At 39.3% G+C, this 115,343-nt stretch carries 103 protein-coding genes and 2 pseudogenes (2 of these 105 cut by a window edge); 90 read left to right on the top strand and 15 right to left on the bottom strand.

The window, feature by feature from the left end:
- The 4 genes in view from QM847_RS04325 to QM847_RS04310 are tightly spaced (at most 26 nt apart) and all read right to left on the bottom strand, a layout consistent with a single transcriptional unit that may run on beyond the window.
- Nucleotides 1-147, bottom strand: partial view of a DUF3278 domain-containing protein gene (locus QM847_RS04325; RefSeq protein WP_320693739.1) — the 5' end (the start) only. The gene continues 393 nt to the left of window position 1, outside the view; the window shows 147 of its 540 coding nt (coding positions 1-147); its start codon is at nucleotides 145-147; its stop codon lies beyond the left edge, outside the window.
- Nucleotides 148-173: 26 nt separating this feature from the next.
- Nucleotides 174-500 (bottom strand): hypothetical protein, encoded by a 327-nt coding sequence (locus QM847_RS04320; RefSeq protein WP_320693738.1) that lies wholly within the window; start codon nucleotides 498-500, stop codon nucleotides 174-176.
- A gap of 10 nt (nucleotides 501-510) precedes the next feature.
- Nucleotides 511-1,053, bottom strand: a complete 543-nt coding sequence (locus tag QM847_RS04315; RefSeq protein WP_414354089.1) for a DUF3278 domain-containing protein — start codon at nucleotides 1,051-1,053, stop codon at nucleotides 511-513.
- A gap of 14 nt (nucleotides 1,054-1,067) precedes the next feature.
- Nucleotides 1,068-1,262 carry a helix-turn-helix transcriptional regulator gene (locus QM847_RS04310; protein ID WP_414354087.1) on the bottom strand — a complete coding sequence of 65 codons (195 nt, stop codon included), beginning with the start codon at nucleotides 1,260-1,262 and terminating at the stop codon, nucleotides 1,068-1,070.
- A 208-nt stretch (nucleotides 1,263-1,470) separates the two neighbouring features.
- On the opposite strand from QM847_RS04310, the gene QM847_RS04305 reads away from it, so the two are divergent.
- Nucleotides 1,471-2,304 carry a metallophosphoesterase family protein gene (locus QM847_RS04305; RefSeq protein WP_414354086.1) on the top strand — a complete coding sequence of 278 codons (834 nt, stop codon included), beginning with the start codon at nucleotides 1,471-1,473 and terminating at the stop codon, nucleotides 2,302-2,304.
- Between the two features lie 64 nt (nucleotides 2,305-2,368).
- On the opposite strand, the gene QM847_RS04300 is transcribed toward QM847_RS04305, so the two are convergent.
- Nucleotides 2,369-3,178: an amino acid ABC transporter substrate-binding protein gene (locus QM847_RS04300; RefSeq protein WP_414354085.1), complete on the bottom strand. Its 810-nt coding sequence runs from the start codon at nucleotides 3,176-3,178 to the stop codon at nucleotides 2,369-2,371.
- Between the two features lie 207 nt (nucleotides 3,179-3,385).
- Between QM847_RS04300 and QM847_RS04295 the strand changes: the two genes are divergently transcribed.
- The 6 genes from QM847_RS04295 to brnQ all read left to right on the top strand — a co-directional run bounded on the left by QM847_RS04295 (nucleotide 3,386) and on the right by brnQ (nucleotide 8,516).
- Nucleotides 3,386-3,880 carry a hypothetical protein gene (locus QM847_RS04295; protein WP_414354083.1) on the top strand — a complete coding sequence of 165 codons (495 nt, stop codon included), beginning with the start codon at nucleotides 3,386-3,388 and terminating at the stop codon, nucleotides 3,878-3,880.
- A 191-nt stretch (nucleotides 3,881-4,071) separates the two neighbouring features.
- Entirely contained in the window at nucleotides 4,072-4,677 is a 606-nt protein-coding gene (locus tag QM847_RS04290; protein ID WP_075566562.1) for a nitroreductase family protein, read from the top strand.
- A gap of 9 nt (nucleotides 4,678-4,686) precedes the next feature.
- Nucleotides 4,687-6,087, top strand: a complete 1,401-nt coding sequence (gene pepV, locus QM847_RS04285; protein ID WP_414354081.1) for a dipeptidase PepV — start codon at nucleotides 4,687-4,689, stop codon at nucleotides 6,085-6,087.
- A gap of 66 nt (nucleotides 6,088-6,153) precedes the next feature.
- Nucleotides 6,154-6,738, top strand: a complete 585-nt coding sequence (locus tag QM847_RS04280) for a uracil-DNA glycosylase family protein (RefSeq protein ID WP_414354080.1) — start codon at nucleotides 6,154-6,156, stop codon at nucleotides 6,736-6,738.
- Between the two features lie 2 nt (nucleotides 6,739-6,740).
- The gene (locus QM847_RS04275) at nucleotides 6,741-7,022 is read left to right on the top strand and encodes a rhodanese-like domain-containing protein (RefSeq protein ID WP_414354078.1); all 282 of its coding nucleotides are present in this window, start codon (nucleotides 6,741-6,743) and stop codon (nucleotides 7,020-7,022) included.
- Nucleotides 7,023-7,190: 168 nt separating this feature from the next.
- A complete protein-coding gene (brnQ, locus tag QM847_RS04270) occupies nucleotides 7,191-8,516 on the top strand; it encodes a branched-chain amino acid transport system II carrier protein (protein ID WP_414354076.1) in 1,326 nt (441 codons plus the stop codon).
- 47 nt (nucleotides 8,517-8,563) lie between these two features.
- Here the strand turns inward: brnQ and QM847_RS04265 are convergent, their stop codons facing one another.
- The gene (locus QM847_RS04265; RefSeq protein WP_414354074.1) at nucleotides 8,564-9,103 is read right to left on the bottom strand and encodes a DUF1307 domain-containing protein; all 540 of its coding nucleotides are present in this window, start codon (nucleotides 9,101-9,103) and stop codon (nucleotides 8,564-8,566) included.
- 133 nt (nucleotides 9,104-9,236) lie between these two features.
- On the opposite strand from QM847_RS04265, the gene QM847_RS04260 reads away from it, so the two are divergent.
- The 5 genes from QM847_RS04260 to pheT all read left to right on the top strand — a co-directional run bounded on the left by QM847_RS04260 (nucleotide 9,237) and on the right by pheT (nucleotide 15,326).
- Entirely contained in the window at nucleotides 9,237-10,274 is a 1,038-nt protein-coding gene (locus tag QM847_RS04260) for a M42 family metallopeptidase (RefSeq protein WP_414354072.1), read from the top strand.
- A 1-nt stretch (nucleotide 10,275) separates the two neighbouring features.
- Nucleotides 10,276-10,737, top strand: a complete 462-nt coding sequence (locus tag QM847_RS04255; RefSeq protein ID WP_414354070.1) for an HIT family protein — start codon at nucleotides 10,276-10,278, stop codon at nucleotides 10,735-10,737.
- Between the two features lie 11 nt (nucleotides 10,738-10,748).
- The gene (gene ldcB / locus QM847_RS04250) at nucleotides 10,749-11,465 is read left to right on the top strand and encodes an LD-carboxypeptidase LdcB/DacB (RefSeq protein WP_414354068.1); all 717 of its coding nucleotides are present in this window, start codon (nucleotides 10,749-10,751) and stop codon (nucleotides 11,463-11,465) included.
- 278 nt (nucleotides 11,466-11,743) lie between these two features.
- On the top strand, nucleotides 11,744-12,790 hold the full coding sequence (gene pheS / locus QM847_RS04245) for a phenylalanine--tRNA ligase subunit alpha (protein ID WP_414354066.1): 1,047 nt from the start codon (nucleotides 11,744-11,746) through the stop codon (nucleotides 12,788-12,790).
- A 130-nt stretch (nucleotides 12,791-12,920) separates the two neighbouring features.
- Nucleotides 12,921-15,326: a phenylalanine--tRNA ligase subunit beta gene (pheT, locus tag QM847_RS04240; RefSeq protein ID WP_414354064.1), complete on the top strand. Its 2,406-nt coding sequence runs from the start codon at nucleotides 12,921-12,923 to the stop codon at nucleotides 15,324-15,326.
- 120 nt (nucleotides 15,327-15,446) lie between these two features.
- Here the strand turns inward: pheT and QM847_RS04235 are convergent, their stop codons facing one another.
- A complete protein-coding gene (locus tag QM847_RS04235) occupies nucleotides 15,447-16,352 on the bottom strand; it encodes an alpha/beta fold hydrolase (protein ID WP_414354062.1) in 906 nt (301 codons plus the stop codon).
- A 304-nt stretch (nucleotides 16,353-16,656) separates the two neighbouring features.
- On the opposite strand from QM847_RS04235, the gene QM847_RS04230 reads away from it, so the two are divergent.
- The 5 genes from QM847_RS04230 (at nucleotide 16,657) to QM847_RS04210 (ending at nucleotide 21,915) form a co-directional block, all read left to right on the top strand.
- A complete protein-coding gene (locus tag QM847_RS04230; protein ID WP_414354061.1) occupies nucleotides 16,657-17,550 on the top strand; it encodes an ABC transporter ATP-binding protein in 894 nt (297 codons plus the stop codon).
- The gene (locus QM847_RS04225) at nucleotides 17,547-18,746 is read left to right on the top strand and encodes an ABC transporter permease (RefSeq protein ID WP_414354059.1); all 1,200 of its coding nucleotides are present in this window, start codon (nucleotides 17,547-17,549) and stop codon (nucleotides 18,744-18,746) included. The genes QM847_RS04230 and QM847_RS04225 overlap by 4 nt, the downstream gene beginning before the upstream one ends.
- Before the next feature lie 294 nt (nucleotides 18,747-19,040).
- The gene (rpoE, locus tag QM847_RS04220) at nucleotides 19,041-19,625 is read left to right on the top strand and encodes a DNA-directed RNA polymerase subunit delta (protein WP_414354058.1); all 585 of its coding nucleotides are present in this window, start codon (nucleotides 19,041-19,043) and stop codon (nucleotides 19,623-19,625) included.
- 99 nt (nucleotides 19,626-19,724) lie between these two features.
- The gene (locus tag QM847_RS04215; protein ID WP_414354056.1) at nucleotides 19,725-20,672 is read left to right on the top strand and encodes a class I SAM-dependent methyltransferase; all 948 of its coding nucleotides are present in this window, start codon (nucleotides 19,725-19,727) and stop codon (nucleotides 20,670-20,672) included.
- A 55-nt stretch (nucleotides 20,673-20,727) separates the two neighbouring features.
- Nucleotides 20,728-21,915: an acetate kinase gene (locus tag QM847_RS04210; protein ID WP_414354054.1), complete on the top strand. Its 1,188-nt coding sequence runs from the start codon at nucleotides 20,728-20,730 to the stop codon at nucleotides 21,913-21,915.
- Between the two features lie 59 nt (nucleotides 21,916-21,974).
- On the opposite strand, the gene birA is transcribed toward QM847_RS04210, so the two are convergent.
- On the bottom strand, nucleotides 21,975-22,910 hold the full coding sequence (birA, locus tag QM847_RS04205; RefSeq protein WP_414354052.1) for a bifunctional biotin--[acetyl-CoA-carboxylase] ligase/biotin operon repressor BirA: 936 nt from the start codon (nucleotides 22,908-22,910) through the stop codon (nucleotides 21,975-21,977).
- 213 nt (nucleotides 22,911-23,123) lie between these two features.
- Here birA and QM847_RS04200 point away from each other — a divergent pair, with 213 nt between their 5' ends.
- Nucleotides 23,124-24,314, top strand: coding sequence for an O-antigen ligase family protein (locus QM847_RS04200; protein ID WP_414354050.1), 1,191 nt, complete (start codon nucleotides 23,124-23,126; stop codon nucleotides 24,312-24,314).
- Between the two features lie 42 nt (nucleotides 24,315-24,356).
- Here the strand turns inward: QM847_RS04200 and QM847_RS04195 are convergent, their stop codons facing one another.
- Nucleotides 24,357-24,905 (bottom strand): NADPH-dependent FMN reductase, encoded by a 549-nt coding sequence (locus QM847_RS04195; protein ID WP_414354049.1) that lies wholly within the window; start codon nucleotides 24,903-24,905, stop codon nucleotides 24,357-24,359.
- Between the two features lie 261 nt (nucleotides 24,906-25,166).
- On the opposite strand from QM847_RS04195, the gene QM847_RS04190 reads away from it, so the two are divergent.
- From QM847_RS04190 to QM847_RS04170, 5 genes are all read left to right on the top strand, one after another.
- Complete coding sequence (locus QM847_RS04190) at nucleotides 25,167-25,655, top strand: DUF5590 domain-containing protein (protein ID WP_414354047.1); 489 nt, start codon at nucleotides 25,167-25,169, stop codon at nucleotides 25,653-25,655.
- Complete coding sequence (locus QM847_RS04185; RefSeq protein ID WP_414354045.1) at nucleotides 25,652-26,830, top strand: pyridoxal phosphate-dependent aminotransferase; 1,179 nt, start codon at nucleotides 25,652-25,654, stop codon at nucleotides 26,828-26,830. The genes QM847_RS04190 and QM847_RS04185 overlap by 4 nt, the downstream gene beginning before the upstream one ends.
- A gap of 149 nt (nucleotides 26,831-26,979) precedes the next feature.
- On the top strand, nucleotides 26,980-28,323 hold the full coding sequence (gene asnS, locus QM847_RS04180) for an asparagine--tRNA ligase (protein ID WP_414354044.1): 1,344 nt from the start codon (nucleotides 26,980-26,982) through the stop codon (nucleotides 28,321-28,323).
- Nucleotides 28,324-28,443: 120 nt separating this feature from the next.
- Nucleotides 28,444-29,643: an MFS transporter gene (locus QM847_RS04175; protein ID WP_414354042.1), complete on the top strand. Its 1,200-nt coding sequence runs from the start codon at nucleotides 28,444-28,446 to the stop codon at nucleotides 29,641-29,643.
- A 67-nt stretch (nucleotides 29,644-29,710) separates the two neighbouring features.
- Nucleotides 29,711-30,478, top strand: coding sequence for an epoxyqueuosine reductase QueH (locus QM847_RS04170; protein WP_006150335.1), 768 nt, complete (start codon nucleotides 29,711-29,713; stop codon nucleotides 30,476-30,478).
- Between the two features lie 73 nt (nucleotides 30,479-30,551).
- Here the strand turns inward: QM847_RS04170 and QM847_RS04165 are convergent, their stop codons facing one another.
- Nucleotides 30,552-31,085 carry a DUF402 domain-containing protein gene (locus QM847_RS04165; RefSeq protein WP_049504712.1) on the bottom strand — a complete coding sequence of 178 codons (534 nt, stop codon included), beginning with the start codon at nucleotides 31,083-31,085 and terminating at the stop codon, nucleotides 30,552-30,554.
- Between the two features lie 87 nt (nucleotides 31,086-31,172).
- Nucleotides 31,173-31,949 (bottom strand): recombination regulator RecX, encoded by a 777-nt coding sequence (gene recX, locus QM847_RS04160; protein ID WP_414354040.1) that lies wholly within the window; start codon nucleotides 31,947-31,949, stop codon nucleotides 31,173-31,175.
- 37 nt (nucleotides 31,950-31,986) lie between these two features.
- Between recX and rlmD the strand changes: the two genes are divergently transcribed.
- From rlmD to whiA, 13 genes are all read left to right on the top strand, one after another.
- Complete coding sequence (rlmD, locus tag QM847_RS04155) at nucleotides 31,987-33,354, top strand: 23S rRNA (uracil(1939)-C(5))-methyltransferase RlmD (protein ID WP_414354039.1); 1,368 nt, start codon at nucleotides 31,987-31,989, stop codon at nucleotides 33,352-33,354.
- A gap of 118 nt (nucleotides 33,355-33,472) precedes the next feature.
- Nucleotides 33,473-34,231: a triose-phosphate isomerase gene (gene tpiA / locus QM847_RS04150; RefSeq protein WP_414354038.1), complete on the top strand. Its 759-nt coding sequence runs from the start codon at nucleotides 33,473-33,475 to the stop codon at nucleotides 34,229-34,231.
- Nucleotides 34,232-34,355: 124 nt separating this feature from the next.
- Nucleotides 34,356-36,092, top strand: coding sequence for an ABC transporter ATP-binding protein (locus tag QM847_RS04145; protein ID WP_414354036.1), 1,737 nt, complete (start codon nucleotides 34,356-34,358; stop codon nucleotides 36,090-36,092).
- Between the two features lie 10 nt (nucleotides 36,093-36,102).
- Nucleotides 36,103-37,884 carry an ABC transporter ATP-binding protein gene (locus QM847_RS04140; protein ID WP_414354035.1) on the top strand — a complete coding sequence of 594 codons (1,782 nt, stop codon included), beginning with the start codon at nucleotides 36,103-36,105 and terminating at the stop codon, nucleotides 37,882-37,884.
- Nucleotides 37,885-38,033: 149 nt separating this feature from the next.
- Nucleotides 38,034-38,552: a Dps family protein gene (locus tag QM847_RS04135; protein ID WP_414354033.1), complete on the top strand. Its 519-nt coding sequence runs from the start codon at nucleotides 38,034-38,036 to the stop codon at nucleotides 38,550-38,552.
- Between the two features lie 129 nt (nucleotides 38,553-38,681).
- Nucleotides 38,682-39,188, top strand: coding sequence for a dihydrofolate reductase (locus QM847_RS04130; RefSeq protein ID WP_414354032.1), 507 nt, complete (start codon nucleotides 38,682-38,684; stop codon nucleotides 39,186-39,188).
- Nucleotides 39,188-39,358 carry a hypothetical protein gene (locus QM847_RS04125; protein ID WP_142558032.1) on the top strand — a complete coding sequence of 57 codons (171 nt, stop codon included), beginning with the start codon at nucleotides 39,188-39,190 and terminating at the stop codon, nucleotides 39,356-39,358. The genes QM847_RS04130 and QM847_RS04125 overlap by 1 nt, the downstream gene beginning before the upstream one ends.
- Before the next feature lie 31 nt (nucleotides 39,359-39,389).
- Nucleotides 39,390-40,622, top strand: a complete 1,233-nt coding sequence (gene clpX / locus QM847_RS04120; protein WP_414354030.1) for an ATP-dependent Clp protease ATP-binding subunit ClpX — start codon at nucleotides 39,390-39,392, stop codon at nucleotides 40,620-40,622.
- Nucleotides 40,623-40,630: 8 nt separating this feature from the next.
- On the top strand, nucleotides 40,631-41,218 hold the full coding sequence (yihA, locus tag QM847_RS04115; RefSeq protein ID WP_414354029.1) for a ribosome biogenesis GTP-binding protein YihA/YsxC: 588 nt from the start codon (nucleotides 40,631-40,633) through the stop codon (nucleotides 41,216-41,218).
- Nucleotides 41,219-41,227: 9 nt separating this feature from the next.
- Complete coding sequence (locus tag QM847_RS04110) at nucleotides 41,228-41,608, top strand: RidA family protein (protein ID WP_001140424.1); 381 nt, start codon at nucleotides 41,228-41,230, stop codon at nucleotides 41,606-41,608.
- Nucleotides 41,609-41,659: 51 nt separating this feature from the next.
- Nucleotides 41,660-42,550 carry an RNase adapter RapZ gene (gene rapZ / locus QM847_RS04105; RefSeq protein ID WP_414354027.1) on the top strand — a complete coding sequence of 297 codons (891 nt, stop codon included), beginning with the start codon at nucleotides 41,660-41,662 and terminating at the stop codon, nucleotides 42,548-42,550.
- Nucleotides 42,547-43,524 (top strand): YvcK family protein, encoded by a 978-nt coding sequence (locus QM847_RS04100; protein WP_414354025.1) that lies wholly within the window; start codon nucleotides 42,547-42,549, stop codon nucleotides 43,522-43,524. The genes rapZ and QM847_RS04100 overlap by 4 nt, the downstream gene beginning before the upstream one ends.
- A complete protein-coding gene (gene whiA / locus QM847_RS04095) occupies nucleotides 43,521-44,432 on the top strand; it encodes a DNA-binding protein WhiA (protein WP_414354023.1) in 912 nt (303 codons plus the stop codon). Before QM847_RS04100 ends, whiA begins: the two co-directional genes overlap by 4 nt.
- 35 nt (nucleotides 44,433-44,467) lie before the next feature.
- Here whiA and QM847_RS04090 read toward each other — a convergent pair whose 3' ends face one another.
- A complete protein-coding gene (locus QM847_RS04090) occupies nucleotides 44,468-45,436 on the bottom strand; it encodes an NAD(P)/FAD-dependent oxidoreductase (protein ID WP_414354021.1) in 969 nt (322 codons plus the stop codon).
- Nucleotides 45,437-45,570: 134 nt separating this feature from the next.
- Here QM847_RS04090 and cdaA point away from each other — a divergent pair, with 134 nt between their 5' ends.
- From cdaA to QM847_RS04030, 12 genes are all read left to right on the top strand, one after another.
- Nucleotides 45,571-46,428 carry a diadenylate cyclase CdaA gene (gene cdaA, locus QM847_RS04085; protein ID WP_414354019.1) on the top strand — a complete coding sequence of 286 codons (858 nt, stop codon included), beginning with the start codon at nucleotides 45,571-45,573 and terminating at the stop codon, nucleotides 46,426-46,428.
- Nucleotides 46,415-47,194, top strand: a complete 780-nt coding sequence (locus QM847_RS04080; protein WP_414354018.1) for a YbbR-like domain-containing protein — start codon at nucleotides 46,415-46,417, stop codon at nucleotides 47,192-47,194. Before cdaA ends, QM847_RS04080 begins: the two co-directional genes overlap by 14 nt.
- Nucleotides 47,195-47,221: 27 nt before the next feature.
- Nucleotides 47,222-48,571 carry a phosphoglucosamine mutase gene (glmM, locus tag QM847_RS04075; RefSeq protein ID WP_414354016.1) on the top strand — a complete coding sequence of 450 codons (1,350 nt, stop codon included), beginning with the start codon at nucleotides 47,222-47,224 and terminating at the stop codon, nucleotides 48,569-48,571.
- Nucleotides 48,572-48,637: 66 nt separating this feature from the next.
- Nucleotides 48,638-49,012: a DUF1149 family protein gene (locus QM847_RS04070; protein ID WP_414354014.1), complete on the top strand. Its 375-nt coding sequence runs from the start codon at nucleotides 48,638-48,640 to the stop codon at nucleotides 49,010-49,012.
- Nucleotides 49,013-49,016: 4 nt separating this feature from the next.
- Nucleotides 49,017-49,865 (top strand): DegV family protein, encoded by an 849-nt coding sequence (locus QM847_RS04065; protein ID WP_414354012.1) that lies wholly within the window; start codon nucleotides 49,017-49,019, stop codon nucleotides 49,863-49,865.
- Between the two features lie 150 nt (nucleotides 49,866-50,015).
- A complete protein-coding gene (dapB, locus tag QM847_RS04060; RefSeq protein ID WP_414354010.1) occupies nucleotides 50,016-50,783 on the top strand; it encodes a 4-hydroxy-tetrahydrodipicolinate reductase in 768 nt (255 codons plus the stop codon).
- Nucleotides 50,780-51,979: a CCA tRNA nucleotidyltransferase gene (locus tag QM847_RS04055; protein ID WP_414354008.1), complete on the top strand. Its 1,200-nt coding sequence runs from the start codon at nucleotides 50,780-50,782 to the stop codon at nucleotides 51,977-51,979. Before dapB ends, QM847_RS04055 begins: the two co-directional genes overlap by 4 nt.
- Entirely contained in the window at nucleotides 51,976-53,844 is a 1,869-nt protein-coding gene (locus QM847_RS04050; protein ID WP_414354007.1) for an ABC-F family ATP-binding cassette domain-containing protein, read from the top strand. Before QM847_RS04055 ends, QM847_RS04050 begins: the two co-directional genes overlap by 4 nt.
- Entirely contained in the window at nucleotides 53,844-54,437 is a 594-nt protein-coding gene (locus QM847_RS04045; protein WP_414354005.1) for a hypothetical protein, read from the top strand. The genes QM847_RS04050 and QM847_RS04045 overlap by 1 nt, the downstream gene beginning before the upstream one ends.
- 141 nt (nucleotides 54,438-54,578) lie before the next feature.
- The gene (locus QM847_RS04040; protein WP_414354003.1) at nucleotides 54,579-55,091 is read left to right on the top strand and encodes an adenine phosphoribosyltransferase; all 513 of its coding nucleotides are present in this window, start codon (nucleotides 54,579-54,581) and stop codon (nucleotides 55,089-55,091) included.
- A gap of 193 nt (nucleotides 55,092-55,284) precedes the next feature.
- The gene (gene metA / locus QM847_RS04035; protein WP_414354001.1) at nucleotides 55,285-56,229 is read left to right on the top strand and encodes a homoserine O-acetyltransferase MetA; all 945 of its coding nucleotides are present in this window, start codon (nucleotides 55,285-55,287) and stop codon (nucleotides 56,227-56,229) included.
- An 8-nt stretch (nucleotides 56,230-56,237) separates the two neighbouring features.
- Complete coding sequence (locus tag QM847_RS04030) at nucleotides 56,238-56,912, top strand: DnaD domain-containing protein (RefSeq protein ID WP_414354000.1); 675 nt, start codon at nucleotides 56,238-56,240, stop codon at nucleotides 56,910-56,912.
- 45 nt (nucleotides 56,913-56,957) lie between these two features.
- On the opposite strand, the gene QM847_RS04025 is transcribed toward QM847_RS04030, so the two are convergent.
- A complete protein-coding gene (locus QM847_RS04025) occupies nucleotides 56,958-58,409 on the bottom strand; it encodes an alpha-amylase (protein ID WP_414353999.1) in 1,452 nt (483 codons plus the stop codon).
- A gap of 249 nt (nucleotides 58,410-58,658) precedes the next feature.
- On the opposite strand from QM847_RS04025, the gene QM847_RS04020 reads away from it, so the two are divergent.
- The 17 genes from QM847_RS04020 to QM847_RS03940 all read left to right on the top strand — a co-directional run bounded on the left by QM847_RS04020 (nucleotide 58,659) and on the right by QM847_RS03940 (nucleotide 78,115).
- Nucleotides 58,659-59,822, top strand: coding sequence for a class I SAM-dependent methyltransferase (locus QM847_RS04020; protein ID WP_414353997.1), 1,164 nt, complete (start codon nucleotides 58,659-58,661; stop codon nucleotides 59,820-59,822).
- Nucleotides 59,819-60,496: a type I 3-dehydroquinate dehydratase gene (gene aroD / locus QM847_RS04015; protein WP_269797456.1), complete on the top strand. Its 678-nt coding sequence runs from the start codon at nucleotides 59,819-59,821 to the stop codon at nucleotides 60,494-60,496. The genes QM847_RS04020 and aroD overlap by 4 nt, the downstream gene beginning before the upstream one ends.
- On the top strand, nucleotides 60,486-61,340 hold the full coding sequence (locus QM847_RS04010) for a shikimate dehydrogenase (RefSeq protein ID WP_414353995.1): 855 nt from the start codon (nucleotides 60,486-60,488) through the stop codon (nucleotides 61,338-61,340). The genes aroD and QM847_RS04010 overlap by 11 nt, the downstream gene beginning before the upstream one ends.
- Nucleotides 61,341-61,358: 18 nt before the next feature.
- Complete coding sequence (aroB, locus tag QM847_RS04005) at nucleotides 61,359-62,426, top strand: 3-dehydroquinate synthase (protein WP_414353993.1); 1,068 nt, start codon at nucleotides 61,359-61,361, stop codon at nucleotides 62,424-62,426.
- Nucleotides 62,427-62,435: 9 nt separating this feature from the next.
- A complete protein-coding gene (gene aroC / locus QM847_RS04000; RefSeq protein ID WP_414353992.1) occupies nucleotides 62,436-63,602 on the top strand; it encodes a chorismate synthase in 1,167 nt (388 codons plus the stop codon).
- A gap of 9 nt (nucleotides 63,603-63,611) precedes the next feature.
- Entirely contained in the window at nucleotides 63,612-64,715 is a 1,104-nt protein-coding gene (locus QM847_RS03995; protein WP_414353990.1) for a prephenate dehydrogenase, read from the top strand.
- 10 nt (nucleotides 64,716-64,725) lie between these two features.
- Complete coding sequence (locus QM847_RS03990) at nucleotides 64,726-65,064, top strand: YlbF/YmcA family competence regulator (protein ID WP_414353988.1); 339 nt, start codon at nucleotides 64,726-64,728, stop codon at nucleotides 65,062-65,064.
- Between the two features lie 254 nt (nucleotides 65,065-65,318).
- The gene (locus QM847_RS03985) at nucleotides 65,319-66,461 is read left to right on the top strand and encodes a TPM domain-containing protein (RefSeq protein WP_414353986.1); all 1,143 of its coding nucleotides are present in this window, start codon (nucleotides 65,319-65,321) and stop codon (nucleotides 66,459-66,461) included.
- 168 nt (nucleotides 66,462-66,629) lie between these two features.
- Nucleotides 66,630-67,913, top strand: coding sequence for a 3-phosphoshikimate 1-carboxyvinyltransferase (aroA, locus tag QM847_RS03980; protein ID WP_414353985.1), 1,284 nt, complete (start codon nucleotides 66,630-66,632; stop codon nucleotides 67,911-67,913).
- Nucleotides 67,906-68,382 (top strand): shikimate kinase, encoded by a 477-nt coding sequence (locus QM847_RS03975; RefSeq protein ID WP_414353983.1) that lies wholly within the window; start codon nucleotides 67,906-67,908, stop codon nucleotides 68,380-68,382. The genes aroA and QM847_RS03975 overlap by 8 nt, the downstream gene beginning before the upstream one ends.
- The gene (gene pheA / locus QM847_RS03970) at nucleotides 68,379-69,227 is read left to right on the top strand and encodes a prephenate dehydratase (protein ID WP_414353981.1); all 849 of its coding nucleotides are present in this window, start codon (nucleotides 68,379-68,381) and stop codon (nucleotides 69,225-69,227) included. The genes QM847_RS03975 and pheA overlap by 4 nt, the downstream gene beginning before the upstream one ends.
- Complete coding sequence (locus QM847_RS03965) at nucleotides 69,224-70,549, top strand: LCP family protein (protein ID WP_414353979.1); 1,326 nt, start codon at nucleotides 69,224-69,226, stop codon at nucleotides 70,547-70,549. Before pheA ends, QM847_RS03965 begins: the two co-directional genes overlap by 4 nt.
- A 140-nt stretch (nucleotides 70,550-70,689) precedes the next feature.
- Nucleotides 70,690-71,535: a LicD family protein gene (locus QM847_RS03960; protein ID WP_414353977.1), complete on the top strand. Its 846-nt coding sequence runs from the start codon at nucleotides 70,690-70,692 to the stop codon at nucleotides 71,533-71,535.
- Entirely contained in the window at nucleotides 71,516-72,487 is a 972-nt protein-coding gene (locus tag QM847_RS03955) for a glycosyltransferase family 2 protein (RefSeq protein WP_414354358.1), read from the top strand. Before QM847_RS03960 ends, QM847_RS03955 begins: the two co-directional genes overlap by 20 nt.
- 20 nt (nucleotides 72,488-72,507) lie before the next feature.
- Nucleotides 72,508-74,661 (top strand): LicD family protein, encoded by a 2,154-nt coding sequence (locus QM847_RS03950; protein ID WP_414353975.1) that lies wholly within the window; start codon nucleotides 72,508-72,510, stop codon nucleotides 74,659-74,661.
- A gap of 49 nt (nucleotides 74,662-74,710) precedes the next feature.
- Nucleotides 74,711-75,526: a LicD family protein gene (locus QM847_RS03945; RefSeq protein ID WP_414353974.1), complete on the top strand. Its 816-nt coding sequence runs from the start codon at nucleotides 74,711-74,713 to the stop codon at nucleotides 75,524-75,526.
- Nucleotides 75,527-75,562: 36 nt separating this feature from the next.
- Nucleotides 75,563-78,115, top strand: coding sequence for an MBL fold metallo-hydrolase (locus tag QM847_RS03940; RefSeq protein ID WP_414353973.1), 2,553 nt, complete (start codon nucleotides 75,563-75,565; stop codon nucleotides 78,113-78,115).
- Between the two features lie 50 nt (nucleotides 78,116-78,165).
- Here QM847_RS03940 and QM847_RS03935 read toward each other — a convergent pair whose 3' ends face one another.
- Complete coding sequence (locus QM847_RS03935) at nucleotides 78,166-79,644, bottom strand: oligosaccharide flippase family protein (RefSeq protein WP_414353972.1); 1,479 nt, start codon at nucleotides 79,642-79,644, stop codon at nucleotides 78,166-78,168.
- Between the two features lie 124 nt (nucleotides 79,645-79,768).
- On the opposite strand from QM847_RS03935, the gene mecA reads away from it, so the two are divergent.
- The 10 genes and pseudogenes from mecA to QM847_RS03885 all read left to right on the top strand — a co-directional run bounded on the left by mecA (nucleotide 79,769) and on the right by QM847_RS03885 (nucleotide 93,703).
- The gene (gene mecA / locus QM847_RS03930; protein ID WP_414353971.1) at nucleotides 79,769-80,530 is read left to right on the top strand and encodes an adaptor protein MecA; all 762 of its coding nucleotides are present in this window, start codon (nucleotides 79,769-79,771) and stop codon (nucleotides 80,528-80,530) included.
- A gap of 224 nt (nucleotides 80,531-80,754) precedes the next feature.
- The gene (locus QM847_RS03925; RefSeq protein ID WP_414353970.1) at nucleotides 80,755-81,318 is read left to right on the top strand and encodes a TIGR01440 family protein; all 564 of its coding nucleotides are present in this window, start codon (nucleotides 80,755-80,757) and stop codon (nucleotides 81,316-81,318) included.
- Nucleotide 81,319: 1 nt separating this feature from the next.
- Nucleotides 81,320-87,052: a ZmpA/ZmpB/ZmpC family metallo-endopeptidase gene (locus QM847_RS03920; protein WP_414353968.1), complete on the top strand. Its 5,733-nt coding sequence runs from the start codon at nucleotides 81,320-81,322 to the stop codon at nucleotides 87,050-87,052.
- 160 nt (nucleotides 87,053-87,212) lie between these two features.
- Entirely contained in the window at nucleotides 87,213-87,761 is a 549-nt protein-coding gene (locus QM847_RS03915; RefSeq protein ID WP_414354357.1) for a redoxin family protein, read from the top strand.
- 9 nt (nucleotides 87,762-87,770) lie between these two features.
- Complete coding sequence (msrB, locus tag QM847_RS03910; protein ID WP_414353965.1) at nucleotides 87,771-88,886, top strand: peptide-methionine (R)-S-oxide reductase MsrB; 1,116 nt, start codon at nucleotides 87,771-87,773, stop codon at nucleotides 88,884-88,886.
- 75 nt (nucleotides 88,887-88,961) lie between these two features.
- Complete coding sequence (pabB, locus tag QM847_RS03905) at nucleotides 88,962-90,683, top strand: aminodeoxychorismate synthase component I (protein WP_414353964.1); 1,722 nt, start codon at nucleotides 88,962-88,964, stop codon at nucleotides 90,681-90,683.
- A pseudogene (locus QM847_RS03900) lies at nucleotides 90,680-90,796 on the top strand (alpha/beta hydrolase); the annotation flags it as partial. The gene pabB and the pseudogene QM847_RS03900, both read left to right, overlap by 4 nt.
- Nucleotides 90,797-90,840: 44 nt before the next feature.
- A complete protein-coding gene (locus QM847_RS03895) occupies nucleotides 90,841-91,701 on the top strand; it encodes an excalibur calcium-binding domain-containing protein (RefSeq protein ID WP_414353963.1) in 861 nt (286 codons plus the stop codon).
- Between the two features lie 103 nt (nucleotides 91,702-91,804).
- The gene (locus tag QM847_RS03890) at nucleotides 91,805-92,764 is read left to right on the top strand and encodes an ROK family glucokinase (RefSeq protein WP_414353962.1); all 960 of its coding nucleotides are present in this window, start codon (nucleotides 91,805-91,807) and stop codon (nucleotides 92,762-92,764) included.
- Nucleotides 92,765-92,863: 99 nt separating this feature from the next.
- Complete coding sequence (locus tag QM847_RS03885; RefSeq protein ID WP_414353960.1) at nucleotides 92,864-93,703, top strand: thymidylate synthase; 840 nt, start codon at nucleotides 92,864-92,866, stop codon at nucleotides 93,701-93,703.
- Nucleotides 93,704-93,744: 41 nt separating this feature from the next.
- Here QM847_RS03885 and QM847_RS03880 read toward each other — a convergent pair whose 3' ends face one another.
- On the bottom strand, nucleotides 93,745-93,915 hold the full coding sequence (locus QM847_RS03880) for a DUF3042 family protein (RefSeq protein WP_269797431.1): 171 nt from the start codon (nucleotides 93,913-93,915) through the stop codon (nucleotides 93,745-93,747).
- Between the two features lie 122 nt (nucleotides 93,916-94,037).
- Here QM847_RS03880 and miaA point away from each other — a divergent pair, with 122 nt between their 5' ends.
- The 15 genes and pseudogenes from miaA to pyrF all read left to right on the top strand — a co-directional run.
- Nucleotides 94,038-94,922 (top strand): tRNA (adenosine(37)-N6)-dimethylallyltransferase MiaA, encoded by an 885-nt coding sequence (gene miaA, locus QM847_RS03875; RefSeq protein ID WP_414353958.1) that lies wholly within the window; start codon nucleotides 94,038-94,040, stop codon nucleotides 94,920-94,922.
- The gene (hflX, locus tag QM847_RS03870) at nucleotides 94,915-96,153 is read left to right on the top strand and encodes a GTPase HflX (protein WP_414353956.1); all 1,239 of its coding nucleotides are present in this window, start codon (nucleotides 94,915-94,917) and stop codon (nucleotides 96,151-96,153) included. The genes miaA and hflX overlap by 8 nt, the downstream gene beginning before the upstream one ends.
- Nucleotides 96,146-96,769 (top strand): cystathionine beta-lyase, encoded by a 624-nt coding sequence (locus QM847_RS03865; protein ID WP_414353954.1) that lies wholly within the window; start codon nucleotides 96,146-96,148, stop codon nucleotides 96,767-96,769. The genes hflX and QM847_RS03865 overlap by 8 nt, the downstream gene beginning before the upstream one ends.
- A 14-nt stretch (nucleotides 96,770-96,783) precedes the next feature.
- Nucleotides 96,784-97,713 carry a ribonuclease Z gene (gene rnz / locus QM847_RS03860; protein WP_414353951.1) on the top strand — a complete coding sequence of 310 codons (930 nt, stop codon included), beginning with the start codon at nucleotides 96,784-96,786 and terminating at the stop codon, nucleotides 97,711-97,713.
- A gap of 20 nt (nucleotides 97,714-97,733) precedes the next feature.
- Nucleotides 97,734-98,489 carry an SDR family NAD(P)-dependent oxidoreductase gene (locus QM847_RS03855; protein WP_414353949.1) on the top strand — a complete coding sequence of 252 codons (756 nt, stop codon included), beginning with the start codon at nucleotides 97,734-97,736 and terminating at the stop codon, nucleotides 98,487-98,489.
- Nucleotides 98,490-98,679: 190 nt separating this feature from the next.
- The gene (locus QM847_RS03850) at nucleotides 98,680-99,747 is read left to right on the top strand and encodes an ankyrin repeat domain-containing protein (protein WP_414353946.1); all 1,068 of its coding nucleotides are present in this window, start codon (nucleotides 98,680-98,682) and stop codon (nucleotides 99,745-99,747) included.
- A gap of 44 nt (nucleotides 99,748-99,791) precedes the next feature.
- Complete coding sequence (locus QM847_RS03845) at nucleotides 99,792-100,379, top strand: SMI1/KNR4 family protein (protein WP_414354355.1); 588 nt, start codon at nucleotides 99,792-99,794, stop codon at nucleotides 100,377-100,379.
- Nucleotides 100,380-100,678: 299 nt separating this feature from the next.
- Nucleotides 100,679-102,427: a glycoside hydrolase family 13 protein gene (locus QM847_RS03840; protein WP_414353944.1), complete on the top strand. Its 1,749-nt coding sequence runs from the start codon at nucleotides 100,679-100,681 to the stop codon at nucleotides 102,425-102,427.
- 293 nt (nucleotides 102,428-102,720) lie between these two features.
- A pseudogene (locus tag QM847_RS03835) lies at nucleotides 102,721-107,439 on the top strand (Ig-like domain-containing protein); the annotation flags it as partial.
- A gap of 140 nt (nucleotides 107,440-107,579) precedes the next feature.
- Nucleotides 107,580-108,281, top strand: coding sequence for an ABC transporter ATP-binding protein (locus QM847_RS03830; protein ID WP_269797424.1), 702 nt, complete (start codon nucleotides 107,580-107,582; stop codon nucleotides 108,279-108,281).
- Nucleotide 108,282: 1 nt separating this feature from the next.
- Nucleotides 108,283-110,988: an FtsX-like permease family protein gene (locus QM847_RS03825; protein ID WP_414353941.1), complete on the top strand. Its 2,706-nt coding sequence runs from the start codon at nucleotides 108,283-108,285 to the stop codon at nucleotides 110,986-110,988.
- A 96-nt stretch (nucleotides 110,989-111,084) separates the two neighbouring features.
- Nucleotides 111,085-112,437 (top strand): UDP-N-acetylmuramoyl-L-alanine--D-glutamate ligase, encoded by a 1,353-nt coding sequence (murD, locus tag QM847_RS03820; RefSeq protein ID WP_414353939.1) that lies wholly within the window; start codon nucleotides 111,085-111,087, stop codon nucleotides 112,435-112,437.
- A 1-nt stretch (nucleotide 112,438) separates the two neighbouring features.
- On the top strand, nucleotides 112,439-113,497 hold the full coding sequence (locus QM847_RS03815) for a UDP-N-acetylglucosamine--N-acetylmuramyl-(pentapeptide) pyrophosphoryl-undecaprenol N-acetylglucosamine transferase (RefSeq protein WP_414353937.1): 1,059 nt from the start codon (nucleotides 112,439-112,441) through the stop codon (nucleotides 113,495-113,497).
- Nucleotides 113,498-113,506: 9 nt separating this feature from the next.
- On the top strand, nucleotides 113,507-114,811 hold the full coding sequence (locus tag QM847_RS03810; RefSeq protein WP_269797420.1) for an FtsQ-type POTRA domain-containing protein: 1,305 nt from the start codon (nucleotides 113,507-113,509) through the stop codon (nucleotides 114,809-114,811).
- Between the two features lie 224 nt (nucleotides 114,812-115,035).
- A protein-coding gene (pyrF, locus tag QM847_RS03805) for an orotidine-5'-phosphate decarboxylase (protein ID WP_269797419.1) crosses the window boundary here: on the top strand, nucleotides 115,036-115,343 show its start. 394 nt of this gene lie beyond the right edge of the window; only the first 308 of its 702 coding nucleotides appear in the window; the start codon lies at nucleotides 115,036-115,038; its stop codon lies off the right edge, out of view.

Here is a 115,343-nt window from a genome sequence, read left to right as displayed (position 1 = left end):
CAGGAAGAGAAAGAAGGAAGAGTAAAAGATTTGGACCATGGAACGGGCGCAAGCCTTGTAGATAACCTCTTGACGGCATTCATCAAAGGGGCCTTGGATATGAAAGAAATTTCGAAGTAAGCGAGTTGTTAAATCTTCTTTTTGCATGGATAATTTCTCCTAAATGAACGATGTTACTTTGGTTCTTTTACGAATTGATAGAGATAATAAAGATAAGTGATAGAAGAAAGGGTAGCGATAGTGAATAGTAAATAATATTTCCAATCGCTTGAAATAACCGTCAGTTGTGGCAAGGATATAATCATAAAGCATAGTGCTAAGTTGAGTATGCGCGTTTTTTGGGAATCTATCTTTAGATAAGTCAGTCCTTTGTTGAGTGCTGGAACAAAGACAAGAACAAGGACTGTATCGTAGATGGGCAAGTTCCCTGAAATGATGATGAAGGCGAGTAGAGAACTGAACAAAAGATGATAGGTAAGTAACGTTACTAGTGATTTCATAAGTTTCCTCCTAATAGTCGTCTTGATCTTCCTTGGCTTTTCGAATGCGAAGCCAGACGACAAGTTGCATCACCAATCCGAAGAAGAAAGCTGCGAAAAGGATTGATGTGAAATGGCCTAGATTGAAAAGGTAACTAAGATAGTTCTTGTTATCATCCGTTAAGACATTGAGAAGAGGCATTCCAAAGAACATCAAAACTCCATAGACAAGTCCGGCTTTAAGGCCAGGGTAGCGTAACTGTTTCTTTTCTTTCTGGTTCAACATATCAGGGTCAATAGCAGTAATACCAGTTTTTTTAGTTTGAGTGGTGACATAGATTGCACAAATCATGGAAATCATAAAAATAATGATTGGATATCCGAAAGCGACAATTTGGGGATATTTATAAGAAAGGACAAAGGGAATGAGATTTCCAAAAATCATGAGGTAAAAGAGAACCATAAAGATTTTATTTCCAATGCGGTCAGCCTCGCGTTGTTTGTGTTCATCAAGTGGTCCAGAAATGCCATATGTGCGTTTGATGAGTTTTTCAGTGAGAGTTTCTTTTTTCATTTTTCTTCTCCTTATTAAAATTCGTCCTCCCAAAAGAGACTGTTGAGGTCTGTTTGGAGGCTATGAGCGAGATTGAGACAGAGTTCCAGGGTAGGATTGTACTTGTCATTCTCAATCATGTTGATGGTTTGTCTAGAGACACCGATATCTTTGGCAAGTTCAAGTTGGGATTTTCCCAGTTCCTTGCGGAATTCTTTCACACGGTTCATTCTTTCTCCTTTTTAGAACGTGTCGCATATATTTGACTATAGTATATTCTTTTCAAAACAAAATGTCAACTATTTTTGACATATTTCTAAAAGAATCTTGGTGATAATATTTCTATGTGAAAATCTTCTAGCGATTTTATGCTATAATGAAGAAAAATAATAGTGATTTGGATACCCTGAATGCTATCCAATAAAGAAAGAGCAGAAAATGAACCATAAGATTGCAATTTTATCAGACATTCATGGCAACACGACCGCCTTAGCTGGAGTGCTTGAGGACGCTAAAAAGTTGGGAGCAACTGAATATTGGCTCTTGGGAGATATTTTTCTTCCTGGGCCGGGAGCAAATGACTTGGTGGATCTTTTGAAGGACCTACCCCTTACAGCATGCGTTCGAGGAAACTGGGATGATTGTGTTTTAGAGGCTTTAGATGGGGAATATGGTTTAGAAAATCCCGAAGAAATTCAGTTTCTCAGGATGACTCAGTATCTGATGGAGCGTCTAAACCCAGAGCATATTGATTGGTTGAGAAATCTACCTATGGTAGCCAAGAAAGAAGTAGAAGGCTTGCGCTTTTCTCTTTCACATAATTTACCTGAGAAAAATTATGGTGGTGATTTGCTGGTTGAAAATGATACCGAAAAATTTGACCAGTTACTTGATGAAACTACTGATGTAGCCGTCTATGGTCATGTTCACAAGCAGTTGCTTCGCTATGGTAGCCAAGGTCAACAAATCATCAATCCAGGTTCGATTGGTATGCCTTATTTTGACTGGGTAGGGCTGAAAAATCACCGAGCCCAGTATGCCTTGCTTGAAGTTGAAAATGGTGAATTGGTCAATATCCAATTTCGTAAGGTTGCTTATGATTATGAAGCAGAGCTAGAATCAGCTAAGACCAAAGGACTTCCTTTTATCGAAATGTATGAAGAATTACGACGCGAGGATAACTATCGGGGGCATAATAGAGATTTGTTAGCTAGTTTAATTGAAAAGCATGGATATGTCGAGGATGTCAAGAATTATTTTGATTTTTTGTAAAAGGTGCTTTAACTAACAAATACTAAATAAAACGATTGGATTAGCCAATCGTTTTTAATATATCTTATTGTAATTGAGATTGATCTGGTAAGTAAGAACCACCGAGGTATGTCTTGCTGAGTTTTTCAAGGGTTCCATCTTGGTAGAGTTCTTTGAGGACCTTGTCGAATTGCTCTTTAAATTCTTTTTGGTCACTTGAGAAGATGATGTAGTTGTTTGGATTGTCGTTGCTTTCCAAGTCGACTACGTTCAAGTCTAAACCTCGGTCTTGAATAATTTTTTGAACAGAGATTTTATCAAAGACTAGGAAATCAAACTCACCATTAGCGAGGTCAGTCAGGCGCTTAGCCACATCCTCACCAGAGTATTGGATGGTTGCAGGATTGTCGGAGTGGCTTTGATTCCAGTCTGTAACGACTTTGGCAGTAGAAGTTCCTGTATCATCCTGAGTTGTTTTACCAGCGATGTCTTGGAGAGAAGTAAGAGCCTTGTCTTTTCTGCTCACGAGAACCAAAGGATTTTTAGCGATAGGTAGTGAGTAGAGATATTTGTCGGCTCTCTCTTTGGTATAGCTCAAGTTGTTGGCAGCAGCTTGGTAACGGCCGGCATCCACTCCAGGGAAGATACTTTCCCAGGCTGTTTTTTGGAATTCAATCTTGTATTGGTCTAGTTTTTCATCGACTGCTTTTAAAACTTCAACATCATATCCAGTTAAATTACCATCTTGTTCAAAGTCAAAAGGTGGGATGTCTCCGGCAGTGGCTACGACAATGGTTTTAGGGCTAGCAGTGGAAGTTGAAGTACTATCTTGTTTGGCTTGTCCACAGGCCACCAACAAGGGACTAATGGCTAATAATAAGAATAATTTTTTCATGTGTGTCTCCTTTACCTCATGATACCTAGCTTACCAGACAATCAATTAGATATCCAATATATATTTTTTATGGAAATGATAGAGAATGATTATGTTTTTCCTTATTAGTTTGTAGTATAAAAAAACAAAAATCTAGCATATATTTTTGACGTCAAGGGTATTAAATATTAAAATATAGGTTAGTAAATGGATTTTAAGGAGATGATTATGAAAAAAATTGTCACTATTGGACTAGCAGTTTTAATGGTTTCAACTTTGGTAGCTTGTTCTAATAATAAACAATCAAAGTCTACCAGTAATGAATCAACCACAGTAGTAACAACAATAGATTCATCAACAACTGAGATTACGCAAACTCAAACTTCTGAATTTTCGATTTTAACTGATGAAGAAATTAATAAGGCCAAGAAAATTGGTGAAATGAAGCAGCTCATGCCTAGACTGAATGCAATCGCCTATAAAATTTCGGATATAAGAATAGCTTCTCTACCAGAAGAGCAGCAAGAGTTTGAGAGGTCGAAAGCTAAATTAGAAGCTATACAATTAGAAGCTTCAACAAAAAAGTACAATGAACATTTATCAACTTATGGACCTGATGATACATTTATGCCAGAACCAAATCGTACGTACTTACTTAAAGAAGTAATTTATTATCGTGACATCATAAAGAATCTGGCTCATAAATTTGGTCTGGACCAATAACATATCGATAAAGTAGGCGCTGCATCGCCTGCTTTTTTTTGGAAAATGATTTTTTAGAATAGAGTAGATTAAGAATCAGTCGTAGTTTAATAGCTGATAGATATTTGATACTCTGAATAATGAAAAATCTCTGCAAGCTCTTTCAGAATGTGGTAAAATGGAAGCAGTAGAAATAGAAAAGGAAATCAATTATGAAATTTCTTGAGTTAAATAAAAAACGTCATGCGACAAAGCAATTTATTGATAAGCCTGTAGATCCTAAAGATGTTCGTACAGCTATTGAGATTGCTACTTTAGCACCAAGTGCTCACAATATCCAACCTTGGAAATTTGTTGTCGTTCGTGAGAAAAATAAAGAACTAGCCAAATTGGCTTATGGTACGAACTTTGACCAAGTTTCAGAAGCACCCGTAACGATCGTCTTATTTTCAGATACAGATTTACCAAAACGTGCGCGTAAGATTGCACGCATTGGAGGAGCAAAGAATTTTTCTGAAGAGCAACTTCAATACTTCTTGAAAAATCTCCCAGCTGAGTATACTCGATACAATGAACAGCAAATCAGTGACTACCTAGCCCTCAATGCAGGTCTCGTTGCTATGAACCTTGTCTTGGCGCTTACAGACCAAGGAATTGGTTCAAATATTATTCTTGGTTTTGACAAATCAAAAGTTAATGAAGTTTTAGACATTGATGCACGTTTTCGCCCAGAACTTTTGATTACAGTAGGTTACACAGACAAAAAATTAGAACCAAGCTATCGCTTGCCAGTTGATGAAATTATCGAAAAAAGATAGGAAGAAAAAATGACAACAATTGATTTTACAGCAGAAGTAGAAAAACGCAAAGAAGACCTTTTGGCTGACTTGTTCAGTCTTTTGGAAATCAACTCAGAACGTGACGATAGCAAGGCTGATGCGCAACATCCTTTTGGACCAGGGCCAGTGAAAGCTTTGGAAAAATTCCTTGAAATTGCAGACCGTGATGGCTATCCAACAAAAAATGTCGACAACTATGCAGGACATTTTGAGTTTGGTCAAGGAGAAGAAGTTCTTGGAATCTTTGCCCACATGGATGTGGTGCCAGCTGGTAGCGGTTGGGATACCGATCCTTACACTCCAACTATCAAGGATGGTCGCCTCTATGCGCGTGGTGCTTCAGATGACAAGGGTCCTACAACGGCTTGTTACTATGGTTTGAAAATCATTAAAGAGCTTGGCCTTCCAACTTCTAAAAAAGTTCGCTTTATTGTCGGAACTGATGAAGAATCAGGCTGGGCTGATATGGACTACTATTTTGACCACGTAGGACTAGCAAAACCAGACTTTGGTTTCTCTCCAGATGCTGAATTCCCTATCATCAATGGTGAAAAAGGGAATATCACAGAATATCTCCACTTTGCCGGTGAAAATACTGGTGCAGCTCGTCTTCACAGCTTTACTGGTGGCTTACGTGAAAATATGGTTCCTGAATCAGCAACGGCTGTTGTTTCAGGTGACTTGGCTGATTTGCAAGCTAAGCTAGACGACTTCGTTGCAGAACACAAGCTTAGAGGAGAAATCAAAGAAGAGAACGGCAAGTACAAGGTTACGATTATCGGTAAATCTGCCCATGGTGCTATGCCTGCATCAGGTATCAATGGTGCGACTTATCTTGCTCTCTTCCTCAGCCAGTTTGCCTTTGAAGGTCCTGCAAAAGACTACCTTGACATTGCTGGTAAGATTCTCTTGAATGACCATGAAGGTAAAAATTTGAAGGTTGCTCATGTGGATGAAAAAATGGGTGCCCTTTCTATGAATGCTGGTGTCTTCCGCTTTGACCAAGCAAGTGCTGACAATACCATTGCTCTTAACTTCCGTTATCCAAAAGGAACAAGCCCAGAGCAAATCAAGACAGTTCTTGAAACCTTGCCAGTTGTTTCAGTTAGCTTATCAGAACATGGTCACACACCTCACTATGTACCAATGGAAGATCCACTTGTTCAAACTTTGTTGAATGTTTACGAAAAACAAACAGGTCTTCAAGGTCACGAACAAGTCATCGGTGGTGGAACATTTGGCCGTCTCTTGGAGCGTGGTGTAGCCTATGGTGCTATGTTCCCAGATTCTATCGATACCATGCACCAAGCCAATGAATTTATCGCCTTGGACGATCTTTTCCGTGCGGCAGCCATCTACGCTGAAGCTATCTATGAATTGATCAAATAATCATTTAGAAGTCTGAGATTCACTCTTAGACTTCTTTTTGAAATTGCTAGAGAAAGAGAAGAATCCATGTCAGAAATTCAAAAAATCAAACAAGCTATCATGGAAGATCCGCAAAATAAAAGCTATACAGAGCAGGGGATAGAGCCTCTATTTGCAGCACCACAAACAGCTCGCATCAATATCATCGGTCAAGCACCTGGTCTCAAAACCCAAGAAGCAGGACTCTACTGGAAGGATAAAAGTGGCGACCGCTTGCGAGAGTGGTTGGGTGTAGATGAAGACACTTTTTATAATTCAGGTTACTTTGCAGTCATGCCCATGGACTTCTATTTTCCGGGGCATGGGAAATCTGGTGACCTACCACCTCGCTCAGGTTTTGCAGAGAAGTGGCATCCAAAACTTTTGAAGGAGTTGCCAGATATTCAATTAACGCTCTTGATAGGACAGTATGCTCAGGCCTATTATTTAAATGAGAAAGTTAGTGGTAAAGTAACAGAGCGGGTTTGTCACTATCAGGATTATTTACCAGAATTTTTTCCTCTGGTACACCCATCCCCACGAAATCAAATCTGGATGAAAAAAAATCCTTGGTTTGAAGCAGATGTTTTGCCTGATTTGAAAAAGAGAGTAAAGAAAATAATTGGAGAATAGAGATGAAAGAAATCGCTTTTGAGGATTTTTACAAACTGTGTCAGAATGGCTGTTCGACCATTATTGATGTGAGAGAAGAAGCAGAGTTTCATCAGGTGCATATTGAAAGTGCTCAAAACCTTCCCTTGAGTTCTTTGGCTGACACCTATGAAGTCTTGGATAAGAATCAGACCTACTATCTCATTTGTAAGTCAGGTATTCGTTCAGCTCATGCCTGTCAATTTCTAGTAGAAAAGGGTTATGATGTCGTCAATGTTCCAGCTGGTATGGATGCTTTTGAATAAAAAATAAATTCCTTGGAGAAAGGAAATAGAGTCTTTTCTCCAAGGAATTTTTTAAACAAAATAGTTCAGAAAATTGAAAACATTTTAGAATTATTTTATGATAGCCTTTTCTTGCTTTTAATCATGTTATACTAAGAAAGTATTTTATTTTTTATATAAGGAGAGTTTATGGCTAAAAAAGGTGCTTTAACAGGGTTACTCCTGTTTGGAATATTTTTTGGTGCGGGTAACTTGATTTTCCCCCCTACCCTAGGTGCTCAATCTGGGGAACAATTTCTCCCTGCCATCGCAGGTTTTGTATTTTCGGGTGTTGGGATTGCCGTTTTAACCTTAATCATTGGTACTTTGAATCCAAAGGGTTATATCTATGAAATCTCTAAAAAGATTTCGCCTTTGTTTGCGACGATTTATCTGGCAGCCTTGTACTTATCGATTGGTCCATTCTTTGCCATTCCACGTACAGCGACAACATCTTACGCAGTCGGGATTAGTCCCCTATTGGCTGAAGCAGATAAGGGATTAGGTTTGATTGTCTTCACACTTATCTACTTTGTTGCAGCATATTTAATCGCACTCAATCCTTCAAAGATTTTGGATCGTATTGGTCGTATCTTGACTCCAGTATTTGCTCTTTTAATTATCATCTTGGTAATTCTAGGTGCCTTCAAATATGGAGCCAATGCACCACAAACGGCTACTGAAGCTTATCAAATTTCAGCCTTTGGTGCAGGGTTCTTAGAAGGTTACAATACTCTCGATGCTCTTGCCTCAGTTGCCTTTAGTGTAATTGCGGTTCAAACCTTGAAACAACTTGGATTTTCAAGCAAAAAAGAGTATATTTCAACCATTTGGGTAGTCGGTATTGTCGTAGCACTCGGATTTAGCGCTTTGTACATCGGATTAGGTTTCCTTGGAAATCACTTCCCAGTAACAGAAGAAGCGATGAAGGGTGGAACCCCAGGGGTTTATATCCTGTCACAAGCGACTCAAGAAATCTTTGGTTCGACTGCTCAACTATTCCTTGCAGCCATGGTAACCGTTACTTGCTTTACAACGACTGTAGGGTTGATTGTATCTACTGCCGAGTTCTTTAATGGGCGATTCCCGCAGATTGACTACAAGATTTATGCGACTGTATTTACTTTGATTGGATTTGCTATTGCCAACCTTGGTCTTGATGCAATCATCAAATACTCAGTTCCTGTTCTTGTAATCCTCTATCCAATTACTATTACCATTGTCATGATTGTCATTGTTAACAAATTTGTACCACTTTCAAAACCAGGGATGCAATTGACAATGGCTCTTGTTACAGCTATTGCCGTAACTAGCGTATTAGCAAGTTCGTTTGAGATTGCAACTCTTACAAATCTGATCAATTCTTTACCATTTGCCAATGCTTCACTGCCTTGGTTAATTCCAGCGATTATCGGTATCTTACTTTCTCTTGTTCTTCCAAACAAACAAGAAAGTGAAGCCTTTGAAATGGAATAATAAAAAACCTTGGCATTAGCCGAGGTTTTTTATTATTGAAAATGATCTTAGTTAGTTTTTTCAGTATATCCAAGATCTTTTAACATTTTCTCAGAAGCGCTAAAGCTAACACTGTCACCAATACCAGAGTATTCATCTGGTAAGGCTTTTTTAAGTTCGTCAAGACTTGCAACTGTGAAGTCAATTTCAGTATGTTGAACGACTTTGCCGTCTTTAATCTCAATGCTATGAGTAACACCTTTGAGGCCTTCATAGCCTTTATAAGCTTCTTCAACGGATGCTTTAAGAGTTTCTGCAGTAGTGCCGATAGCCTCTGGGTCATAGACGTTATGACCTGAATGTTTCAATACGTTATCTCCATCTACAGTGTATGTTAAAGTAGAATTAAGATCACTATGAGTATCATTTACAAAGGTCACTGTTTTTACTTCAGATTTGTTTTCTGTAGTTTGTTGGCTAGTAGAGTCTACCTGTGTAGTTTCACCTTTTGCTGAGCTAGTTGATGAAGATGATGATTGTTTTGAACATCCCAACAAGATAGCTAATGGTAAAGCTACACAAAGAGTCATTTTAAAATATTTGTTCATGTCTTTTCCTTTCATAATTAAGAACTAACTTCATTATATCACAGCTTAATTTTGCAATCAAATTATCTAAGTTTTTCATTTTTGCTCAACCTAAAAAGGGAAAAGTGATATAATATTAGGAAGAGGTGAAGAAATGAATCAAACTGTAGAATATATTAAAGAACTAACTGCTATCGCGTCGCCAACAGGTTTTACCCGTGAAATTACGAATTATTTGGTCGAGACTCTTGAAAAACTAGGTTATCAACCAATCCGTACTGCCAAAGGTGGTGTCAACGTTACTGTTAAAGGTAAAAACGATGAGAAGCAGCGTTATGTAACTGCCCATGTGGATACCTTGGGAGCTATCGTTCGCGCTGTTAAGCCAGACGGTCGTCTCAAAATGGACCGTATCGGTGGCTATCCTTGGAACATGATTGAAGGCGAAAACTGTATGGTCCATGTGGCTAGTACAGGAAAAACAGTTTCAGGTACGATTTTGATCCACCAAACTTCTTGCCATGTCTATAAGGATGCGGGAACAGCTGAACGCACTCAGGACAATATGGAAGTGCGTTTGGATGAAAAAGTGACCAACGAAAAAGAAACACGCGCACTCGGTATTGAGGTTGGTGATTTTATCAGCTTTGACCCACGAACTGTCGTGACTGATTCAGGATTTATCAAATCGCGTCATTTGGATGATAAGGTCAGTGCTGCTATCCTCCTCGATCTCCTCAAAGTATATAAAGAAGAAGGAGTTGAACTTCCCGTCACTACGCATTTTGCTTTTTCAGTCTTTGAAGAAGTGGGGCATGGTGCTAACTCAAGTATCCCTAGTCAAGTTGTCGAATATCTGGCAGTAGATATGGGAGCGATGGGAGATGACCAGCAGACGGACGAGTACACAGTCTCTATCTGTGTCAAAGATGCTTCGGGTCCTTACCACTATGAATTCCGTCAACATTTAGTTGCTTTAGCTAAAGAGCAAGACATTCCATTTAAACTCGATATCTATCCATTTTACGGTTCGGATGCTTCTGCAGCCATGTCAGCTGGAGCAGAGGTTAAGCACGCTCTTCTAGGAGCAGGAATTGAGTCTAGTCATTCTTATGAGCGTACTCATATTGATTCTGTAGTGGCTACTGAGCGTATGGTAGATGCTTACCTCAAGAGTGACTTGGTGGACTAAGATGTGCTTGATTTGTCAACGAATTGAATGGATTAAGGCAGGGGAAAATCCCTACTTTGTAAAGGAACTAGAAACAGGATATGTCGTAATTGGTGACCACCAGTATTTTGAAGGCTATACTCTCTTCTTAGCCAAGGAACATGTTACAGAATTACATCATCTACATCCAACTGTCAAACTTCGCTTTTTAGAGGAAATGAGTTTGGTCCAAGAAGCTGTCTCTAATGCTTTTGCTGCTCAAAAGATGAATGTAGAGTTGTTAGGAAATGGGGATGCACATGCTCACTGGCATATTTTTCCGAGACGAGAGGGTGATATGAAGGGACACGGGCTTAACGGTCGTGGCCCAGTTTGGTGGGTCCCATGGGAAGAAATGGTTGCTGAGGAATATCACGTTAAAGACCGGAGACTGGAAAACTTGATTGCGACATTATCAGAAACTTTAAACCAGATAGTAAAATGAAAGGATTAAAGATGAAGAAAAGATATCTTGTATTATCAGGATTATTAGCATTGACATTAGCAGCTTGTTCGCAAGAAAAACCAGCAACTTCAGAAACTCAGACTTCAACGGAAGAAAAAACTTTCCAAGAAGGAACTGTGGGAAGTAAGTCTCAGGCAGCTAGTCAAAAGAAAGCAGAAGTAGTCAACAAAGGAGATCACTACAGCATTCAAGGCAAGTACGATGAGATTGTTGTCGCTAATAAGCATTATCCTATGTCAAAAGACTACAATCCTGGAGAAAATCCTACCGCAAAGGCAGAACTGTTAAAACTCATTGCAGCTATGCAGCAAGCAGGTTTCCCAATCAGCGACCACTATAGTGGTTTCAGAAGTTATGAAACTCAAACTCAACTTTATCAGGACTATGTCAACCAAGACGGAAAGGCAGAGGCTGACCGCTATTCTGCACGACCTGGATATAGTGAACACCAAACTGGCCTTGCTTTTGACCTAATTGGAACAAATGGAGATTTAGTGACTGAAGAAAAGGCTGCTCAATGGCTATTGGACCATGCTGCAGACTATGGCTTCATCGTTCGCTATCTCAAAGGTAAGGAAAAAGAAACAGGCTATATGGCTGAGGAATGGCATCTTCGCTATGTTGGCAAAGAAGCCAAGGACATCGCTGCAAGTGGTCTCAGCTTGGAAGAGTATTACGGCTTTGAAGGTGGGGACTATGTTGATTAGTCGCAAAATATCTTGCAAGAATGCTTGAAATTTGATAAAATGAATAATAATTAAATAGGAATCTGCAAGACTAGTATCTCAGGGGAAGTATATCAGGGAGGAGAGCCGTGACTGAAAGCTCTCTATATGAAAGCTGGGTGAATTCACTTGCCTATGGATTCAGAAATAAAGGTCTGACTTGTCAGATAAAAACGGATGGTACCGCGTGTCAACGCTCCGAGTGTGGAGTTTTTGGCATGTGGTTTTCTTTTTATCTACGAGAGACTGATGGAGGAATTATGTCAACTATTGAAGAACAATTAAAAGCGCTTCGTGAAGAAACGCTAGCTAGCTTGAAGCAGATTTCTGCTGAAAATGAAAAAGAGCTGCAAGAATTGCGCGTCTCTGTCCTTGGTAAAAAAGGTTCCCTTACTGAAATCCTGAAAGGGATGAAAGATGTTTCTGCAAAAATGCGTCCTGTTATCGGAAAACACGTCAATGAAGCTCGTGATGTTTTGACAGCTGCATTTGAAGAATCAGCTAAGCTCTTGGAAGAAAAGAAAGTGGAAGCTAAACTAGCAAGTGAGAGCATTGATGTTACGCTTCCAGGTCGTCCAGTTGCGACTGGTCACCGTCACATCCTCACACAAACTAGTGAAGAAATCGAAGATATCTTCATCGGGATGGGTTACCAAGTAGTGGATGGTTTTGAAGTTGAACAAGACTACTATAACTTTGAACGTATGAACCTTCCAAAGGATCACCCAGCTCGTGATATGCAGGACACTTTCTATATCACAGAAGAAATCTTGCTCCGTACTCACACGTCTCCAGTTCAGGCGCGTGCTATGGATGCCCATGATTTTTCAAAAGGTCCTTTGAAGATGATCTCACCAGGGCGTGTATTCCGTCGTGATACGGACGATGCGACTCATAGTCACCAGTTCCACCAAATCGAAGGATTGGTTGTAGGGAAAAACATCTCTATGGCGGATCTTCAAGGAACCCTCCAGTTGATTGTACAAAAAATGTTTGGTGAAGAGCGTCAAATTCGTTTACGTCCATCTTACTTCCCGTTCACTGAGCCATCTGTTGAGGTAGATGTTTCATGCTTCAAGTGTGGAGGAGACGGCTGTAACGTATGTAAGAAAACTGGTTGGATCGAGATTATGGGTGCCGGTATGGTTCACCCACGTGTCCTTGAGATGAGTGGTATCGATGCAACTGTCTACTCTGGTTTTGCCTTTGGTCTTGGACAAGAACGTGTAGCTATGCTCCGTTACGGAATCAACGATATTCGTGGATTCTACCAAGGAGATGTCCGCTTCTCAGAACAGTTTAAATAAGATTGAAACCTGAAACACAGTCCTATACAGTTCTAGTCATTTTCTCTCGCTGAGAAATGGTGAGGACTGACTCGAAGAAAAAGAAAGGAATTGAAAAGGTCTTGCTTGCTAAGATCTTACAATCAGAATTATGTTAGTATCATATAAATGGTTAAAAGAATTGGTGGACATTGATGTACCATCACAAGAGTTGGCTGAAAAAATGTCAACCACAGGGATCGAAGTAGAAGGTGTGGAATCACCTGCTGCTGGTCTCTCAAAAATTGTCGTCGGTGAGGTCTTGTCTTGCGAAGATGTGCCCGAAACTCACCTTCATGTTTGTCAGGTTAACGTTGGCGAAGAAGAAGCTCGTCAAATCGTCTGTGGAGCACCAAATGTGCGTGCTGGCATCAAGGTCATGGTAGCTCTTCCAGGTGCACGCATTGCTGATAACTACAAGATCAAAAAAGGGAAAATCCGTGGTTTGGAATCTCTCGGAATGATCTGCTCACTTGGTGAATTAGGGATTTCTGACTCCGTTGTACCGAAAGAATTTGCAGATGGGATCCAAATCTTGCCAGCAACTGCTGTTCCAGGTGAGGAAGTCTTCTCCTATCTAGACTTGGATGATGAAATCATCGAGCTTTCCATCACTCCAAACCGTGCAGATGCTCTTTCTATGCGTGGAGTGGCGTATGAAGTAGCCGCTATCTATGACAAGGCAGTCAACTTTAAAGACTTTACTTTGACTGAAACTGATCAAGCTGCAACTGATGCTCTTTCTGTCAGCATTGACACAGACAAGGCTCCTTACTATGCAGCCCGTATCTTGGACAATGTGACCATCGCACCAAGTCCACAATGGTTGCAAAACCTCCTCATGAACGAGGGCATTCGTCCTATTAACAATGTCGTTGACGTGACCAACTATATCCTGCTTTACTTTGGTCAGCCTATGCATGCCTTTGACTTGGATACCTTTGAAGGATCTAATATCCGTGTGCGTGAAGCGCGTGCAGGTGAGAAATTGGTGACCTTGGACGGGGAAGAACGTGAGTTGGAAACAAGTGACCTCGTGATTACGGTCGCTGACAAACCAGTAGCCCTTGCAGGTGTCATGGGTGGACAAGCTACAGAAATCTCTGAAAAGTCTACTCGTGTCGTCCTTGAAGCTGCTGTCTTCAATGGCAAATCTATCCGTAAGACAAGTGGTCGCCTCAACCTTCGTTCTGAATCATCTTCTCGCTTTGAAAAAGGCATCAATGTGGCAACCGTTAATGAAGCCCTTGATGCAGCAGCAAGCATGATTGCGGAATTGGCTGGTGCGACAGTACGGAAGGGAATCGTTTCAGCAGGCCACTTGGACACTTCTGATGTGGAAGTTTCTTCTACTCTTGCAGACGTCAACCGTGTCCTTGGTACCGAGCTTTCCTACACGGATGTAGAGGAAGTCTTCCGTCGTCTTGGATTTGGCCTTTCTGGAAATGCTGAAGCCTTCACAGTTAGCGTTCCACGTCGCCGTTGGGATATCACTATCGAAGCGGACCTCTTTGAAGAAATCGCTCGTATTTATGGTTACGATCGCTTGCCAACCAGTCTTCCAAAAGATGATGGGACAGCCGGTGAATTAACAGCGACACAAAAATTGCGTCGTCAAGTTCGTACCATTGCAGAAGGTGCTGGATTGACAGAAATCATCACCTACGCTCTGACAACTCCTGAAAAAGCAGTGGAGTTTACGACTACACCAAGCAACTTAACGGAGCTCATGTGGCCAATGACTGTGGACCGTTCAGTTCTCCGTCAAAATATGGTTTCAGGTATTTTGGATACAGTTGCCTACAACGTAGCACGTAAGAATAAAAACTTGGCTCTTTATGAGATTGGAAAAGTCTTCGAGCAAATCGGTAATCCAAAAGAAGAATTGCCAAATGAAATCAACAGCTTTGCCTTTGCCTTGACAGGTTTAGTCGCTGAAAAAGACTTCCAGACTCCAGCTGTTCCAGTTGACTTCTTCTATGCTAAGGGAATTTTGGAAGCTCTATTTGCTCGCTTGGGTCTTGAAGTGACCTATACAGCAACGCAAGAGATCAAGAGTCTTCACCCAGGACGTACAGCCTTGATCTCACTTGGTGATCAAGTTCTTGGATTCCTCGGTCAAGTGCACCCTGTGACAGCTAAGGCTTACGATATTCCAGAGACTTATGTAGCGGAGCTTAACCTTTCAGCGATTGAAGAAGCCCTTCAACCAGCAGCAGCCTTTGTGGAAATTACTAAATTCCCAGCAGTCAGCCGTGATATCGCTCTTCTCCTCAAGGCAGAAGTGACTCACCAAGATGTGGTAGACGCCATCAAAGCTGCTGGCGTGAAACGTTTGACAGATATCAAACTTTTCGATGTCTTCTCAGGTGAAAAACTAGGACTTGGTATGAAGTCCATGGCCTATAGCTTGACTTTCCAAAATCCAGAAGATAGCTTGACAGACGAAGAAGTCGCACGCTATATGGAAAAAATCCAAGCATCACTCGAAGAAAAAGTGAATGCAGAAGTGCGTTAAGAGTTTAAAATCCATCCCTAAGGATGGATTTTTTAGTACAAAAAATCATCAAGTTTTAACTTGATGATTTAATCAACTTGGTGGAGAAATTAAGTCCTATTTAATACTGCTAAAAGCGGGCTAGCCATCCATGTTTTTTGTCATCCAATCAGCTAAGAAGTGGTAAGTATCATGTCGATTGATTTCGTTCAGAATTTCATGACGAGCCTCTTCAACTAATCGAAGGCTGACTCTTGAATGTGAAGCCTTTAAGAGTTTTACAAATCTTTCTATACCTTTACCATTTTCTCCCAGAGGGTCTTCTTGTCCTGAAATAACGAGAATAGGAAGTTGGACTGGAATCTCGGCTATCATTTTTTTACTAGCTACTTGATTAGAGAAGTAAAAAATAGTTCTGTACATAGGAATAGTAGGAATGAATTGACAGAATGGATCCTTCAGATAAGCTTGGTTGGATTCTTCATTTTTCGAGAGCCAATCTACAGATGTTTTCGGATTCTTAATACTTCGATTAAAACTATCAGTTGATAGATAGGTCAGTAGTTTACTACGGTGTTTATCCCCTTTTATAAGTCGGATGCATTCTGTTAGGATGAGAGCGAAACTAGTCAGAAATTGAGGTTGTTGGCCAGTTCCCATGATGATCAGGGCATTGATAGGTGGTTTTCTTTTAGCTACATAATAGCGACACATAAGAGAACCCATAGAATGACCTAGAAGGATGATAGGGAGTCCAGGATAGCTTTCTTGAATAAAGGAGGTCACTCTTTCAATATCATCGATGAGTTCCTCGGGAGATTCGGGAAAAACTCCGAGCTGACTTGGATCTTGAGCAGTAAAACCATGACCGAGATGATCATGACCAATAACAGTAAAACCTTCTTTATTCATGGCTAGAGCAAATTCTTCATATCGTTCTATGTACTCTACCATCCCATGTACAAGCTGAAGAATGGCTTTTGGGTGTTCAGCTTCCCAAATGATTAAGTTATTGTTGTTTGGCTCGAGTTTAAGTCTTTTTTTCATATCAAATTCCTTGTCTATGATAATCCATTTTCTATCATAAATATATCACAAAAAAGTTCGATAAGCTACAAGATGATGAAGATTTCTAGTAACAATTCAGGACATTGTCAACGAATTTATCAAGAAATGAGTACAATATATTTATCACTTAAAAACTGGAGGAATAAGATATTTGGGGAAGAGCAAATAAATTCTCAATCCAGTAAATATCTTTATTTAAAACCAAGATTTAAAAATGTACATAAATCCTTGTAATGCCCAAAAAAAGGAGTATAATGAGTGTAGAAACAATAGGAGGTGGATCATGTTAGAAATCCGCAATCTTGAAAAAAGTTTTGGTCCCAAACAAGTCTTGTTTGGTGTTGACTTTCAAGCTCAACCTGGACGAATTTTAGGTCTAGTTGGAAAAAATGGAGCTGGGAAGACGACCATTTTTCATAGTATATTAAAATTTTTGGATTATCAGGGTGAGATTAGGCTTAATGGGCAAGAAATTGAGCAGGAAACCTATGCCCAGATTGGTTATTTACCTGAAGAACGTAGTCTCATGCCTAAGTTAACAGTTCTAGAGCAGGTTCGTTACCTAGCAATGTTAAAAGGAATGAACGCTAAAGAAGTCAAAGAAAAACTCCCTCAATGGATGGAGAAACTGGAAGTCAAGGGGAAACTGACAGACAAAATTAAGAGCCTTTCAAAAGGGAATCAGCAGAAGATTCAGTTAATTATCACCTTGATGCATGAACCAGATCTGATCATTCTAGATGAACCTTTTAGTGGCCTAGATCCAGTCAATACCGAACTACTCAAACGCGTTATCTTAAAAGAAAAAGAGCGTGGAGCGATTATCATTTTTTCAGATCACGTCATGACCAATGTTGAAGAGCTTTGTGATGATATCCTGATGATTCGCGATGGGCGTGTGGTTTTGCATGGACCAGTTCAAGATGTCCGCAATCAATACGGAAAAACGCGCCTCTTTGTTGCAAGTGAAAAGAGTCAGGAAGAATTGGAAAGTCTTCCTCATGTCACTCATGCTAGCTTGACCAAGCAGGGGACTTGGAAGCTAATTCTAGATGATGAAAATGCTGGACAGGAGCTCTTTGAGATTTTAACCCAAGGACACTATATTGCGACCTTCGACCAGCAAGCTCCAACAATCGATGAAATTTTTAAACTAGAATCAGGGGTGGAAGTATGAAAAATATGTGGGTAGTTATTAAAGAAACTTATTTGCGACACGTCAAATCTTGGAGTTTCTTTTTCATGGTTATTTCGCCTTTCTTGTTCCTTGGACTTTCAGGAGGTATCGGGTATCTGCAAGGGTCTTCTTTGGCTCAAAATAATAAGATTGCAGTGATTAGTTCGGTTTCAGCAGTGACGGAAGGATTAAAGGGGACCAATGGAATCAACTTTGATTATAAGGATGAAGCCAGTGCTCAGGCAGCTATCAAAGATGAAGAAATCAAGGGTTATTTGATTATTGATAAGGAGGATAGTGTGCTTAAGGCAACCTATCATGGTGAGACTTCATTAGAAAGTGGTATTAAGTTAGCCGTGACAACTAAGTTGAATGAGCTCCAATACCAACTTAATCGCTCGGAAGCAAATTTGTCTCAGGAACAGGAACAACGTTTGGCACAAACTGTTCAATTTACAGAGCAAATTGATGAAGCCAAAGAGAACAAAAAGATGGTCCAAACCATTGCAGCAGCTGGACTTGGATTCTTCCTTTATATGATTTTAATAACTTATGCCAGTGTCACTGCTCAAGAAGTGGCTAGTGAAAAAGGTACTAAAATCATGGAGGTAGTTTTCTCAAGCATTCGTGCCAGTCATTATTTCTATGCACGTATGATTGCCTTGCTTTTTGTAATATTGACTCATATCGGCATTTACGTTTTTGGTGGACTAGGAGCTATTTTCTTCTTTAAAGATATGCCATTCATGGCTAATTCAGGTGTTCTAAACCATTTGGGAGAAGCCTTTTCGGTCAATACCTTGTTGTTTGTCTTGGTCAGTCTCTTTATGTATGTAGTTTTAGCAGCCTTCCTAGGTTCTATGGTTTCTCGTCCTGAGGATGCAGGTAAGGCCTTGTCACCTTTGATGCTCTTGATTATAGGAGGGTTCGTTGGAGTAACCGCCCTAGGTGCTTCAGGAGACAATCTGATTTTGAAAATTGGATCCTATATTCCCTTTATTTCTACTTTCTTTATGCCTTTTAGAGCCATTAATGGTTACGCTAATGGTTTAGAATCTTGGATTTCCCTTGGCATAACTGTTGTTTTTGCAGTAGTTGGAACAGTCTTTATCGGAAGAATCTATGCTAGTCTAGTCCTTCAAACGGATGATTTAGGCATCTGGAAAACCTTAAAACGAGCTTTAAACTATAAATAAAGTATCAGACCTGTGAGTGTAGCTTGCAGGTCTTTTATACTCTTCGAAAATCAAATTCAAACCACGTCAGCTTCCATCTGCAACCTCAAAACAGTGTTTTGAGCAGCATGTGGCTAGCTTCCTAGTTTGCTCTTTGATTTTCATTGAGTATTAATTAGCTAAAATATTTCACATTAATTTTTTCTAAACCTTTGACTAATAAGGAAAATTATCGTACAATAAGGAGTACATGATAAAATGAGACCAGAGTTTGTTTGCTCTGGTGTTAGTAGTTAAAAAATGAGGAGAAACGCTTTGGAATTAGAAGTATTTGCTGGGCAAGAAAAAAGTGAACTATCTATGATTGAGGTGGCTCGTGCCATCCTAGAACTTCGTGGTCGTGACCACGAAATGCATTTTAGCGATTTAGTGAATGAAATCCAAAACTATCTGGGTACCTCTAATAGCGATATTCGTGAAGCACTACCTTTGTTCTATACAGAGTTAAACTTTGACGGAAGCTTCATCTCTCTCGGAGATAACAAATGGGGACTTCGTTCTTGGTATGGAGTTGACGAAATCGATGAGGAAATCATTGCCCTAGAAGAAAGCGATGACGAAGAAGTAGCACCTAAGGCTAAGAAGAAACGTGTTAATGCCTTTATGGATGGTGATGCAGATGCCATTGATTACAGTGCAGATGATCCAGAGGATGAGGACGCCTACGAAGAAGATCCAGCACTTTCTTATGATGATGATAATCCAGATGATGAGAAAAACGAAGTAGAAGCTTACGATGCTGAGATTAACGAAATCGCACCAGACGATCTTGGAGAAGATGTCGAACTCGTTGAAGAAGACGATGAAGATGCCGAAGATGCCGAAGATGAAGAAGAATAAAGAATAATGCAAAGCCACAAGAAGGATTCTTGTGGCTTTTTAAGTTTTTTCTAATAAGGAAGAATGGAAAAAAAGGAGCATTTTTGATAAGATAGGAATATGGATTTTGAAAAAATTGAACAAGCATATACCTACTTATTAGAGAACATTCAAATCATTCAAAATGATTTGGCAACAAATTTTTACGATGCCTTGATTGAGCAAAATAGCATCTATCTAGATGGGCAAACTAATCTTCAGGTTGTTAAGGATAATAACAAATCTTTAAAGAGATTGGCTCTGAGAAAAGAGGAGTGGCTTAGAACCTATCAGTTTCTCTTGATGAAAGCTGCTCAGACAGAACCCCTTCAAGCAAATCACCAGTTTACACCGGATACAGTAGCCTTGTTGCTTATTTTTATAATTGAGGAACTATGGCCAGGCCAAGAATTAAATCTGTTAGAATTAGGATCTGGTATGGGGATATTGGGTGCAAGTTTTTTGACCTCGCTTGATAAAAAAGTTGATTATTTAGGAGTCGAAATTGATGATCTTTTAATTGATTTGGCTGCTAGTATTACAGAGGTAATCGGTCTTCCAGCTGTTTATGTTCAGGGGGATGCAGTGCGACCACAAATTTTAAAGGAAAGTGATATCATTGTTAGTGATTTACCTATCGGTTACTACCCAGATGATCAAGTTGCCTCACGTTATGAAGTTGCGGCGTCAGACGAACATACTTACGCTCACCATTTATTGATGGAACAATCGCTTAAGTATCTTAAAAATGGAGGATTTGCAATTTTTCTAGCTCCTAGTAATCTTCTGTCCAGTCCTCAAAGCAATCTTTTAAAATTTTGGTTAACGAAGAATGCTCAACTTGTAGCCATGATTACTTTGCCAGAAAATCTCTTTAGTCAAGGTAGCAATGCTAAGGCTATTTTTGTTCTGCAAAAGAAAGGCTCAAAAACCGTAGAACCTTTCGTGTATCCACTAAGTAATCTACGTGATTCTCAGGAATTGGCAGACTTTAAAGAAAAGTTTCAAATTTGGAGTCAATATTCATGAAATTTGAACTGAGATTTGATATAATAGTTGAAAACGCTTAAAAAGGGGAAAAATTATGTCTAAAACAATTGCAATTAATGCCGGTAGCTCAAGTTTGAAATGGCAACTGTATCAAATGCCAGAAGAACAGGTTCTTGCTAAAGGCTTAATTGAACGCATTGGTTTGAAAGATTCTATCTCAACAGTAAAATTCGATGGTCGTGCTGAAAAAGAAATCACTGATATTGAAAATCATACTGTTGCTGTTAAAATTTTGCTTGATGACTTGATTCGTTTTGATATTATCAAATCTTACGATGAAATCACAGGAGTTGGGCACCGTGTTGTTGCTGGTGGTGAAGTCTTTACAGACTCTGTAGTAGTAGAAGGTGATGTATTGGCTCAAATCGAAGAGTTGGGTCTACTTGCACCACTACATACTCCAGCTAACGTAGCCGGAATTCGCGCCTTCAAGGAATTGTTACCAAACGTAACTAGTGTTGCTGTTTTTGATACATCATTCCACTCAACTATGCCTGAGAAAGCTTACCGCTACCCACTACCAACTAAATATTACACAGAAAATAAAGTTCGAAAATATGGTGCTCACGGAACTAGCCACCAATTCGTAGCTCAAGAAGCAGCAAAACTGTTGGGACGTCCTCTAGAAGAATTAAAAATAATCACATGTCATATCGGTAACGGTGGTTCTATTACTGCGGTTAAGGGTGGAAAATCTGTTGATACATCTATGGGATTCACTCCACTTGCAGGTGTGATGATGGGAACAAGAACTGGTGATATCGATCCAGCTATCATTCCTTACCTTATGGAACATACAAATGATTTTAATACACCTGAAGACATGATCAATGTTTTGAACCGTGAGTCAGGTTTACAAGGTATTTTTGGTAAGTCTAGTGATATGCGTGATGTAGAAGCTGGCGTTGAAGCTGGTGACAAAGATGCGATCTTAGCTCACGAAATGTATGTGGATCGCATTCAAAAACATATCGGTCAATACTTTGCAGTTCTTAATGGTGCAGACGCTATTATCTTTACTGCAGGAGTTGGTGAAAATTCTGCATTAGTACGTAAAGATGTTATTGAGGGACTCTCATGGTTTGGCTGTGATGTAGATCCAGAGAAAAATGTCTTTGGTGTAACTGGAGATATCTCAACAGCTGCAGCTAAAGTCCGTGTACTTGTTATTCCGACTGATGAAGAACTTGTGATTGCACGTGATGTTGAGCGTTTGAAATAAACAGATATATGAAAAATCGACCTTCCTTTAAGGTCGATTTTTTGTTTTTGAAAAACAATTTACCATTTGGTTAGGGAGATTTCTCCACTGTTGAGCCATATTTTTTTACCACTAGTTAGCTCTACATGGAGTTCACCTTTATCTGAGATACTAGTTGCTTTACCAGAGAGAGTTTCTTCTCCTTGTTTAAAATGAATTTCTTTTCCAAGGACTAGAGAGTTAGTCTTGTAAAGATGAAGCAGTTCATCGGAATTGGTTTCGTAGAAACATTTCCAGATTTCAGCAATCAGTTCATTTCGAGTAATCGGAGCTTCATTAGGAAATAGACTTCCTGCTTTTTCTCTTAGGTCTTTTGGGAAATCCTTGATAGAAAAGTTTAGCCCAACACCAATGATGATATCTGTAACTAGCCCAGTTTCTATAGAAGTGACAGCTTCTGTCAAAATACCGGCAATCTTTTTATTATTAAAATAAATATCATTTACCCACTTGATACTGATATCTATCATGGTTAAATTTTTAATTGCTTTGTAGATAGCTCCTGCAACTAGGAGTGTATATGGAGGCAACTGGTCATAAGGGAGATTGGGTTTGATATGGAGGGACATATAGATTCCTCCTTGGGGAGGGGAAAAGTAGGGGCGATGGAAGCGACCACGCCCGTCTGTTTGACTAGTTGAGAGGTAGAGAGTATCACCAGTGCTACCTGCTTCTACGGCTTCTTTAGCATCGGTTTGAGTTGATTTGGTGACGGGTTTGAACTGAACAGTAATCGGACTCTTGGCTTCTATTTCTTGTGGCAAGATAAGGTCCCCCTGAAGAAGTTTATAACCACGATTCTTGATGCTGTTAATGATTAGCCCCTCTTGTTGGAGACGTTGGATGGCTTTCCACACAGCAGTTCGGGAGATATTTAATCTCTCAGCAATTTTTTCTCCACTTAAGTAATCTGTTTCGGTAACTAGTATATTGTAAACTTGTTGATAGGATTTCATGTTCAGCCCTTTCTTGAATACTTGCTTTTATTTTATCATATTTTCATAGTCGTATTAGAACTTTGGATGGAATATCTAGAAACAAATTATTTTACCTATATTTTAGTTGTATGTCCCTAGAGTTAGTAGTTTTCAAATCATTTAAAAAGTGGTAAAATATTTAAATAGTTTGTGTAAATCTGAGTTTTAGGATTCAGAGAGAAAGGATCTGTTGTGAAATCAATAGGTATCATCGAAAAGTTAAAGGGGTTCTCGAAGAGAGAATTAATCTTATTGGGAGTCATTCTCAGTATCTTTTTACCGTTTTATCTTTTCTTAATCATATTCATCTCTTATCTAATAGGTCTAGTTATTACTGGAGAGATGAAGGGAATTTTAAAGCATCTTTCCAATCATTTTGTATTACTCTTATTTATTGCGTATAGTGGAGGCGTTTCTCTATTAGCTCAAAACCTAATGGGAATGGTAGCAACCCTGGCAATGTTCCTCTTTGCCATATTCTTTTACTATTATCAGGCGCATCTCACACCAAAGTTTTTTAGGTTCATGTTGCAGGGAATCTTGTCGCTCAGCATGCTAGCAGCTGTTTTTGCAGCCTTAGAGCATTTTCAAATTGTAAAGAAATTTGATTATACTTTCTTATCCCCTAAGATGCAGGTCTGGCATCAGAACCGAGCAGAAGTAGCCTTCTTTAATCCTAATTACTATGGAATTATCTGTTGCTTCTGTATTATGATTGGATTTTACTTAATCAGTACAACTAAATTGAGATGGTTGAGAATTTTCTCAGTGATTGCAATTTTTGCGAATTTGTTTGGATTAAATTTCACCCAAAATAGAACAGCATTCCCAGCCATTATTTTTGGTGCGATTATTTATCTTTTCACTACCATTAAAAACTGGCGTGCCTTCTGGCTCAGTATTGGAGTCTTTGCTGTTGGTCTTGCCTTTCTCTTCTCCAGTGATTTGGGAGTTCGAATGGGAACGCTCGATTCGTCTATGGAAGAACGAGTGTCGATCTGGAATGCAGGTATGACCTTATTCAAACAAAATCCCTTCTGGGGTGAGGGGCCTCTAACCTATATGCACTCTTATCCTCGTATTTTTGCTCCTTATCACGAACATGCTCATAGTATATACATTGATACGATATTGAGTTACGGTGTGGTAGGAACGGTATTATTAGGGATTGCTTCTTCAGACCCAATCCGAAAATTAATTGATATGAGTCAGGAGCCGAGCAAGCGTCCGATTGTTGGTCTTTATCTTTCATTCTTAACAGTAGTTGCTGTGCATGGAATTTTTGATTTGGCCCTCTTTTGGATTCAGTCCTCCTTCATCTTCCTTTTGGTAATGTGTAGTTTGCCATTAAAACATAGTATGATCGGAGAATTTGTTGAATAAACAAAAAGATAGTAGAAATGAGATTTTCTACTATCCTTTTTATTATTGAATAGCTTGAAGTAAATCTTCAGCTTGCTTTTCTAGAGAAGCAGCAACGCTATCTTCGAGGACTAATTGACCATCCGCCCAAGCAGAATCATTGACACAAGCTGCGGTAAAATCACCAACAACCTGTGTACGGATAAATGGTAGAAGGTCTTTGTAAATCGCAAAGAGTTGGTCATGACCTGCATTTGCTACAGATGATACTGTAACAATCTTATCTTGAAGAGCAGATGCTCCACGAGTGTCAGACAAGTCAATGGCGCGTGAAAGCCAGTCAAGTAAGTTTTTTACAGTTCCTGGAATTGAGAAGTTATATACTGGAGAAAAGATCCAGATAGCATCAGCTGCTTGAACCGCCTCACGCGCAGCTGCAACAGCTGGAAGAGTTGGAACTTCAAGATCTTGGCTAAATAGAGGAATTGCGGAGTAGTCAAGATAGCTAACTTCAGCTTTTCCTGCAAGAGCTTTTTCTGCTTCCAGTGCCATTTGGTGGTTGAAAGAACTTTCACGAAGTGAACCAACGATAAATAATACTTTTTTAGACATAGGGAGTCTCCTTTAAATTTAAATCAGAATTACTCTGTTGTTACAATATATGTTACAACAAAACAAAGTCATTTGCAAGAAATTTGCTCAGAATATAAAAAAGTATAAAATTTGAAGTATCAATCATGAGATTGTAGATAAAGAAAAGCCTATAGCTCAATAGTTGGAGCTTATATTTGAATGCCTGAAAGTAGGTTTGAGTTCAAGAATCTCCCCCTTAATTCACTTGTAATTCACTAGGATAGATGGTAAAATAGACGAGTGAAAAAGAGACAGAAAAAAGAAAAAAACACCTTATTCTTTCAGTACAGTATCGGACTGACCACACTGGCTCTAGCCGTGACATTCTCCTTTCTTTATCTGATTTGGATTAGTATGCAACCATATCAGTATGCAAAGACCGAAGGAGAGAAATTGGCTAAGCAGTATACCGATATGGAAACAGTTACTCAAGTTGATTTTTTTAATGGCTTGGAAAGCTATTATAGCGTTCTTGGTCAAGATAAACATCAAAAACAAATTGCTGTTTTAATTGAAAAGAATAGTCATAACATTTATATCTATCAACTAGAAAATGGTACTTCTCAAGAAAAAGCAGAAGCAGTTGTCAGAGAAAAAGGAGCAACTGAGATCGACAAGATTACTTTTGGACGGTACGCTGATAAGCCTGTCTGGGAAATCAAGTCTGGAGGAGACTATTATCTGGTAGGTTTTGAATCTGGTGCCTTAGTCGAAAAGGAGAAACAATGAAATTATCCAAACGTGTCTTAGAAATGGAAGAAAGTGTCACTCTGGCTAGTGATGCACGAGCAAAGAAGTTAAAAGCTGAAGGAAAAGATGTTCTTTTCTTAACTTTAGGTCAGCCCGATTTTCATACTCCTGAAAATATTCAAGATGCCGCTGTTGCAGCCATTCGAGATGGACGTGCTTCTTTTTATACAGTAGCTTCAGGTTTACCTGAATTAAAGGCAGCAGTTAATACTTATTTTGAACGTTATTATGGCTATTCTGTGGCAGCAAATGAAGTCACTTTTGCTACAGGTGCCAAGTTCTCCCTTTATACTTTCTTTATGGCTGTGGTCAATCCAGGCGATGAGGTCATTATTCCAACACCATATTGGGTCAGCTATGGGGACCAGGTTAAAATGGCTGGTGGTGTTCCAGTCTTTGTCCAAGCCAAGGAAGACAATCACTTTAAAGTAACTGTGGAGCAATTAGAAGCAGCTCGCACAGATAAGACTAAAGTCTTGGTACTAAACTCACCATCTAATCCGACTGGGATGATCTATTCTCGTGAGGAACTCTTGGCCATTGGAAATTGGGCTATTGAACATGATATTCTCATCCTGGCCGATGATATTTATGGTCGTTTGGTCTATAATGGGAATGAGTTCGTCCCAATCTCTAGTCTATCAGAAGCTATTCGCAAACAAACCATTGTCATCAATGGAGTGTCTAAGGCATACGCTATGACTGGTTGGCGTGTTGGTTATGCAGTAGGTGATCCAGAAATTATTGCTGCTATGAGCAAATTGACTGGTCAAACAACTTCTAACCTAACAGCTGTATCTCAATATGCAACGATTGAAGCGCTAACTGGACCGCAAGACTCTGTAGAAACCATGCGTCAGGCTTTCGAGGTACGTCTCAATACCATTTATCCTCTCTTGTGCCAAGTCCCTGGCTTTGAGGTTGTCAAACCGCAAGGAGCTTTCTACCTCTTCCCAAATGTTAAAAAAGCTATGGAGATGAAAGGCTATACAGACGTAACGGCATTTACAACGGCTATTCTTGAGGAAGTTGGTCTGGCATTGATTACAGGAGCAGGATTTGGAGCACCAGAGAATGTCCGTCTCAGCTATGCGACAGACCTAGATACACTCAAAGAAGCTATTCGTCGCTTGCACCAATTTATGGAAAAATAAAAATAAGATCTTCGTCGTCTTGACGGAGATTTTTTTGGATAAAACCGGAGATTTTTCTCTGATAGAATCTAGCTATCAGGCATTATTTGTGGTACAATAATGAGTAATAATGTCTTTGGACAAGTTAAACGAAAAAAGGGAGATAAAACATGACAAAACGTGTAACAATTATCGAAGTAAAAGACTACGTTGGTCAAGAAGTGACTATCGGTGCTTGGGTTGCTAACAAGTCAGGAAAAGGGAAAATTGCCTTCTTGCAATTGCGTGACGGAACAGCCTTTTTCCAAGGAGTTGCTTTTAAACCAAACTTTATCGAAAAATTTGGGGAAGAAGTAGGTCTTGAAAAATTTGACACCATCAAACGCCTAAGCCAAGAAACATCTGTTTTCGTGACAGGGATTGTTAAAGAAGACGAGCGTTCTAAATTTGGTTACGAATTAGATATTACAGACATCGAAGTGATCGGTGAATCTCAAGATTACCCAATCACTCCAAAAGAACACGGTACAGATTTCTTGATGGACAACCGTCATTTGTGGTTGCGTTCACGTAAACAAGTAGCAGTGATGCAAATCCGTAACGCTATCATCTATGCTACTTATGAGTTCTTTGATAAGAATGGCTTCATGAAGTTTGATAGCCCAATTCTTTCAGGAAATGCTGCAGAAGATTCTACAGAACTTTTCGAAACAGACTACTTTGGAACACCAGCTTACTTGAGTCAATCTGGTCAGCTTTATCTTGAAGCAGGTGCTATGGCTCTAGGTCGCGTCTTTGACTTTGGTCCAGTATTCCGTGCAGAGAAATCTAAGACTCGCCGTCACTTGACTGAGTTCTGGATGATGGATGCTGAATATTCATACTTGACACACGACGAGTCACTTGACTTGCAAGAAGCTTATGTTAAAGCGTTGCTTCAAGGTGTTCTAGATCGTGCTCCTCAAGCCTTGGAAACCTTGGAACGTGATACAGAGCTCTTGAAACGCTACATTGCTGAGCCATTCAAACGCATTACTTACGATGAAGCGATTGATCTCTTGCAAGAGCATGAGAACGACGAAGATGCTGACTACGAACATCTTGAGCATGGAGATGATTTCGGTTCACCACACGAAACTTGGATTTCAAACCACTTTGGTGTACCAACCTTTGTCATGAACTACCCAGCAGACATCAAGGCCTTCTACATGAAACCAGTTCCTGATAACCCAGATCGTGTTCTTTGTGCAGACTTGCTCGCACCAGAAGGTTACGGAGAAATCATCGGTGGTTCAATGCGTGAGGAAGACTATGATGCCCTTGTAGCTAAGATGGAATCACTCGGTATGGATCGTACAGAATATGAATTCTACCTTGACCTTCGTAAATACGGTACAGTTCCACACGGTGGATTTGGTATCGGTATCGAACGTATGGTGACCTTCGCAGCTGGAACTAAACACATCCGTGAAGCTATTCCATTCCCACGTATGTTGCACCGTATTAAACCTTAATAACTATAAAAAAACGCCAGATGGCGTTTTTACTTTAAATGAAAGAGGTGGAGAAAATGTAGGCAAATCTCAGTAAGTCTTTTAGAAACAGTCATAATACATATTGAAAGAGAGAAAACAATGTTTAAAAGAACTTACAAACGCAATATTTCACTCCTAGCAGGACTGGAATTTACATCTTATTTTGGAATTACCAGTTTTTGGATTTTATTTTTCATTCAGAATGGTCTTTCCTTACTTCAAATCGGTCTATTAGAAAGTATCTTTCACGGGACAAGCCTCTTATGTGAAATTCCGTCTGGTATGTTGGCCGATCGATTTAGCTACAAGACCAATCTCTATTTGGCTCGCTTGGCCAGTATTGTATCCTCTATCTTGATTTTATTTGGTCAGGGGAATTTTTGGATCTATGCTCTTGCCATGATGGTCAGTGCTTGGTCCTATAATTTTGATTCGGGAACCAGCACCGCTTTCTTATATGATTCGGCGGTTGAAGCGGGTCAAAAAGACCGTTATCTTCAGATTTCTAGCTTTTTGTCTGGTGTGGCAGAAGTCACCCGAACCCTAGGTACAGTTGTGGCAGGCTTCTTTATTCACGGAGCATTGGCTTGGACCTATCTAATTGCTATTGGATTATCTTTTCTTTCTATAATCTTGATTTATTTGATGAAAGAACCAATGGCTAAGAGAGAAAAAAATGAAGCATTAACCTTTAAAACGATTGTCCTGCAAGTTCGAAAAGAATGGCATGAAAAGCCAGTACTCTTTTATTGGATGATGACTTATCAGCTAGTTGGAACACTCATGTGCATGTTTTACTTTTACTATCAGCAAAAAATAAGTGACTTAGCAGGATGGCAGGTATCGCTGGTCATGCTGATTGGTAGTGGCTTAAATCTTATAGCAGTTTATGTAGCTAGTCAAATTGGCAAAAAATGGAATAGCAATCGAGTTTTTCCGACTCTTGTTGCACTAACGGGCTTGTCCCTACTATTGGTGTTTTCTGGAACGCCCTTTGCTTTTCTTCTTGTATATCTTTTAACCAATACACTTTATGCAGTTTATCAGCCTATCTATTTCAATGATTTACAAGGCTATTTACCGTCCAGTGTACGAGCAACTATGCTTAGTATCAATTCTATGCTCTTTAGTTTATCGATGATTGTCATTTTCCCATTGACAGGTTGGTTGATTGATCGTTGGGGTCTTGTTGCTGTCTTTTTAGTTCTAGGCCTTATCTTGCTTTTAAGTTATCCTATATTAATAATCAGTCTAAAAAGGATGGGCAAGCTATTAAATCAGGACTTAAAAGCTGAATAAAGCACGAAACCCTATTTGCCCAAAGTAGCATCCTGTGGTACAATAACAAGAAGAAAAGGAGAAGAGCATGATTGATGTAGAAGAAATTCTAAGCAAGATGAATCCCAATCAAAAGATCAACTATGACCGTGTTATGCAAAAAATGGTCCAAGTTTGGGAAAAAAATGAAGAGAGACCAACTATTCTCATGCACGTCTGTTGTGCTCCCTGCAGTACCTACACTTTAGAGTACTTGACTAAGTATGCCGATGTGACCATTTATTTTGCTAATTCAAATATCCATCCTAAAGCTGAGTATCATAAGCGTGCCTATGTGACTAAAAAGTTTGTCAGTGATTTTAATGAACGAACTGGTAACAATGTCCAATACCTAGAAGCTCCCTATGAACCAAATGAATACCGTAAACTGGTCCGAGGTTTGGAAGAAGAACCGGAAGGCGGGGATCGCTGCAAGGTTTGTTTTGACTATCGTTTGGACAAGACAGCTCAAGTAGCTATGGACTTGGGCTTTGACTACTTTGGTTCAGCCCTGACTATCAGTCCTCATAAAAATTCGCAAACTATCAATAGTATTGGGATTGATGTACAGAAAATCTACACCACTCATTATCTTCCAAGTGACTTTAAGAAAAATCAAGGTTACAAACGCTCTGTAGAAATGTGTGAAGAGTACGACATTTATCGCCAATGTTACTGTGGCTGTGTCTATGCCGCTCAAGCACAGAACATTGACTTGGTACAGGTCAAGAAGGACGCAACAGCCTTTATGGTAGATAAGGATATCGAAAAAGACTATTCGCATATCAAGTTCACTGTTACGAAGTTAGATATTTAGACGAAAACCTGCCACATTAGGCAGGTTTTTTTGATTATAAAAAAACTAGGGCAGATACCCTAGTTTGACAACTTTACCGATTCTTTAGTTCTACGTAGCGTTTGTACCAAATATTGACATAGGCTTCTGAGAAGGGGCCTCGTTCATTGTTAATCCAATCAACAAGAATCTTGACATGCTCTTTCAAAATATAGTCTAAGTCAGAAGAATACTTCATTTTTCGCTTATGTCGTTCATATTCCTCAACGTCCAAGAGGCGTTTCTCACCATCCGTAAAAACTTTAACATCCAAATCATAGTCGATGTATTTTAAAGCTTCTTCGTCTAGATAGTATGGACTTGCCATATTGCAGTAGTAGGAAATACCATTATCACGAATCATAGCGATAATATTAAACCAATATTTCTTGTGAAAGTAAACAATAGCCGGTTCTCTAGTCACCCAACGACGGCCATCACTCTCGGTAACGAGTGTATGGTCATTGACGCCGATAATAGCGTTCTCTGTTGTTTTTAGTACCATGGTGTCTCGCCAAGTGCGGTGAAGACTCCCATCATGCTTATAACTTTGAATTGTAATAAAGTCGCCTTCTTTTGGAAGTTTCATAACTAACCAACTTTCTACAATTTATAAGTTTATCGCTTACTATTGTATCACATTTTTGTTTAAAATCCCCATTTTTCGTGAAAAAAATTAAAGATATTCTCTGAGAGCGCTGGCTATGTCCGAAAAATCAAAGCCTTTTCGTGCTAAAACTTGAGTTAAGCGTTGTTTGAGTTCGTATCCTTCATACTTTCGTGAATATTTCCGATACTGCTTGTCTAACTCTTTAAAAATAAGTTCCTGAACGGTTTCTTCTTCAACCTGGCTGTCCAATTGGTCAAAGGCTGTTTTGGCCTCTGAGTATGAGAATCCTTTATTGGTTAGACTTTGGATAATCTTATCTTGTAGAGCACGCGCAGGTAACTTACCCTGGTATTTTTTAAGTAGTTTTTCGGCTGTTCGATCTGCGACTTCCGTCATTTCAAATTCTTGTAAGACGTCTTGGATAACGGCCTTAGCAACTCCTTTTTGAGAAATCTTTTGTATCAGCATGTAGCTTCCCTTGTCACCAGAAAGCTGATTGGAATTGATGATAGCATAAGCATACTGACGGTCATTGATCCAGTTGTCATCCTTGAGGGCTTGTATGACTTGGGGGATGATTTTCTCATCAATCTCATGTTTAACAAGATAATCTCGGACTTCCTTTTCGGTACGAGCCTTGAAGGATAAGTGGTAGAGGGCTAGATTCTTTCCGTAGGAGAATTGTGCAAAGGATTGAATTTCTGCAAGCTCTTGAGGACTAATGTCCTTATCTTTGGTCAACATAAAGCGAACAATGGTATCTTCTGTAATGTAGCAGGTTTTGTCGCTATCAAGCTCGAGCAGATAGAGACGTTTTTTCTTTTCTAGTTTTGTGATTTTCATGTTTCTATTATAGCGCAATTTATGATAAGATAGGGATATGAATTTAAAAGTCAGACAAAAAATTCCATTAAAAATTAAGCGCATGGGGATTAATGGGGAAGGTATTGGTTTTTATCAGAAAACCCTCGTTTTTGTCCCAGGTGCTCTCAAGGGTGAAGATATCTATTGTCAGGTGACTTCTGTTAAGCGTAACTACGTTGAAGCTAAACTCCTTGAGGTCAATAAAAAATCTAAGTTTCGAGTGGTTCCAGCCTGCACCATTTATAATGAATGTGGTGGATGTCAAATTATGCACCTACACTACGACAAGCAGCTGGAGTTCAAGACAGATCTCCTTCATCAAGCTCTGAAAAAATTTGCACCTGCAGGTTATGAAAACTTTGAGATTAGACCAACAATTGGTATGCAGGAACCTAAGTATTATCGAGCTAAACTACAATTCCAAACTCGAAAGTTTAAGGGTCAAGTCAAGGCAGGTTTATATGCTCAGAATTCCCATTATCTCGTTGAATTAAAAGACTGCCTGGTTCAAGACAAGGAGACGCAGTCTATCGCCAATCGCATTGCTGAGCTTTTGACCTATCATCAAATTCCGATTACAGATGAACGGAAAATTCTGGGAGTTCGGACTATCATGGTTCGTCGAGCACGGAAAACTGGGCAAGTTCAGATTATCATTGTGACCAATCGCCAATTAAATCTGACTTTCTTTGTGCAAGATCTCATTAAGGATTTTCCAGAAATCGTGACAGTGGCTGTCAATACCAATACTGCTAAAACCAGTGAAATCTATGGGGACAAGACAGAAATTATTTGGGGTCAAGATAGTATACGCGAAGGTGTTCTAGACTATGAATTTTCTCTTTCACCAAGAGCTTTTTATCAGCTCAATCCTGAACAGACAGAAATTCTTTATAGTGAAGCCGTTAAGGCCTTGGATGTAACTGAGGAAGACCACCTGATTGATGCCTATTGTGGTGTTGGAACCATTGGTTTTGCCTTTGCCAAGAAGGTCAAAAGCTTAAGAGGAATGGATATTATTCCAGAAGCTATTGAGGATGCCAAAGCAAATGCCCAGCGTATGGGGTATAGCAATACCCACTATGAGGCAGGGACAGCAGAAGAGATTATTCCTAGATGGTACAAGGAAGGCTATCGTGCCGACGCCTTGATTGTTGATCCACCGCGTACAGGTTTAGATGACAAGCTCTTGGATACCATCGTTAAATACGCTCCTAAAAAGATGGTCTACGTTTCCTGCAATGTATCTACCTTGGCGCGTGATTTAGTCCGTCTGGTAGAAGTCTATGACCTGAATTATATCCAGTCCGTTGATATGTTTCCACACACTGCACGAACGGAAGCAGTGGTCAAATTGACCAAGCGCAAATCATCAAATATATAGAAACAAGAGCTCGAAAATTTTTGAAAATCAGCTTTCTGGTTACAGAGTAAGATTTGCAAGCTCCCTATAATTATGATAAAATAAATAGAAAATAAAATGAAAAAACGAGGTAAGTGAAATGTCACGTAAACCATTTATTGCTGGTAACTGGAAAATGAACAAAAACCCAGAAGAAGCAAAAGCATTCGTTGAAGCAGTTGCATCAAAACTTCCTTCATCAGACCTTGTTGAAGCTGGTATTGCAGTTCCTGCACTTGACTTGACAACTGTATTAGCCGCAGCTAAAGGAACTGACCTTAAAGTTGTAGCTCAAAACTGCTACTTTGAAAATGCAGGTGCTTTCACTGGAGAAACTAGCCCACAAGTTTTGAAAGAAATCGGTACTGACTACGTTGTTATCGGTCACTCAGAGCGTCGTGACTACTTCCATGAAACTGACGAAGATATCAACAAAAAAGCAAAAGCAATCTTTGCAAACGGTATGCTTCCAATCATCTGTTGTGGTGAGTCACTTGAAACTTACGAGGCTGGTAAAGCTGCTGAATTCGTAGGTGCTCAAGTATCTGCTGCTCTTGCAGGATTGACAGCCGAGCAAGTAGCTTCATCAGTTATCGCTTATGAGCCAATCTGGGCTATCGGTACTGGTAAATCTGCTTCACAAGATGACGCACAAAAAATGTGTAAAGTTGTTCGTGACGTAGTAGCTGCTGACTTCGGTCAAGAAGTTGCTGATAAAGTACGTGTTCAATACGGTGGTTCAGTTAAACCTGAAAACGTTGCTGAATACATGGCTTGTCCAGACGTTGACGGAGCTCTTGTAGGTGGTGCATCACTTGATCCAGAAAGCTTCTTGGCATTGCTTGACTTTGTAAAATAAGCCTCAAATATCTGAGACAGACAGTTCCCTCTCTCGAGGTTAAGACTGCCTGTCTTCTTTTTAGTAAAAAGGCGTGCGAAAGCACGCTCTTTTCTGCATTTTAGAAGAAAAAGAAAGGAGAATTATGCTTTATATTTGGTCTTATCTCAAACGCTATCCCAAGTGGCTTATCCTGGACTTTCTTGGGGCTATTTTCTTTGTACTTGTTAATCTAGGCTTACCAACAGTTCTGGCTCGCATGATTGACCAAGGGATTAATCAGGGGAATCAAGAAAAACTTTACTTTTGGGCCATGATTATGCTAGTCATTATCGTTTTGGGAACATTTGGACGAATTGTACTATCTTATGCTGCTAGTAAACTGACCACCAATATGGTCAAGGATATGCGGAATGATGTCTATGCCAAGTTACAGGAGTATTCTCATCACGAATACGAACAAATAGGTGTATCATCACTAGTTACTCGGATTACCAGTGATGCCTTTGTTCTCATGCAGTTTGCAGAGCAGACGCTTAAGTTGGGTGTTATCACTCCCATGATGATGCTCTCTAGTGTACTCATGATTTTCTTGACTAGTCCATCACTAGCTTGGATTGTAGCTTTTTCAGTACCTTTCTTAGCAGTCGTTGTTGTCTATGTAGCTGTAAGAACTCGACCCCTATCAGAAAAACAACAGAAAACACTGGATAAGATTAATCAATATGTCCGAGAGAATTTGATGGGCTTACGAGTGATTCGAGCCTTTGCGCGAGAAGAATTCCAAGAAGAACGCTTCGCAGAGCAAAATGCAATCTATGCTGACAATTCGAGCCGCTTGTTTAAATTGACAGGCTTGACCGAACCTCTTTTTGTACAAATCATTATCGCTATGATTGTGGCAATTGTTTGGTTTGCTCTAGATCCTCTCCAACAAGGAAGTTTGCAGATTGGGGATTTGGTAGCCTTTATTGAGTATAGTTTCCATGCCCTCTTGTCCTTCTTATTCTTGTCTAGCCTCTTTACCATGTATCCACGTACTGCCGTATCCAGTGAGCGCTTGAAGGAAATTATGGATATGCCCATTTCCATTGATCCAAATGAAAATGGCATCAGAGAGACAGAAACACATGGTTACCTAGAATTTGAAAATGTGACATTTGCCTATCCTGGAGAGACAGAGAACCCGGTTCTACATAATATTTCCTTTAGTGCGAAACCAGGAGAAACCATTGCTTTTATTGGTTCGACTGGTTCTGGGAAGTCTTCATTGGTTCAATTGATTCCACGTTTTTATGATGTTACCTTGGGGAAAATCAAGGTTGATGGAGTTGATGTGCGGGAATACAGACTCAAGTCCCTTCGTCAAAAGATTGGTTTTATTCCTCAAAAAGCTTTGCTCTTTACTGGAACGATTGCTGAAAATCTGCGTTACGGGAAAGAGGATGCTAGTCGTGAAGAATTGGATCAAGCAGCCGATGTTGCCCAAGCCAAAGACTTTATCGAAAGTCGAGAAGAAGGTTTTGGAACCCATCTAGCTGAAGGTGGAAGTAACCTGTCTGGTGGACAAAAGCAACGTTTATCGATTGCCAGAGCAGTTATCAAAGAGCCGGATATCTATATCTTTGACGATTCTTTCTCAGCCTTGGACTATCGTACGGATGCTATTTTACGTCGTCGTCTCAAGGAAGTCACTCAAAATGCAACGGTCTTAATTGTTGCCCAGCGGGTTGGAACCATTATGGACGCTGACCAGATTATCGTCCTCGATAAGGGAGAAATTGTTGGACGTGGTCGCCATGAGGAATTGATGGCAACCAATGACATCTATAGAGAAATTGCAGAGTCGCAACTAAAAAATGCGTCCCTAACAGAAGAATAGGAGGTAAAGGATGAAAAAACAATCTAGTTTAGCTCGTCTATGGAGCTATTTAAAAGCCTACCGTTTCTCTATCTTTCTCGCAGTATTTCTTAAGATTCTGAGTGCGGTTATGAGTGTTATTGAGCCTTTTGTCTTAGGGCTTGCCATTACAGAATTAACCTCTAATCTCCTTGACATGGCTAAAGGAGTTGCAGGCGCTGGAGTTAATACTAGCTATATTGCAATCATTTTGGTCATCTACCTCTTACGAGGGGTCCTCTACGAATTAGGTTCATATTATTCTAATTATTTTATGACCAATGCTGTGCAGTCAATGATACAGGATTTGCGTAGAGAAATGAATAAAAAAATCAATCGTATTCCTGTATCTTACTTTGATAAGCATCAGTTTGGAGATTTGCTGGGACGTTTTACCAGTGATGTAGAGACTGTATCCAATGCTCTTCAGCAATCCTTCTTACAGATTGTCAATGCTGTATTTACGATCCTTCTAGTAATGGGAATGGTATTATACTTGAATCTTCAGTTAGCGATGATCGTTATTTTATCAATTCCAGTGACCTATTTTGGAGCTAAGACCATCATGAATCGTTCCCAGCCTTATTTTAAACAACAGGCGGCTATCTTGGGACGCATGAATAGTTTTGTGCAAGAAAACTTGACAGGTTTTAATATTTTGAAGCTCTATGGTCGTGAAGAAAACTCTCAGCAGGAATTTGCAGAGATTACCGATGAATTGCAACAGGTTGGCTTTAAGGCTAGCTTTATCTCAGGTTTGATGATGCCTGCTCTACATATCGTATCAGATTTGACTTATCTGATTGTTGCAGTTTTAGGAGGTATACAGGTTATTGCGGGGCGTTTGACGATTGGTAATATGCAGGCCTTTGTCCAATACGTCTGGCAAGTTAGCCAACCTATCCAAAACATCACCCAGTTAGCAGGGCAAATGCAGAGCGCCAAGTCTTCGCTTGACCGTGTCTTTGAAGTTTTAGATGAACAGGAAGAAGTTCAAAATACAGAAGTAAAAGACTTGGCACCATTGACAGGTCAAGTTAGTTTCAAAAATGTTGATTTCCAATATGTAGAAAACAAACCGTTGATTCGCAATTTCAATCTGGATGTTGAACCAGGAGAGATGGTAGCCATTGTTGGTCCTACTGGAGCAGGAAAAACAACCTTGATTAACCTTCTCATGCGTTTTTATGATGTAACTGCTGGAGCTATTTTAGTGGACGGTCAAGATATTCGAGACTTATCTCGTCAGGACTATCGTCGCCAGTTTGGTATGGTCTTACAGGATGCTTGGCTCTATGAAGGTAGCATCAAGGAAAATCTTCGCTTTGGGAACCTTGAAGCAACAGATGAGGAAATCGTTGAAGCAGCTAAGGCTGCTAATGTAGACCACTTTATCCGCACTCTTCCTGGAGGCTATAACATGGAGATGAACCAAGAGTCAAGTAATATTTCTCTTGGTCAGAAACAGCTTTTAACCATTGCGCGTGCCCTCTTGGCAGATCCAAAAATTCTAATCCTTGATGAAGCGACATCATCAGTTGACACCCGTTTAGAACTCTTGATTCAAAAAGCTATGAAGCGTTTGATGAAGGGAAGAACAAGCTTTGTCATTGCTCACCGTCTTTCGACAATTCAGGAAGCTGATAAGATTTTGGTACTTAAAGATGGACAGATAATTGAACAGGGAAATCATGAAAGTCTTTTGGCTGCGAAAGGTTTCTATTACGATCTTTATCAAAGTCAATTTTCTAGTAAAAACAGAGAAAATAGCTAGGATAAATAGCCACTCATTTTCTTAAATTATCAGTAAATTACAACTTTTTTAATATGAGTTAATTTCCTTGCTTTTGTCTACTTGGAGTAGTATACTAAGGTAGTAATCAATAAATATGGTTACAAAAATAATTTTACGAGGTGAGAAAAATGGTTGAATTGAAAAAAGATGCATTAAAAGATGTAACAACATTATCTAAGACAGCTCCTGAAACGCTAGTAAAAACGAAGGAAGTCTTGAATCAAGCCGTGGCAGACTTGTACGTAGCGCATATCGCTCTTCATCAAGTACACTGGTACATGCGTGGACGTGGTTTTATGGTATGGCATCCTAAGATGGATGAATACATGGATAGCCTTGATGGTTACCTTGATGAAATCAGCGAACGCTTGATCACTCTTGGTGGCAAACCTTACTCTACTTTGACAGAATTCCTTCAACACAGTGAAATCGAAGAAGAAGTTGGAGAATTCCGTAACGTAGAAGAAAGTTTAGAGCGTGTTCTATCTATTTATCGTTACCTCATCACACTCTTCCAAAAAGCATTGGATGTAACTGATGAGGAAGGTAATGATGTTACTAATGATATCTTCGTTGGTGCTAAGGCTGACCTTGAAAAAACAGTCTGGATGCTTGCGGCAGAATTAGGACAAGCACCTGGTTTGTAAAAAGCATTAGGTAAATAAAAAATCCGTAGATCATTTACTACGGATTTTTTCTCTCTCTGAAGGCATTCCAAAACAGTCTTTTTTAGAGATTTTTGATAAAATAGAACTATCAATGAAAAGGATGAAAGCATGACAAAGAAAATCGTAGCGATTTGGGCCCAAGACCAAAAGGGCGTAATCGGAAAAGAAGATCGTCTACCATGGCATTTGCCCGCCGAGTTAAAGCATTTCAAAGAGACAACATTGAATCACGCTATTTTAATGGGGCGTGTAACTTTTGATGGAATGGGACGACGTTTATTACCAGGCCGTGAAACTCTGATTTTAACACGTAATCCAGAGGAAACGATTGATGGTGCTTTGGTTTTCCAGGATGTTAAGTCTGTATTAAGCTGGTACCAAAATCAAGAGAAAAATCTGTACATTCTCGGAGGGAAGCAGATTTTTCAGCTCTTTGAAGCCTATTTAGATGAGATTATCGTGACACAAATTCATGCTCAAGTAGAGGGAGATACATATTTCCCAGAGGATTTTGACTTGACTGCATTTGAAACGGTTGCTAGCAAGGGCTTTGTTAAAGATGAGAAAAATAATTATGATTTCACCATAGAATATAGAGAAAGAAAGGGAGTCTAATGGAACGCAGTGTTTTTGGTTTTTTTACAGCTCTTTTGTGTGCTGTCTGCCTTATAGCTGGGGGACAAGCTTTTCGTAAAAAGAGATTTGGGCTTGCTGTTCTGCTATGGCTAAATGCTTTTACCAACTTGGTAAATAGTATTCATGCTTTTTATATGACCTTATTTTAGAGAGAATCAATGATTAGGACGGAAGGAAATCATGCCGACAAATAGAAAAAATGATATGATGGTATATTGCTCATTTTGTGGCAAGAGCCAAGATGAAGTGCAAAAGATTATAGCAGGTAACAATGCTTTTATCTGTAATGAATGTGTGGAGCTAGCTCAGGAGATTATCCGTGAAGAGTTGGCAGAAGAAGTTTTAACAGATCTTTCAGAAGTTCCAAAACCAATTGAACTTCTCAACATTTTAAATAATTATGTCATCGGTCAAGATCGTGCTAAACGTGCCTTGGCTGTTGCGGTTTATAACCACTATAAACGAATCAACTTCCACGACAATCGTGAAGAATCAGAAGATGTGGATCTACAAAAGTCTAATATTTTGATGATTGGCCCAACTGGATCTGGGAAGACCTTCCTTGCTCAGACACTTGCTAGAAGTTTGAATGTACCTTTTGCTATCGCTGATGCTACGGCTCTAACTGAGGCTGGCTATGTAGGTGAAGACGTGGAAAACATTCTTCTCAAACTCTTGCAAGCTGCAGATTTTAATATCGAGAGAGCTGAGCGTGGAATTATCTATGTTGATGAAATTGATAAGATTGCCAAGAAAGGTGAGAATGTTTCCATCACACGTGATGTTTCTGGCGAAGGTGTTCAACAAGCCCTTCTTAAGATTATCGAAGGTACAGTAGCAAGTGTGCCTCCACAAGGTGGACGTAAGCATCCGCAACAAGAGATGATCCAAGTAGATACCAAAAATATTCTCTTCATTGTAGGTGGTGCCTTTGATGGGATCGAGGAAATTGTCAAACAGCGTTTGGGTGAAAAAGTCATTGGTTTTGGCCAAAACAATAAAGCTATTGATGAGAACAGCTCTTACATGCAAGAAATCATCGCCGAGGATATTCAAAAGTTTGGAATTATTCCTGAGTTGATTGGACGTTTGCCTGTCTTTGCTGCACTTGAGCAGTTGACTGTAGATGATTTGGTTCGCATATTGAAGGAACCAAGAAATGCCTTGGTTAAACAATATCAGACCTTGCTTTCATATGACGATGTTGAGCTTGAATTTGACGATGAGGCCCTTCAGGAAATTGCTAACAAAGCTATTGAACGCAAAACTGGTGCCCGTGGTCTTCGCTCAATCATCGAAGAAACCATGCTAGATGTTATGTTTGAGGTTCCAAGTCAAGAAAATGTGAAAACTGTTCGTATCACAAAAGAAGCAGTTGACGGAACAGCTAAACCAATCCTAGAGACAGCCTAGAGGTGACTATGGAAATCAATACACACAATGCTGAGATTTTGCTGAGTGCTGCAAATAAGTCCCACTATCCAGAGGATGAACTTCCTGAGATTGCCCTTGCAGGTCGCTCAAATGTTGGGAAGTCAAGCTTTATCAACACCATGCTTAATCGTAAGAATCTAGCTCGTACCTCTGGAAAACCAGGAAAAACACAACTACTCAATTTCTTTAATATTGATGACAAGATGCGTTTTGTGGATGTGCCTGGCTATGGTTATGCTCGTGTTTCCAAAAAGGAACGTGAAAAATGGGGGCGTATGATTGAGGAGTACTTGACTACTCGAGAAAATCTTCGTGCGGTAGTTAGTCTCGTTGACCTTCGTCATGACCCGACAGCAGATGATGTGCAGATGTACGAATTTCTTAAGTATTATGAGATTCCTGTCATCGTTGTGGCGACCAAGGCAGACAAGATTCCGCGTGGAAAATGGAACAAGCACGAATCAGCTATTAAAAAGAAATTAAACTTTGATCCAAGTGATGATTTTATCCTCTTTTCATCCGTAACAAAAGCAGGAATGGACCAAGCTTGGGATGCTATTTTAGAAAAATTATGAGGAATACATATGGCAAAAACAATTCATACAGATAAAGCTCCAAAAGCAATCGGACCTTACGTTCAAGGGAAAATCGTTGGCAACCTTTTGTTCGCTAGCGGTCAAGTACCTCTATCTCCTGAAACTGGAGAAATCGTAGGAGAAACAATCCAAGAACAGACAGAACAAGTCTTGAAAAACATTGGAGCTATTTTAGCAGAAGCAGGTACAGATTTTGACCATGTTGTTAAAACAACTTGCTTCTTGAGTGATATGAACGACTTTGTTCCTTTTAATGAGGTTTACCAAACAGCCTTTAATAAGGAGTTTCCAGCTCGTTCAGCTGTGGAAGTAGCTCGTCTTCCTCGCGATGTAAAAGTCGAAATTGAAGTCATCGCAGAGATTGGATAAGCTAGTAGAAGTTTGGTTCTTCCAAACTTCTTTTGATATAAGGAGACTATGATGACAATGAAACAACTTCACCTGGTGATTGTAACAGGAATGAGTGGTGCAGGGAAAACTGTAGCCATTCAATCCTTTGAAGATTTAGGATATTTTACGATTGATAATATGCCGCCTGCTCTCTTGCCAAAGTTTTTGCAGTTGGTCGAGACCAAGGACGATGACCACAAGTTAGCCCTAGTGGTGGATATGCGTAGTCGTTCTTTCTTCTCAGAGATTCAGGCTGTCTTGGATGAGCTGGAAAACCAAGATGATTTAGACTTTAAAATCCTCTTTTTGGATGCTGCTGACAAAGAATTGGTGGCACGCTATAAGGAAACTAGAAGAAGTCACCCACTAGCAGCAGATGGTCGTATCTTGGACGGGATCAAGCTGGAACGCGAACTCTTGGCGCCTTTGAAAAATATGAGTCAAAATGTGGTAGATACGACAGAGTTAACTCCACGTGAACTCCGCAAGACCATTGCAGAACAATTTTCAGGCCAAGAACAAACGCAGTCTTTCCGAATCGAGGTGATGTCTTTTGGGTTTAAATACGGAATTCCAATTGATGCTGATTTGGTATTTGATGTTCGCTTCTTGCCAAACCCTTACTACCTTCCAGAGCTCCGTAATCAGACAGGTGAGGACCAGGCGGTTTATGAATATGTTATGAATCATGATGAATCTGAAGATTTCTACCGTCATTTGTTAGCCTTGGTTGAACCAATCCTACCAGGTTATAAAAAAGAAGGGAAGTCTGTTTTGACGATCGCTATTGGTTGTACTGGTGGTCAACACAGAAGTGTTGCTTTTGCGAAACGATTGGCTAATGATTTAGCTAAAAAGTGGCCCGTCAACGAGAGTCATCGTGATAAAGATCGAAGAAAGGAAACGGTAAACCGTTCATGAGAAAACCCAAAATTACGGTGATTGGTGGAGGAACAGGGATTCCTGTTATCCTAAAAAGTTTACGGGAAAAAGATGTCGAAATTGCAGCCATTGTAACAGTAGCAGATGATGGAGGTTCATCAGGCGAACTAAGAAAAAACATCCAACAATTAACACCTCCTGGAGATCTTCGAAATGTCCTCGTAGCTATGTCTGATATGCCAAAGTTTTATGAGAAAGTATTTCAGTATCGCTTTTCTGATGAGGCAGGTGCTTTTGCTGGTCATCCACTGGGGAACATTATTATTGCAGGCTTATCAGAGATGCAAGGTTCAACTTATAATGCTATGCAATTACTGAGTAAGTTTTTCCATACGACTGGGAAGATTTATCCCTCTAGTGACCATCCTTTGACCCTTCATGCTGTCTTTAAAGATGGGACAGAAGTGTCTGGTGAAAGTCATATTGCTGATCATCCGGGGATGATTGACTATGTCTATGTATCAAATACACTCGATGATGAAAAGCCGCAAGCTAGTAGACGTGTAGTCAATACGATTCTTGAAAGTGATATGATTGTTTTAGGACCAGGATCACTTTTTACATCAATCTTACCAAATATTGTTATTGAAGAAATTGGACAGGCTCTTTTAGAAACTAAGGCAGAAGTTGCCTATGTCTGCAATATTATGACTCAACGTGGAGAAACGGAACGTTTTACAGATAGTGACCACGTTGAGGTCTTGCAGAGACATCTTGGTAGACCTTTTATAGATACTGTCTTGGTTAATATTGAAAAAGTTCCAAGAGACTATATGGATACCAATCTTTTTGATGAATATTTAGTGCAGGTTGAACATGACTTTGCTGGTCTATGCAAGCAGGTGCCACGTGTGATTTCGTCTAATTTCCTTCGCTTGGAAAACGGTGGTGCTTTTCACGATGGTGACTTAATTGTAGATGAATTGATGCGAATTATACAGGTAAGAAAATGAGTTTTACAGTTGCAGTAAAAGAAGAAATTCTCCGCCGACATCATTTGAGTCGACAGGAACTTTCAGCCATTATAAAGATGTCTGGGAGCATAGGTTTGTCTTCTTCAGGATTAACTTTATCGGTTATAACAGAGAATCCTAAATTAGCTCGACATCTCTATGAATCTTTTTTATACTTTTATGAAATTAAGTCGGAGGTTCGTCACCATCAAAGAAGTAATCTCCGTAAGAATCGTGTTTATACTGTTTATACAGATGAGCGAGTGCAAGAAATCTTGAGTGACTTGCATCTAGCTGATTCTTTCTTTGGGCTAGAAACAGGGATTGCGCCTGAAATTCTAGCTGATGAAGAAGCAGGGCGTGCCTATCTCCGTGGAGCTTTTTTGGCAAACGGGAGTATTCGAGATCCGGAATCAGGGAAGTATCAGCTTGAAATCAGTTCAGTATACTTAGATCATGCTCAAGGGATTGCTTCACTCCTCCAGCATTTTTTACTAGATGCCAAGGTAATCGAACGAAAAAAAGGTGCAGTAACCTATCTTCAACGTGCGGAGGACATCATGGACTTTCTCATCGTCATTGGAGCTATGGAGGCGCGTGATACTTTTGAAGGTGTCAAAATCTTACGAGAAACTCGGAATGACCTCAACCGTGCCAATAATGCAGAGACTGCAAATATTGCTCGAACTATATCTGCCAGTATGAAGACTATTAATAATATAAGTAAAATTAATGATAGAATTGGTTTGGATAATATACCCGCTGATTTGCAGGAAGTAGCTCGTTTGCGTATTCTACATCCAGACTATTCTATCCAGCAGTTGGCAGATAGTCTTAGCAATCCAATGACCAAGAGTGGTGTTAATCATAAACTAAGGAAATTAAACAAACTAGCAGACGAATTATAAAACAACCACGAATTATATATCCGTGGTTGTTTTTTTTAAAAGCTTGTTGAGTGTTTTGGTTGTACCTTTTGTTCTGGGTCGATGTAGTTAATGGCATTGTTAACAGCAGTTGGTGCTTCCCCTAGACCAGTAGCGATTAAATCAATCTTACCTTCATAGTAGCAGCAGTCTCCAATTGCGTAAATTCCTGACTGGCTTGATTCTTGCTTGCTGTTAACGATAATCTTGTGGCGGTTAAGGTCTAATCCCCAATTTTTAAGATTACCGACAGAAGATTTAAAGCCATAGTTGACAAAGAGGTGGTCCACTTCAATGGTTTCGCTCTCATCGGATTTACCTTTTGTGATTTCAAGCTTATTGAGAGTTTGTCCATCACCCACAAGCTGACTTGGGATAAATGGTGTTTTGATGGTAACAGATGATTCTTGCAAAGCTTTCACACTGTGTTCAAGGGCACGGAAATTATCTCGACGGTGAACAAGAGTGGTTGGAGCAATTTTTTCAAAAGCTAGAGCCCAGTCGACGGCAGAATCACCACCTCCAAGAATGGTTACTTTCTGTCCAGCATATTGCTGAATATTAGAAACATGATAGTGGATGTTCTCATAAGTTTCAGCACCTTCTAATTCCAGTGTACGTGGCTTAAAGGCTCCTCCCCCCATGGCAATAATGACAGTTTTTGTGAGGTGACTTCCTTTGTTGGTCTTGATGCTAAAATGGTCATCTTCCTTTTTAATATCCATGACAGTTTCATTTAGATGAATAGCTGTTTCAAAGGTATTGAGTTGTTCAATCAAACGACTTGTCAATTCTTCTCCAGTTAGATTTGGAAAACCAGGAACATCAAGGATTTGTTTTTCAGGGTAGAGAATAGCGGGTTGACCACCTAGTTGTGGAAGAGAGTCGATAATTTGGACCTTGGCTTGACGTAGATGAGCATAGAATGCAGCAAACAGGCCTACAGGACCACCTCCAACGATGGTAATGTCATAGAGTTGAGACATGGTTTCTCCTTTGTGTTTTCTATTTTCTTATTCTATCATATTTTCCGACAATGTAAAATAATGTAGGATGAAGAAAATTTTTACAGAAAATGATATAATGAAGAGAAGCTTTTTTTACGCGGAGGAGACCTTGGATGAATTTCCAACAATTATCTAATCCCCAATACTGGTCCAGTTTATTTACCAGTCCCTGGAGTATAGTGATCAATCTGATAGATATTCTGATTGTTACTTACATCTTATATCAATTTACAAAATCAATCGCAGGAACTAAAATCATGATTCTAGTTCGTGGGGTATTAGTCTTTATTTCAGCTCAAATATTAGCTAATTTTTTAGGTTTGACGACTATTTCTTGGTTGATTAACCAATTGATTACCTATGGGGTTATTGCTGCAGTTGTCATCTTTTCTCCAGAAATTCGAACTGGTTTAGAGCGATTGGGTCGTGCAACAGAATTCTTTTCTAGTACTCCAATTAGTTCAGAAGAACAAATGATTCGTGCTTTCGTTAAATCAGTTGAATATATGAGCCCTCGTAAAATAGGAGCCTTGGTAGCTGTTCAACGTGTCAGAACCTTACAAGAATATATTTCGACTGGGATTCCTCTAGATGCAAAAATTTCAGCAGAACTTTTGATCAATATTTTTATTCCTAATACTCCTTTGCATGATGGTGCAGTGATTGTTAAAGGGGACCGGATAGCTGTAACCTCGGCCTATCTTCCTTTGACCGAAAATACGGGAATTTCAAAGGAATTTGGTACTCGTCACCGTGCGGCGATTGGTTTATCAGAAGCTTCTGATGCTCTCACCTTTGTTGTTTCAGAAGAAACTGGTGGCATTTCTATTACTCATAACGGTGTCTTTAAACACGATCTGACCATTGAAGAGTTTGAAGCAGAATTGCGAAAAATTCTTGTCCCAGTAACCACACAAGAAGCAAGCCTGATAGAACGTGTACTAGGAGGTTGGAAACATGAAAAGGAATAGTCTTTACATTATCACTTCTTTCCTATTTGCATGTATTTTATTTGTATATGCGACATCTATCAATTATCAAAATAATAGTAATGCCAGAACTACGAAGACAGAAACTTATACAAATACAGTTTTAAATGTACCTATTGATATTCAATATGATAGTGACCAGTATTTTATCAGTGGCTTTAGTTCAGAGGTTACCGTCTTCTTGACAGGATCAAATCGTGTTACGTTGGCCAGCGAAATGAAAGAAAGCACTCGTAAATTTAAAGTAACAGCCGACTTGACTCAAGCGACAGAAGGAATTATTGAAGTTCCCTTAACTATTGAGAATCTTCCGAGTGGATTAACAGCAGTTGCAACTCCTCAGAAAATAACAGTCAAGATTGGGAAAAAAGTCACACGGGATAATGTCCCAGTCATTCCACAAATTGATTATAGTCAAATTGACGACAGCATCGTCGTTGATGGTGTCATTATTTCAAATGAACGGGTTTCGGTAACAAGCGATGCGGATACCTTATCTAAAATCGATAAAATTGTTGCTATGTTACCGACTAGCGAGAGACTAACTGGGAACTATTCAAATTCCGTACCTTTACAAGCTATAGATAAAAATGGAACAGTTCTCCCTGTTGTAATTACTCCGTCTGAGACAACAATGAAAGTTGTAACAAGACCAGTTCGAAATACAAGCAGTTCGACCACTACAACAACTCATTCGTCTACAACGAATTCGGATGTAAATACAGATACTGCAAAAAAAGAACAATAAAACATTTCTTAGAAAAGGATAATAATCATGGGTAAATATTTTGGAACGGACGGTGTCCGTGGAGAAGCTAATGTAGAATTAACGCCAGAATTGGCTTTTAAACTTGGACGATTTGGGGGTTATGTCCTCAGTCAGCATGCGACAGAGGCACCAAAAGTTTTTGTAGGGCGTGACACACGTATTTCAGGTGAAATGCTTGAATCAGCTTTAATTGCGGGTCTCCTCTCAGTAGGAATCCACGTATACAAACTTGGTGTTCTCGCAACTCCAGCAGTTGCCTACCTAGTTAAAACGGAAGGAGCTAGTGCAGGTGTTATGATTTCAGCTAGCCACAACCCAGCTCTTGATAACGGTATTAAATTCTTTGGTGGTGATGGCTTTAAGTTAGATGATGATAAGGAAGCAGAAATCGAAGCTTTGTTGGATGCGAGTGAAGATACTCTTCCACGTCCAAGTGCAGAAGGTTTAGGTTCTGTTGTGGATTATCCAGAAGGACTACGCAAGTATGAAGGATATCTCGTTTCAACAGGAACTCCACTTGAAGGAATGAAAGTGGCCTTGGATACTGCTAATGGTGCAGCTTCAACTAGTGCTCGTCAGATTTTTGCAGATTTGGGAGCTCAATTGACTATTATTGGGGAAACTCCAGATGGTCTTAATATCAACTTGAATGTTGGTTCTACACATCCTGAGGCTTTGCAAGAGCTCGTGAAAGAAAGTCAGTCAGCTATTGGTTTAGCTTTTGATGGGGATAGTGACCGTCTCATTGCGGTTGATGAAAATGGAGAGATTGTCGATGGTGATAAAATTATGTATATCATCGGGAAGTATCTTTCTGAAAAAGGTCAGTTGGCCCAAAACACAATTGTGACAACAGTCATGTCTAATCTTGGTTTCCATAAGGCCTTGGATCGAGAGGGGATTAACAAAGCTGTTACTGCAGTTGGAGATCGTTACGTAGTTGAAGAAATGAGAAAGTCTGGCTATAACCTTGGAGGTGAGCAGTCTGGTCACGTCATCTTGATGGATTTTAACACAACGGGAGATGGTCAATTATCAGCTGTTCAATTAACTAAAATCATGAAGGAAACTGGTAAGAACTTATCTCAATTGGCATCAGAAGTGACTATCTATCCTCAAAAGCTAGTTAATATTCGTGTAGAGAATGCCATGAAGGAAAAAGCTATGGAAGTTCCTGCTATCAAGGCTATTATCGATAAGATGGAAGAAGAAATGGCAGGAAATGGCCGTATTCTTGTCCGTCCAAGTGGAACAGAGCCACTTTTACGTGTGATGGCAGAAGCACCTACAACTGAAGCTGTAGATTACTATGTGGACACTATAGCTGCGGTTGTTAAAGATGAGATTGGAATTTAGATAATTCAGCAGAAAATTTGGAAATATGGTACAATGTCAAAGTAAATTGTATCAATGGAGATAAATATGAATTTAAAACGTGAACAAGAATTTGTTAGTCAGTATCATTTTGATGCTCGTAATTTCGAATGGGAAAATGAAAATGGTGTCCCTGAAACCAAGGTTGATGTCAATTTCCAATTACTTCAACATGATCAAGAAAATCAAGTGACATCTCTTATTGTTATTTTAAGCTTTATGATTGTTTTTGATAAATTTGTTATTAGTGGTACTATTTCTCAAGTTAACCATGTGGAAGATCGTATTGTGGATCAACCAAGTGACTTTAGTCAAGAAGAAGTTGAGATGCTTGCTCGTCCTTCTTTGGATATGCTAAACCGTTTGACTTATGAAGTAACGGAAATTGCACTAGATTTACCAGGAATTAATTTGGAGTTTTAAAAAAATGAAATTAGCGGTCATAACAGACTCATCTGCTTTTCTACAAGCGGAAACCTTGCGGAAAGACGATTTATTTGTGCTTGACATTCCTGTGAATATCGACGGACAGGAGTACGTTGAAGGTGTAAATCTAACCGCTCAAGAATTTTATGAAAAAATGGCTCGTTCATCTGAACTACCTAAAACCAGTCAACCAAGTATTGCCAAATTGGATGAGATTCTAAGTTCCTTGAAAGAACAAGGTTACACTCATGCTTTAGGACTCTTCTTGTCGTCTGGTATTTCAGGCTTTCATCAAAATATCCAGTATATGAAGGATGAATTTGAAGGTTTAACAATTGCTTTTCCTGATACTCGCATTACAAGTGCTCCACTAGGTTTTATGGTGGAAAGTGTTTTCCAGTGGGTTGAGCAAGGAGATGACTTCGAGTCTATCTTAGAGAAGGTAACTGAACAGATTGAACATACTTCTGCCTTTATCATGGTGGATGATCTTGATCATCTGGTGAAGGGTGGTCGTTTATCAAATGGCGCAGCTATTTTAGGAAACCTTCTTAGTATTAAACCAATCTTATATTTCAATGACCAAGGTGTTATCGAAGTTTATGAGAAGGTCCGTACAGAGAAGAAAGCAACAAAACGTCTGGTTGAAATTGTCAAAGAAGCAACCAGTAACGGTAACTACCGGATTACAGTGATTCATGGGAATGCCCCTCAAAAAGCAGCAGATTTGCGCCAGCTTTTGATAGATGGTGGTGTAGCTACAGATATTTCAATAGCAACCTTCGGTAGTGTTATTGGGACTCACCTTGGTGAAGGAAGTATTGCTTTGAGCTATACACCAATCGTCTAGATTGTTCTTACAGGCTTTGTATCTTAAAATTGAACACGGACTATCTGCCTCTTGAAAAAAGATGCCTGACTTGCCTTTCATGGAAAATCAGCGCCAGTCCCTATTTTTCATGGTCAGCTAACGTCCTTTGTATCTTAGACAGGAGTAGAGATGAGTATTCGAGTGATTATTGCTGGTTTTAAGGGTAAGATGGGTCAGGCTGCTTGTCAGATGGTTTTGTCTGATCTTGAATTGGAACTAGTAGCCGTTTTGGATCCTTTTGAGTCTGCATCTGACTGGCAAGGAATTCCAGTATTCAATGATAAGAATGACTTGGCAGGTTTTGAGGCAGATGTTTGGGTGGACTTTACAACACCAGCTGTTGCCTATGAAAATACACGTTTTGCTCTTGAAAATGGCTTTGCTCCAGTAGTTGGAACAACAGGCTTTACTAGTCAGGAAATCGAAGAATTAAAAGATTTTTCTCGTTCCAAAAACTTGGGTGGCTTGATTGCTCCCAACTTTGCCTTGGGTGCTGTCTTACTTATGCAATTTGCAGCACAGGCAGCTAAATACTTTCCAAATGTGGAGATTATTGAACTTCACCATGATAAGAAAAAAGATGCTCCGAGCGGGACAGCAATCAAAACAGCTGAGTTGATGGCTGAAGTTCGTGAGTCTATTCAACAAGGTGCTAGTGATGAAGAGGAACTCATCGCTGGAGCCCGTGGAGCCGACTTTGATGGTATGAGAATTCACTCAGTTCGCTTGCCAGGTCTTGTGGCCCATCAGGAAGTTGTTTTTGGAAATCAGGGAGAAGGATTGACATTACGTCACGACTCCTATGATCGTAGCTCCTTCATGACAGGAGTGAATTTGGGAATCAAAGAAGTTGTCAAGCGTCATGAGCTTGTCTATGGATTAGAACACTTACTATGAAATTAACAAAAATGCCTTCTGAATTTCAGAAGGCTTTACCAGTATTAAAAAAAATTAAAGAAGCAGGATTTGAGGCTTATTTTGTGGGTGGCTCTGTTAGGGATGCCCTACTCAATCGTCCCATCCATGATGTGGATATTGCGACTTCATCTTATCCTGAAGAGACTAAGCAGATTTTTCCACGCACAGCTGATATCGGCATTGAGCATGGGACCGTTTTGGTTTTAGATGGAGATGAAGAGTACGAGGTCACCACTTTTCGGACGGAAGATGTCTATGTAGACTATCGGAGACCAAGTTCTGTTTCTTTTGTTCGTTCACTTGAAGAAGATCTCAAACGCCGAGATTTCACAGTCAATGCCTTTGCCTTGGATGAGACAGGGGAAATCGTCGATTTATTTGATGGTCTCAAAGATTTAGAAAATCAGGTCCTGCGTGCAGTTGGTGTAGCTAGTGAACGTTTCAATGAAGACGCGCTACGCATCATGCGTGGTTTCCGCTTTCAGGCCAGTCTAGGTTTTGAACTTGAGCAAGCAACCTTTGAAGCGATGAAGACCTTAACGCCACTTTTAGAAAAAATCTCTGTGGAGCGCACCTTTGTCGAGTTTGATAAACTTTTACTGGCTCCCTATTGGCGAGTAGGTTTATCATCTATGATTGAGAGTCAAGTTTATGATTATCTTCCAGATATGGTAGGCAGTCAGGAGAAACTCCAGTCTTTGTTTGATTTAGAAAAAGATTTTACTTTTGAATCTTCTGAGCAAGCTTGGGCAGCACTTTTATGGGTTTTAGAAGTGGAAGATGCTCAACAATTTTTGAAACATTGGAAGACTTCACGCCAATTTGCCAAGCAGGTACAGGATTTGCTGTCTATTTTGGCTCTCCGAGAAGAAGGGGAACTCGGTAAACGTGATTGTTACCGTTTTGATTTGGACTTGCTTCTACAGGCTGAAAATCTTCGCAGAGCTCAAGGGAAGGAAGTCAACCCACAAGCGATCACAGAAACCTACGAGAGCTTGACTATTCATGATAAGAAAGAAATGCAAATTAATGGTGGCATTCTCATCAAGGAATATGGCTATCATCCAGGTCCAGAATTAGGAGATGTTTTAGAGGAAATTGAGTACGCTATTGTGGATGGTAATCTAGATAATGAAGTGGAAGCCATTCATGCATACTTAAGGGAGAGAAAATGAGTGATTTTATCGTTGAAAAACTAAGCAAATCAGTTGGTGACAAGACCGTTTTTAAGGATATTTCTTTTATCATCCACGACTTAGATCGCATAGGACTCATTGGTGTCAATGGAACAGGAAAGACAACCCTTCTAGATGTGCTTTCAGGTGTTTCAGGTTTTGATGGCGATATTAGCCCTTTTTCAGCAAAGAGTGATTACAAGATTGGTTATTTGACCCAGAATCCGGAATTTGATGATAGCAAGACTGTCTTGGATACTGTTTTATCCAGTAACCTCAAGGAAATCCAGTTGATTCGGGAGTATGAACTGCTTATGCTCAGCTACAGTGAGGACAAGCAATCGCGTCTAGAACGGGTCATGGCGGAGATGGATTCTCTCCAAGCATGGGAAATCGAAAGTCAGGTCAAGACTGTTCTCAGTAAACTAGGTATTCAGGACTTATCAACTCCTGTTGGAGCTCTGTCTGGTGGTCTCCGTAGACGGGTTCAGTTGGCGCAAGTCCTTCTTGGAAATCACGATCTTTTGCTTCTTGATGAGCCTACCAACCACTTGGATATTGCGACCATTGAGTGGCTAACCATCTTCTTGAAAAATTCCAAGAAAACAGTGTTATTTATCACCCACGATCGCTATTTCCTAGATGCTCTTTCTACGCGAATCTTTGAGTTGGACAGAGCAGGTTTGACAGAATATCAAGGAAATTACCAAGACTATGTTCGTCTCAAGGCTGAACAGGATGAGCGCGACGCAGCTCTTCTTCACAAAAAGGAACAACTCTATAAACAGGAATTAGCCTGGATGAGAAGACAACCACAAGCTCGTGCAACCAAGCAACAGGCGCGTATTAATCGTTTCCATGACTTGAAGAAGGAAGTTTCAGATACTAGCGTTGAGACAGACTTAAGCATGAATTTTGAAACTAGCCGTATCGGTAAAAAGGTCATCGAGTTTAAGGATGTTTCCTTTGCCTATGACGATAAACCGATTCTGAAACATTTTAACCTTTTGGTTCAAGCTAAAGATCGTATCGGAATTGTCGGGGATAATGGTGTTGGCAAGTCAACTCTTCTCAATCTTATTGCGGGAAGACTTGAAGCTACTGAAGGACAAGTTATTATCGGTGAAACAGTTCGTATCGCTTATTTCTCTCAACAAATCGAAGGTTTGGATGAAAGTAAACGGGTTATCAATTACCTGCAGGAAGTGGCAGAAGAGGTTAAGACTAGCGGTGGTACTACGACATCTATTGCTGAGTTACTGGAACAATTTCTTTTCCCTCGTTCAACGCACGGTACCTTGATTGAGAAGCTGTCAGGGGGAGAGAAGAAACGTCTTTATCTCCTTAAACTTCTCTTAGAAAAGCCCAATGTACTTTTATTAGATGAACCAACAAATGACCTAGACATTGCGACCTTAACGGTTCTAGAAAATTTCTTACAAGGTTTTGCAGGACCAGTCTTGACAGTTAGTCATGACCGCTATTTCCTTGATAAGGTAGCAACGAAGATTCTCGCTTTTGAAGATAAGACCATCCGTCCTTTCTTTGGACATTACACAGACTATCTAGATGAAAAGGCCTTTGAAGCAGAAACAAAAAGCCAAGTTCAAAAGGCTGAAAAGGAGAAAGTAGTCAAAGTCCGTGAAGAGAAGAAACGGATGACCTACCAAGAAAAGCAGGAGTGGGCAAGTATTGAAGGTGACATCGAAGCCTTGGAAAACCGCATCTCTTCTATAGAGGAAGAAATGCTAGCAACTGGTTCTGACTTTGGGAAACTAGCTACCCTTCAAAAAGAGCTGGATGAAAAGAATGAAGTCTTGCTTGAAAAATATGAACGCTATGAGTATTTAAGTGAGTTAGTCTAATGGAAGAAACAATTATTAAATGGAGTAGTAAGAAAATCGTTTTGAGCCTTATTCTTTACCTACTAGAATTGGCTCTTCTACTTTGGATTCTTTCCTTTTTACTAACCTATCCCGAAGAAGCACCTATGGGATTGGTGGCTTTAATTCTCTTTATTGGTTTCTTAATCCTCATCGTTGGCTTCATTTTGTATCAACATTTGCGACGGCTTTTTTCTGATAAAGAGTATTTGAAATTTACGGCTCAAGGTTTTTTCTATAAGCCACATCCAAAGAAAGACTGGCAGTTTTATTCTTGGGAACAGGTAGAAAAGTTTGCTCTCACGAGAATTAAGGGTAGTAGAAATGCAAGGGATTTTTATATGATTGAGGTTCAATTTTATGACAAGGAACTTTTAAAATCCAACTTTTTCTGGTATCGTCTTCGAAGTAGATTTACAAGTTCAAAACATTCTAACGTTTTGAAAATCCCAATCTATTTGCTGGATGTTGGTTTGCCAGAGAGAGTATTTGAAACCATGTCTTACTTTGAGCGAGAGTGGCGCATCCAACAGAATTGTCAACGGAATCAAACTTCTAAAAGCAAAAAGAAGTAAAGATTTCATTGAGCGAGCGAATCTCCGAACTTTATGAAAGACTGAGGGGCTTTGGAAGGATATTCCAAGGCTTCTTTCTATTTTGCTTTTCTAGGAATTATGGTATAATAGGGAGTAAAAACTTTAAAAGAAAGAAACGCTATGAACTTAAAAGATTACATTGCAAGTATTGAAAATTATCCACAAGAAGGAATTACTTTCCGTGATATCAGCCCATTGATGGCAGATGGAAATGCCTACAGTTATGCTGTTCGTGAAATTGTTCAATATGCTACTGACAAAAAGATCGATATGATCGTAGGACCAGAAGCGCGTGGATTTATCGTTGGATGTCCAGTTGCTTTTGAGTTGGGAATTGGTTTTGCACCAGTGCGTAAACCAGGGAAATTGCCACGTGAAGTGATTTCGGCTGACTACGAAAAAGAATATGGTGTTGATACCTTGACCATGCACGCAGATGCTATCAAACCAGGCCAACGTGTTCTTATTGTAGATGACCTCTTGGCAACAGGTGGTACTGTTAAAGCGACAATCGAAATGATTGAAAAATTAGGTGGTATCGTTGCAGGTTGTGCTTTCTTGATTGAGCTTGATGACCTCAAAGGCCGTGATGCAATTGGAGATTACGACTATAAAGTGCTCATGCATTATTAATGAAAAACAGTCCTTGGGGCTGTTTTCTCGTCATTTGATATAAAATAAGGCTATATCTAGTTAGAGAAAAACTATAATTGAAAACTATACCTTCTTACAGTATAATAAAGGGAAAGAAAGTTGCCATTTGGAAAATCCAATTGGTCATAACAGTTTAACACGTACCCAGTATTGATATTGTAAGGAGATTTCCATGCCGATTCGAATTGAAAAAAAATTACCAGCAGTCGATATTTTACGAACGGAAAATATTTTCGTCATGGATGACCAAAGGGCGGCTCACCAAGATATCCGCCCCTTAAAAATTCTTATCTTAAATTTGATGCCCCAAAAAATTGTGACAGAGACACAACTTTTACGGCATTTGGCAAATACTCCACTCCAGTTGGATATTGACTTTTTGTATATGGAAAGTCACCAGTCTAAAACGACTCGCTCCGAGCATATGGAAACTTTTTATAAGACCTTCTCGGAAGTCAAAGACCAGTATTTTGATGGGATGATTATTACAGGAGCACCAGTAGAGCATCTACCTTTTGAGGAAGTGGACTACTGGGAGGAATTTACCAAAGTTATCGAATGGTCTAAGAGTCACGTCTTTTCAACTCTACATATTTGCTGGGGTGCTCAGGCAGGACTTTATTACCGTTATGGTGTAAAAAAATACAACATGGACAGAAAAATATCCGGAATATATTCTCAGAATGTTTTAAAGGATAGTCATCTGTTGTTGAGAGGTTTTGATGATTTATATGTATCCCCACATTCTAGACATACAGAGGTCCTAAAAGAAGATATTTTGAATCATACCAATTTAGAGATTTTGGCATCTGGTGATGAGGTTGGAGTATCAATCCTCGCTAGTAGAGATTTAAGAGAAGTTTATAGTTTTGGACATTTGGAGTATGATCGTGATACTCTTGCTAAAGAATACTTTAGAGATTTGGATGCTGGTTTAAACCCTCATATACCGGAGAATTATTTTAAAAATGATGATATCCATACTCGTCCCTGTATGCTGTGGAGTTCTTCAGCAGCTCTCTTTTTCAGTAACTGGGTGAATTATGCAGTATACCAGGAGACACCTTTTGACTGGAAGAGGGTAGAAGACGATGTTTCTCATTTTGGATATTTATAAGAGGAATTATGACATATTTAGATGCTTTTAAATCTGGAAATTTAGTTTTACCAAGTGCGCTCTTATTGCACTATAATCAACTCTTTTCATCTAGCGAGGACTTTCTTGTTTGGCAATTCTTTTACCTACAGAATACAACGGCTTTAGGTGAATTGTCTCCAAGTCAGATTGCTGAAAAAATCAGCAAAAATGTCACTGAAGTCAATCAGGCTATTTCACGATTGACTGAGAAAGGGTTGCTTCAATACCGAACCATTGAACTTAATGGCGAAATAGAAGTAATCTTCGATGCAACTCTTGCCTTGGAGCGCTTAGACCAGATTTTTGAAAAACAAGAATTCAATCAAGTGCAACCTGTTCAAAATGATTTAAAGAGTTTAGTGGACACTTTCCAACAAGAACTAGGTCGTCTTTTGAGTCCTTTTGAAATTGAAGATTTAGAGAAAAGTTTAAAGGAAGATGGAACTAGTGCAGACTTGATAAAGGAAGCCTTGCGTGAAGCTGTTTTGAATGGGAAATCAAATTGGAAATATATCCAAGCTATCCTACGAAACTGGCGTCATGAAGGGATTAGGAGTGTAGCCCAGGTAGAAGCGAAACGTCAAGAGAGAGAGGCAACAAACCCTCAAAATGTTCAGGTTTCATCTGATTTTAAAAATGCCATGGATCTATGGAAAGACTAATAATGAATAATAAAAAAACTTGCCTGATTGGCAAGTTTTTTGTTTTTAATTAGCAAGTCCCCAAACGCTGAGAGAACGTTCCGCTACTGGGAAAACTCCGTATCCATCTGAATTGATAGTTACTTGAGCAGAATGATTACCGAGTAAATCAACAAAGGTTTGATCAGCCCACTCTTGGCCTACAAACATGGTTTTGTAATTTTCTTGGGCATTAGAGATTAGAATGGCAAGTGGAGACAGATTTTCAGCTCCTGAACGGACCCAACCGATGCAATTAGGATCATCGAAGTAGTCAGTTTGCTCTCCATATGCCAAATCTTTTCTGATTGTTAGAAGGCTGTCGAGTACTTCTTTAAAATCCTCTTGGGCATATTGTCCAGAAATACCGTAGTAATCACCATAAAAGACACATGGTAGGCCGTGTTCTCGCAAAAGAATGAGAGCGTAGGCGGCGGGTTTGAACCATTCTTCAACAGTAGATACTAAGGCTTGTCCTCGTTGGGTATCATGGTTATCGACAAAGGTTACAGCTCGATCTGGTTTGATTTGAACTAAGCTGTCATCAAAAATGGTTCGTAAATCATAATCAGTACCAGCCTGACTGGCTTCAAAAAGATTCATATGGAGACGGACGTCGACAAGGTCAAAGCGCTCTCCAATTTTCTCTATGTAATCAAGGTTAGCGTCTTTGTCTGGATTCCAAAATTCCCCAAAGACATAGAAATCTTGGCCGTATTTTTCCTTCATGTCACGGATAAAGTTTCCCATAAAGAAAGAATCGATGTGTTTAACAGCGTCTAAACGAAAACCTCTTACACCAGTTGTTTGGATAAACCAGTCAGCCCAATCATAGATATTTTGAATAACTTCCGGGTGTTTGAAGTCAATGTCAGCATACATGAGATAGTCATAGTTCCCATTTTCGTTATCCACTAGTTCTTCTTGAGCCCATCCTTTATTATCACCTTGTATAAGGTAGATACCAGACTTGCGTCTTTTGGCATCGTAGTCAGTCCCTGTAAAGTGATACCAGTGCCATTGAAAATCATTATAGGTATTTTGTCTTCCGTCAAAGGTGAAACCTGTCCAGCCATTAATGGTAAAAGGTTCGCCCAATTCAATAGTTCTATCTTCAGGAGCGACTTCTATAACCTGGAAAGATTCTAAACGATCTGCAGCAGCCTTGTGATTTAAGACGACATCTGCCATGGGTTGGATACCATATGATTTTAAAGTTTGGATAGCATGGAGATAGTCATCTTTGAAACCATATTTAGTACGAACTGTACCTTTTTGATTAAATTCTCCCAAGTCAAATAAGTCGTAGACTCCATATCCCACATCATTTTCGTTTGTCGCTTTAAAAGCGGGTGGCATCCAAATATGACTAATTCCTAGGTGAGCTAGGTGTTCAGCATCATTAGCTAGACGTGACCAATGTTGTCCATCGCTAGGTAGATACCATTCAAAATATTGCATAAGAGTTTGATTTTGCATAGATAGTCCTCTTGCTTTTCAGTGATGAATTATATTCTAGCATAAGAGATTAAATTACGCAAACGTTTGCGCTCATTAAAAATATCTTTAGGGCATTATTCCTTTTAGAATTTACAGGTTAGGATTAGAATTATGATAAAAGAAGAATTGCAAATCACCTCACTTCTATGCGTCAAATCTTGATATATTATAGAATGTTAAATAATTTCTATTTTGTGAATTGTCACAAAATTTGGTATAATAGTATCTATGAAAAAAATGTTGGTCAGCCGAGGTGTTGAAAAAAAAATACATAAGGGGCAGGTTGTTTTGGAGAAAGAAGATTTTCCAGAACTATCTGAAACCGATATAGAAGTTGAGCTATATAACCAAGGTAAGCAATTCTTAGGTAAGGCTTATCTATCATCCCAGAATAAGGGAATTGGTTGGTTTGTAACCGGTCAAAATATTTCCTTTGATCAATCTTTTTTTGAAACACTTTTTAAAAAAGCTAAGGATAAACGTGAGTCTTATTATCAGAATGATTTGACGACTGCCTTTCGTTTATTTAACCAAGAAGGTGATGGATTCGGTGGCTTGACATTGGATCTTTATGGGGATTACCTTGTCTTTTCATGGTATAACTCTTATGTTTATCAACTGCGTCAGCAGATAGTTGCTGCATTTTCTCAAGTTTTCCCAGAAGTTTTGGGTGCTTATGAGAAGATTCGATTTAAGGGATTGGACTATGAGTCGGCTCATATTTATGGGGAAGAAGCACCGGAGAATTTTACAGTTCTAGAAAATGGAGTCCTTTACCAGGTCTTTATGAATGACGGGTTGATGACAGGTATTTTCTTAGACCAACATGATGTTCGTGGTAGTTTAGTGGATGGCTTAGCTATGGGGAAATCACTACTGAATATGTTTTCCTATACAGCAGCTTTTTCAGTTGCAGCAGCCATGGGAGGTGCTAGTGAAACAACCTCTGTTGACCTGGCCAAACGATCTAGAGAGTTATCGGAGGCCCATTTTAATGCAAATGGATTGAGTCTGGATAACCACCGTTTTATCGTTATGGATGTTTTTGAGTATTTCAAATATGCTAAACGTAAAGGTTTGAGCTATGATGTGATTGTACTAGATCCACCAAGCTTTGCTCGCAATAAAAAACAAACCTTCTCAGTAGCAAAGGACTATCACAAGTTGATTTCCCAAAGTCTTGATATTTTAAATCCGGGAGGAATCATCATTGCAAGTACCAATGCTGCCAATGTTTCCCGCCAGAAATTTACAGAACAAATTGATAAAGGATTTGCAGGAAGGACTTATCAGGTACTAGATAAATATGGACTTCCAGCAGACTTTGTTTATAACAAAAAAGATGAAAGTAGTAATTACCTCAAGGTGATTAGTATGAAGGTAACTAAATGAAATTAGTCGTTTCTGTTATGCCAAAGAGTTTAGAGGAAGCGCAAGCAATTGATGCAAATCGTTATGAAGATGCAGACATCATCGAATGGCGTGCTGATTTTCTGCCAAAAGATGAAATCTTACAAGTTGCACCAGCTATTTTCGAGAAATTTGCAGGACGAGAAATACTTTTTACCCTGCGTACTCGTAGTGAGGGTGGGGAGATTGACTTATCAGCTCAAGAATATGTTCAAGTTATTAAGGATGTCACCCAGCTCTATCAACCTGAATATGTAGATTTTGAGTATTTTGGGAATAAGGATGTTTTTGATCAGATGTTGGATTTCCCAAATTTAGTCTTGAGTTATCATAATTTCCAAGAAACACCTGAAAATATGATGGAAATCTTGTCTGAACTAACTAGCCTGAATCCAAAAGTAGTGAAAGTATCAGTTATGGCCCATACTGAACAAGATGTATTAGACCTGATGAACTTTACTAGAGGTTTCAAAACTCTTAATCCTGAACAAGAATATGTGACTATATCTATGGGGAAAGTAGGTAAGGTTTCTCGTATTACTTCGGATGTTACGGGTTCTAGCTGGTCTTTTGCAAGTTTAGATGTAGCTAGTGCTCCAGGACAGATTTCTTTGTCTAATATGAAAAAAATTCGGGAGATTTTGAATGAAGATTGATGGCTACACGCGTCTAGCTGCTGTCGTTGCAAATCCTATCAAACATTCTATTTCTCCTTTCATTCATAATAGTGCTTTTCAGGCAACAGAGACCAATGGTGTCTATCTAGCGTGGGAAGTTGAAGCGACTGATTTATATGAAACAGTTGCCAATATTCGCCGCTACCAGATGTTTGGAATCAATCTATCCATGCCCTACAAGGAGCAAGTGATTCCTTATTTGGATCAGTTGAGTGAGGAGGCCCGTCTGATTGGTGCTGTGAATACAGTAGTGAATCAAGCTGGGACTTTAGTTGGATATAATACAGATGGCAAGGGATTCTTTAAGAGCTTGCCTTCTTTTGAAATTTCTAGAAAAAGAATGACCTTGTTGGGAGCTGGTGGAGCTGCTAAATCTATTTTAGCTCAGGCAATTTTAGACGGTGCTAGTCAGATTTCTGTTTTTGTTCGCTCGTCTTCTATCGAAAAAACAAGAGTATATCTTGAAAAAATGCAGGCGGAAACAGGTTTTAAAGTTGACTTATATGATTTAGAAAATGTTCAAATCTTACAAGAAATAATCGCTAAGTCTGACTTACTGGTTAATGCTACTAGTTTAGGGATGGACGGAAAATCATCACCAGTCCCTATAAAACTGAATTTGCCTCCACAAGTCTTGGTGGCAGATATTATTTATCAGCCTTTTGAAACACCATTTTTACAATGGGCTAGAAGCCAGGAAAATGTGACTATTAACGGACTCGGTATGCTTCTATATCAAGCAGCAGAGGCTTTTAAACTATGGACAGGTAAGGATATGCCAACAGATGAAATTTGGCAGGCCTTAACAGAAAAATATCAATAAAGAATAGGAGCCACTAGTATGAAAATCAGAATTGACATTCCACACCATCCTTATGATATTCAGATTGAAAAGGGGATTCTATCTCAGGCCGGTAAATGGTTGCAAGACTTATGGGAGCCGCAAAAAGTTGTCCTTATAACAGATAACCGTGTGGCTTCTCTCTATGCAGAAAAAGTAAAACTCAGTCTTGAGGATGCTGGTTTTCAAGTAGCGGTTTTTGACTTTTTAGAAGGTGAGGAACGAAAGAACCTAACAACTGTTCAGAAAGTCTATGAATTTTTAGTCAAACAAGGCTTAACTCGTAGTGATGGCATCGTTGCCCTCGGTGGTGGAGTTGTTGGAGACTTAGCAGGCTTTGTAGCCTCTACATATATGCGAGGAATTCATTTTGTTCAAATTCCAACTAGTTTAACTGCCCAGGTTGATTCTTCTATTGGTGGTAAGACAGGAGTCAACACTTCCTTTGCAAAAAACATGGTGGGAACTTTTGCCCAACCAGATGGAGTTTTGATTGATCCACTTGTCCTTGAAACTTTGGGAAAAAGAGAATTGATTGAGGGAATGGGTGAAGTCATCAAGTATGGCCTAATCGAAGACACAGAACTCTGGGACATATTATCTGAAATGGATGGTTCAGTTGAGAGCATTCTGGAAAATTCCGAAATTTTGATCGAGAACTCATGTCAGGTCAAGCGCAAGATGGTTGTTGAAGATGAATTGGACAATGGTATTCGCCTTTATCTCAACTTTGGTCACACAATCGGCCATGCTATTGAAGCAACTGCCGGTTATGGACGTGTCATGCATGGAGAAGCTGTAGCCATGGGAATGGTTCAGGTGTCTAAAGTAGCAGAGAAAAAAGGTCTTATGCCAGAAGGAATCACCCAGTCCATCCGAGAAATGTGTCAGAAATTTGGCCTTCCTGTTGATTATGAAAACTGGGATGTTGATAAGCTTTATCAGGCTTTGATTCATGATAAAAAAGCGCGTGGTAATACCATGAAATTAGTTTTGGTGCCAGAACTTGGTTCAGCGACCATTCACCCAGTTTCTCTCGAAGAAATGACAGACTACTTGGTAAAATAAGGAGAAGGTATGAGATATTTAACTGCAGGAGAATCACACGGACCGCGTCTGACGGCTATTATCGAAGGAGTTCCCGCTGGCCTTCCTTTGACTGCAGACAACATCAATGAGGATCTTAAGCGACGTCAAGGTGGCTACGGTCGTGGTGGTCGTATGAAGATTGAGACTGACCAGGTTGTCTTTACTTCTGGTGTTCGTCACGGAAAGACGACAGGGGCTCCTATCACCATGGATGTCATTAACAAAGACCACCAAAAATGGCTGGATATCATGTCTGCCGAGGATATTGAGGATAAACTTAAAAGCAAACGAAAAATCACTCATCCTCGCCCAGGTCATGCCGACTTGGTAGGAGGTATCAAATACCGCTTTGATGATTTGCGAAATTCCCTGGAACGTTCATCTGCCCGTGAAACGACTATGCGGGTAGCAGTTGGGGCTGTGGCTAAACGCCTATTGGCTGAGCTTGATATCGAAATTGCTAACCATGTTGTGGTTTTTGGTGGAAAAGAAATCGATGTTCCAGAAAACTTGACAGTCGCAGAGATTAAGAAACTAGCTGCTCAGTCAGAAGTTTCTATCGTTAACCAAGAACGTGATCAAGAAATCAAGGATTATATTGACCAAATCAAACGCGATGGTGATACCATCGGTGGTGTTGTGGAAACCGTTGTTGGAGGAATTCCAGTCGGTCTTGGTTCCTATGTCCAATGGGATAGAAAGCTAGATGCTAGATTGGCACAAGCTGTTGTCTCTATCAATGCCTTTAAAGGTGTGGAGTTTGGACTTGGTTTTAAAGCAGGCTATCTTAAGGGTAGTCAAGTCATGGATGAAATCCTATGGTCACAAGAAGATGGCTATACACGACGGACCAATAATCTCGGTGGTTTTGAAGGTGGTATGACTAATGGACAACCAATTGTTGTTCGTGGCGTTATGAAACCAATTCCCACTCTATATAAACCATTGATGAGCGTGGATATTGAGACCCATGAACCCTATAAGGCAACTGTGGAGAGAAGTGATCCAACTGCTCTTCCTGCTGCTGGGGTAGTAATGGAAGCAGTAGTTGCAACTGTCTTAGCTCAGGAAATTCTAGAAAAATTCTCATCTGATAATTTAGAAGAATTAAAAGAGGCGGTGGATAAACACCGTGAATACAGCAAGAACTTTTAAGGGGTTCCTATGTCAAAAACCATCTATATTGCAGGGCTTGGCTTGATAGGGGCCTCGATGGCTTTGGGGATTAGACGAGATCATCCCGATTATGAAATTTTAGGATATAATCGAAGCAAGTCTTCAAGAGATATTGCATTGGAGCGCGGAATGATTGACCGAGCGACGGATGACTTTGCCAGTTTCGCTCCCCTAGCTGATATCATCATACTGACCCTGCCCATCAAGCAAACCATTGCTTTTATTCAGGAGTTGGCAAGCTTGAACTTGAAAGAAGGGGTTCTTATCTCGGATGCAGGTTCGACCAAGTCGACTATTGTGGATACAGCAGAGGAAAATTTTGCAGGGAAGTCTGTTCGATTTGTCGGTGGACATCCTATGGCAGGGAGTCACAAGACAGGTGCTGCCTCTGCCGATGTCAATCTTTTTGAAAATGCCTACTACATCTTTACTCCTTCTAGTCTGACAACTTCGGATACGCTCGAAGAAATGAAAAATCTACTCTCAGGTCTCCATGCTCGTTTCATTGAAATCGATGCGGCTGAGCATGATAAGGTAACCTCTCAAGTCAGCCATTTTCCTCATATTTTGGCTTCTGGTTTAATGGAGCAGACGGCCCTTTATGCCCAAGAACATGAGTTGGCTGGACGCTTTGCCGCAGGTGGTTTTCGAGATATGACTCGGATTGCTGAGAGTGAACCAGGTATGTGGACTTCTATCCTCTTATCCAATCGAGAGACCATTATTGAACGGATCGAGGATTTCAAGGGGCGTTTGGATGAGATAGGTCAGGCAATCAGGGATGAAGACGAGGGCCAGATTTGGAATTTCTTCAATCAAGCGCGTGAACACAGACAGGCTATGGAAATCCACAAACGTGGAGGAGTAGATAGTTCTTATGATTTGTTTGTTGATATTCCCGATGAGGAGGATGTGATTTTACGCATCTTAGAACTATTAAGAGGAACTTCCCTAGTTAATATCCACATCAATGAAGAAAATCGTGAAGATGTTCATGGGATTCTACAAATTTCATTTAAAAATGCTCAGGATTTGGAAAGAGCTGAGCATGTGATTACAGAAAATACTGACTACACAGTAGTCATCAAATAAGGAGAAAATCATGTCAAATATTTATGATAGTGCAAACGAACTAAGTCGCGGATTACGCGAATTACCTGAATACAAGGCTGTTAAAGAAGCAAAAGATGCTATCCATGCAGATGCAGAAGCTAATAAAATCTTCGAAGATTACATTGCTTTCCAACAAGAAATCCAATTCATGGCACAAACTGGACAGATGCCAGATGGATCTTTCCAAGAAAAAATTGATTCTATTGGTAAGCAAATTGAAGGGAACGACCTAGTTTCAAGTTTCTTTAACAAACAACAACAATTGTCTATTTATCTATCAGATATTGAACGAATTGTTTTTGAACCGATTTCAGAATTGCTAAAATAAAAAATCTATTTTGTTTATGATTTATCGGTATTTTCTCAATCGTATTTTTATTATCGATAACTACTGTATAAGCTAGAATTATTAGCCTGGTCTGTTTAATAATGACTGTGGGAATGATTGTCTTTACTAATAATCAAAATTCAAAACATATTTGAAGGTTTCTAACTATAGAGCTGAGTTAATTGGAACAGAGAAAGATGCAAAGTTTGTCCCTAAAAATCAATTTAACTGATTAGTCTTGTGGGGGATCTCCTATGAAAAAGTTAATTTTACTCTTAATTATCCCTTTATTCTTTTTTATGCCACTAGTGGCGGCTAATATGGTTGTTCCAGATCGACCTTTAAATGGTATATACGATCCTAATGGTTATTTAACCACTAGTGTTGCAGAAACGTTAGAGAGTATGAATGCTGGAAGTGAGACCCAAGTAGGTATTTACATTGTAGATACCCTGGACGGTTCCAGTATCGAGGAGGTAGCCAATGAAGTTGCACGCAAATGGAAAATTGGGAAACAAGATTCCAACAGTGGAATTTTAATCGCTATTGCTATAAAGGATAGGAAGTTTCGTATTGAAACATCCAACGAAGCAGCAATTTGGCTACCTGACTCGAAGGCCAGTTCTTTACTAAATGATTCGAAGCCTTACATGAAAGAAGGGAAATATACTGATGCTCTTAACAGAATTCTAGTAGGCATTTCTAAAGCAGAGTCTAGAAAAGCTGAAATCATAAACAAGAAGGAGAATAATAATACTCGGCTTCCAAAAAGCTTAAAATACATAGCAATAATTTTGGGAATCCTTAAGATAGGCCTTAAGTACATGCCGTTAATTTTCTTGGTTTATGCACTTTTAGCAATTTGGTTCCATTACTTAAAAAGATGCCGCTTTTCTAAGTATGAGTATGAGGGAAAGGGTAAGCTGTATCCAGATTTTCCTGACTTTGTACCTAACGATACGTGGACTGAAGAACGTAAATCGGACTATAAAAAAAATAAGCGTTTAATTAGGTCTCAGTATAACTACGCAGGATATAACAAACTCTATCCAGACTCAAAAGGTTTTCTGCCTAATGATACTTGGACTACATTACTGATAGAAGCATACTACACAGAAGTTAAAAGAAAGCAACTAGATAGGCTGAACCGCTCTCAATACTCTTATAATGGGAAGGGAAAACTCTATCCAAACGATAAAGATTTTGTGAAGAATGCTTCTTGGACTTCCGAGCTCAAAAAAAGCTACTATGCTTCACAAAGAGTACAGTCAAGCTCTTATGGTAGATTTGATTCTTCTACATCTAGATATGATACTGGTAGTTCTAGTTCATCTTGGTCTTCTGATGATTGGGATGGCGGAGGATTTGATGGTGGTGGCTCTTCAGATAGCTGGTAAATTGAAAGTGAAAAAGAATTGCTATTAAAGATCTTTAGGTTGAAATAAATCAAAAAGGTAAAAGTGTATTGAAAAATATTATTAACTATCATAAAGTCAGGAATTTTTAAGAAATTTCTGACTTCTTATGATAAAATAAGAAAAAGTATTGTCAGTATGAGGTCTAGTATGAAGTTAAAAACAACTATTAGCCACTTGAACGGCTCTATTCGGGTACCAGGAGATAAGTCCATCAGTCATCGATCGATTATTTTTGGAAGCTTAGCTGAGGGTGAGACTAAGGTTTATGATATCTTGCGTGGTGAAGATGTCCTATCAACTATGCAAGTTTTTCGTGACCTCGGCGTTGATATTGAAGACAAAGACGGTGTCGTTACCATTCAAGGTGTTGGGCTGAATGGATTGAAAGCCCCTCAGAATGCTCTCGATATGGGGAATTCTGGGACCTCTATTCGTTTAATTTCAGGCGTACTTGCTGGCGCAGACTTTGCAGTAGAGATGTTTGGAGATGACAGTCTTTCCAAACGCCCTATGGACCGAGTGACTCTTCCCCTGAAAAAAATGGGAGTTAGCATTTCTGGCCAAACAGAACGAGACTTGCCACCATTGCACTTAAAAGGAACAAAAACATTAACTCCTATACATTATGAATTGCCAATCGCCTCTGCTCAAGTCAAGTCTGCCTTGATTTTTGCAGCCTTGCAGGCTCAAGGGCAGTCAGTCATTATCGAGAAAGAATGCACACGTAATCACACAGAAGATATGCTGCGTCAATTTGGTGGGGAGTTAAGTGTCGATGGTAAGAAAATCACTGTCCAAGGACCACAGAAACTTAGTGGACAAACGGTTGTTGTTCCAGGAGATATTTCTAGTGCAGCCTTTTGGTTGGTAGCAGGTTTGATTGTACCAAATTCTCGAGTGGAACTTAAGAACGTTGGTATCAATGAAACACGAACAGGGATTCTTGATGTTATTCGGGCTATGGGTGGAAAATTAGAGATTACTGAAATAGACCCAATTGCCAAATCTGCTACCTTGACTGTTGAAACTTCAGATTTGAAGGGAACAGTGATTGGCGGAGCCTTGATTCCACGCCTGATAGATGAATTACCAATTATTGCCCTTCTTGCGACTCAAGCAGAGGGAGTGACGGTTATCAAAGATGCTGAAGAACTTAAAGTCAAAGAGACAGACCGTATTCAGATTGTTGCAGATGCCTTAAATAGCATGGGGGCTGACATTACACCTACAGAGGATGGAATGATTATCAAGGGGCAGTCTGCTCTTCATGGAGCTAGGATCAATACTTTTGGGGATCATCGTATTGGGATGATGACGGCTATTGTAGCCCTCTTAGTAACAGATGGAGAAGTAGAACTTGACCGTGCAGAAGCCATCAATACTAGTTACCCAAGTTTTTTCAATGATTTGGAGACTCTGATTCATGGCTAAAGTATTGCTAGGATTTATGGGAGCAGGTAAATCTACTATTGCCAGAGGACTAGATCCTGATTTTGTGGATATGGATGCTGTGATTGAGCAAGGTATTGGAATGTCCATAGCTGAGTTTTTTGAAGCAAAGGGGGAAGCAGCCTTTCGTCAGGTGGAATCAGAAGTTTTAGCTGATTTGCTAAAAACAGATCTAGTCATTTCAACAGGTGGTGGAGTAGTTGTTTCTTCTAGAAATCGTGATTTACTGAAGGAAAATCCAGACAACATCTACCTAAAAGCAGATTTTGAGACCCTTTACCAGCGAATTTCAGCCGATAAGAACAATCAACGCCCACTATTTTTAAAGAATAGCAAGGAAGATTTGGCTGCGATTTTTGAAGAAAGACAAGCTTGGTATGAAGAAGTGGCTAGTCAGGTTGTAGATGTAGCAACATTAAGTCCAGAAGAAATTATAGAGGAACTGAGATGAAAATTGCCTATCTAGGTCCCAAGGGATCTTTTTCGCACCATGTTGTGCAAACGGCTTTTCCCAACGAGGAACTAGAGCCATTTTCAAATATCACAGATGTCATCAAGGCTTACGAACAGGGCTTGGTTGATTATTCTGTTGTCCCAGTTGAAAATTCCATTGAAGGAAGTGTCCATGAGACCTTAGACTATCTCTATCATCAAGCGAAAATTCAGGCTGTTGCAGAGATAGTACAACCGATTCAACAACAGTTAATGGCTGTTTCTGGGCATTCAACCATCGAAAAAATATTTTCTCATCCGCAGGCACTTGCACAAGGAAAAAAATATATCGACCAGCATTTTCCAAATGCTGAATTAGAAGTAACAGCAAGTACAGCTTATGCAGCTAGATTTGTCTCAGAACATCCAGATCAACCATTTGCAGCCATTGCTCCGAGAAATTCTGCTGATGAATATGGTTTAGAATTGATTGCTGAAGATATCCAAGAGATGGAAGCTAATTTTACTCGTTTTTGGGTCTTAGGTGCACAATTACCGGAGATAGCTTTGCAGTTCTCAACAGAAAAAATGAGTCTGGCAGTTACCTTACCAGACAATTTACCTGGCGCTCTTTATAAGGCGCTCTCGACCTTTGCTTGGCGAGGAATAGACTTGACAAAGATTGAGAGTCGCCCCCTTAAAACTGCTCTTGGTGAATACTTCTTTATTATCGATGTTGATTATAGAGATAAAGATTTAGTTCATTTTGCAAGAGAAGAATTAGAAGCTATTGGAATCCAATATAAAATTTTGGGAGCTTACCCTATTTATACTATACACGATAAAGGGAAGGAGAATCTATGACTAGAGAAAATCCTCTATCTCATCACGAAAAACTACGCTATGATTATCTCTTAAAAAATATTCATTATTTAAATGAAAAGGAACGAATAGAATTTGATTTTTTGCATAGTAAACTAGAAGGTCAGCAGAAAGTTTCTGAGATTAAACCCTATGAAGAACTAGAGGAGTTGCCTCAACAAACCAATAACATAGGCCTTCCAAGTTATGGAAATCGAAGTCGTAGCTCTCGTCATAAAGTTCCCAAGCAAAAAATTAAGAAACAAAAAGTAAAGAAAGAAAAAGTTAAGAAACCTAAGAAACAACGTCGCTTCTCTTTTAAGCGATTGTTTGCTTGGATTTTTACAATTTTACTTTTTGTAGCAATAGGGATGACTCTTATGTTTTTAAAAGGTTTTCAGTCAAGGGAAAATAATAAGCCAAAAGATGCAAAAGCGGCTCAAGTTCAAGTCTTTAATGGGCAGGATACTCGTGATGGGGTTAATATTCTGATTTTGGGTACGGATGGCCGTATTGGACAGAATAGTGCAGAAACACGGACAGATTCCATTATGGTTTTGAATGTCAGTGGTAAGGATAAAAAAATTAAACTTGTTAGTTTTATGCGAGATAACTTAGTCTATATCGATGGCTATAGCCAAGTTATTGATGGTCAGAGACAAGCCGATCATAAATTGAATCTGGCATATGAATTGGGAGAGCAGGAAGGGAACCAAGGAGCTGAGAGAGTACGTAAAGTCCTCAAGGATAATTTTGACTTGGATATCAAATATTACGCTCTTGTAGATTTCCAAGCCTTCGCCACAGCAATTGATACTCTTTTTCCAGATGGAGTTACCATCGATGCGCAATTCTCAACCTTAAATGGTGTCCCAGTCACAGAAGCTACTGTAGGTGATGATCTACATGCGACTGCAACTGAATCTCCAACCCAAACTATTCGAGCTGGTAAGCAACAAATGAATGGTTCTACATTACTTAACTATGCCCGTTTCCGTGATGATGATGAAGGTGATTACGGTAGAACACGGAGACAGCAACAGGTTATGTCAGCAATCTTGCAACAAATTAAGGACCCGACAAAACTATTCACTGGTTCAGAAGCTCTTGGGAAAGTATTTTCTATGACGTCAACAAACCTTCCGTATACTTTCTTACTAACTAATGGCTTGTCTATTTTAGATGGAGCTCAAAATGGTATTGAGAGAGTAACAGTACCAGAACTTGGTGATTGGCAAGACGAATTTGATGTTTACGGTGGTCAAGCCCTTCGTGTAGATCAAAACGCTTATAAAAATAAGCTTGCCCAAATGGGATTGAGATAAAAAATATAGTAAAATCAAAGCTAATGCATCTATTATGATAGGTGATTGGGCTTTGATTTTTCTTATGAATGGATAAGATAATAGGCACTTTTTATGGTATAATAAAATGATACCATTCTATAGAAGAGGACCGGAAAGAGATGAGTGATTTAAAGGCTATTCAGGATCGTAGTTTAGAAATGGCTGAATATTTTGTCGCCTTTTGTAAGGAGCATGATTTGCTCTGTTATTTGTGTGGCGGAGGTGCTATCGGTGCTTTACGTCATAAGGGATTCATTCCTTGGGACGATGATTTAGATTTTTTTATGCCACGTAAGGATTATGAAAAATTAGCAGAGTTGTGGCCTATTTATGCTGATCAGCGTTATTTCCTATCAAAGAGTAGTAAAGATTATGTTGACCGCAATCTTTTCATTACCATTAGAGATAAGGAAACGACTTGTATCAAACCATATCAGAAAGATTTGGATTTACCTCACGGCTTAGCTTTGGACGTTTTACCTCTGGACTATTACCCTAAAAATCCAGCAGAGCGTAAGAAACAGGTCTGTTGGGCTTTGATTTATTCTCTATTTTGTGCACAAACCATTCCAGAAAAGCATGGAGCTCTCATGAAATGGGGAAGTGCAATTTTACTTGGTATGACACCCAAATCTCTAAGATACCAAATCTGGAAAAAAGCTGAGAAAGAAATGACCAAGTATGGACTTTCTGAAAGTGATGGCATTACAGAATTATGTTCAGGCCCTGGCTATATGAAAAACAAATATCCAATTCAGGCCTTTGAAGACAACATATTCCTACCATTCGAAGGAACAGAAATGCCTATTCCTGTTGGTTATGATGCTTATCTTAGCATTGCTTTTGGTGACTACATGACACCGCCACCAGCTGACAAGCAAGTACCTCATCATGATGCTGTAATCGCTGATATGGATAAGAGTTATAGAGAATATATGGGAGAATATAATGCAAGAAAAAATTAGTATCATTGTTCCAGTTTATAATGTAGAAGCTTATTTGGAACGCTGTGTAGAGTCAATTCTGACACAGACTTATACCAATTTTGAATTGCTCCTTATAAATGATGGTTCGACAGATAAGAGTGGTGACTTATGTGATCAACTGGCTTCTAAAAATGAGAATATCAAGGTTTTTCATCTTGAGAATGCTGGAGTCTCCAATGCTAGAAATGTAGGTATCAAAAACTCAACTGGAGAATGGATTACTTTTATTGATAGTGATGATTATATTACGCCAGATTACTTGGAAACTTTAATAAGCGCAGTAAGATCAGATATTTCTGTTGGTTTCTCAGTTGCTCGTGTGCATCATGTAAAAAATGGTCAGATAACAGATTTGCCTGAATTTTCAGGTCAAGAGTCAATATGGTCTGCTGAGCAAACCATGAAAGAATTATTGATGACTACTCGAACTTCTTTTTTCCCTGTTGCAAAATTATTTAATAAGCAATTGATCGAAAATTTTAGATTCAGTACAGATTATCATTTAGCAGAAGATGCTCTATTCTTAACAGAAGTTTTACTTGAAACAAAATGTAATAGTGTTTTTATAGATAAACCAATATACTATTATGACCATAGAGAGGGAAGCGCAACTACATCTGTGAATAGTCATGTTTTTGATACTATAGAAGTATATAAAATTATTATTCCTAAAGTTTATCAATGTTTCCCTCAATTGAAACCCGAATTAGTAAATAGAGAATCTTGGTCTTATATTACAGTCTACGATAAAATAATCTTCACAGATTCGACAGAATATAAAAAAGAGAAAACTCAATTGAGAAAGTGGATACTTAGTCATATCTCAGAAATATTGAGAGATCCTTATTTTACTAGTTTTCGGAAAATAGCCATTTTGTCACTAAGAATTTCTCCATGGATTTATAGACAAATTGTAGGCTTGAATAAATAATGTCATTAAAGGAGTTGAAAATGAATTTTTCAAAAATGAATGAATGCTTTGAAAAATCAAAACTATGGATATCGTATCTTTTTGTTTTCATTTCGATTTTAAGTATGAGTTCGTTAATTTATAAAGTAACCAACCCTGTCTATAAGGGACTTTCAGCAATCGTTGTTCTGTCAATTTGTTTAACTTTATTTTTTAATTGGAAACGAATAGAGATAGATAAAAAGTTTCTTACCCTATTTGGTCTTTTAGTAGGTAGCCACTTTTTATCAGCGCTCATTAATCGTTCTGGGCACCTGCTTGGAAATATGGTTGAAATTTTCTTTATGCTGGCTTATGTTTTATTATTTACCATGGTAAAACCTGATCAGCTAAGGAAGTTACTAGGTATGATTGCAGGAACCATACAGATTGTCTCTTTTACTTCGGCTATATTTGCTTTTATTTTATTACTTTCAAGAGTCTTAATTTTATTTCAAATTGGAGAGAATTCTTATTATTACGGAGTAATGAATGGACGATTATGGGGATTTGTCAACCCAAATGCTAGTGCAATTTTCTCATACATTAGTATAGTTTTTGCTATGTATTTAATTCATAAGGGAAGCAAATACTCTGTTTATCTTAAAATTAATAATGTCATTCAGTTAGTTTATTTTGCAACTATGCAGAGTAGAGGAGCTCTCTTATCTGTCATACTGATGCTTGGTATGTATTGTCTTTTTGTAACCAGAGGAAATCTTGTTAAAAAGTGGGTCACTTTTCTAGTGGCTGCCTTACTATTCACGGGTGCAAACATTGGAATAAGTTATGCCACTTCTGTTTATATTTCGGCTGCCAAAGCTACTGTGATAGATTTAGAAAAAGGTGAATCTTATTCTGAAACTGATTCGGATGTTGCTAAGAAAAATGGAGAACTTCACTTGATTGAAACGACTCCAAGTGGGCGAACTTACATTTGGAAAAACGCAATCAAAATGGGAAGTGCTAGACCTCTATTTGGTTATGGTGTTCGAAACGTTTCAGATTATTATACAAAGTATTTTAGTAAATTTGAAATTGAAAACTCGCTTATTGGCGGTAATTTCCACAATATCTTTGTTACTATTTTTGTGAGTTCTGGATTCTTGGGTCTAATTTCTTTCGTACTTATCGTTGCTTATGTTGGTTTCCGATTTGTTTCTTATTTGGTTAAATCAAAGAAAAATAGTGAAAAACTGATTATGATTCTATTCTTTGGAATTTTATTTGGTCAGCTGTTTGAAAGTCAAATTATGTATTCGACTAACTTCATCAACATCATTTTCTGGTTAGTGGTAGGATATGGTCTAATGATTTGTGAGAAAGAAAAAAATATCCGTTACGTGGAAGTAACAGATATTTCTGAAATTCAACAAATGGAGTTAGGAATCATGGAGTATATCCATGACGTGTGTCATAAAATTGGTGTCCAATACTTCTTGTCCTATGGTAGTTTAATTGGGGCTGTTCGTCATAAAGGTTTTATTCCTTGGGATGATGACATGGATATTTGTATGCTTCGTGATGATTACGAAAAGCTGCAAGATTATATGATTGCACATCCAGACGAGCGCTATGAATTAATGTCTTATAAAAATAATGTCAACTATGTCTATCCATTCATGAAAGTTCAAGATAATCATACCTATTTGGTAGAAGAAGATGTTCGAATTGATTCAGACATGGGAATTTATGTTGATATTTTCCCTGTTGACGGGTATGAAGATGATCAGGCATTTAAAGATAAGATGACTAAGATTATTAAAAAGCGTCAATTAAGTTGTTACACTTTCAAAGGAATTACGAATACTAAAAGTGTAGTAAATTCAATTATCCGCTATATTTCTGTTATTATCTTTTATTTCACTAACACAAATAAGTATGTTGCCCAAATTGATGAGCTTGCTAAATCTAGAAAAGTAGAAGATTATGAACTTGTAGACTATGTTATTTATAAAGATATGAATAAGCCTGTTTGGAAACGTAAATGGGTAGAACAAGTTGAAAGTGGTAGCTTTGAAGGTAAGGAATTTATGATTCCAAAACATTATCATGAAATTCTAACTTCAGATTATGGAGATTACATGCAGTTACCTCCAGTTGAGCAGAGAGTATCTCACCATGATTTCAAATTGTGGAAGATTATAGGGAAGTAATAGATTTTTGTTAAAATAAAAAAGAAGTAAAGATTAGGAGTGACAAATAATGTCAGAAAGAATCTTAAGACTTGAAGAAATCAAGCAAATTGAGCTTGGAATTCTAGAATACTTACACCAAGTTTGTGAAAAACATGATATCAAATATTTTATCGATTTTGGAACTTTATTAGGAGCAGTTCGTCACAAAGGTTTTATTCCTTGGGATGATGATACAGACATTTCGTTAGCTAGAGATGAATTTGAAAAGTTATATGCTGTTCTAAAAAATGATGATCACCCATACTATAAGCTGATTTCTTTCAGAGAAACTAAAGGTTATCCATATAGTTATATGCGTGTTTACGATATTCGAACACGGAGAGATTCGAATCTTTTAGATTCAAGTGTTGTTCTTGGAACTTGTGTAGATGTCTTCCCGTACGATGGTCTTGTTACAGATGAACAAGATCGTAAGAAAATGAAACTCTATAAACAACTAATTCGTCTATCGTCTTTAAACTTTAAAGGAATTAAATACGAAAACGGAGGGATTAAAAATCTTCCTCGATATATTGCGTCAGCAATATTCAGATTTACATCTCCTCAATTCTGGAATCAAAAGCTAGAACAACTTGCCTTAAAATACAGTGTTGAAAACTCTACAGACTTAGTTTGTTCAACTTATGACTCTTACTATCCAGCCGGTATAAAAAAAGAATGGTTATATGATACAATTGATATGCCATATGAAAATCTAATCTTAAAAGTACCTAGAAGATATCATGAGGTTCTTGTCTATGAGTTTGGTGAAGATTATATGACTCCACCCCCTGCTGACCAACAGACACCAGGGAATGAAAAGAATTATTGGATTGACAAATAAAGTATTTTAATAATCATTAAGAAAGATGTGTGTGCTATGAAAAAGATAAAAAAGACACTTTTATGTAGTTCTCTACTGTTAACCGTATTAGCAAGTCAGTCTATATCGGTTAATGCTGATACTATTTCAACTGGTTCAGGGGATCGGATTCACTTTATCAATACAAAAGCTAAATCAGGAAGTGATGCTATATTACTAGAAAGTAATGGGCATTACGCTCTGATTGATATGGGAGAAGATTACGATTTTCCTGATGGAACTGATACACGATACCCAAATCGCTGGGGAATTTCCATGAGAAATTATCAAGTGTTGGAAGATCGCTTAATTCGTCATCTTGACCAAGTCGGAGTTAAAAAATTAGACTTTATCTTAGGAACTCATGTCCATAGCGACCATATTGGGGCAGCGGATGAAGTTCTTAGTCGCTATCAGGTGGATAGATTCTATCTGAAAAAATATGCTGATGAACGAATTACAAGCTCTTGGGGATTGTGGGATAATCTGTTTAATTACGATAATGCCCTCCGTGCAGCACAAAGTAAAGGTGTAACTCTTATTCAAGATATAAAGGATGAGGATAGCCATTTCAAGTTAGGAAACATGGATATCCAACTCTATAATTATAAAAATGAGTATGGACCAGACGGGAAACTTAAAAAAGTTCTTGATGATAACTCCAATTCAATCGTTGCAGTTGTCACAGTCGCAGGAAAGAAAATATACCTAGGAGGGGACCTAGATAATGCTGAAGGTGCAGAGGATAAGTTAGGTCCAGTTATTGGAAAAGTGGACATGATGAAATGGAATCACCACTATGATGCCAAAATATCAAATACTAAAGCTTTTATCGATAATCTTTCTCCAAGCATGATTATCCAAACTACTGGAGGAGATATCAACCTTGCTTCGACAAAAAATTATCTTCAAGAGAAAAACATCCAGGTTGTCCGTGCATCTAGCAAAACTCAAGATGCAACAGTATTTGATATTAGTAATCAAGGATTTACTAATGTCTCAAATTCTTTCCCTGATATTCCTAAAGTTGATGCGAATTGGTATCAGGAAGGTGGATATTGGAAATATCGTCTTTCAGATGGACAAATGGCGATTGGTTGGCAAGAAATTGATGGAGCAACTTATTTCTTTAACGGAAAAGGACAAAAACAAACTAGCCGTTGGCTGCATTTAAAAGATAGTAGTGTAAATCTCGAAGGAAATTGGTACTATCTTAACGATGATGGTAAAATGCAGACAGGTGGATGGTTTAAACATGATGATGCATGGTATTATATCCAATCAGATGGTGCAAGACGTTATGATCAGCTAGCTGAAATAGGTGGTAAAAAGTACCTATTCGATAAAGATGGTAAAATGCTTACTGGCTCACAAGTCTTTAATGGTAAGAAAATGTTCTTTGCAAGTAGTGGAGCTTTACAGACGGATGAGACAGGCTCTGGTTGGCAAAAAATTGAATCAAACTGGTACTACTTTGATGAAGATGGAAAACACATAGTTGGTAAAAAGGAAATCAATGGAGTACACTACTACTTTGATAATAAGGGAGTTATGCAAACAGGTTGGGCCTTGATTGGAGGGCATTGGAGCTATTTTGCAAGTTCCGGAGCAATGAAAACAGGCTGGATCAAGGATAAAGATACTTGGTATTACTTAGATAAAGAAGGAATTATGCTAACAGGCCTGCAAGAAATCGAAGGCACTCACTATTATCTAAATGCAAGTGGAGCCATGCAAACAGGTTGGAAATGGTTCGATAATCATTATAGTTACTTCACAAGCAGTGGAGCAATGAAAACAGGTTGGTTCAAAGATAATGGTCTTTGGTACTATTTGGATAAAGAAGGAATTATGCAAACTGGCCTGCAAGAAATCGAAGGCACTCGCTACTATCTAAATGCAAGTGGAGCTATGCAAACAGGCTGGAAGTGGTTCGATAATCATTATAGCTACTTCACAAGCAGTGGAGCTATGAAAACAGGTTGGTTCAACGAAAACGGCCTTTGGTATTATCTAGATAAAGAAGGTATCATGCAAACTGGCCTACAAGAAATCGAAGGTACTCGCTACTATCTAAATGCGAGTGGAGCCATGCAAACAGGCTGGAAATGGTTCGATGACTCATACAGATACTTTACAAATAGTGGAGCAATGAAGACAGGTTGGCTCAAAGAAAATGGTCTTTGGTACTACCTTGATACTGAAACTGGTCAGATGGCTACAGGAATCCATAAAGTAAATGATGAAACTTACTATTTTGATGCTAATGGAGCTATGCAGACTGGATGGAAACAACTTGATGGTAAATGGTATTACTTCCAAACAGATGGTTCACTTTTAAGAAATGGCACAACACCTGATGGCTACAAGGTTAATGCAGAAGGAGTTTGGTCAACAAGTAAATCTGAGGAAACAACTCAAGAGACGAAGGATGAACACAAACAGGACAAAGTCACTGAAACAAATCAGGCTGTTACAAAAGAGATCAATATCGAGAAAAACTCTTCTGTCGTAAATGAAAAAGATCAGGCTTCAGAACTAGTATCAGAAACAACTGAAGAAAAAAATTAGATATTATCTGATTTAAAAATAAAGAAAAACACCTTTAAAGGTGTTTTTCTTTATCCTCTTTTAAGTTTGGCACGCGCTAAACCGAGTGCATAGTGAAGGGTTTTGTCTTTTAAAACAAAGAGTGTGAATCCGTAATAAATACCACAGGTTATTACCGTGCATAAAACCATACTGAGCATATTCACATTGACTGTGTAACTATGAACTTGGAAGATGGTTTTAAAGATATAATAAATAGGAATGAAACCTAGTGACACGATTGTATATCGAGCCAGAGTTGTAAAAATTTCTTTTAATTCTAATAATTTGTGTTTCTGAATAAAATAAATTTCAAGTAGAACTACAATTGCTTCGGCAATAATTGTTGTACCAATGTAGTATTCTGGAGTAAAAATGTTATTGAAAAGGAGAAGTGAATTTAGAATCACATTGGCTCCACCTCCAATAAAGTAAAAGGCTGTTAAACGATTTTCGTGATCATTGATAAAAATAATCTGTTTTCCAAGGATTAATTCAATAGCCCAGATGATTGTTCGAAACGCGAATACACTTGTTACGATACCAGCTTCTATATATTTTTCGGAAGAGTAGATTACTGCAGCATAAGTTCCCAGAATCATAATTCCAATACTAGTTGGTATCATGAGGAAGTAGAATAGAGAAGCTCCTTGGTTAACAAGATATTTATATGATTGATAATCTTTCTTTCCTAGATAATAACCAAGTCGAGGGATACTAACATTAATAGCTCCACTTAGGACGCTAGCAATTAGCATAACAATACTTGAAGCAATAGTGTAGTATGAAATATAATTCTCGTCAGGTCCTTTAGTGATGAACATGCGATCAAGCAAAGTATAGAGCATATTGGCATTTGCTAGAAGGAGCATAGTGAGAAGAGGTTTTGATGCTTTAAGGAGCTCGATGAATTCAATCTTTACGAAGGAAACCTCTCGTTTAATCCAAAGAAAGCTGAGTAGATAGTTGATAATGGTTGTCGCACTCATGATTGTGGCATAAGGAACAATATCATCAGGTGACTTAACGAAGGCGAAGATTGCAACTAACATTCCTATACGAATAACTAGTGTTTTATATAGGATAAAAGAATAATTCTCATAGGCTTCATTCATCCACTCGATATTCAGAAATTGGAAGAGGGCTTGGATTCCAAGAATATAGTATAAGATTTTTAGATTGACAATACTGGTGTCAAAATGAATGAAGAGGAAGTAAATTGCAGTTGTCAGAATAGAAGTAATTAGGGAAATATAGAATAACTTAGAAAAGACGTAGTTAATCTGATTTTTATCATCCTTGACTTTACTGATCGCTCGAATACCGTAATTGTATATTCCAAATGCAGCGAGGGGAATGATAAAACTGGCCCAAGTATTGGCAGTATTGAAATAACCGTAATTCGACTTGCTAAGAATCCGCGTCAGATAAGGATTTGTAATCAGGGGAAAGACGATGTTTAGAATATTGACCAGTAAGCTAGCCAACGCATTAATTTTTATATTTTTCATGAAATTTTCTTTCTTACATACTAAAATAGATACTAGTATTATATCACATTCCAACGTCATTCTTTTGATAAAATCTTTAAAATCTAGTATAATAGATAGAACTGAAAGTATGAGGTTACTAGATATGAAAATGAAACAAATCAGTGATACCACACTAAAAATTACCATGTCTTTAGAAGATTTGATGGATAGAGGAATGGAAATCGCAGATTTTCTTGTTCCACAAGAAAAAACAGAAGAGTTCTTTTATGCTATCTTGGATGAGTTAGAGATGCCAGACAGTTTCTTGGATACAGGAATGCTCAGTTTTCGAGTGACTCCTAAGCCTGACAAAGTGGATGTCTTTGTGACCAAGTCTAAGATTGATCAGAATTTGGATTTTGAGGATTTGGCGGATCTTCCGGACATGGAAGAATTGTCAAAAATGTCTCCAGATGAGTTTTTGAAAACTTTAGAAAAAACTCTTGCAGAGAAAACAAAAGACGACATTGAAGCTATTCAGTCTTTGGAACAGGTTGAAAAAGAGGAAGAGGAAGTGGAAGAAAGCGAAGGAGATGTAGAGGAGGCTTCGGATTTCCAAGAAGAGTCCACTAAAGAGCCCTATATCTACTATATTCTCCACTTTGACAATTTGGCAAGCTTAGTCTCTTTCTCAAAGACAGTGGATTTTGAGATGGAGACTTCGGAACTCTATAAGATGAATAATCAATATTATTTAACAATCCTAGTAGATATTGAAAATCATCCTAAACCATATCCTGCTTGGCTATTAGCCCGAATGAGAGAGTATGCTGATGATAGTGATCTGAGTCGTTCAGTATTGCAGGAGTATGGTCAAATCTTAATTAACCATGATGCCGTGCAAGGGCTACAAAAGGTACAATAAGAATAAAGAAGCAGAGAATGACTGATCTCTGCTTTTTAATTTTCTCATATATTTTAGATATAATTAGAGCTGAAAATTCCTTAAGAATTAAGCTGAAATGAGATAAAAATTGTCGTCAAAATACGCAGACATTATAGGCTTTAGAAAGTTATCTTATTTGCATCACATATCTTGCTATAATGCTGAAAAAACGGTATCATAGAATGGTGTAAGTGAGGTGAACTATGGACCAAGTAAGGATACAAAGAGAGGTAGAGGAAATCCTTGAGGATGTACTAGCTAAAGCTTGTCTGCATGAAGGCTCTATCTTCGTTTTAGGGCTTTCTTCTAGTGAAGTGATAGGAGGACATATTGGAAAAGCCTCCAGTCAAGAAATTGGGGAACTAATTGTCGAAAAGATTTTAGACATCCTATCATCTAAAGGGATTCATCTTGCTGTTCAAGGATGTGAACATGTAAATCGAGCCCTTGTAGTAGAGAGAGAAGTTGCCATCAAATACCATTTGGAAATAGTCAGTGTACTACCTACATTACATGCCGGAGGTTCTGGTCAATTGGCAGCCTTTCGGTATATGAAAGATCCAGTTGAAGTCGAATTTATAAAAGCAGATGCAGGTCTAGATATTGGTGATACTTCTATAGGCATGCATGTCAAACATGTTCAGGTGCCAATTCGACCAATTTTGAAAGAGATTGGCCAAGCTCATGTAACTGCACTAGCTAGTCGTCCCAAGCTTATTGGAGGAGCGCGTGCTCAATACCCACAAGATTATATTAGGAAATTGTAAAATGGAAAAGAAACAAGTTGAAAAGGTTTTAAAATATTCTATTAGAAAGTTCTCTGTCGGAGTTGGTTCTGCTGTCATTGGGGCCTTGCTTTTTGGTGCTAACAACCTTATGGTTGACCAAGTAGTGGCCGATGAATTCTGTGAGCCAAATCAGATACACTATCGCTATTTAGCAGAGCAAGAGCTGACAGAAGCTGAAAAGGCCCTTATTCATAAGGAACTCCCTTCTGATTTAAAACAAGATGATGTTGTTTATCTTGTCTATAGAAAAAAAGAAGTTCATACACAATATCTACCAAATACTGGAAGTAAAGAGCTAGGTCTCGTTGGTCTTGGCTTTGCAACAGCTTCATTAGCTGTACTAGTAATCTCTAAGAAGCGACCTAACAAGATAGCAGGTATTCTTTTTATTGGTGCACTTGGAGGTAGCTACTTCATTCCTCAGACTATTCAAGCTTTTGAAAATCAAATTCTTTTATCTTATAACCAAACAATCTCTGCTTGTAGTCAAGAAGATTTAGCCAACGGAGTCATTCAAATTGATGGATATGACTACATTGGTTACTTCAAAGAAGCTGATTTGAAGGTTTCTATGCCTGAAAATAATCAAGACAACAACTTGATTACAGATAAAGTGACACAAGAAGCTCGTGAAGGTGAAACCGTCGTTCAAACAGAGCTTCCAACCTACAGCGAAGAAACTACAACTACAGCAACACAGGGAGAAACTAAAGGAAGCGAATCTCTCGTTCAACCAGAACCTCCTGTTCATACAAGTGAAGAAACAACAGAGAGCACCCAAGAAGAAGCTCCTATTGATGAATCCCCTGTCAAACCAGAGCCGCCAGCCCTACCAGAGCATAGTACAGCCAAGGGCACTCAAGAAGAAGGTCATGTAGGCGAATCACCAATCCAACCTGAACTTCCAGCCTATACAGGAGAAGTAACAGCCAAGGGTACTCAGGAAGAAGGTCATGTAGGCGAATCACCAATCCAACCTGAACTCCCAGCCTATACAGGAGAAGTAACAGCTAAAGGTACTCAGGAAGAAGGTCATGTAGGCGAATCACCAATCCAACCTGAACTTCCAGCTTATACAGATGAAATAACAGCTAAAGGTACTCAGGAAGAAGGACACGAAGGTGAACCTCTCATTCAACCTAGCTTGCCAGAATACAATGTGACAGAGTCAACCGTGACTGAATCAGAAACTGTTACAATTCCATATTCTACTGAGTACCTATCGGATTCTAATCGCTATACAGACGAAGAAAGTGTCGTTCAAAAGGGTGAAGCTGGTAGTCAACTCATACATCGTGTCTATAAAACTGTAGATGGGGAGAAAGTTGGTGAAGCTATCACCACTAGTACGGAAGTTGTTAAGGCTCCTGTAGCTGAAAAAATCAGTCGTGGAACCAAACCAATTGAAGGCCAAACCGAAGAAGTTTCTGTTGAAGAAGTTCCTTTTAAAACGGTAACTGAGCAAGATTCTAGTCTTCTCAAGGGTACTGAAACAGTCGCACAAGTAGGTAAGAATGGTAAGAAGAAAATTACCAAAGTCTACAAGACTATCAAGGGTGTGAAAACTGCAGATGCCCCTACTGTTTCAGAGGAAATTGTTGAACAGGTACAAGACCACATTATCAAAACAGGTACTAAGGAATTAGAAAAGCCTACTCTGACATTAACAAAAGTTGATACAGAAGAATTGAATCGAAGTGCAAAAGCAACTTATAGCCTTAAAAAACCAGATGGAGTGACTATCAAGTCTATTCAAGCAGTGTTGAAAAAAGGCGATCAAGTTATTAAGACATTTGCTATTTCAGAGTCTAATCTTGCGACAGCTTTAGCTGATTTAGATTATTACAAGGATTATACACTTGCGACGACTATGGTGTATGATCGTGGTAATGGTGACGAGGAAGAAGTTCTTAAAGAAGAACCACTGAGAATCGACCTTAAAAAAGTTGAAGTCAAAAATATTAAGGAAACAAGCTTAATCAGTGTGGATGACCAAGGTAATGAGACCGATAGTAGTCTTTTGTCCGAGAAACCATCGAATGTTAAGCCTTACTACTTAAAAGTTACGACTTACGATAACAAGGTTACGAAACTAGCTGTTGATAAAATCGAAGAAGTTACTGTAGATGGAAATAAACTATACAAAGTAACTGCTAAAGCACCAGATTTGATTCAACGTACTGCAGAGAATCGTTTCACTGAAGAGTATGTACACTATTTACCTAAGCCAAAAGCTCACGAAGGTGATGTTTACTACGACTTTAATGAACTTGTAAAAGCTATGCAAGCCAATCCTACTGGTACATTTAAACTTGGTAGCAATATGAATGCTAATAATGTACCAGCTGCTGGCAAATCTTATGTAACCAATGCCTTTAAAGGTTCATTGGGAAGTACTGATGGCAATAAATTTGCTATTCATAATATCACTAGACCATTATTTGGAAACATTGAAGGTGGTTCTGTTAAGAATCTCTTACTAGAAAATGTCAATATTGATATGCCTGGAGTTGATCGAGTAGCACCGATCGCAGGTGTTATCAAAAACAATGCAACTATTGAAAATGTCAAAGTAACCGGAAGTGTTGTTGGTAACAATGATGTAGCTGGTATTATCAATAAAATTGATGGTAGTGGAAAAGTAAGTAATGTCGCCTTTATCGGTAAACTTCACGCTGCTGGCAATAGAGGAGGCTATTTAGCTGGTATTCTTGGTGAAAACTGGAAGGGTGTTGTTGAGAAAGCATACGTTGATGCTGAAATTACTGGTAATAAAGCAAAAGCTGCAGGACTAGTCTATTCATCTCAAAATGGTGCTAATAACCACACGGTTGGTAAAGAAGGAGTCCTAAGAAATTCAGTTGCTAAAGGTTCTATCGAACTAAAAGAAGCTGTTCAGTCTGGTGGATTGCTGGGTACCAACTGGGCCTTAGGTACTATTGAAGACAACATCACTATGATGAAAGTCAAAACTGGAGAGATGGTATTTGGTCACTCAGATATTGATGCTGACGACTACTTCACCTATTCAAGAACCAAACGTAATTATAGTGTTGATGGCGTGAGTGAAGGCAAGAAGTCCTTTAACAATTCACGTAAAATTCCAAGTATCTCACTAGCAGAAGCCGAGAAGAAAATTGAAGCGATGGGAATCACTGCTGATAAATTTACCAGCAGCAAACCTATTGAAGACAAGCTTAATAATAGTCTTAATAAAGACGATCAATACAAAGCAATTGATAGTTATGATGTGAATCGTGAGCTAGCTTACCGTAATATCGCAAAACTTCAACCTTTCTATAATAAAGAGTGGATTGTCGACCAAGGGAATAAACTTGCTGCAGGAAGTCCTCTCCTAACTAAAGAAGTATTGTCTGTCACTGCCATGAAGGGCAATACCTTTGTGACGGAATTAGCTGATGCTGATCATATTATGATCCACTATGCAGATAAGACAAAAGATGTCTTTAGCATTACGCCAAAAGACTCTAAAGTCAAACAAGTGAAAGAGTATGGTATTGCAGAACTTGGTGAAGTTGTTTACACTCCAAACATGGTTGACAAAGACCGTAGTGATCTCATCAATGCTATTGTTGAAAAATTAAGTCCTGTAGAATTGCAATCTGATCCAATCTACACACACCTTGGTAGAACTGGTCCAAACAAAGTTAATGCTATTAAGAATCTTTATCTAGAAGAAACCTTCAAAGAAGTCAAGGATAATCTTACTAAATTTGTCAAGCAATTGGTTGAAAATGAAGATCATCAATTAAACACAGATGAGGCTGCTAAGCGTGCTTTGATCAAGAAAATTGATGATAACAAGGCAGCGGTTCTTCTTGGTCTATCTTACCTGAACCGTTATTACGGAGTGAAGTTTGATGATTTCAATATCAAGCAACTCATGTTGTTCAAGCCAGACTTCTATGGTAAGAACGTCAATGTATTAGACCGTTTGATTGAAATTGGTTCAAAAGAAGACTATGTCAAAGGAACTCGCACACATGATGCCTTCCGTGAAGTAGTTGCTAAACATACTCTTTCTGGCAACCTAAATGACTTCCTCAAATATAACATGGAACTCTTCACAAAAGATACAGACTTGAATGATTGGTTCATAAAAGCAACTAAAGATAATGTCTATATCGTGGAGCCAAAAACAACAAATCCTGATTTTGCAGATAAGAAACATAGAGCTTACGAAGGCTTAAATAATGATATGCATGGCAAGATGATTTTACCACTTTTGAACTTAAAAGATGCCCATATGTTCTTAATTTCAACCTATAACACCATGGCCTATAGTTCATTTGAAAAATATGGTAAGAACACTGAAGCAGAGCGTAATGCCTTCAAAGCTGAAATTGATAAGGTTGCGAAAGGGCAACAGAATTACCTAGATTTCTGGTCACGTCTATCTCTGGATAAAGTCCGTAATCAACTCTTGAAGAGCAACAACATGGTTCCAACACCAGTTTTGGATAACCAAAACTATAAAGGTATCAGTACCGACCGTTATGGTCATACAAATGGTGGTAAAGATGTGGCACCTATCCGTGAATTGTATGGACCTACCGACCGTTACCATGCGACTGATTGGCGCATGGGAGCTGTAGCTCGTGTTTATGCCAATCCATATAAAGATGATTCTGTCTTCTTTATGGTGACGGATATGATTAGTGATTTTGGTGTGTCTGCCTTTACCCACGAAACGACTCACGTAAATGACCGAATGGTTTATCTAGGTGGCTCAAGACACCGTGAAGGAACAGATCTTGAAGCATTTGCTCAAGGAATGTTACAAACTCCGTCTGTATCAAATCCAAATGGAGAATACAAAGCCCTTGGTCTCAACATGTCCTATGAACGTCCAAACGATGGAAATCAATGGTATAACACTAATCCAAATGATCTGAAGTCCCGTGACGAAATTGATCGTTACATGAAGGGTTATAATGACACCCTCATGCTTCTGGATTATCTTGAAGGAGAAGCTGTCCTGGATAAGGCAAATCAAGATTTAAACAACGCTTGGTTCAAGAAGGTAGACAAACAATACCGAGGAAATAATACCAAGAATCAATTCGATAAGGTACGTCCTTTGAGTGATGAGGAAAAGGCTATTCCATTACGTACAGTAGATGATCTAGTAACTAACAACTTCATGACCAACCGTGGCCCAGGTAACAGAGTTTATAATCCATCTGACTTTGATTCTGCTTATGTTACTGTACCGATGATGACTGGTATCTATGGTGGAAATACCAGTGAAGGTGCTCCTGGAGCTATGTCATTCAAACACAATACTTTCAGAATCTGGGGTTACTATGGCTATGAAAAAGGCTTCCTGAACTATGCTTCTAACATGCTAAAAGCTGAATCTAAAAAAGCTGGTAAAGATACTCTAGGTGATGACTTCATCATTAACAAGATTTCTGATGGAAAATTTAACAATCTCGAAGATTGGAAGAAAGCTTACTTCGAAGAAGTAGTGAATAACGCTAAAAAAGGAATTCAATCTATTGAAATCGATGGTAAAACATACAATAGCTATGAAGACTTGAAGCGTGCATTTGCTGAAGCAGTTGATAAAGATAAGGCTACTCTAAGTAAGGGCTCTGTCAAATTTGATAACACCGTATCACTTAAAGAAAAACTCTTTAAGAAACTTCTTCAACAAACAGATAGCTTTAAAACTTCTATTTTTAGATAATTAATGGACTCTCACCTGCTTAGCAGGTGAGAGTTTTTGGGTTCCCAAGAGTTTTAAGAATTTTCCAAACAGATTTCAAGTATTTTTAGTATGGTAGGTATATAATAGAGCTATAAAATCAATATCTATATTCATATGAGGAGTTGTAAAGGTAATGAAAATGAAAACATGGCAAGTATCTGTATTGGTTTGCGCTAGTCTGCTCTGTCTGTCAGCTTGTAAAAATCAGACGACGAGCGAAAATGGAGACAAACAAGCGCAAGTTAGCTCTCAGGTAGCAAGAAAAGGGGAAGAAGTTCCAGACTTTGAACTAATGGGGGTTGATGGGAAAACTTATCGCCTATCAGATTACAAAGGCAAAAAGGTCTATCTCAAATTTTGGGCTTCATGGTGTTCTGTCTGTCTAGCCAGTCTACCTGATACCGATGAACTTGCAAAAGAAGCAAGTGATGACTATGTCATCTTGACAGTCGTTTCTCCTGGTCAAAAAGGCGAGCAATCAGAAGAAGCCTTCAAAAAATGGTATCAAGGATTGGACTATAAAAATCTCCCTGTCCTTTTAGACCCTTCGGGTAAACTTTTGGAAAGTTACGGAGTTCGATCTTATCCGACTCAAGCCTTTATTGATAAAGAAGGCAAACTAGTTAAGACCCAGCCGGGCTTTATGGATAAGGCAAGTATTTTAGAGAGTTTGAAAAGCATAGATTAGAGGCTGCTCATGAATGATAAATTAAAAATAATCTTACTGATCGGAATCATTATTTTCCTTGTTCTAGGAGTTTTATTTCTTTTGGAAAAAAGAAGCGCAAGTTACACTGATACTTCTCAAATCGAGAGGGCAGCAGTTAGTCAAGGGCAAAAAGTCACGAAAAAAACTGAGCCAAGTAAAGATGCTGACCTACATGATATCTATCTAGCTGGAGGTTGTTTCTGGGGAGTCGAAGAGTATTTCTCACGAGTAGCGGGTGTGACAGATGCTGTTTCTGGTTATGCTAATGGTAGAGGAGAAACAACCCAGTATGAATTGATTGGCCAAACCGGGCATGCTGAGACTGTTCATGTGACCTATGATGCCAATCAAATCTCCTTAAAAGAAATCTTGCTTCATTATTTCCGCATTATCAATCCAACCAGTAAAAATAAGCAGGGAAATGATGTGGGAACCCAGTATCGAACCGGTGTCTACTATACAGATGAGAAAGATTTAGAAGTCATCAACCAAGTTTTTGACCAAGTTTCTAAGAAGTACGACCAACCTCTAGCGGTTGAAAAGGAAGCCTTAAGAAACTTTATTGTGGCTGAGGACTACCACCAAGATTATCTCCAGAAAAACCCTAATGGATATTGTCATATCAATGTCAATCAAGCAGCCTATCCTGTTATTGATGCAAGTCAATATCCAAAACCGAGCGACGATGAATTGAAAAAACTTTTGTCTCCAGAGGAGTATGCCGTGACTCAAAATGGTCAAACAGAACGTGCCTTTTCAAATCGTTACTGGGATAAATTTGAAGCAGGTATTTATGTAGATGTGGCGACAGGTGAACCCCTCTTTTCTTCGAAAGATAAATTTGAATCGGGCTGTGGTTGGCCAAGCTTTACCCAGCCTATCAGTCCAGATGTTGCGACCTACAAGGAAGACAAGTCCTACAATATGGTCAGAACAGAAGTCAGAAGTAGAACTGGCGATTCTCATCTAGGACATGTCTTTACAGATGGGCCTAAGGACAAGGGAGGCTTACGCTATTGTATCAATAGTCTGTCCATTCGCTTTATTCCTAAAGATCAAATGGAAGAAAAAGGTTATGGTTATTTGTTGGATTATGTAGAGTAAACTTCGATATTTAAATCAATCATAAAAAAGCCAGATCTCCTTTTTGGGGGCTGGCTTTTATGGTATACTTAGGATATGCATAGAAAAACAGTGATTGATTTTAGGGCTTTGGGCGAGCGATACACCTTTACCCAGCCTATCAAAGAGTTAAAAACGAGAGATTTAGCAGAAGTAGCAGACATGCTAGCACAGGTGGAAAGCTACCAAGAGAATGGCTATTATGTAGTTGGTTATGTCAGCTATGAGGCTGCACCTGCTTTTGAGGAAAATTTAGAGGTCCACAAAGCTCCCTTACTGGGAGAGTATCTCCTCTATTTCACCGTTCATGACAGTGTTGAAACATCCAGCATTCCTCTGACTTATGAGGAGGTGGATTTGCCATCAAACTGGCAGGAAGTAACATCTCCAGAGGCATATGAAAAGGCTATTGCTCAGATTCACCATCATTTACGACAAGGCGATACTTATCAGGTCAATTATACGGTCCAACTCAAACAGAATTTAAGTGCCAATCCTTTTGCTATCTACAATCGTATGGTTGTAGAGCAGGAAGCGGGATACAATGCCTATGTTGAACATGACGACATGGCAGTGATTTCCATGAGTCCAGAACTCTTTTTTGAACAAAATGGCCGTGAATTGACAACTCGCCCAATGAAGGGAACGACTAAACGTGGTCTGACTGACGATGACGACTTGAAAGAGGCGGCTTGGTTGGAACAGGATCCCAAAAATCGTTCAGAAAACATGATGATAGTGGACCTCTTGCGAAATGACATGAATCGTATTTCTGAGGTGGGGAGTGAGCATGTGGAGCGTTTATGCCAAGTAGAGCAGTATTCTACAGTTTGGCAGATGACTTCGACCATCAAGAGTCAGTTACGACCGGATGTTGACCTAGTTGAGATCTTCCGTTCGCTTTTTCCTTGTGGATCCATCACAGGAGCTCCCAAGATAGCAACTATGGAAATTATCAAGGATTTAGAGCTTCAACCGCGTGGAGTCTACTGTGGTACGATTGGTCTCTTGCTTCCAAATGGGCGCCGGATTTTCAATGTCGCCATTCGAACCATTCAACTGCATGGAGGGCAAGCCATCTATGGAGTCGGTGGAGGCATTACATGGGATAGCACTTGGGAGTCAGAATACCGCGAAGTCCATCAAAAGGCTGCTGTTCTTTACCGAAAACAGCCTCGTTTTCAATTGATTACAACTGGAAAAATTAGCCAGAAAACCTTGCTCTTTGAAAAGCAACATCTAGAAAGACTACAAAAGGCTAGTCGTTACTTTGCCTATCCATTTGACCCAGAAGTTTTGAAACTAAAGCTAGAGGAGGAGTGCCAGTTTTGTGACCTCCATCAAGACTACCGTTTGCGAATCAGTCTCAGAAAATCTGGAGAGATTGAAATCGAACGAAAAGTATTAACACAACTTAGTCCAACTTTTTGTCAGGCTAAACTTTGTCTGCAAGAGGCTGATTTACAGCAGACCTTTACCTACTTTAAGACGACATACCGCCCACATTTGACAACGGGAAATCAGGAAACCATCTATCACACTGTTGATGGAAAATTGTTGGAAACCTCTATTGGTAATCTAGTCTTGAAAATTGATGGCAAGCTCTATACCCCGCCTAGCACTCTCGGTATTTTGCCGGGGATTTATCGTCAACACTTGCTTGAGAGCGGAAAGGTAGAAGAAAAGGTATTGACTTTAGAAGATTTGGCACAGGCAGAAGCTGTCTATGGCTGTAATGCAGTTAGAGGCTTGTATGAGTTGTCAGTAAAGGAGAACTAAATGAAACTAAGTTTCAGATTATCCCTGATGGCCCTCATGTTTTGAATAAGGCAAAACTAAAAGAGTTTGCAGAATTAACCAGAAGTTTTCTTGAATTGCTGAAACAAGTTTGATAGAATAATATTGAGATTGATATTATAATTTTTAGGAGAAAATCATGAACAAACGTCATTTATTAAAACTAGGCTTAGCTTCTTTACCTGCCCTAGCTTTGTTTTTACAACCTGTTGTGGCAGATGAAAGTATCCATTTTTCAAGCTGTAAGGAAGCTTGGGAGAATGGTTATGCGGATATTCATAGAGGAGAACCAGGTTATTCTGCTGCTTTAGATAAAGATCATGATGGGATAGCCTGTGAATCTAAGAATGCACCCAAAGGAGTTTTAAAAGAGAAGAAGACGAGTACATCTCAAGCGACTAGCAGTGCAGCACCTGATAGCGTGGCCCCAAATAGTACAGAACCTACCTCTAGTGTAGCAGTTGTAAGTGGCTGGGATCGTCAAAATGGATCTTGGTACTATTTTTCTGAGAATGGGCAACCAGTAACAAATACTTGGAAGGGAGTTTATTACCTCAAATCAGATGGAAGAATGGCTGAGAATGAGTGGGTATATGATAACTATTACCAAGCCTGGTACTACTTCAAATCAGATGGTTCTTATGCACGGAATACTTGGCAAGGAAGTTACTATCTCAAATCAGATGGTAAAATGGCTCAGGGTGAATGGATTTATGATTCTTACTACAAATCCTGGTATTATCTCAAATCAGACGGTTCTTATGCGCATAATACTTGGCAAGGTGCATACTACCTCAAGTCAAATGGTAAAATGGCTAAGAGTGAGTGGATCTATGATTATTCTTACCAATCTTGGTACTACTTAAAATCAGATGGTTCTTATGCTCGTAATGCTTGGCAAGGAAACTACTATCTCAAATCAGATGGTAAAATGGCAAAAAATGAGCGAGTGGATGGCGGACGCTATTATGTAGATGCTTCTGGTTTGTGGAAACCATAGAACATAAAAAATTCTGGAAAGCTAATGCAAACCTTTGCACTGATTGGCAGATTTTGTTATACTAGAACTGTAAGCATTTTCAATTAAAGATAAGGAGAAAAAGATGAGTCAAAAGATTATTGGTATTGACCTTGGTGGGACTTCTGTCAAGTTTGCAATTTTAACTCAAGAGGGAGAAATTCAAGAAAAATGGTCTATCAAAACTAACATTTTGGATGAAGGAAGCCATATCGTAGATGATATGATTGAATCTATTCAACATCGTTTTGAATTGCTTGGATTGTCTGCAGCAAATTTCCAAGGGATTGGTATGGGTTCACCGGGTGTGGTTGACCGTGAAAATGGAACTGTTATCGGAGCCTATAACCTTAACTGGAAAACTCTTCAACCAATCAAAGAAAAGATGGAAAAAGCCTTGGGTATTCCATTCTTTATCGATAACGACGCTAACGTAGCTGCTCTTGGTGAGCGTTGGATGGGTGCTGGTGAAAACCAACCAGACGTTGTCTTTATGACACTGGGTACAGGTGTTGGTGGCGGTATCGTGGCAGAAGGTAAATTGCTTCACGGTGTTGCAGGTGCTGCAGGTGAACTTGGACATATCACAGTTGACTTTGACCAACCAATCGCATGTACTTGTGGGAAAAAAGGATGTCTTGAGACAGTGGCCTCAGCAACAGGTATTGTCAACTTGACTCGTCGTTACGCAGATGAGTATGAAGGCGAAGCAACCCTAAAACGCTTAATTGATGATGGTGAAGAAGTAACTGCTAAAACTGTCTTTGACTTGGCAAAAGAAGGGGACGATCTTGCCTTAATCGTTTACCGTAACTTCTCACGCTACTTGGGTATTGCATGTGCCAACATTGGTTCCATCCTAAATCCATCAACAATCGTTATTGGTGGTGGTGTATCAGCTGCCGGAGAATTCCTTCTTCAAGGCGTGCAAAAAGTTTATGATGAAAATACCTTCCCACAAGTTCGCACAACAACTAAATTGGCTCTTGCGACTCTAGGAAATGACGCTGGAGTTATTGGGGCAGCATCCCTTGTATTACAATAAAAAGTAAAAAGGAGAAAAACACTAACTTAAAGCTAGTGATTTTCCTCCTTTCTTTTTTTATGCTATACTAGTTAAGAATAAACGTTGAGGTGAGAGTAAATGACAAAAGCAGATAAGATTTTTAAAGAGAATATCGAGCGAATCCTGAATGATGGTGTCTTTTCTGAGCAAGCACGTCCCAAGTATAAGGACGGAACAGTTGCCAACTCTAAGTATGTAACTGGAGCTTTTGCAGAGTATGATTTGTCAAAGGGGGAATTTCCAATTACAACCTTGCGTCCAATTGCTATCAAATCAGCTATAAAAGAAGTGCTTTGGATTTATCAAGACCAGTCTAATAGTTTAGAAGTTCTTAATGACAAGTACAATGTTCACTACTGGAATGACTGGGAAGTGGGAGACACAGGGACCATTGGTGAGCGTTATGGGGCTGTGGTTAAGAAGCATGACATCATTAATAAAATCCTAAAGCAGTTGGAAGCCAATCCTTGGAACCGTCGCAATATCATCTCTCTTTGGGATTACCAAGCTTTTGAGGAAACAGATGGACTCCTTCCATGCGCATTTCAGACTATGTTTGATGTCCGTCGAGTAGATGGGGAAATCTATTTGGATGCGACCTTGACTCAGCGCTCTAATGATATGCTAGTTGCTCACCATATCAATGCCATGCAGTATGTGGCGCTTCAAATGATGATTGCTAAACATTTTGGTTGGAAGGTTGGGAAATTCTTCTACTTTATCAACAACCTTCACATCTACGATAATCAATTTGAACAAGCGGAGGAATTGCTCCGTCGTCAACCTTCAAATTGCCAACCACGTTTGGTCTTGAATGTACCAGACAAGACAAATTTCTTTGATATTAAAGCAGAGGATTTTGAGTTGGTTGACTATGATCCTGTAAAACCGCAATTGAAGTTTGATTTGGCTATTTAAGAACATAAAAAGAAGTTGGAATTTCCAACTTCTTTTGTTTTTTAACGTGATACACGACGGCGAGCTGCTTTTTTACGGTTTTCTTCGATGAAAGCTGCTTTTTGTTCTTCTGGTTCAATCACTTGTTTTTTAAATGCGTATACTGCACCTGCTACTGCAGCGACAGTTCCTGCAACACCTGTTACGAGACCTTTAGCAAAACCTTTAGCCATTAGTCTTCCTCCTTTAATTTATATATCAGGCAGAAATAGCTAGAAAGATAGCATTTTTCTGACTGTGCTTTTTGTGATATAATAATAGTAACGAAAAAATGGGAATTTTTCAAGGAAAAACGATGAAAAGCAAAATAATTGTGATTGTTGGTCCAACAGCTGTTGGAAAGACTGCCCTAGCCATTGAAGTTGCTAAGCGTTTCAATGGCGAAGTAGTCAGTGGGGATAGCCAACAAGTATACCGAGGACTGGATATTGGAACAGCCAAGGCTAGTCCAGAGGAGCAGGCAACTGTCCCTCATCACTTGATTGATGTGAGAGATGTAACCGAGTCTTACTCGGCTTTTGATTTTGTTTCTGAAGCCAAGATGGCCATTGAGGATATTCAAAATCGTGGTAAACTTGCTATTGTAGCAGGTGGGACAGGACTTTATATCCAGAGTTTGCTAGAAGGCTATCACCTAGGTGGTGATGCTCCTTATGAGGATATTTTAGCTTACCGAGCTAGTTTAGAGCATTATTCAGATGAGGAATTAGCTCATCTGGTGGCTCAAGCGGGCCTTGAAATTCTCCAGTTTAACCGTCGTCGTGCTATGCGTGCCTTGGAAATTGCCCATTTTGGTCAAAATTTGGAAAATCAGGATAGCCCTTATGAAGCGCTGATTATTTGTCTGGATGATGAGCGTAGTCAACTCTATGATCGGATTAACCGCCGTGTGGATTTGATGTTTGAAGCGGGACTGTTGGATGAAGCCAAGTGGCTATTTGATCATTATCCTGATGTGCAGGCTGCTAAAGGTATTGGTTACAAGGAACTCTTTCCTTATTTTAGAGGGGAGCAAAGCTTGGAGGAAGCTAGTGAGAGTCTTAAACAGGCAACACGTCGTTTTGCCAAGCGTCAGTTAACCTGGTTCCGTAATCGCATGCAGGTGACCTTTTATCAGATAGGAGAATCAGGTGTGCAAGACCGCATTTTAAGCCAGATTGAGGAGTTTTTAAATGATTGAAACGGAGAAAAAAGAGGAACGAGTCCTACTGATTGGTGTTGAACTCCAAGGCATGGACAATTTTGACCTCTCCATGGAAGAACTGGCTAGTCTAGCAAAGACGGCTGGAGCAGTCGTAGTGGATAGCTACAGACAAAAACGAGAAAAATACGATTCTAAGACCTTTGTTGGGTCTGGTAAGTTGGAAGAAATTGCTCAAATGGTGGATGCAGAAGAAATCACGACTGTCATCGTCAACAACCGTCTGACACCCCGTCAAAATGTCAATTTAGAGGAAGTCTTGGGTGTTAAAGTTATTGACCGTATGCAGTTGATTTTGGATATCTTTGCCATGAGAGCTAGAAGCCATGAAGGGAAACTCCAAGTTCATCTGGCACAGCTTAAATACCTCCTACCTCGTCTAGTCGGTCAAGGGATTATGCTCAGCCGTCAGGCAGGGGGAATTGGTTCCCGCGGTCCAGGTGAAAGCCAGCTGGAACTTAATCGTCGTAGTGTTCGCAACCAAATCACAGATATCGAACGCCAACTCAAAGTGGTTGAGAAAAATCGGGCGACAGTTCGAGAAAAACGCTTGGAGTCAAGCACCTTTAAGATTGGCTTGATTGGTTATACCAATGCTGGTAAGTCAACTATTATGAACACCTTGACCAGCAAGACCCAGTATGAGGCAGATGAGTTGTTTGCGACTTTGGATGCGACGACTAAGAGCATCCATCTTGGAGGCAATCTACAGGTAACCTTGACAGATACCGTTGGATTTATTCAAGACTTACCGACAGAGTTAGTATCTAGTTTCAAGTCAACCTTGGAAGAAAGTAAGCATGTAGACCTCTTGGTTCATGTCATAGATGCTAGCAATCCCTATCATGAGGAACATGAAAAAACAGTCCTCTCCATCATGAAAGACTTGGATATGGAGGATATTCCTCGCCTAACTCTATACAATAAATCGGATTTAGTGGAGGATTTCACACCTACCCAAACGCCTTATGCATTGATTTCTGCTAAATCTAAAGATAGTCGTGAGCAGTTGCAGGCTTTATTGCTAGATAAGATCAAGGAAATTTTTGAACCCTTTACGCTACGCGTGCCTTTTTCTAAGTCCTACAAGATTCACGACTTAGAAAGTGTCGCGATTCTTGAAGAACGGGACTATCAAGATGACGGCGAAGTCATTAGAGGATACATTTCTGAGAAAAATAAATGGAGATTAGAAGAATTTTATGACTGATATAAAAACTATGGCACTCAAGTATGGTGGCTATACAAGTCTAGACAAGGTCTATCTGGATCAGCTTTTAGCTGGTAGGTCTGAAGAGGAGCAGCTAGCTCTCATCACCCCTCCACCAAGCGTGGTCAATGCTTACTTTGCAGAACTCTACCAGAAAAAGAGTCCTCAAGCTGCGACAGATTATTTTGCAGAAGTCAGTAAAGAACTAAACCTCTACAATGTTGAGCCAAGTTTCACTGAAGAAAGCAAACCTTTTATCCGCCTTAATCTCTCAGGAAAGTCTTTTGGTTTTTGCTACGAGAAAGATGGACAAGGTCGTATTTTCTCAGAAGCTAAGGAGATAATTACAGATGAATTACTCTTTGAGATTGCTCAGATTTTTCCTCATCAGCTGATCTTTGAGCAGTCTGGAAAGATTTACATGAAGGCTGTCGGAGATGAGGAAGTTGTTACCGTTCAAAATCTCACAGCTTTAACTGACTTGGAGAACTTAGCAGATGGTCGCAAGCGTCTCAAAGGCTATAGTCAAGAAGATTTACTACAAGAGGCTAAAGCCTTTACTGGTAAGCTTTATTACCGCTCAGAAAACCGCACTGCTATGTTATATTTTGATTAATTAGAAAGTATCGAATGGATATTCAATTTTTAGGAACGGGGGCTGGTCAGCCCTCTAAAGCCCGCAACGTTTCAAGCCTTGCCCTGAAACTCTTGGACGAGATTAACGAAGTTTGGCTCTTTGACTGTGGCGAAGGAACGCAAAATCGCATTCTAGAAACCACGATTCGCCCACGAAAAATCAGCAAAATCTTTATCACCCACTTACACGGAGACCATATCTTTGGTTTGCCTGGATTTCTCTCTAGTCGTGCCTTTCAGGCCAATGAAGAGCAGACGGATTTGGAAATCTATGGTCCCCAAGGTATTAAGTCATTTGTCTTGACTAGTTTGCGTGTCTCTGGTTCTCGTCTACCCTATAAGATTCATTTCCATGAATTTGACCAAGATTCTCTTGGGAAAATCCTTGAAACGGATAAATTCGCTGTGTATGCAGAAGAGTTGGATCACACTATTTTCTGTGTCGGCTATCGTATCATGCAAAAGGATTTAGAAGGAACCTTGGATGCTGAAAAGCTCAAGGCTGCTGGTGTGCCATTTGGACCACTCTTTGGAAAAATCAAAAACGGTCAGGATGTCGTCTTAGAAGACGGTACCGAGATCAAGGCAGCAGACTATATTTCAGCACCGCGACCTGGTAAGATTATTACCATTTTGGGAGATACTCGAAAAACAGATGCTAGTGTGCGTCTTGGAGTCAATGCAGATGTTCTTGTCCATGAGTCTACTTATGGCAAGGGAGACGAAAAGATTGCCCGCAATCATGGCCACTCAACTAATATGCAGGCTGCACAGGTTGCAGTAGAAGCAGGAGCTAAACGCCTCTTACTCAACCATATCAGTGCACGCTTCCTTTCAAAAGACATTAGCCAGCTTAAAAAGGATGCCTCTAGTATCTTTGAAAATGTTCATGTGGTCAAAGATTTGGAAGAAGTGGAAATCTAGAAGATTGAGAAAGGAAAAGTATGTCTACTATTCTCATCACAGGTGCTAGCGGTGGTCTAGCCCAAGAAATGGTCAAACTCTTGCCAGATGACCAACTCATTTTGCTAGGTAGAAATAAGGAGAAACTAGTTCAGTTATACGGAAATCATCCTCAGGCAGAATTGATTGAAATTGATATTACCGACGCTCAAGCATTAGAAGAACTAGTTGCTGAACTCTATCAGCGTTATGGCAAGATTGATATTTTAATTAACAACGCTGGTTACGGAATTTTTGAAGATTTTGACAAGATTTCTAATCAAGACATTCATCAAATGTTTGAAGTCAACACCTTTGCTCTCATGAATCTGTCTCGTTTGGTTGCTTCTCGTATGAAGGAGATTCGAAAAGGCCATATCATCAATATCGTCAGCATGGCAGGTTTGATAGCAACTGGCAAGTCTAGTCTATACTCTGCGACCAAGTTTGCGGCCATTGGTTTTTCAAATGCTCTTCGCCTTGAGCTCATGCCCTATGGTGTCTATGTGACGACTGTTAATCCAGGACCTATCCGTACAGGATTTTTTGACCAGGCAGACCCAGATGGGACCTACCTCAAATCGGTCGACCGCTTTCTACTCGAGCCAGATGCAGTAGCTAAAAAAATTGTTAAGACCATAGGCAAAAACAAACGCGAGCTCAATCTCCCAGCCTTGCTACATTTAGCTCATAAATTTTATACCCTCTCCCCTAAGTTAGCCGATAAGTTGGCGGGAGAAACTTTTAATTATAAGTAAAAAATCTATTCCTTTAAGGAATAGATTTTTTGATATAATTTCTTGAAAGAAGAGTGTTTTAAAGTCAGAAATCAAGCTTATTCGTGCCTATTCATAGCTTTTAGGGTATAATACAAATAAAAGAGATCTAGAAGATACTTAGAGTACAATCTAGGTACAAAAAGATAGAATCATGGATACAGGAGAAAAAATGGCAAAAAAGAAAAGAGTTACCTTACCCAAGGACTTTAATGAACTACTAACTGATGGCAATATTGACCAATTAAAGGCCGTATATGATAAGTGTGAGTTAACTGCCCATGATGGTAGATATAGCTTAAGTACGGCTCTCCATTTCGGTGGTGTACCTGATGAACTGGTTATTTGGCTTGTAGAAGAGGGCTTGGATATCAATATCCCTGATTATTATGGAGCGACTCCTTTGTACCGTCAGGCAACCATGGGAAGAGAGACTGTAAAACTCTTGCTCGAATTGGGTGCAGACATTGAAAAAAACAATACTTATGGCAATACACCCTTGCATGTGGCAGCTCAGTTTTTTCATCCTAAGACCGTTGCACTTTTCATAGAAAAGGGAGCAAATGTTAACCCTAAAAATGATAGGGGACAGACCCCACTAGACTCCGTACTCACTGTCTGTAGAGGAATCTATATTGCCCAAACAGCTGAAATTGCCTCTATGCTGCTGGATGCAGGTGCCAAGAAAACATCTGCTATGAAAGAAATGGTTGAAAATATTGGTAAGGATTTTGAATTTCATAGAGAAGGGATCAATCCCGACTATCTAGAAGCCGCAGACCAGGGTCTAGAAAAACTTTATGCTTTGTTTGATGTCAAGCCGGTAGCCAAACGAATAACCCACGATGGAGTTTCTCCGATTTTCGTAAAAGAAGGCAGCTGGGAGGAACAATATGAGGAACTATGGTCTTTCTTGATTCCTTCAAGTGGAGCAGCCAAAACTGTTCAGGGAGAAGTTATCCGTATACCAGGTCGAGTCCGAGATGAACTGGACCGCAATGGTGGGGTCAACTGGGACAGGGACTATAGAAAAATGCTTCAGGCTCTCCCTCAATACTTGTCTCTAGGAAGCTCTCTTTCAGAACAAGAATTAGCAGAGACTAAAGAGCTTATTGGTCAGATTCATGGGAAAGATTTTGATGACGAGCCTCGCCTAGACCGCTTGTGTCAGCTAGCTCTTGCTTGGATAAAGCAAAATCCTGAACCCCTTCTCCTAGAAAAAACAAGTTATAAGCGGTAAAAGGAATTTGAAGCTAGTTAAAATAAAGAACTCAAGGTGAAATGATGCAACTAATTGACCAAGTTAAAAAAATAGAAACTTATATTTGTGAGTGTTTTGAAGACTGGGATTTGGATGATCCTGTAGAGGAAGGATATCTGGAAGATTATCAGGGCATTTCTGGTGCTTCTGAGGAAGAGCTTCAAGCCTTTGAGGAAATATTTGGTATTCGTCTACCTAGTGACTTCAAAGAGCTTTATAGTTATAAAAATGGGAGTAAGTACCTCTCTATTTTACCTTGTGTAATTGACCAGAGAGATTTGACTTTTTCTCTCATGAGTCTACAGGAAATTGAGAATTGTAAAAAATACTTTCAAAATAGAGATGCTCTGTTAACAGAATTTCCCGACTATTTTTCTAGTCAAGACCTAGAAAATATGCGTGATAGTAGAATTAAGCCTTATCTTTTTAATAAAAAATGGCTTCCTTTTGCTCAGTATTGTGACTCTTGTTATCTTATGCTGGATTTTGATCCAGACCAGGAGGGTCAGGAAGGTCAGGTTATTTGCTACATCCATGATCCTGATGAAATTATCTATGTAGCAGAAAGTCTTACGGAGTTGATTGAAGAGATAATGGATGAGATCATATGAACGGACAAATGTATCAAGTTCAAAATATAACAGATAACATTTGTTTAACCTTCCTGTACGGCAGAGTTTTAAAAGAAATTGCCCTTTGTCGGATTGACTAGATTGTGAGGCTGAATTTAGGAGCTTTTTATTGATAGGTGCTGAAATTTCTGGATTAGTCTGCAGAATTTATTTTGAGCTGTTTTCTTGCGGAATTTGACCCAGTATTGTAAATCGAATCTTAAAGTAGTATACTAGAACTAGCAATTACGAAAACGTTTGCATTTTTTTGTTGATGATGATTATTTAGGAGACAAGACATGGAATTAACAGCCATTTATCATAGACCAGAATCAGAGTATGCGTATCTTTACAAGGAAAATCAGCTACATATCCGAATTAGAACAAAGAAAGATGATGTCCAGAAGGTCATATTGCACTATGGCGACCCCTTTATTTTCATTGAGGATAAGTATGAAGCCAAGAAAGAAATGACTAAAGTAACCTCAGACGCCTTGTTTGATTATTGGCAGGTCACAGTATCAGTTAATTTTGCACGCATTCAGTACCTCTTTGAACTTCTTGATAAGGAAGATCAGGATGTCTTCTATGGTGATAAGGGTTGTGTGGAACATACTCAAGAAAACTTGTATGCTGAAGGTAATGGTTTCAAACTTCCTTACATTCACGAAATCGATGGTTGCCAAGTTCCTGACTGGGTTTCAAATACTGTTTGGTATCAGATTTTCCCAGAACGCTTTGCGAATGGAAATTCTAATCTAACTCCAGATGGAGCTCGAGAGTGGGATGCTGAGCTTGCGCCTAACAGGGATGACTTTTTTGGTGGAGATTTACAAGGGATTATTGACCATTTAGACTATCTTAAAGATTTGGGAATCACTGGACTTTATCTATGTCCGATTTTTGAAGCAACGACCAATCACAAGTATGATACGACGGATTATTTTGAGATTGATCGTCATTTTGGAGATAAGGAAGTCTTTCGTAATTTAGTCGATGAAGCTCATAAACGTGGCATTAAGATCATGCTTGATGCGGTGTTTAATCATATCGGTTATCAGTCAGCCCAATGGCAGGACGTTCTAAAGAATGGAGAAAATTCCCCTTATAAAGATTGGTTCCATATTCAAGAATTTCCAGTTACTGAGGATAAACTTCAGAATCCAAGACAACTACCTTATCATACCTTTGCCTTTGCTAGCTATATGCCTAAGTTAAATACAGCCAATCCTGAAGTTAAAGACTATCTTTTGAGTGTTGCGACCTACTGGATTGAGAATTTTGATATCGATGCTTGGCGCTTGGATGTTGCTAATGAAATTGACCACCAGTTCTGGAGAGATTTTAGAAAGGCAGTTCTCGCTAAAAAGCCTGATTTGTATATCTTAGGTGAAATCTGGCATACTTCTCAGCCTTGGCTACAAGGAGATGAGTTCCACGCGGTTATGAATTATCCACTCTCTGAAAGTATCAAGGACTATTTTTTGCGTCAGACAAAAAAGACGGAGCAGTTCATTTCCGAAATCAACAGCCAATCTATGTACTATAAGCAACAAATCGCAGAAGTGATGTTTAACCTTTTAGATTCTCACGATACAGAGCGTATCCTCACAACTGCCAATGGAAATATCCAGCATGTCAAGGCTGCCCTAACTTTCCTCTATCTTCAAAAAGGAACTCCTTGTATCTATTACGGAACAGAGCTAGCACTGATTGGCGGGCCAGATCCTGATTGCCGCCGAGTCATGCCTTGGGACCGTGTGTCTGAGGATAATGACATGCTAAACTTCATGAAGCAATTGATACAGCTCCGTAAAGAAGTTGCTAGTATTATTCAGCACGGTTCCTATAGTTTGGAAGAAGTGAAACCAGATGTTCTTGCCTTGAAATGGAGCCACGAAGGAAAAGAAGTTCAAGCCATCTTTAATCAGTCTTCTGAGAAATATACTTTAGATAGAGATTCAGTTGATTTAGCGAGTTATTGCCAGATGGAAAATGGACAGTATGTCATCTTGAAAGATGGGTTTGTCATTTATATTTCGGAGTAGCATGTTCGTCTTGGCTCTTAAACTATATTAGTAATGAATATTTTAAAAGGTTGTTTCACACAGATAAACAACCTTTTATTTTGTATATGATTTAGCAATTCCTTTAAAAATACCTTAAGACAGTTATTTGTATTCATAATTTTCTACTAATTTTAGGAATCATAGTCTCAAGTATGCTTTTTACAAGAAACTATTGATGTATCTATTTTATTTGTATAAAATATGAGTAAAGATTAGGACAAAAGAAGAAAAAAGAGCAAGGAGGGGTAAACCTATTGATTGATAATCGAGAAAGAGAATTCAACCAAAACTGGTATTTCAAACTCAATGCAAATACTAAAGATGCTATTAAAACAGATACTGATTTGTCAAGCTGGAAGAAATTAGACCTTCCTCATGACTGGAGTATCTACAATGACTTTGATCATGACTCACCTGCCCAAAACGAAGGTGGGCAACTCAATGGTGGTGATGCTTGGTATCGTAAGACCTTTAAACTCGATGAAGAAGACCTCAATAAGAATGTTCGTATCACATTTGATGGGGTTTACATGGATTCTCAGGTTTATGTAAATGGACAGCTAGTTGGTCACTATCCAAATGGTTACAACCAATTCTCATATGACATCACTGACTATCTCCATAAAGACGGTCGCGAGAATATCGTAGCAGTGCATGCCATCAACAAACAACCAAGTAGCCGTTGGTACTCAGGAAGCGGGATTTACCGTGATGTTACCCTTCAAGTCACAGATAAGGTCCATACTGAGAAAAATGGAACAACTATCTTAACACCAGACCTTGAAAAACAACAGAATGGCAAGGTTGATACTCATGTAACAAGTAAGATTGTCAATACTGATGATAAAGATCATGAAATTCTTGCTGAATACCAAATTATCGAACGTAATGGTCAAGCTGTAACGGATCTAGTTCGTACAGCTAGTCAAGTATTGAAAGCTCATCAATCAGCTAGCTTAAATGCTATTTTACAAGTTGATAAACCAAAACTTTGGACAGTTCATAGCGACAAACCAGCTCTTTACGAATTGGTGACTCGTGTCTATCGTGATGGTCAATTGGTCGATGCTAAGAAGGACTTGTTTGGTTACCGTTATTACAACTGGACACCAAATGAAGGCTTCTCTTTGAATGGTGAACGCATTAAATTCCATGGGGTTTCTCTTCACCATGACCACGGGGCTCTGGGTGCTGAAGAAAACTATAAGGCAGAATACCGTCGTCTGAAACAAATGAAGGATATGGGTGTCAACTCTATCCGTACAACTCACAACCCAGCTAGTGAGCAAACTTTACAAATTGCCGCAGAGCTTGGTTTGTTGGTCCAAGAAGAAGCTTTCGATACTTGGTATGGTGGTAAGAAACAGTATGACTACGGTCGCTTCTTTGACAAAGATGCTACTCACCCAGATGCTAAGAAAGGTGAAAAATGGTCTGATTTTGACCTTCGTACCATGGTTGAACGAGGAAAGAACAACCCTGCTATCGTTATGTGGTCTATCGGTAATGAAATCGGTGAAGCAGACGGAAAACCTCGTTCTTTAGCAACAGTTAAACGCTTGGTTCAAGTTATTAAGGCTGTTGATAAGACACGCTATGTCACTATGGGAGCAGACGAGTTCCGCTTTGGTGATGGTAGTGGTGACCATGAAAAGATTGCCAATGAACTTGATGCGGTTGGATTTAACTATTCAGAAGATAACTACAAGAAGCTTCGTGCTAAACATCCAAATTGGTTGATTTACGGATCTGAAACGTCTTCAGCTACTCGTACACGTGGAAGTTATTTCCGCCCAGAACGTGAATTGGTACATAGCAATCAAGCTTACCGTCATTATGAGCAATCAGACTACGGTAACGACCGTGTTGGTTGGGGTAAAACAGCTACTGCATCTTGGACTTTTGACCGTGACAATGCTGGCTATGCAGGTCAGTTCATCTGGACAGGTACTGACTATATCGGTGAACCTACTCCGTGGCATAACCAAAACCACACACCGGTTAAAAGCTCGTACTTTGGTATCGTAGATACAGCTGGTATTCCAAAACATGACTACTTCTTGTATCAAAGCCAATGGATTTCTGTTGAGAAGAAACCAATGGTTCACTTGCTTCCTCACTGGAACTGGGAAAATCCTACTCTAAAAGTGAATGTAGCGGATGCAGATGGTAATATTCCAGTCCGTGCCTATTCTAACGCTGCAAGTGTAGAACTATACTTGAATGGTGAAACTCTAGGCAAGAAGACATTTACTAAAAAACAAACAAGCGATGGACGCACTTACCAAGAAGGTGCCAACGCTAATGAACTTTACCTTGAATGGAAGGTTGCTTTTGAAACTGGTACTTTGGAAGCAGTAGCTCGTGACGAAGCTGGGAATATTGTTGCTCGTGATAAGATTGTGACTGCTGGAGAACCTGCAGGAGTTCGTTTGGTCAAGGAAGAAAATGCTATCGCAGCTGATGGAAAAGACCTTACTTATATCTATTACGAAATTGTTGACAGTAAAGGTAACGTAGTTCCTACAGCCAATAATCTTGTTCGCTTCCAGTTGCATGGACAAGGTCAGATTGTCGGTGTAGACAACGGAGAACAAGCCAGTCGTGAACGTTACAAAGAACAAGCAGACGGTTCATGGATTCGCAAGGCCTTTAATGGTAAGGGTGTTGTGATTGTTAAATCAACCGAGCAAGCAGGTAAATTAACCTTGACTGCTCACTCTGATTTCTTGAAATCTGGTCAAACAACCATTTTCACAGATAAGAAAGACCAAGAGGAAAAGACTGTTTTAGGTACAGAGGTTCCTAAAGTTCGTACAGTAATTGGTCAAGCTGCGAAAATGCCTTCAAAAGTAGGATTTATCTACAGTGATGGCAGTCGTGCAAAACTTCCAGTAGAATGGTCAGCAGTTGATGTCAACCAACCTGGTATTTTTACTGTTAAAGGTGTGGCAGATGGTCGCGATGTAGAAGCGCGTGTTGAAGTCTTGGCACTCGAAGCAGAATTGCCTGTAGTTAAGAGAATTGCACCAACTACAGATCTAAGTACGGTTGATCCATCTGTTACCTATGTTTTGTCAGATGGTACTGTAGGAAGTTATGACCTTGATAAGTGGGAAGTTGCATCTGAAGATCAAGCTAAACTAGCTATCCCAGGTTCTCGCATTCAGGTTAAAGGAATTTCAGGTGATGATGAAACCACAGCTACATTCGTAGTTGTCGAAGGTCAACCTGCTGGTCCAGTAGTACCGACTGTAACAGTAGCAGACCAAACAGTAGAAGGTCTCTCAACTGACCATCCAGTTCTATACCATAAACTTGCTTATGGAACTGCTTTACCTGAAGTCAAAGCTTTAGCTGAAAATGCTCAAGTAACAGTTATTCAAGCTAACGAAGCAAATGGTATGCGTGCAAGCATTTATGTTCAACCAAATGATGGTGGAGCACTTCAAACGTATGCTATCCAATTCTTACAAGAAGCTCCGCAGATTAAACGTTTGAGCCTAGAAGTAGAAAATGCAGATGCACTGAAAGAAGATCAAACAGTTGGCATCAAGGTATTTGCTCACTATCAAGATGGTACTCAGGCAGTCTTGAAAGCCGACAAGGTGACCTTCTCAACTACAGGTGAAGGAGACGTAGCCGTTCGTAAGGGTATGCTTGAATTACACAAACCTGGTCAAGTAACTCTGAAAGCTCAATTTGAAGGAGCTGAAGGTCACATTAACTCGAATATTCAAGCAAATACAGAAAGTAAAGTTGTCAAAGCCATTCGTCCAGTTAGCGTCGTGACAGGTTTGAACCAAGAACCAAGTCTACCTGATACAGTAACGGTAGAGTACGATAAAGGATTTCCAAAAGTTCACAAGGTAACTTGGCAAGCAGTTGCTAAGGAAGACCTTGATAAATACCATAGCTTTGATGTTCTAGGTAAAGTAGAAGGAATTGAAAACGAAGCACATGCTAAAGTTTCTGTAGAAGGCATCATTGCGGTCGAAGAAGTGACTACAACAACTCCGGTTTCAGAAGCTCCTCAATTACCAGAAAGCGTCCGTACTTACCACTCAAATGGCCAAGTATCTTCAGCTAAAGTGACTTGGGATGCTATTGATCCAAGCCAATATGCAAATGAAGGCAGCTTTACCGTGACAGGGCATGTGGAAGGGACTCAATTACCAACAAAACTTCATGTTCGTGTGTCTGCTCAAACAGAAACTGGTGCTAACATTTCTGACCAGTGGACAGGTTCAGAGTTGCCACTTGCCTTTGCATCAGACTCAAATCCAAGTGACTCAGTAGCCAATGTCAATGACAAACTAATCTCATTTAATGATCAACCGGCAAACCGCTGGACAAACTGGAAACGTACAAGTGAAGCATCGGTAGGAATTCTCTTTGGTGATTCTGGTATCCTGTCTAAACGTTCGGTTGACAACCTCAATGTTGCCTTCCACGAAGACCACGGTGTTGGTGCACCTAAGTCTTATGTCATCGAATACTATGTAGGAACAGATGTTCCAACAGTTCCTAAGAATCCAAGCTTTGTAGCTAGTGAAGACCACGTCTTTAACGATGACAATAACTGGAAACAAGTGACAAATCTTAAAGCTCCAGATCAAGTGAGAGCTGGAGAAATGACTCACTTTAGCTTTGATAAAGTCAACACTTATGCGGTTCGTATCCGTATGGTTAGACCAGATGGTAAATGGGGCACTTCTATTACAGAAATTCAAATCTTCTCTAAACAAGTAGCTGCAGCTAAGAAAGCTCAAGCTCAAATCCAAGTAGATGGAAAAGATTTGACAAACTTTAACCCTGGCTTGACTGACTATTATCTAGAAGCTAAAGAAGACCAAGCACCAACTGTAACAGCAAGTGTATCAGATAATGGTATTGCTACAGTGATTCCAAGTGTTCGTGAAGGGGATCCAGTTCGAGTTGTCGTTAAGGCTGAAAACGGAGATATTCTAGGGGAATACCGTCTACACTTTAAGGTGACAAGTGATTGTTAAAATATAGTGTAAATCAAAGTAGAGAGAACCAAAGTGTTCTCTCTTTTCTATCTTATATTTGCTTTTATTCTCAGAAGAGTTATAATAAAGATGAAAATAGGGGAAGAGGAGGAGATAGGATGGCTTATATTGAAATGAAAAACAGCTATAAGAGGTATCATACTGGAGATACAGAAATCGTAGCTAATCGAGATGTCAACTTCGAGATTGAAAAGGGAGAACTAGTCATTATTCTCGGGGCATCTGGAGCAGGGAAGTCAACAGTTTTGAATATTCTTGGTGGAATGGATACCAATGATGAGGGACAAGTCTGGGTTGATGGAACCAATATTTCGAATTTCACTTCTCATCAGAGAACTAACTATCGTAGAGATGACGTTGGCTTTATCTTTCAATTTTACAACTTGGTTTCTAACTTGACTGCTAAGGAAAATGTTGAGCTAGCTTCAGAAATTGTTGCTGATGCCTTGAATCCAGAACAGGTTCTAAAGGATGTTGGCTTAGGACACCGTCTCAATAATTTTCCAGCCCAGCTGTCAGGTGGTGAACAACAACGGGTCTCCATTGCTCGAGCGGTGGCTAAAAATCCTAAAATTCTCCTCTGTGATGAACCAACGGGAGCTTTGGACTACCAGACTGGTAAGCAGGTTCTAAAGATTCTTCAAGATATGTCACGTAAAAAAGGGGCCACCGTTATCATCGTAACGCATAATGCTTCCCTAGCTCCTATAGCTGATCGCGTGATTCAGATGCACGATGCTGGTGTCAAGAGTGTTGTTATCAATCCTCAACCACAGGATATTGATGATTTGGAGTACTGAGATGAAAAGAAAGACATATTGGAAAGATCTGCTCCAGTCTTTCAAAGGTTCAAAGGGACGCTTTCTCTCTATACTGACCTTGATGATGTTGGGTTCCTTGGCTTTGGTCGGTCTCAAGGTAGCCAGTCCAAATATGGAGCGAACAGCATGGGATTATATTCAAAAAGCCAATCTGGCTGATATTACTGTCATAGCAGATTATGGTCTAGATCAGGCAGATCAGGAAGAATTGCAAACTCTATCAGGAGTAGATGTCGAATTTGGTTATATGACGGATTTGACTCTAGAAGGTAGTCAAGAAGCCATACGGATTTTTTCTAAAACCGAAAATATTTCAAAATTTGAGGTGACTCAAGGTAGATTGCCTGAGCAAGAGGATGAATTGGCCTTGGCGGACTTTTGGAAAGATCGCTATCAGATTGGTCAAGTCATTCATCTGAGCCAAAAGAATGCTAGCAATTCTCAGTTGAAGCGGGAAAGTTATACCATTACAGGCTTTATCCACTCTCCAGATATTTTTTCAAAGACGGATATGGGGAGTTCAGCCAGTGGTAATGGGAACTTATCAGCCTATGGAGTTGTAACAAAAGATATCTTTAAGAGCTCTGTTTACACGATTGCCCGCCTTCATTTTACTAGTTTGACAGATATCAATCCTTTTTCCAGTGATTACGAAAAGAAGCTAGAGGAAGAAGAGGAGACTCTAAAGGAACTAGTTGCTGATAATGGTCAAGCCCGTTTAAAGAAAATCAAAGAGGAATCTCAAGAAAAACTAGACGACGGGAAGAAAAAACTGGATGAGGCGGAGAGTAACTTAACAGCTGGCAAGAAACGTTTACAAGAAATCGAAAGTAGGCTTAAAGGTCAAGAGGCCCAGTTAAGCCAACTACCAGAACCCTACAAAAGTCAAGCATCTAGTCAGATAGAAGAAGCCAAAGAACAATTGAAACAAGAAAAGGAAAAACTAAGCCAAGCTGAAAAGGATTTTACTGAGGAAAAGGCTAAATGGCAGACCAGTCAGGATGAGTTGAATGCTCTGACAGAGCCAACCTATCATGTATACAATCGAAAAAGCTCTCCTACCGGCCAAGGCTATCTCATGTATAGTAATTCAGCCATGAGCATTCGGGCAGTTGGCAATATTTTTCCAGTCGTTCTCTATGTTGTTGCAGCCATGGTGACCTTTACTACCATGACTCGTTTTGTAGACGAGGAAAGAACCAATGCTGGTATCTTTAAAGCTCTAGGCTACCGTAGCAGAGATATTATCGCCAAGTTTGTGATATATGGTCTAGTAGCTGGAACATTTGGAACCCTTCTAGGAATTCTGATTGGCCATTATATCCTAGCACCTACAATCTCCCATATCATCACTGAGCGAATGATTGTTGGTGAGAGTCAGCAGTATTTCTACTGGACCTATAGTTGCTTGGCTATAGGCTTAAGCTTGCTAGCTAGTGTCCTACCAGCCTACCTTGTATCTCGTAGAGAGTTGCATGAAGAAGCAGCGAAATTATTATTACCTAAGCCTCCAGTCAAGGGTTCTAAAATTCTCTTAGAACGCATCACATTTATCTGGTCACGCTTGAGCTTTACTCAAAAGGTTACGGCTCGTAATATCTTTCGCTATAAGCTGCGTATGTTAATGACAATTTTTGGGGTTGCAGGTTCAGTGGCTCTCCTCTTTGCAGGGCTTGGTATTCAATCTTCTGTGGTTGGAGTGGCTAGTAGGCAGTTTAATGACCTGCAACAATATCAGATGGTTCTCTCTGTTAATACTCGGGCCTCTGATTCTGATAAGGGCAAGTTAGAACAAAAATTGAAAAGTGATGACGTAGAGAATTATCGTTTGATATACTCTAAGCAGGTGGAGGAAAAGTATTCCGTCAAGGCTGGAATTCAGACAGTGACCATCTTGGTGACAGATAAGGATGACCTGTCCCCATTTGTACTTTTAGAAAATAATGGGGAAAAACTTGATTTATCTAGCGGAGTTGTTCTGACAGAGAAATTAGCCCAGTTGGCAGGAGTTTCCGTTGGAGACAACTTTACAATCGATGGGAAAACTTTTAAAGTAGGAGCTATTACCGAGCATTATGTAGGGCACTTTGTTTATATGAACCAAGCAACCTATGAGAAAATTTATGGTCAAACTCCTAAGATGAATACCTATCTTGTCCAACTCAAGGATAAAAGTGAAGGCAATACTGAAAAAATTGCGGGTGAATTTATGGAGCAACCAGCTGTTGCTGGTGTTGTACAAAATGCTTCTACCATTCGACTTTTTGAAAGTTTTGCCAGTTCCCTTAACCAAACCATGGCAATTTTGGTACTGGTATCGGTGCTTTTAGCTATTGTGATTCTCTATAATCTGACAAATATCAATGTTGCTGAACGAATTCGTGAACTTTCCACCATCAAGGTCCTTGGTTTTCACAATAAAGAAGTAACTCTTTATATTTATAGAGAGACTATCATACTGTCACTGGTTGGAATGATTTTAGGCCTAATATCTGGTTATTATCTCCATCAATTTTTAATTCAAATGATAGCACCAGGAACCTTCCGTTTTCAACCAAAAGTGGGCTGGGAAGTATATCTGATTCCAGTCCTAGCCGTCAGTGTTATTCTGACTATACTTGGATTTTTTGTCAATCACTATCTCAGAAAGGTCGATATGCTAGAAGCCCTCAAGTCGGTAGAATAGGTTTTTTATAACAAAAAACAAATAAGAAAGCCCTTTGTGGCTTTTTTATTTTCATAAAAATGGTAAAATAGTAAGAGTAGAAATGGAGTTCTAGATATGAAACGAATTGATCAATTTGAAAATAAGAAAGTATTAGTCCTCGGTTTGGCTAAATCAGGTGAGTCTGCAGCTCGTCTCTTGGACAAGCTAGGTGCCATCGTCACTGTAAATGATGGCAAGCCTTTTGAGGAAAATCCAGCTGCTCAAAGTCTCTTGGAAGAGGGCATCAAGGTTGTCACTGGCGGCCATCCTTTGGAATTATTGGATGAAGATTTTGCACTTATGGTAAAAAATCCAGGAATTCCTTATAGCAATCCGATGATTGAAAAAGCACTAGAAAAAGGCATTCCAGTTTTGACTGAGGTTGAGTTGGCCTACTTGATTTCTGATGCACCCATTGTTGGTATTACTGGTTCAAATGGTAAGACTACGACCACAACCATGATTGGAGAAGTTCTGACTGCAGCTGGGCAAAATGGCCTCTTATCAGGTAACATTGGTTATCCTGCTAGTCAAGTGGCTCAAACTGCCACAGATAAGGATACCCTTGTCATGGAACTTTCCTCTTTCCAATTAATGGGAATCCAAGAATTCCATCCGGAGATTGCAGTCATTACCAACTTGATTCCATCTCATATTGACTATCACGGTTCTTTTGAAGACTATGTAGCAGCCAAGTGGAATATCCAAAATAATATGACGGATTCAGATTACCTAGTTTTGAATTTTAATCAAGAATTAGCCAAAGAGCTGGCAACAAAAACTCAAGCAAAAGTTGTACCTTTTTCAACGATTGAAAAGGTTGACGGAGCTTACCTAGAAGATGGTCAACTCTATTTCCGTGGCGAAAAAGTTATGGCAGCTGATGAGATTGGTGTGCCAGGTAGCCACAATGTGGAAAATGCTCTTGCAACCATTGCCGTTGCTAAACTGCGTGGCGTTGATAATGAAACCATCAAGGAAACCTTGTCAACTTTTGGTGGCGTCAAGCACCGTCTCCAGTATGTAGATGAAATTAAGGGTGTAAAATTCTACAACGATAGTAAGTCAACCAATATCTTAGCAACTCAAAAAGCCTTGTCAGGATTTGATAATAGCAAGGTTATCTTGATTGCGGGTGGTTTAGACCGTGGCAATGAGTTTGACGAATTGGTACCAGACATTACTGGACTTAAGAAAATGGTCATCCTCGGTCAGTCTGCAGAGCGTGTCAAACGTGCAGCGGATAAGGTTGGTGTGGCTTATGTCGACGCGACGGATATTGCAGATGCAACCCGCAAGGCTTATGAACTTGCAGAAGCAGGAGATGTAGTTCTTCTCAGTCCAGCCAATGCAAGCTGGGATATGTATGCCAATTTTGAAGTTCGTGGAGATCTTTTCCTTGCTACAGTTGCGGAGTTAAAAGGATAATATGAAAAAAATAGTCTTTACAGGCGGGGGGACGGTAGGACACGTTACCCTTAACCTATTATTGATGCCCAAGTTCATCGAAGATGGCTGGGAAGTCCACTATATTGGTGATAAACATGGAATCGAACACCAAGAAATCCTCAAGTCAGGTCTTGATGTGACCTTCCATTCTATTGCTACTGGGAAATTGCGTCGCTATTTCTCTTGGCAGAATATGTGGGATGTTTTTAAAGTTACTTGGGGAATAGTCCAATCCTTCTTTATCATGCTTATGATTCGTCCCCATGCCCTCTTTTCAAAGGGAGGATTTGTATCTGTACCCCCCGTTATTGCAGCCCGTTTATCTAGAGTCCCTGTCTTTATTCATGAGTCAGACTTATCAATGGGCTTGGCCAATAAAATAGCCTATAAGTTTGCGACTAAGATGTACTCTACTTTTGAACAACCCGCTAGTCTTACTAAGGTGGAACATGTAGGAGCAGTGACCAAGGTTTCTGGACCAATTATAGAAGAGCCAGAGATTATGGTCGATATCCGGACTTGTTTCGACAGCAAACTACCAACTCTTCTATTTGTGGGTGGGTCTGCTGGAGCGCGTGTCTTTAATCAGTTGGTTACAGACTATAAAAATGAGCTGACTAGTCGCTATAATGTCATTAACCTAACTGGAGATTCTAGCTTGAATGAACTGAGCAAAAATCTCTATCGAGTTGATTATGTCACTAAACTCTATCAACCACTCATGAATATGGCAGATGTTGTCATTACTCGTGGTGGTGCCAATACACTTTTTGAGCTGTTAGCTATGGCTAAATTACATGTTATTGTGCCACTTGGTCGCGAAGCCAGTCGTGGAGACCAGATTGAAAATGCAGCTTACTTTGTGAAAAAAGGATATGCAGAAGAGTTACAAGAAAGTGACTTGAATTTATCAAGCTTGGAAGAAAAAGTAACTCTACTTCTAAATAACAAAGAAATCTATCAAAACACGATGAGGAATTCTCATGAATTAAAATCTGTAGCGGATTTTTATGAGCTACTTAAAAAAGATTTATCATAAGGAAAATTGATGTCAAAGGAAAAAAAGAAAAAGCAAACTCCTGACAAGGAATTGTCAGAGTGGCAAAAACGAAATCAAGAGTATCTTCAAAAAAAAGCTGAAGAAGAGGCTAAACAAAAAGAACTTGAAGCAAGCGCAGAGGAAGAAAAAATGCCATCATCTTCTTCTGAGGAGAGCGATCAAGAATTATCAGAATGGCAAAAGCAACACCAAGAGTATCTTCAAAAAAAGGCTGAAGAGGAAGCAAAAAGTGCTGAAAATACAGCTGATACAGATTCGGATGAGGAAGCCGATGTTGATTCTGAACCAGAAAGTGATACGGAATCTGAAAAGGAAGAAGATTCTGATACCAGTGATGTTCAAGAAAAACAAGAGGAACAGACTGATACAGAAAAGATATCTTCAATAGATTCAAGTAGTAAAGATAAGAATAAAGAAAAAAGATCTAAAGTTAAGAAAGAAAAGAAGCCCAAAACTTCTAAACCTCCAATTCGGTCTGTTCATATTTGGCGTGCAGTTTCTATTTTAGTTCCGAGCTTTTTGATCTTGTTCTTATCAATCTACCTTCTGACTCCTTTTGCTACCCTTAAACAAATTGAGGTAACAGGTACAGTTAAAACGAATGCTGAACAGATAAAAGAGGCTTCAGGAATTCGTGAGAGTGACTATACTATTAGTTTGATTCTAAATAAAGATAAGCATGCTGAATTGATCAAATCCAATTACTGGGTTGAATCAGCTTCTATTCAATACAAATTCCCTACAAAATTTACAATTGAAGTTAAAGAATTTGGGATTGTAGCCTATTCTGTATCAGGAGAGAATTATTATCCAATTTTATCCAGTGGTGAAATTGAATCAACCGCTGTGAGTCCAAGTGATCTGCCTGAAACTTTTATATCAGTTCTTTTTACGAACAAAGAACAAATCAAGACTTTGATTTCAGAGCTATCAAAAGTGAGCTCCGAAATTAAGGATTCCATTGATAAGATTGAATTAGCACCAAGTAAAGTCACCAGCGACCTCCTCAAAATCACAATGCACGATACAGATGAGATACTGGTACCATTATCAGAACTAGGTAAAAAATTACCATATTATAGCAAGATAAAACCTCAATTAACCGTACCAAGTGGTATTGACATGGAGGTCGGTATCTATAGCTATAGTCTAGTGGATAAGGCTCTGGATGACGAAAGAGTCAAAGCCAAAGAAGAGGAAAAGAAGAAGCAGGAAGAAGAGAAGAAAAAACAAGCTGAGCAAGGAAATCAAGATCAAACAACACAGACGACTCAAACAACACAGAGTCGCTAAGTTTCAAATGATTCGTTCAGTTACTTGTTTTTACTTGACAAGTACCGCTTTAAATAATAGAATAATAAAAAACCTTTAAAGCAGTCCAGAGAGGCAGCTAAGGTTAGACGGTGAAAGGGTGGAGACTACCCATTTTTCGTGGAACCTTGCTGTAGCAGGTTCCTTTTTTGTATTATTTACCAAAGGAATTAACTGGATTTGAAATAAAGCAAAAGGAGAAAGATATGCGAGAAAGTCGCCCAGTCATTGCTCTGGATTTTCCAAGTTTTAAAGAAGTTCAAGATTTTTTGGAACTCTTTCCTAGTGAGGAAAAACTGTATTTGAAAGTTGGAATGGAACTATACTACTCAGCTGGTCCTGAGGTTGTACGATATCTGAAGAAATTGGGGCATAGTGTCTTTTTAGATTTAAAACTTCATGATATTCCTAACACAGTAAAATCGGCTATGAGAGTTTTATCTGATTTAGGAGTTGATATGACCAATGTCCACGCAGCTGGTGGTGTTGAAATGATGAAGTCGGCGCGTGAAGG

Origin of the sequence: Streptococcus timonensis (genome assembly GCF_047463455.1) — a bacterium.
Taxonomy (GTDB): Bacteria; Bacillota; Bacilli; order Lactobacillales; family Streptococcaceae; genus Streptococcus; species Streptococcus timonensis_B.
This window is presented reverse-complemented; position numbering and strand designations above follow the sequence as displayed.

Bases quoted from the DNA above. Each gene is read 5' to 3' on its own strand.
- mecA (WP_414353971.1), top strand. From the start codon at position 79,769: ATGAAAATGAAACAAATCAGTGATACCACACTAAAAATTACCATGTCT.
- QM847_RS04135 (WP_414354033.1), top strand. From the start codon at position 38,034: ATGGTTGAATTGAAAAAAGATGCATTAAAAGATGTAACAACATTATCT.
- QM847_RS03825 (WP_414353941.1), top strand. From the start codon at position 108,283: ATGAAAAGAAAGACATATTGGAAAGATCTGCTCCAGTCTTTCAAAGGT.
- recX (WP_414354040.1), bottom strand. From the start codon at position 31,949: ATGAAAATCACAAAACTAGAAAAGAAAAAACGTCTCTATCTGCTCGAG.
- QM847_RS04030 (WP_414354000.1), top strand. From the start codon at position 56,238: ATGACATATTTAGATGCTTTTAAATCTGGAAATTTAGTTTTACCAAGT.
- QM847_RS04260 (WP_414354072.1), top strand. From the start codon at position 9,237: ATGAATCAAACTGTAGAATATATTAAAGAACTAACTGCTATCGCGTCG.
- QM847_RS04020 (WP_414353997.1), top strand. From the start codon at position 58,659: ATGAAAAAAATGTTGGTCAGCCGAGGTGTTGAAAAAAAAATACATAAG.
- QM847_RS04305 (WP_414354086.1), top strand. From the start codon at position 1,471: ATGAACCATAAGATTGCAATTTTATCAGACATTCATGGCAACACGACC.
- rnz (WP_414353951.1), top strand. From the start codon at position 96,784: ATGGATATTCAATTTTTAGGAACGGGGGCTGGTCAGCCCTCTAAAGCC.
- QM847_RS04110 (WP_001140424.1), top strand. From the start codon at position 41,228: ATGGCAAAAACAATTCATACAGATAAAGCTCCAAAAGCAATCGGACCT.
- metA (WP_414354001.1), top strand. From the start codon at position 55,285: ATGCCGATTCGAATTGAAAAAAAATTACCAGCAGTCGATATTTTACGA.
- QM847_RS03830 (WP_269797424.1), top strand. From the start codon at position 107,580: ATGGCTTATATTGAAATGAAAAACAGCTATAAGAGGTATCATACTGGA.
- QM847_RS04025 (WP_414353999.1), bottom strand. From the start codon at position 58,409: ATGCAAAATCAAACTCTTATGCAATATTTTGAATGGTATCTACCTAGC.
- QM847_RS04320 (WP_320693738.1), bottom strand. From the start codon at position 500: ATGAAATCACTAGTAACGTTACTTACCTATCATCTTTTGTTCAGTTCT.
- QM847_RS03890 (WP_414353962.1), top strand. From the start codon at position 91,805: ATGAGTCAAAAGATTATTGGTATTGACCTTGGTGGGACTTCTGTCAAG.
- brnQ (WP_414354076.1), top strand. From the start codon at position 7,191: ATGGCTAAAAAAGGTGCTTTAACAGGGTTACTCCTGTTTGGAATATTT.
- QM847_RS03915 (WP_414354357.1), top strand. From the start codon at position 87,213: ATGAAAACATGGCAAGTATCTGTATTGGTTTGCGCTAGTCTGCTCTGT.
- yihA (WP_414354029.1), top strand. From the start codon at position 40,631: ATGGAAATCAATACACACAATGCTGAGATTTTGCTGAGTGCTGCAAAT.
- QM847_RS04040 (WP_414354003.1), top strand. From the start codon at position 54,579: ATGAACTTAAAAGATTACATTGCAAGTATTGAAAATTATCCACAAGAA.
- tpiA (WP_414354038.1), top strand. From the start codon at position 33,473: ATGTCACGTAAACCATTTATTGCTGGTAACTGGAAAATGAACAAAAAC.
- QM847_RS03925 (WP_414353970.1), top strand. From the start codon at position 80,755: ATGGACCAAGTAAGGATACAAAGAGAGGTAGAGGAAATCCTTGAGGAT.
- QM847_RS04170 (WP_006150335.1), top strand. From the start codon at position 29,711: ATGATTGATGTAGAAGAAATTCTAAGCAAGATGAATCCCAATCAAAAG.
- rapZ (WP_414354027.1), top strand. From the start codon at position 41,660: ATGACAATGAAACAACTTCACCTGGTGATTGTAACAGGAATGAGTGGT.
- QM847_RS04165 (WP_049504712.1), bottom strand. From the start codon at position 31,085: ATGAAACTTCCAAAAGAAGGCGACTTTATTACAATTCAAAGTTATAAG.
- pheA (WP_414353981.1), top strand. From the start codon at position 68,379: ATGAAAATTGCCTATCTAGGTCCCAAGGGATCTTTTTCGCACCATGTT.
- QM847_RS04045 (WP_414354005.1), top strand. From the start codon at position 53,844: ATGGAAGAAACAATTATTAAATGGAGTAGTAAGAAAATCGTTTTGAGC.
- murD (WP_414353939.1), top strand. From the start codon at position 111,085: ATGAAACGAATTGATCAATTTGAAAATAAGAAAGTATTAGTCCTCGGT.
- QM847_RS04070 (WP_414354014.1), top strand. From the start codon at position 48,638: ATGAATTTAAAACGTGAACAAGAATTTGTTAGTCAGTATCATTTTGAT.
- pabB (WP_414353964.1), top strand. From the start codon at position 88,962: ATGCATAGAAAAACAGTGATTGATTTTAGGGCTTTGGGCGAGCGATAC.
- QM847_RS04310 (WP_414354087.1), bottom strand. From the start codon at position 1,262: ATGAACCGTGTGAAAGAATTCCGCAAGGAACTGGGAAAATCCCAACTT.
- ldcB (WP_414354068.1), top strand. From the start codon at position 10,749: ATGAAGAAAAGATATCTTGTATTATCAGGATTATTAGCATTGACATTA.
- glmM (WP_414354016.1), top strand. From the start codon at position 47,222: ATGGGTAAATATTTTGGAACGGACGGTGTCCGTGGAGAAGCTAATGTA.
- QM847_RS04295 (WP_414354083.1), top strand. From the start codon at position 3,386: ATGAAAAAAATTGTCACTATTGGACTAGCAGTTTTAATGGTTTCAACT.
- QM847_RS04185 (WP_414354045.1), top strand. From the start codon at position 25,652: ATGAAATTATCCAAACGTGTCTTAGAAATGGAAGAAAGTGTCACTCTG.
- QM847_RS04300 (WP_414354085.1), bottom strand. From the start codon at position 3,178: ATGAAAAAATTATTCTTATTATTAGCCATTAGTCCCTTGTTGGTGGCC.
- QM847_RS03940 (WP_414353973.1), top strand. From the start codon at position 75,563: ATGAAAAAGATAAAAAAGACACTTTTATGTAGTTCTCTACTGTTAACC.
- QM847_RS03985 (WP_414353986.1), top strand. From the start codon at position 65,319: ATGAAAAAGTTAATTTTACTCTTAATTATCCCTTTATTCTTTTTTATG.
- QM847_RS04065 (WP_414354012.1), top strand. From the start codon at position 49,017: ATGAAATTAGCGGTCATAACAGACTCATCTGCTTTTCTACAAGCGGAA.
- QM847_RS04195 (WP_414354049.1), bottom strand. From the start codon at position 24,905: ATGTCTAAAAAAGTATTATTTATCGTTGGTTCACTTCGTGAAAGTTCT.
- QM847_RS04215 (WP_414354056.1), top strand. From the start codon at position 19,725: ATGGATTTTGAAAAAATTGAACAAGCATATACCTACTTATTAGAGAAC.
- QM847_RS03950 (WP_414353975.1), top strand. From the start codon at position 72,508: ATGAATTTTTCAAAAATGAATGAATGCTTTGAAAAATCAAAACTATGG.
- msrB (WP_414353965.1), top strand. From the start codon at position 87,771: ATGAATGATAAATTAAAAATAATCTTACTGATCGGAATCATTATTTTC.
- QM847_RS03865 (WP_414353954.1), top strand. From the start codon at position 96,146: ATGACTGATATAAAAACTATGGCACTCAAGTATGGTGGCTATACAAGT.
- QM847_RS04140 (WP_414354035.1), top strand. From the start codon at position 36,103: ATGAAAAAACAATCTAGTTTAGCTCGTCTATGGAGCTATTTAAAAGCC.
- QM847_RS03845 (WP_414354355.1), top strand. From the start codon at position 99,792: ATGCAACTAATTGACCAAGTTAAAAAAATAGAAACTTATATTTGTGAG.
- aroB (WP_414353993.1), top strand. From the start codon at position 61,359: ATGAAAATCAGAATTGACATTCCACACCATCCTTATGATATTCAGATT.
- QM847_RS03810 (WP_269797420.1), top strand. From the start codon at position 113,507: ATGTCAAAGGAAAAAAAGAAAAAGCAAACTCCTGACAAGGAATTGTCA.
- QM847_RS04255 (WP_414354070.1), top strand. From the start codon at position 10,276: ATGTGCTTGATTTGTCAACGAATTGAATGGATTAAGGCAGGGGAAAAT.
- QM847_RS04280 (WP_414354080.1), top strand. From the start codon at position 6,154: ATGTCAGAAATTCAAAAAATCAAACAAGCTATCATGGAAGATCCGCAA.
- hflX (WP_414353956.1), top strand. From the start codon at position 94,915: ATGATTGAAACGGAGAAAAAAGAGGAACGAGTCCTACTGATTGGTGTT.
- QM847_RS03995 (WP_414353990.1), top strand. From the start codon at position 63,612: ATGTCAAAAACCATCTATATTGCAGGGCTTGGCTTGATAGGGGCCTCG.
- QM847_RS03990 (WP_414353988.1), top strand. From the start codon at position 64,726: ATGTCAAATATTTATGATAGTGCAAACGAACTAAGTCGCGGATTACGC.
- QM847_RS03895 (WP_414353963.1), top strand. From the start codon at position 90,841: ATGAACAAACGTCATTTATTAAAACTAGGCTTAGCTTCTTTACCTGCC.
- QM847_RS04080 (WP_414354018.1), top strand. From the start codon at position 46,415: ATGAAAAGGAATAGTCTTTACATTATCACTTCTTTCCTATTTGCATGT.
- aroC (WP_414353992.1), top strand. From the start codon at position 62,436: ATGAGATATTTAACTGCAGGAGAATCACACGGACCGCGTCTGACGGCT.
- QM847_RS04235 (WP_414354062.1), bottom strand. From the start codon at position 16,352: ATGAAAAAAAGACTTAAACTCGAGCCAAACAACAATAACTTAATCATT.
- aroD (WP_269797456.1), top strand. From the start codon at position 59,819: ATGAAATTAGTCGTTTCTGTTATGCCAAAGAGTTTAGAGGAAGCGCAA.
- QM847_RS04130 (WP_414354032.1), top strand. From the start codon at position 38,682: ATGACAAAGAAAATCGTAGCGATTTGGGCCCAAGACCAAAAGGGCGTA.
- QM847_RS03850 (WP_414353946.1), top strand. From the start codon at position 98,680: ATGGCAAAAAAGAAAAGAGTTACCTTACCCAAGGACTTTAATGAACTA.
- cdaA (WP_414354019.1), top strand. From the start codon at position 45,571: ATGAATTTCCAACAATTATCTAATCCCCAATACTGGTCCAGTTTATTT.
- QM847_RS04265 (WP_414354074.1), bottom strand. From the start codon at position 9,103: ATGAACAAATATTTTAAAATGACTCTTTGTGTAGCTTTACCATTAGCT.
- QM847_RS03960 (WP_414353977.1), top strand. From the start codon at position 70,690: ATGAGTGATTTAAAGGCTATTCAGGATCGTAGTTTAGAAATGGCTGAA.
- asnS (WP_414354044.1), top strand. From the start codon at position 26,980: ATGACAAAACGTGTAACAATTATCGAAGTAAAAGACTACGTTGGTCAA.
- QM847_RS04125 (WP_142558032.1), top strand. From the start codon at position 39,188: ATGGAACGCAGTGTTTTTGGTTTTTTTACAGCTCTTTTGTGTGCTGTC.
- QM847_RS04225 (WP_414354059.1), top strand. From the start codon at position 17,547: ATGAAAAATATGTGGGTAGTTATTAAAGAAACTTATTTGCGACACGTC.
- QM847_RS03880 (WP_269797431.1), bottom strand. From the start codon at position 93,915: ATGGCTAAAGGTTTTGCTAAAGGTCTCGTAACAGGTGTTGCAGGAACT.
- QM847_RS03815 (WP_414353937.1), top strand. From the start codon at position 112,439: ATGAAAAAAATAGTCTTTACAGGCGGGGGGACGGTAGGACACGTTACC.
- QM847_RS04230 (WP_414354061.1), top strand. From the start codon at position 16,657: ATGTTAGAAATCCGCAATCTTGAAAAAAGTTTTGGTCCCAAACAAGTC.
- QM847_RS04100 (WP_414354025.1), top strand. From the start codon at position 42,547: ATGAGAAAACCCAAAATTACGGTGATTGGTGGAGGAACAGGGATTCCT.
- QM847_RS03945 (WP_414353974.1), top strand. From the start codon at position 74,711: ATGTCAGAAAGAATCTTAAGACTTGAAGAAATCAAGCAAATTGAGCTT.
- whiA (WP_414354023.1), top strand. From the start codon at position 43,521: ATGAGTTTTACAGTTGCAGTAAAAGAAGAAATTCTCCGCCGACATCAT.
- QM847_RS04275 (WP_414354078.1), top strand. From the start codon at position 6,741: ATGAAAGAAATCGCTTTTGAGGATTTTTACAAACTGTGTCAGAATGGC.
- QM847_RS03855 (WP_414353949.1), top strand. From the start codon at position 97,734: ATGTCTACTATTCTCATCACAGGTGCTAGCGGTGGTCTAGCCCAAGAA.
- dapB (WP_414354010.1), top strand. From the start codon at position 50,016: ATGAGTATTCGAGTGATTATTGCTGGTTTTAAGGGTAAGATGGGTCAG.
- QM847_RS04290 (WP_075566562.1), top strand. From the start codon at position 4,072: ATGAAATTTCTTGAGTTAAATAAAAAACGTCATGCGACAAAGCAATTT.
- clpX (WP_414354030.1), top strand. From the start codon at position 39,390: ATGCCGACAAATAGAAAAAATGATATGATGGTATATTGCTCATTTTGT.
- QM847_RS03975 (WP_414353983.1), top strand. From the start codon at position 67,906: ATGGCTAAAGTATTGCTAGGATTTATGGGAGCAGGTAAATCTACTATT.
- QM847_RS03885 (WP_414353960.1), top strand. From the start codon at position 92,864: ATGACAAAAGCAGATAAGATTTTTAAAGAGAATATCGAGCGAATCCTG.
- QM847_RS03840 (WP_414353944.1), top strand. From the start codon at position 100,679: ATGGAATTAACAGCCATTTATCATAGACCAGAATCAGAGTATGCGTAT.
- QM847_RS04210 (WP_414354054.1), top strand. From the start codon at position 20,728: ATGTCTAAAACAATTGCAATTAATGCCGGTAGCTCAAGTTTGAAATGG.
- QM847_RS04145 (WP_414354036.1), top strand. From the start codon at position 34,356: ATGCTTTATATTTGGTCTTATCTCAAACGCTATCCCAAGTGGCTTATC.
- pepV (WP_414354081.1), top strand. From the start codon at position 4,687: ATGACAACAATTGATTTTACAGCAGAAGTAGAAAAACGCAAAGAAGAC.
- QM847_RS04315 (WP_414354089.1), bottom strand. From the start codon at position 1,053: ATGAAAAAAGAAACTCTCACTGAAAAACTCATCAAACGCACATATGGC.
- pheS (WP_414354066.1), top strand. From the start codon at position 11,744: ATGTCAACTATTGAAGAACAATTAAAAGCGCTTCGTGAAGAAACGCTA.
- QM847_RS04175 (WP_414354042.1), top strand. From the start codon at position 28,444: ATGTTTAAAAGAACTTACAAACGCAATATTTCACTCCTAGCAGGACTG.
- QM847_RS04050 (WP_414354007.1), top strand. From the start codon at position 51,976: ATGAGTGATTTTATCGTTGAAAAACTAAGCAAATCAGTTGGTGACAAG.
- QM847_RS04010 (WP_414353995.1), top strand. From the start codon at position 60,486: ATGAAGATTGATGGCTACACGCGTCTAGCTGCTGTCGTTGCAAATCCT.
- aroA (WP_414353985.1), top strand. From the start codon at position 66,630: ATGAAGTTAAAAACAACTATTAGCCACTTGAACGGCTCTATTCGGGTA.
- QM847_RS03920 (WP_414353968.1), top strand. From the start codon at position 81,320: ATGGAAAAGAAACAAGTTGAAAAGGTTTTAAAATATTCTATTAGAAAG.
- rlmD (WP_414354039.1), top strand. From the start codon at position 31,987: ATGAATTTAAAAGTCAGACAAAAAATTCCATTAAAAATTAAGCGCATG.
- miaA (WP_414353958.1), top strand. From the start codon at position 94,038: ATGAAAAGCAAAATAATTGTGATTGTTGGTCCAACAGCTGTTGGAAAG.
- QM847_RS03935 (WP_414353972.1), bottom strand. From the start codon at position 79,644: ATGAAAAATATAAAAATTAATGCGTTGGCTAGCTTACTGGTCAATATT.
- QM847_RS03965 (WP_414353979.1), top strand. From the start codon at position 69,224: ATGACTAGAGAAAATCCTCTATCTCATCACGAAAAACTACGCTATGAT.
- QM847_RS04090 (WP_414354021.1), bottom strand. From the start codon at position 45,436: ATGTCTCAACTCTATGACATTACCATCGTTGGAGGTGGTCCTGTAGGC.
- QM847_RS04055 (WP_414354008.1), top strand. From the start codon at position 50,780: ATGAAATTAACAAAAATGCCTTCTGAATTTCAGAAGGCTTTACCAGTA.
- pheT (WP_414354064.1), top strand. From the start codon at position 12,921: ATGTTAGTATCATATAAATGGTTAAAAGAATTGGTGGACATTGATGTA.
- birA (WP_414354052.1), bottom strand. From the start codon at position 22,910: ATGAAATCCTATCAACAAGTTTACAATATACTAGTTACCGAAACAGAT.